The sequence below is a fragment of the Chryseobacterium lathyri genome, assembly GCF_003290185.1.
GTDB lineage: Bacteria > Bacteroidota > Bacteroidia > Flavobacteriales > Weeksellaceae > Chryseobacterium > Chryseobacterium lathyri.
In genome coordinates, this window is the sequence record NZ_QNFY01000004.1 from 1 (window position 1) to 115,343 (window position 115,343).

Annotated in this window: 88 protein-coding genes, 1 tRNA gene and 1 pseudogene (1 of these 90 running past the window's edge); 45 read left to right on the plus strand and 45 right to left on the minus strand. The window is 35.7% G+C overall.

What is annotated here, in order from left to right; translation table 11 throughout:
• Positions 1 to 47: 47 nt before the first annotated feature.
• The 6 genes from DRF61_RS06025 to DRF61_RS06050 all read right to left on the minus strand — a co-directional run bounded on the left by DRF61_RS06025 (position 48) and on the right by DRF61_RS06050 (position 8,397).
• On the minus strand, positions 48 to 1,628 hold the full coding sequence (locus tag DRF61_RS06025; RefSeq protein WP_111955095.1) for a T9SS type A sorting domain-containing protein: 1,581 nt from the start codon (positions 1,626 to 1,628) through the stop codon (positions 48 to 50).
• Between the two features lie 1,119 nt (positions 1,629 to 2,747).
• Positions 2,748 to 3,479, minus strand: a complete 732-nt coding sequence (locus DRF61_RS06030; RefSeq protein WP_111955097.1) for a hypothetical protein — start codon at positions 3,477 to 3,479, stop codon at positions 2,748 to 2,750.
• 865 nt (positions 3,480 to 4,344) lie between these two features.
• Positions 4,345 to 5,097: a hypothetical protein gene (locus DRF61_RS06035; RefSeq protein ID WP_111955099.1), complete on the minus strand. Its 753-nt coding sequence runs from the start codon at positions 5,095 to 5,097 to the stop codon at positions 4,345 to 4,347.
• A gap of 101 nt (positions 5,098 to 5,198) precedes the next feature.
• Positions 5,199 to 5,483, minus strand: coding sequence for a helix-turn-helix domain-containing protein (locus DRF61_RS06040; protein WP_111955624.1), 285 nt, complete (start codon positions 5,481 to 5,483; stop codon positions 5,199 to 5,201).
• A 103-nt stretch (positions 5,484 to 5,586) separates the two neighbouring features.
• Positions 5,587 to 6,525: a hypothetical protein gene (locus DRF61_RS06045; RefSeq protein WP_111955101.1), complete on the minus strand. Its 939-nt coding sequence runs from the start codon at positions 6,523 to 6,525 to the stop codon at positions 5,587 to 5,589.
• Positions 6,526 to 7,104: 579 nt separating this feature from the next.
• Complete coding sequence (locus DRF61_RS06050) at positions 7,105 to 8,397, minus strand: tyrosine-type recombinase/integrase (RefSeq protein WP_111955103.1); 1,293 nt, start codon at positions 8,395 to 8,397, stop codon at positions 7,105 to 7,107.
• Between the two features lie 1,039 nt (positions 8,398 to 9,436).
• On the opposite strand from DRF61_RS06050, the gene DRF61_RS06060 reads away from it, so the two are divergent.
• Positions 9,437 to 9,676 carry a hypothetical protein gene (locus tag DRF61_RS06060; protein ID WP_111955107.1) on the plus strand — a complete coding sequence of 80 codons (240 nt, stop codon included), beginning with the start codon at positions 9,437 to 9,439 and terminating at the stop codon, positions 9,674 to 9,676.
• A 43-nt stretch (positions 9,677 to 9,719) separates the two neighbouring features.
• Here DRF61_RS06060 and DRF61_RS06065 read toward each other — a convergent pair whose 3' ends face one another.
• Entirely contained in the window at positions 9,720 to 11,171 is a 1,452-nt protein-coding gene (locus DRF61_RS06065) for a serine hydrolase (protein ID WP_111955109.1), read from the minus strand.
• Between the two features lie 833 nt (positions 11,172 to 12,004).
• Between DRF61_RS06065 and DRF61_RS06070 the strand changes: the two genes are divergently transcribed.
• On the plus strand, positions 12,005 to 12,832 hold the full coding sequence (locus DRF61_RS06070) for a glycosyltransferase family 2 protein (protein WP_228452677.1): 828 nt from the start codon (positions 12,005 to 12,007) through the stop codon (positions 12,830 to 12,832).
• Positions 12,833 to 12,974: 142 nt separating this feature from the next.
• Here the strand turns inward: DRF61_RS06070 and DRF61_RS06075 are convergent, their stop codons facing one another.
• Positions 12,975 to 13,421, minus strand: a complete 447-nt coding sequence (locus tag DRF61_RS06075; protein ID WP_111955626.1) for a hypothetical protein — start codon at positions 13,419 to 13,421, stop codon at positions 12,975 to 12,977.
• Between the two features lie 238 nt (positions 13,422 to 13,659).
• Between DRF61_RS06075 and DRF61_RS06080 the strand changes: the two genes are divergently transcribed.
• The 8 genes from DRF61_RS06080 (at position 13,660) to DRF61_RS06115 (ending at position 22,988) form a co-directional block, all read left to right on the plus strand.
• On the plus strand, positions 13,660 to 14,211 hold the full coding sequence (locus DRF61_RS06080; RefSeq protein ID WP_111955113.1) for a glycine zipper domain-containing protein: 552 nt from the start codon (positions 13,660 to 13,662) through the stop codon (positions 14,209 to 14,211).
• 55 nt (positions 14,212 to 14,266) lie between these two features.
• A complete protein-coding gene (locus tag DRF61_RS06085; protein ID WP_111955115.1) occupies positions 14,267 to 15,898 on the plus strand; it encodes an LIC_10190 family membrane protein in 1,632 nt (543 codons plus the stop codon).
• A gap of 50 nt (positions 15,899 to 15,948) precedes the next feature.
• A complete protein-coding gene (aroC, locus tag DRF61_RS06090; protein ID WP_111955117.1) occupies positions 15,949 to 17,019 on the plus strand; it encodes a chorismate synthase in 1,071 nt (356 codons plus the stop codon).
• A gap of 15 nt (positions 17,020 to 17,034) precedes the next feature.
• Complete coding sequence (locus DRF61_RS06095) at positions 17,035 to 17,598, plus strand: thioredoxin family protein (RefSeq protein WP_111955119.1); 564 nt, start codon at positions 17,035 to 17,037, stop codon at positions 17,596 to 17,598.
• A gap of 47 nt (positions 17,599 to 17,645) precedes the next feature.
• Positions 17,646 to 18,185 carry a TlpA family protein disulfide reductase gene (locus tag DRF61_RS06100; RefSeq protein WP_111955121.1) on the plus strand — a complete coding sequence of 180 codons (540 nt, stop codon included), beginning with the start codon at positions 17,646 to 17,648 and terminating at the stop codon, positions 18,183 to 18,185.
• 84 nt (positions 18,186 to 18,269) lie between these two features.
• Positions 18,270 to 18,611 (plus strand): YkvA family protein, encoded by a 342-nt coding sequence (locus tag DRF61_RS06105; protein ID WP_111955123.1) that lies wholly within the window; start codon positions 18,270 to 18,272, stop codon positions 18,609 to 18,611.
• Between the two features lie 123 nt (positions 18,612 to 18,734).
• Positions 18,735 to 20,114 carry an orotidine-5'-phosphate decarboxylase gene (gene pyrF, locus DRF61_RS06110; protein ID WP_111955125.1) on the plus strand — a complete coding sequence of 460 codons (1,380 nt, stop codon included), beginning with the start codon at positions 18,735 to 18,737 and terminating at the stop codon, positions 20,112 to 20,114.
• 54 nt (positions 20,115 to 20,168) lie between these two features.
• A complete protein-coding gene (locus DRF61_RS06115) occupies positions 20,169 to 22,988 on the plus strand; it encodes an aminopeptidase (protein ID WP_228452675.1) in 2,820 nt (939 codons plus the stop codon).
• A 285-nt stretch (positions 22,989 to 23,273) separates the two neighbouring features.
• Here DRF61_RS06115 and DRF61_RS06120 read toward each other — a convergent pair whose 3' ends face one another.
• The gene (locus tag DRF61_RS06120) at positions 23,274 to 24,041 is read right to left on the minus strand and encodes a T9SS type A sorting domain-containing protein (protein ID WP_111955129.1); all 768 of its coding nucleotides are present in this window, start codon (positions 24,039 to 24,041) and stop codon (positions 23,274 to 23,276) included.
• 417 nt (positions 24,042 to 24,458) lie between these two features.
• Here DRF61_RS06120 and DRF61_RS06125 point away from each other — a divergent pair, with 417 nt between their 5' ends.
• Together DRF61_RS06125 and dusB are read left to right on the plus strand one after the other, a co-directional pair.
• Positions 24,459 to 27,650 carry a hypothetical protein gene (locus tag DRF61_RS06125; protein WP_111955131.1) on the plus strand — a complete coding sequence of 1,064 codons (3,192 nt, stop codon included), beginning with the start codon at positions 24,459 to 24,461 and terminating at the stop codon, positions 27,648 to 27,650.
• A 264-nt stretch (positions 27,651 to 27,914) separates the two neighbouring features.
• On the plus strand, positions 27,915 to 28,910 hold the full coding sequence (gene dusB / locus DRF61_RS06130; protein WP_111955133.1) for a tRNA dihydrouridine synthase DusB: 996 nt from the start codon (positions 27,915 to 27,917) through the stop codon (positions 28,908 to 28,910).
• 36 nt (positions 28,911 to 28,946) lie between these two features.
• Here the strand turns inward: dusB and deoC are convergent, their stop codons facing one another.
• The 5 genes from deoC to DRF61_RS06155 form a co-directional block, all read right to left on the minus strand.
• Positions 28,947 to 29,693, minus strand: coding sequence for a deoxyribose-phosphate aldolase (gene deoC / locus DRF61_RS06135; RefSeq protein ID WP_111955135.1), 747 nt, complete (start codon positions 29,691 to 29,693; stop codon positions 28,947 to 28,949).
• A gap of 2 nt (positions 29,694 to 29,695) precedes the next feature.
• Positions 29,696 to 30,166, minus strand: a complete 471-nt coding sequence (locus DRF61_RS06140) for an Lrp/AsnC ligand binding domain-containing protein (RefSeq protein WP_111955137.1) — start codon at positions 30,164 to 30,166, stop codon at positions 29,696 to 29,698.
• 14 nt (positions 30,167 to 30,180) lie between these two features.
• Positions 30,181 to 31,122, minus strand: a complete 942-nt coding sequence (locus DRF61_RS06145) for an endonuclease/exonuclease/phosphatase family protein (RefSeq protein ID WP_111955139.1) — start codon at positions 31,120 to 31,122, stop codon at positions 30,181 to 30,183.
• 376 nt (positions 31,123 to 31,498) lie between these two features.
• Complete coding sequence (trmD, locus tag DRF61_RS06150) at positions 31,499 to 32,170, minus strand: tRNA (guanosine(37)-N1)-methyltransferase TrmD (protein ID WP_111955141.1); 672 nt, start codon at positions 32,168 to 32,170, stop codon at positions 31,499 to 31,501.
• Positions 32,167 to 33,429 carry an NAD(P)/FAD-dependent oxidoreductase gene (locus DRF61_RS06155; RefSeq protein ID WP_111955143.1) on the minus strand — a complete coding sequence of 421 codons (1,263 nt, stop codon included), beginning with the start codon at positions 33,427 to 33,429 and terminating at the stop codon, positions 32,167 to 32,169. The genes trmD and DRF61_RS06155 overlap by 4 nt, the downstream gene beginning before the upstream one ends.
• Before the next feature lie 65 nt (positions 33,430 to 33,494).
• Here DRF61_RS06155 and DRF61_RS06160 point away from each other — a divergent pair, with 65 nt between their 5' ends.
• Complete coding sequence (locus DRF61_RS06160) at positions 33,495 to 34,358, plus strand: glycoside hydrolase family 25 protein (protein WP_111955145.1); 864 nt, start codon at positions 33,495 to 33,497, stop codon at positions 34,356 to 34,358.
• Positions 34,359 to 34,505: 147 nt separating this feature from the next.
• Here DRF61_RS06160 and DRF61_RS06165 read toward each other — a convergent pair whose 3' ends face one another.
• From DRF61_RS06165 to DRF61_RS06180, 4 genes are all read right to left on the minus strand, one after another.
• On the minus strand, positions 34,506 to 36,152 hold the full coding sequence (locus DRF61_RS06165; protein WP_111955147.1) for an alpha/beta fold hydrolase: 1,647 nt from the start codon (positions 36,150 to 36,152) through the stop codon (positions 34,506 to 34,508).
• A 144-nt stretch (positions 36,153 to 36,296) separates the two neighbouring features.
• Entirely contained in the window at positions 36,297 to 36,809 is a 513-nt protein-coding gene (locus DRF61_RS06170) for a 5' nucleotidase, NT5C type (protein WP_111955149.1), read from the minus strand.
• A 109-nt stretch (positions 36,810 to 36,918) separates the two neighbouring features.
• Positions 36,919 to 38,052 carry an 8-amino-7-oxononanoate synthase gene (locus DRF61_RS06175; protein WP_111955151.1) on the minus strand — a complete coding sequence of 378 codons (1,134 nt, stop codon included), beginning with the start codon at positions 38,050 to 38,052 and terminating at the stop codon, positions 36,919 to 36,921.
• A gap of 45 nt (positions 38,053 to 38,097) precedes the next feature.
• On the minus strand, positions 38,098 to 38,616 hold the full coding sequence (locus DRF61_RS06180; protein WP_307724885.1) for a DUF1761 domain-containing protein: 519 nt from the start codon (positions 38,614 to 38,616) through the stop codon (positions 38,098 to 38,100).
• A 274-nt stretch (positions 38,617 to 38,890) separates the two neighbouring features.
• Between DRF61_RS06180 and DRF61_RS06185 the strand changes: the two genes are divergently transcribed.
• Positions 38,891 to 40,780, plus strand: a complete 1,890-nt coding sequence (locus DRF61_RS06185) for an ABC-F family ATP-binding cassette domain-containing protein (protein WP_111955153.1) — start codon at positions 38,891 to 38,893, stop codon at positions 40,778 to 40,780.
• A gap of 101 nt (positions 40,781 to 40,881) precedes the next feature.
• Here DRF61_RS06185 and DRF61_RS06190 read toward each other — a convergent pair whose 3' ends face one another.
• Positions 40,882 to 41,937 carry a Gfo/Idh/MocA family oxidoreductase gene (locus tag DRF61_RS06190; RefSeq protein ID WP_111955155.1) on the minus strand — a complete coding sequence of 352 codons (1,056 nt, stop codon included), beginning with the start codon at positions 41,935 to 41,937 and terminating at the stop codon, positions 40,882 to 40,884.
• 185 nt (positions 41,938 to 42,122) lie between these two features.
• On the opposite strand from DRF61_RS06190, the gene DRF61_RS06195 reads away from it, so the two are divergent.
• From DRF61_RS06195 to DRF61_RS06205, 3 genes are all read left to right on the plus strand, one after another.
• Positions 42,123 to 44,393 carry a TonB-dependent siderophore receptor gene (locus DRF61_RS06195; RefSeq protein ID WP_111955157.1) on the plus strand — a complete coding sequence of 757 codons (2,271 nt, stop codon included), beginning with the start codon at positions 42,123 to 42,125 and terminating at the stop codon, positions 44,391 to 44,393.
• Positions 44,394 to 44,479: 86 nt separating this feature from the next.
• Positions 44,480 to 44,995, plus strand: coding sequence for a hypothetical protein (locus DRF61_RS06200; protein ID WP_111955159.1), 516 nt, complete (start codon positions 44,480 to 44,482; stop codon positions 44,993 to 44,995).
• 160 nt (positions 44,996 to 45,155) lie between these two features.
• Positions 45,156 to 45,746 carry a hypothetical protein gene (locus tag DRF61_RS06205; RefSeq protein WP_111955161.1) on the plus strand — a complete coding sequence of 197 codons (591 nt, stop codon included), beginning with the start codon at positions 45,156 to 45,158 and terminating at the stop codon, positions 45,744 to 45,746.
• 99 nt (positions 45,747 to 45,845) lie between these two features.
• On the opposite strand, the pseudogene DRF61_RS06210 reads toward DRF61_RS06205, so the two are convergent.
• A pseudogene (locus DRF61_RS06210) lies at positions 45,846 to 46,485 on the minus strand (peroxiredoxin).
• A 91-nt stretch (positions 46,486 to 46,576) separates the two neighbouring features.
• Here DRF61_RS06210 and DRF61_RS06215 point away from each other — a divergent pair.
• The gene (locus tag DRF61_RS06215) at positions 46,577 to 47,461 is read left to right on the plus strand and encodes a mechanosensitive ion channel family protein (RefSeq protein ID WP_111955163.1); all 885 of its coding nucleotides are present in this window, start codon (positions 46,577 to 46,579) and stop codon (positions 47,459 to 47,461) included.
• Between the two features lie 303 nt (positions 47,462 to 47,764).
• Here DRF61_RS06215 and sucC read toward each other — a convergent pair whose 3' ends face one another.
• From sucC to DRF61_RS06240, 5 genes are all read right to left on the minus strand, one after another.
• Positions 47,765 to 48,955 (minus strand): ADP-forming succinate--CoA ligase subunit beta, encoded by a 1,191-nt coding sequence (gene sucC, locus DRF61_RS06220; protein WP_111955165.1) that lies wholly within the window; start codon positions 48,953 to 48,955, stop codon positions 47,765 to 47,767.
• A 130-nt stretch (positions 48,956 to 49,085) separates the two neighbouring features.
• Positions 49,086 to 50,363 carry a chloride channel protein gene (locus tag DRF61_RS06225; protein WP_111955167.1) on the minus strand — a complete coding sequence of 426 codons (1,278 nt, stop codon included), beginning with the start codon at positions 50,361 to 50,363 and terminating at the stop codon, positions 49,086 to 49,088.
• A 2-nt stretch (positions 50,364 to 50,365) separates the two neighbouring features.
• Entirely contained in the window at positions 50,366 to 50,752 is a 387-nt protein-coding gene (locus DRF61_RS06230) for a DUF423 domain-containing protein (RefSeq protein WP_111955169.1), read from the minus strand.
• 2 nt (positions 50,753 to 50,754) lie between these two features.
• Positions 50,755 to 51,831, minus strand: a complete 1,077-nt coding sequence (locus DRF61_RS06235) for a hypothetical protein (RefSeq protein ID WP_111955171.1) — start codon at positions 51,829 to 51,831, stop codon at positions 50,755 to 50,757.
• A gap of 166 nt (positions 51,832 to 51,997) precedes the next feature.
• Positions 51,998 to 53,326 (minus strand): hydroxymethylglutaryl-CoA reductase, degradative, encoded by a 1,329-nt coding sequence (locus tag DRF61_RS06240; RefSeq protein ID WP_111955173.1) that lies wholly within the window; start codon positions 53,324 to 53,326, stop codon positions 51,998 to 52,000.
• Between the two features lie 142 nt (positions 53,327 to 53,468).
• Between DRF61_RS06240 and DRF61_RS06245 the strand changes: the two genes are divergently transcribed.
• From DRF61_RS06245 to gap, 4 genes are all read left to right on the plus strand, one after another.
• Complete coding sequence (locus DRF61_RS06245) at positions 53,469 to 54,728, plus strand: putative DNA modification/repair radical SAM protein (RefSeq protein ID WP_111955175.1); 1,260 nt, start codon at positions 53,469 to 53,471, stop codon at positions 54,726 to 54,728.
• Between the two features lie 108 nt (positions 54,729 to 54,836).
• Positions 54,837 to 55,595 (plus strand): TIGR03915 family putative DNA repair protein, encoded by a 759-nt coding sequence (locus tag DRF61_RS06250; RefSeq protein WP_111955177.1) that lies wholly within the window; start codon positions 54,837 to 54,839, stop codon positions 55,593 to 55,595.
• Between the two features lie 317 nt (positions 55,596 to 55,912).
• The gene (pfkA, locus tag DRF61_RS06255; protein ID WP_111955179.1) at positions 55,913 to 56,899 is read left to right on the plus strand and encodes a 6-phosphofructokinase; all 987 of its coding nucleotides are present in this window, start codon (positions 55,913 to 55,915) and stop codon (positions 56,897 to 56,899) included.
• A 30-nt stretch (positions 56,900 to 56,929) separates the two neighbouring features.
• Positions 56,930 to 57,937 (plus strand): type I glyceraldehyde-3-phosphate dehydrogenase, encoded by a 1,008-nt coding sequence (gene gap, locus DRF61_RS06260; RefSeq protein ID WP_111955181.1) that lies wholly within the window; start codon positions 56,930 to 56,932, stop codon positions 57,935 to 57,937.
• Positions 57,938 to 58,015: 78 nt separating this feature from the next.
• Here the strand turns inward: gap and DRF61_RS06265 are convergent, their stop codons facing one another.
• Entirely contained in the window at positions 58,016 to 58,858 is an 843-nt protein-coding gene (locus tag DRF61_RS06265) for a hypothetical protein (RefSeq protein ID WP_111955183.1), read from the minus strand.
• A gap of 429 nt (positions 58,859 to 59,287) precedes the next feature.
• On the opposite strand from DRF61_RS06265, the gene DRF61_RS06270 reads away from it, so the two are divergent.
• The 7 genes from DRF61_RS06270 (at position 59,288) to DRF61_RS06300 (ending at position 66,880) form a co-directional block, all read left to right on the plus strand.
• A complete protein-coding gene (locus DRF61_RS06270) occupies positions 59,288 to 60,061 on the plus strand; it encodes a LuxR C-terminal-related transcriptional regulator (RefSeq protein WP_111955185.1) in 774 nt (257 codons plus the stop codon).
• 88 nt (positions 60,062 to 60,149) lie between these two features.
• Entirely contained in the window at positions 60,150 to 61,337 is a 1,188-nt protein-coding gene (locus DRF61_RS06275; protein ID WP_167409403.1) for an oxygenase MpaB family protein, read from the plus strand.
• Between the two features lie 203 nt (positions 61,338 to 61,540).
• Positions 61,541 to 62,545 (plus strand): recombinase RecA, encoded by a 1,005-nt coding sequence (gene recA, locus DRF61_RS06280; protein ID WP_111955189.1) that lies wholly within the window; start codon positions 61,541 to 61,543, stop codon positions 62,543 to 62,545.
• 75 nt (positions 62,546 to 62,620) lie between these two features.
• Positions 62,621 to 63,475: a helix-turn-helix domain-containing protein gene (locus DRF61_RS06285; protein ID WP_111955191.1), complete on the plus strand. Its 855-nt coding sequence runs from the start codon at positions 62,621 to 62,623 to the stop codon at positions 63,473 to 63,475.
• Positions 63,476 to 63,619: 144 nt separating this feature from the next.
• Positions 63,620 to 64,108, plus strand: coding sequence for a hypothetical protein (locus DRF61_RS06290; RefSeq protein ID WP_111955193.1), 489 nt, complete (start codon positions 63,620 to 63,622; stop codon positions 64,106 to 64,108).
• Between the two features lie 123 nt (positions 64,109 to 64,231).
• Positions 64,232 to 66,124, plus strand: coding sequence for a molecular chaperone HtpG (gene htpG / locus DRF61_RS06295; protein WP_111955630.1), 1,893 nt, complete (start codon positions 64,232 to 64,234; stop codon positions 66,122 to 66,124).
• 372 nt (positions 66,125 to 66,496) lie between these two features.
• Positions 66,497 to 66,880: a helix-turn-helix transcriptional regulator gene (locus DRF61_RS06300; protein WP_111955195.1), complete on the plus strand. Its 384-nt coding sequence runs from the start codon at positions 66,497 to 66,499 to the stop codon at positions 66,878 to 66,880.
• 323 nt (positions 66,881 to 67,203) lie between these two features.
• On the opposite strand, the gene DRF61_RS06305 is transcribed toward DRF61_RS06300, so the two are convergent.
• Positions 67,204 to 67,500 (minus strand): MGMT family protein, encoded by a 297-nt coding sequence (locus DRF61_RS06305; RefSeq protein WP_072922467.1) that lies wholly within the window; start codon positions 67,498 to 67,500, stop codon positions 67,204 to 67,206.
• 118 nt (positions 67,501 to 67,618) lie between these two features.
• Between DRF61_RS06305 and DRF61_RS22780 the strand changes: the two genes are divergently transcribed.
• Positions 67,619 to 67,765, plus strand: a complete 147-nt coding sequence (locus DRF61_RS22780) for a hypothetical protein (RefSeq protein ID WP_167409404.1) — start codon at positions 67,619 to 67,621, stop codon at positions 67,763 to 67,765.
• A 229-nt stretch (positions 67,766 to 67,994) separates the two neighbouring features.
• Here DRF61_RS22780 and DRF61_RS06310 read toward each other — a convergent pair whose 3' ends face one another.
• The 4 genes from DRF61_RS06310 to DRF61_RS06325 form a co-directional block, all read right to left on the minus strand.
• Complete coding sequence (locus DRF61_RS06310; protein WP_111955197.1) at positions 67,995 to 68,966, minus strand: deoxyhypusine synthase family protein; 972 nt, start codon at positions 68,964 to 68,966, stop codon at positions 67,995 to 67,997.
• Positions 68,967 to 69,147: 181 nt separating this feature from the next.
• Entirely contained in the window at positions 69,148 to 69,528 is a 381-nt protein-coding gene (locus DRF61_RS06315) for a GreA/GreB family elongation factor (protein WP_111955199.1), read from the minus strand.
• 344 nt (positions 69,529 to 69,872) lie between these two features.
• Entirely contained in the window at positions 69,873 to 70,265 is a 393-nt protein-coding gene (gene arfB / locus DRF61_RS06320) for an alternative ribosome rescue aminoacyl-tRNA hydrolase ArfB (RefSeq protein WP_111955201.1), read from the minus strand.
• Positions 70,266 to 70,339: 74 nt separating this feature from the next.
• Positions 70,340 to 71,368 carry an AMP-binding protein gene (locus DRF61_RS06325; RefSeq protein WP_111955203.1) on the minus strand — a complete coding sequence of 343 codons (1,029 nt, stop codon included), beginning with the start codon at positions 71,366 to 71,368 and terminating at the stop codon, positions 70,340 to 70,342.
• Between the two features lie 99 nt (positions 71,369 to 71,467).
• Between DRF61_RS06325 and DRF61_RS06330 the strand changes: the two genes are divergently transcribed.
• A tRNA-Gln gene (locus tag DRF61_RS06330) sits at positions 71,468 to 71,538 on the plus strand.
• 147 nt (positions 71,539 to 71,685) lie between these two features.
• Here the strand turns inward: DRF61_RS06330 and DRF61_RS06335 are convergent.
• Positions 71,686 to 72,021 (minus strand): helix-turn-helix domain-containing protein, encoded by a 336-nt coding sequence (locus tag DRF61_RS06335; protein ID WP_167409405.1) that lies wholly within the window; start codon positions 72,019 to 72,021, stop codon positions 71,686 to 71,688.
• A complete protein-coding gene (locus tag DRF61_RS06340; RefSeq protein WP_111955205.1) occupies positions 72,018 to 72,452 on the minus strand; it encodes a transposase in 435 nt (144 codons plus the stop codon). Before DRF61_RS06340 ends, DRF61_RS06335 begins: the two co-directional genes overlap by 4 nt.
• Positions 72,453 to 73,074: 622 nt before the next feature.
• On the opposite strand from DRF61_RS06340, the gene DRF61_RS06345 reads away from it, so the two are divergent.
• The 4 genes from DRF61_RS06345 (at position 73,075) to DRF61_RS06360 (ending at position 78,816) form a co-directional block, all read left to right on the plus strand.
• A complete protein-coding gene (locus tag DRF61_RS06345) occupies positions 73,075 to 74,508 on the plus strand; it encodes a tetratricopeptide repeat protein (RefSeq protein WP_111955207.1) in 1,434 nt (477 codons plus the stop codon).
• A gap of 391 nt (positions 74,509 to 74,899) precedes the next feature.
• The gene (locus DRF61_RS06350) at positions 74,900 to 76,252 is read left to right on the plus strand and encodes a tail fiber domain-containing protein (protein WP_157963366.1); all 1,353 of its coding nucleotides are present in this window, start codon (positions 74,900 to 74,902) and stop codon (positions 76,250 to 76,252) included.
• 406 nt (positions 76,253 to 76,658) lie between these two features.
• Positions 76,659 to 77,558, plus strand: a complete 900-nt coding sequence (locus DRF61_RS06355) for a hypothetical protein (RefSeq protein WP_111955211.1) — start codon at positions 76,659 to 76,661, stop codon at positions 77,556 to 77,558.
• A 367-nt stretch (positions 77,559 to 77,925) separates the two neighbouring features.
• Positions 77,926 to 78,816 (plus strand): hypothetical protein, encoded by an 891-nt coding sequence (locus DRF61_RS06360; RefSeq protein ID WP_111955213.1) that lies wholly within the window; start codon positions 77,926 to 77,928, stop codon positions 78,814 to 78,816.
• A 771-nt stretch (positions 78,817 to 79,587) separates the two neighbouring features.
• On the opposite strand, the gene DRF61_RS06365 is transcribed toward DRF61_RS06360, so the two are convergent.
• The gene (locus DRF61_RS06365) at positions 79,588 to 81,009 is read right to left on the minus strand and encodes an amino acid permease (RefSeq protein WP_111955215.1); all 1,422 of its coding nucleotides are present in this window, start codon (positions 81,007 to 81,009) and stop codon (positions 79,588 to 79,590) included.
• Between the two features lie 117 nt (positions 81,010 to 81,126).
• Complete coding sequence (locus DRF61_RS06370) at positions 81,127 to 81,420, minus strand: helix-turn-helix domain-containing protein (protein ID WP_111955217.1); 294 nt, start codon at positions 81,418 to 81,420, stop codon at positions 81,127 to 81,129.
• Positions 81,421 to 81,604: 184 nt separating this feature from the next.
• Here DRF61_RS06370 and ccoN point away from each other — a divergent pair, with 184 nt between their 5' ends.
• The 5 genes from ccoN to DRF61_RS06395 all read left to right on the plus strand — a co-directional run bounded on the left by ccoN (position 81,605) and on the right by DRF61_RS06395 (position 93,545).
• Positions 81,605 to 83,884 (plus strand): cytochrome-c oxidase, cbb3-type subunit I, encoded by a 2,280-nt coding sequence (ccoN, locus tag DRF61_RS06375; RefSeq protein WP_111955219.1) that lies wholly within the window; start codon positions 81,605 to 81,607, stop codon positions 83,882 to 83,884.
• Between the two features lie 18 nt (positions 83,885 to 83,902).
• Entirely contained in the window at positions 83,903 to 84,790 is an 888-nt protein-coding gene (locus DRF61_RS06380; protein WP_111955221.1) for a cbb3-type cytochrome c oxidase N-terminal domain-containing protein, read from the plus strand.
• A gap of 466 nt (positions 84,791 to 85,256) precedes the next feature.
• Positions 85,257 to 90,287, plus strand: coding sequence for a translocation/assembly module TamB domain-containing protein (locus tag DRF61_RS06385; protein WP_111955223.1), 5,031 nt, complete (start codon positions 85,257 to 85,259; stop codon positions 90,285 to 90,287).
• Positions 90,287 to 92,611: a translocation and assembly module lipoprotein TamL gene (gene tamL / locus DRF61_RS06390; RefSeq protein ID WP_111955225.1), complete on the plus strand. Its 2,325-nt coding sequence runs from the start codon at positions 90,287 to 90,289 to the stop codon at positions 92,609 to 92,611. Before DRF61_RS06385 ends, tamL begins: the two co-directional genes overlap by 1 nt.
• Position 92,612: 1 nt before the next feature.
• Entirely contained in the window at positions 92,613 to 93,545 is a 933-nt protein-coding gene (locus DRF61_RS06395) for a YihY/virulence factor BrkB family protein (protein ID WP_111955227.1), read from the plus strand.
• A 108-nt stretch (positions 93,546 to 93,653) separates the two neighbouring features.
• Here the strand turns inward: DRF61_RS06395 and argS are convergent, their stop codons facing one another.
• The 5 genes from argS to DRF61_RS06420 all read right to left on the minus strand — a co-directional run bounded on the left by argS (position 93,654) and on the right by DRF61_RS06420 (position 104,878).
• Positions 93,654 to 95,414, minus strand: coding sequence for an arginine--tRNA ligase (gene argS, locus DRF61_RS06400; protein ID WP_111955229.1), 1,761 nt, complete (start codon positions 95,412 to 95,414; stop codon positions 93,654 to 93,656).
• 131 nt (positions 95,415 to 95,545) lie between these two features.
• On the minus strand, positions 95,546 to 96,991 hold the full coding sequence (locus DRF61_RS06405; protein ID WP_111955231.1) for a SusD/RagB family nutrient-binding outer membrane lipoprotein: 1,446 nt from the start codon (positions 96,989 to 96,991) through the stop codon (positions 95,546 to 95,548).
• An 11-nt stretch (positions 96,992 to 97,002) separates the two neighbouring features.
• Positions 97,003 to 99,999, minus strand: coding sequence for a SusC/RagA family TonB-linked outer membrane protein (locus DRF61_RS06410; RefSeq protein ID WP_111955233.1), 2,997 nt, complete (start codon positions 99,997 to 99,999; stop codon positions 97,003 to 97,005).
• 413 nt (positions 100,000 to 100,412) lie between these two features.
• A complete protein-coding gene (locus tag DRF61_RS06415; protein WP_228452673.1) occupies positions 100,413 to 101,807 on the minus strand; it encodes a SusD/RagB family nutrient-binding outer membrane lipoprotein in 1,395 nt (464 codons plus the stop codon).
• A gap of 41 nt (positions 101,808 to 101,848) precedes the next feature.
• Positions 101,849 to 104,878: a SusC/RagA family TonB-linked outer membrane protein gene (locus DRF61_RS06420; RefSeq protein WP_111955634.1), complete on the minus strand. Its 3,030-nt coding sequence runs from the start codon at positions 104,876 to 104,878 to the stop codon at positions 101,849 to 101,851.
• A gap of 506 nt (positions 104,879 to 105,384) precedes the next feature.
• Between DRF61_RS06420 and DRF61_RS06425 the strand changes: the two genes are divergently transcribed.
• Entirely contained in the window at positions 105,385 to 105,969 is a 585-nt protein-coding gene (locus DRF61_RS06425) for a ribonuclease HII (RefSeq protein WP_111955237.1), read from the plus strand.
• 60 nt (positions 105,970 to 106,029) lie between these two features.
• Here the strand turns inward: DRF61_RS06425 and yidC are convergent, their stop codons facing one another.
• From yidC to DRF61_RS06450, 4 genes are all read right to left on the minus strand, one after another.
• Positions 106,030 to 107,826, minus strand: a complete 1,797-nt coding sequence (yidC, locus tag DRF61_RS06430; RefSeq protein WP_111955239.1) for a membrane protein insertase YidC — start codon at positions 107,824 to 107,826, stop codon at positions 106,030 to 106,032.
• Between the two features lie 179 nt (positions 107,827 to 108,005).
• The gene (locus tag DRF61_RS06435; RefSeq protein ID WP_111955241.1) at positions 108,006 to 109,613 is read right to left on the minus strand and encodes a CTP synthase; all 1,608 of its coding nucleotides are present in this window, start codon (positions 109,611 to 109,613) and stop codon (positions 108,006 to 108,008) included.
• Positions 109,614 to 109,939: 326 nt separating this feature from the next.
• Complete coding sequence (locus DRF61_RS06445) at positions 109,940 to 110,506, minus strand: YceI family protein (RefSeq protein ID WP_111955245.1); 567 nt, start codon at positions 110,504 to 110,506, stop codon at positions 109,940 to 109,942.
• A gap of 61 nt (positions 110,507 to 110,567) precedes the next feature.
• On the minus strand, positions 110,568 to 110,978 hold the full coding sequence (locus DRF61_RS06450) for a hypothetical protein (RefSeq protein WP_111955247.1): 411 nt from the start codon (positions 110,976 to 110,978) through the stop codon (positions 110,568 to 110,570).
• 55 nt (positions 110,979 to 111,033) lie between these two features.
• Here DRF61_RS06450 and radA point away from each other — a divergent pair, with 55 nt between their 5' ends.
• Together radA and DRF61_RS06460 are read left to right on the plus strand one after the other, a co-directional pair.
• A complete protein-coding gene (gene radA, locus DRF61_RS06455) occupies positions 111,034 to 112,383 on the plus strand; it encodes a DNA repair protein RadA (RefSeq protein WP_111955249.1) in 1,350 nt (449 codons plus the stop codon).
• A gap of 78 nt (positions 112,384 to 112,461) precedes the next feature.
• Positions 112,462 to 113,058, plus strand: a complete 597-nt coding sequence (locus tag DRF61_RS06460) for an acyl carrier protein phosphodiesterase (protein WP_111955251.1) — start codon at positions 112,462 to 112,464, stop codon at positions 113,056 to 113,058.
• A gap of 539 nt (positions 113,059 to 113,597) precedes the next feature.
• On the opposite strand, the gene DRF61_RS06465 is transcribed toward DRF61_RS06460, so the two are convergent.
• Positions 113,598 to 114,098, minus strand: coding sequence for a DUF6702 family protein (locus DRF61_RS06465; RefSeq protein WP_111955253.1), 501 nt, complete (start codon positions 114,096 to 114,098; stop codon positions 113,598 to 113,600).
• Positions 114,099 to 114,167: 69 nt separating this feature from the next.
• Here DRF61_RS06465 and DRF61_RS06470 point away from each other — a divergent pair, with 69 nt between their 5' ends.
• Together DRF61_RS06470 and DRF61_RS06475 are read left to right on the plus strand one after the other, a co-directional pair.
• Positions 114,168 to 114,746 (plus strand): HupE/UreJ family protein, encoded by a 579-nt coding sequence (locus DRF61_RS06470; RefSeq protein WP_111955255.1) that lies wholly within the window; start codon positions 114,168 to 114,170, stop codon positions 114,744 to 114,746.
• Positions 114,747 to 114,813: 67 nt separating this feature from the next.
• Positions 114,814 to 115,343 carry the 5' end (the start) of a M1 family metallopeptidase gene (locus DRF61_RS06475; protein WP_111955257.1) on the plus strand. It continues 1,858 nt past the right edge of the window, so 530 of the gene's 2,388 nt are visible here — the first part of the coding sequence; its start codon is at positions 114,814 to 114,816; its stop codon lies off the right edge, out of view.

Sequence of the window (115,343 nt, forward strand, 5' to 3'; positions counted from 1 at the left end):
CCTACCAGGCTTATAAGACACATGTAGATTTTTTTCATTATTTATGTTTATTTTTTTATCAGTTTAGCATTAGCTGTTTTTCCCAAATCTGTTTTTATCGTTACCAGATAAGCCCCCTGAATCAAATTCTGGGTATTGATCTTAGTCACTTTATTTTTAGTTTTCAAACTTTGAAGCTGTCTTCCGCCCATATCATACAGCATAATATCTGCTTCTTTAAATTGGGAGCCTATTTCTACATAAGCATAATCTGAAACAGGATTAGGATAGATTTTGATGTCTTGTTTTTCGATCAATTGATCAAGCTGTTTGTCACCCAACTTGATGATCTTCCAGTTTTCTTTTCCCAGTACTTCTGCGCTAGTTCCAGCCAGAATGATGGAACCGTCTCTATTCAATTTTATATCAGAGAGTCTTTCCTCACGTTTCCTGGATTCTCCTTTTACGTGTTTTCTCCATTGCTCATTGCCATCTGCATTTAAATAAAGCATCCAAAAAGTTTCATCATCAGTCTCAATTTTTCCTTCTGCCTGGGTATAACCTCCCAAAAGAATTCCTTTTGTGACATCTTGGTTCTTAGCTCTTGAATCTTGACTCTGGATTACACTCGTTCCCATCAGAATATCCCGGTTTCCGAAATTGTAGGATTTCTGCCAGATTTCTTCACCTCTTTCGTTTAAGGAGATCAGCCATAGATCGGTGCCTTCTTCTATTCCTGCGGTTTTGTTTCCTGATCTCTCGGATCTGGATTCTCCACCAATTAAATAGCCAGAAGAAGCTAATGCTAAGGTTCTTAAATGGTCATCTGCTTTGCCCCCAAAATTCTTTTCCCATTCTGCTTTTCCCGTTTTATCAAGCTTGATCACCCAGTAATCTCCTTCGCCAAAGTTTTCGGTTTTCTTTGAGCCACCAGTTGTGCTTCTTGAGTAGATCCCTAACAAAGCACCTCCATCTTTTGTAGGAATCATTTTTTCTACTTCCTCTAATCCTTTTCCTCCTAAAATAGACTGAGAGAGCTCTTTTCCATCCTTATCGAGTTTTACAATCAAAACATCTTTTGAACCATAACCCTTAGCTGAATTCTGAACGTTACCAGCTACAAAGAATCCTAAGTCTGTTGTTTGAATAACAGATCTTGCTTCTTCATCGGATGCTGATCCTAAAGTTTTCTGCCAGAGTTCGTCTCCAAATTCATTAAGTCGTATCAGCCAAATATCAGATCCACCTTTGGAATCTTCTTTTTTATCCAGACCCTTTCCTGAATATGAGGTACCAGAGAGCAAAAACCCGCCGTCTTGTGTGGTAACAGTTGCTGATAGATAGTCATGATTATTCCCGGAGAAATATTTTTCCCAAACTTCTTCTCCTTGCTGGTTCAGTTTTATCGCATGAAAATCGTAGCCGTTATTTTGTTTCGAGATAGCAGATTTCAGGTTAGAGGTTGCAGGTGAATTACTACCTGACTGAATACCGCTTCCTGTAATTAAATATTGACCGTCAATGGTTGTAGTGATCTGGCTTAGAAAATCCTGAGTATTGGATTTAATGTCTTTTTGCCAGAGTACCTGCTGGCCACATAATGGAATAGCTGCATACAACATAAGTACGCTTAAGTAATTTTTTTTCATTAGCATCTGAAATTTTGTGTGAATTTAAAATTAGTTTGTAATCAATTCGATGGGGAAAACCCCATATTTTGATTAGTGATTTTACGGTGGCTATTTTAGCCTGATAGATAATGTTTGTTCATAAGTTGGCTTTAGTATTATTATTTAATTCTGTTACAAAGCTACTCCCGTCCAGCGACAATACCTGTCGCATTATATTTAATCAATAAATTATATGAAAATTATTTAAATACAAATGCAAAAGGCACGGAGCAAAGATCAATCCGTATTAGAGGTACTGCGAAGAACCCGACAACCAGAAAGACCCCGCCCGTGCCCATATAGATACACGGGCGTAAGTCTGTCAAAATTGGTTGTCGTAGAAGATTCGCAGTTTTCTAATACCAATGTGACAGCTTACGCTTTGTTCGTTAAAATTATGGCTACGAAGATAAAAATATTTTAGAATAAAAGATAAATGTTCATATCCGTATTTTCCCCATATTTTGATATAGTTTTTTCCAAGTAAAGTAGAACTACTTTTATTACAGTATCGTATTAGTTATAGTTGATTCTCTATGGTTTGCCATATTATTTTTGTTTCGTTATCTCATGAAATAAAGTTATTGAGACTTTTGCTTGGGGATTAATAACAGTTCAGGGCTATTATATGTTTAGTAAAAAAGAATCGTAGAAAACACTGTATTAGACCATCAAATGAATATAACCGTATTTCATTTATTCTTGAAGGAGTAGTATATCGGAGCTTTGTTAAATACTTAGATTAATATCTAAATAGTCTTTATATATAATAAGTTCCGCAGTAAGAGTTTAAGTATAGTTAAATAACAGATAAAATATAAATACTATTTGGAAACTTAAAAATGATCGCGCCCTTATCATTCTCACAGCACATTTTCAAATTTAAAAGTCGATTTAGAAACTATTTACATCAGTTTTCACGTCTATAAATTTAATTTCAATCACTCTTTATTAAATTAAATAAGTCCCTTTTTTACGAGTAAGAAAAATCGGTTATTTTAAAATATTCCGAAGACTAACATAACAATTGTAAAAGAATGAGAAAGGTTGGGAGAATTATATGTGTCTCTATTTTTCTTTTTGACAGAACTGTATTTATTAAACTTGTTTATCCTTTTCGGCCTCTTTCACCTCGATTGTTTTCAGAATCCCTTCAATAGTGCCGAGCTGTTCCGGGCTCATTTGTTTGATGATCTCTTGGTTTAATATCGTTCCACCTATCTGGATAAAATTATTCTGGTTTTGTATCAGAGTATTGTTGCTTACATTATTTTGATTATTTCCGGATGAAGTATTTTTCAAAGCTCCAATACATTCCAGATATAATTTAGCAGCTTTCATATCACCATTAATGGCATGCTGGAAAACTGTGGTCATAACTTTTGACTGCATGATATGAAACTGTGCCTGAAATTCTGAATAGTAGGAACTGTTTTTATAATCCGTTAAATGCTTATGAACTGTTTGCCTGCTCAGTTCTGTTTTACTTGCTATTTCGGTTTTTGTAGGCATCCTGCCATTTTCTTTGATATGGGAAGTAATAGCCCACATGATATTAATATGGTTCTGCTCCCACATTTGATTTTTGGTATCATCTACCATAATAGCTTCAATCTTTTCATAAAAGATGTCCCTTTCTTCACCCCGCAGTTGATTGAAATGATTTTGGATAGCTTCAGAAAGATTATTCCTTTGCTCAGTGGTGAACCTTTTTATATCTTCAGGAGTAATTTTGTCTAAAGACAGGACTATATTAATGATAGATTCTGATTCTGTAAACTTTTGTAAACCTTTGCTGTTTGGTGTATTTTGTTTTCTATATGTTTTCATTGTATGGTAATTTAAAATTTGCGATTATTCCTAATAACCCATTTGTTTTTTCTTTTAGCTTGTTCATTTTGTTCGTTTTTTCAAAAGAAACTTAGCATTCATACTATCTTTTAGTACATCTAATTTTATTTTTAACCCAACATAAACCTTTATATTTTTTGCATGAGGTTGATACAGAGTGAGTATCTTTTGATGTCATTTTTTGTATACTGTAAACATTAACTGTAGTTTCTGTATACATTAATTCTATGTTGATGTCGTTTCTGTTTGCATTAATTAAGAAATTCAGTTTGTTTTTTACCTTCATTTGCTTTATTTTGTTTCAAGCCCTGTTAAAGCAACCCTTTCAGAAAATTTCAATTTTGATATTCAAAGTATTTTTTTGTGTTATTTTAAAGTTGTATTCTTCATGATTCTTTTTTAAATTTCTCCATAAATACTATTTCAAGACGGCTTCATTTAATGCCAAAAATCAACTTTCTTTGTTTATATGATATATTATTCGACACTTGAAACACTCTAAAAACACCTTTATTTTAATTGGGCTGAATTTATTTTAATTTTCGCGCAACCCGATTTTTTATTTTCGGACTGAACAATAATTTTTTATTCGTTTTTCCTTGGTTCCGGCTTTGTATTCTGTTTCTACGGAAAGAATAAAAGCCAAAAACAAAAATGTCTGAAAACTGAATTAAAAAAAATAAGGATGGTTTGTTTTTCTCAAAAAAAACGAACACGATCTTTTATTATCTTTTTATTTATCTTTATTAAATATCTTTATTAAATATTTTTTTTAAGGTGCTGATATTTTGAAAAAGTTTGTTAAGATTTTGAAAAAATGTTGCTGAAATTTTCATATTTCTTTTTAAGGTGCTGATTTTCTTTTTAAGCTGTCGAAATGGTGCTGAGTTTTTATTCTCTCCAGAACTGTATTAACCGTTGTTTTTTTCTCTTCTTTTAGCAATGCTATTTTCATGCTGTCTTTTCTTTTCTCTGCTTCATAGATGAGTGATTCCAGGTCAATATCAAAACCTGCATAAAATCCTTTGGTATATCTCGAATAATAGTGTAATCCCCAATTAATCTGAAGTTCTGTTTTTATTTTGTCTAAATGATACCTTGTAAAACTAAATCCTTTTAATGCCTGATATTCCTTTACTTTTTCCTTTCCTGCCATTCGGGTATAAAGAAGCTGATTATTAGTTTTTACATACTGCTTCTTTCCGATAATGGATTTAATGGCTAAAAAAGCAAACAAACATTCCCACTGATAATCTGTCTTGTCATTTTTGTAAAAATCCCAGAAAATATGTGTGTTCAATCCTACAAATACTTTGGCGTTTCGGTATTTATCACTTAAAGCCATTCCTTCGGATAAAGCATATTTGGGACTCCCTATGGTAACTTCAAACCATCCTGCGGAGCGTTTAAATCTTTCCTCGTCTGTTTCTTCATACTCATTCAAATCTTCAATAAGGACAGAGTGCCTGTAAATAGAATAATACAATAAGCTCGTGAGAAAATCTTTTTTAGCCTTTTGATTTCCTTTTAAAATATTCTGCATAAGCTGAACAGGAAAATTGAAATATTTGGCATCAGGTTTCTGTGTAGTTTCCATACGCTTTAATTTTGTATAGGTGAAATTAAATCGACAATACGACAAAACGTGTCGTATTTACCTTTGCCTGTCGTATTCCTTTTTTTACCTCAACATATGAGCTATTTTAACTTATTTTGGTTTAAAAGTTCTTCAATTTCATTTCTTTTGAAATAGATGCGGTTTCCCAGCCCGTAAGCAATCAGGGTTCCATCCTTTCTCCACCTATGAAGGGTTGATAAATCAATATGAAGCAGTTCACATACTTCATTACGGGTAAGGTAGCTGGTAGGTTCTTTGGGTTGGAACTGCTCTTTGAGCTGCTCTTTGAGTTCCGGGATAATTTCTTTCTTTATTTCCCGGATCAGATCATCCGGTGTGGTTCCGATAAATTGAATCGTTGTCATAATTAAAATTTCATCTTTATTATGAAACAAAATTATCCATAATAAAGACTGAGGGAGTGCAAAAACACTCCCATTTAACTCCCATTCAATATGGTAATATATTTTATATGGTTTGATTAATAAAACTTTTCATCTCATCCAAATATTGAAAAGCAGTGTATTTATCAATCTGATAACTAGGAGCTTTAGATTTTATATTCAATCTATTTTTGTAAACAAATTCTTTTGGATCTGCTTCTAGAATAATTCCAGTAATTTCATTTATTTTGGTTTCAGAAAGACTTTTAAATATAGGCAGTTCAAAAAATCCTAGTACTTGTAATAAAGCTAATTTTTGAGGATTAGAATATTTTGCTTTTAGTTTATATGTATTTTCTTTGTTTTGAACATTTTGTAATTCTTCAACTCTTTTCAGTAAAAACTGAGCTATTTTATGGCACTCAATATATTCATTGTTTATAAATCCAATATAATCGAACTTAATGGATGCCCTTTCAATATATGTATAATTTTGAAGAAATATTCTTGAAAAATCTATTAATAGTAGTTCTGAATTGATATTCAACATACGTTTTAAAAGTATTTTTAAAACTTCATTTGTGAGTTTTTCATAATTTACTTCTCCTTTATTTCCTTTGAATGTAACTACTTCGTCCCATTGTACCATGTCAGCAGGAAATAAAAAAGTTTTCCTTTTATAACAACCTAAAATATAATTATTTATTGCTTCTCTTAAAATACTACTCAAATTTGAAATATCAAATTGAACGTTAATAAAAGTGCCATATTTTCTTTCAGATAATGTAAACTTAAACTCTAAAGGATGTACTTTATATTTATCGTATTTACATATTAAGTTTTGCCCTATAAATGTATTTTCTGAATCATCAGGATTGTGTTTCAAATATTCTGTCAGATTAGTGATATAATCATTCTTAAAATTTTCATAGTTATCATATAAAGGAATATCATATGATTTATCAATACCTAATAAATTATTAAGCTTTGTCCGTGTATATTTTTTAATGAATATCTTTTTCATAATCCAAATGTATTTATTTGAAATTTAAACAAAATTACTTCAGTAAAGCGACAAAGTATGTCGTATTATATTTAATTTTTTATTGACATGTTTCAGTTTGATTTTTGCATAGAAATAAACCCCAACAACACCAAATTTATTCTATAATATAATTATAGATGAAAATTTACTGGAATAATTTGACGTAAAGTACGAAGGCAGTAAGGTGAAATTATTTTCATGAAGGCAGCTACCCGAAATTCTATTACCAGATTGTAAACGTACGGTAGAGTTGGGCAACTGTCATGAAGGAAGGGGACAAGAAATGTCTTCACAATATTCTCATTAGCGGTCAATGCTTCGGGGAATTGTTGTTGTTCATTTCATTTCCATGATTTGTGATTTGGGAAGGCTAAATTAAAAGGTAAATGGGACAAAGATTGTCGCATGATAATTTTATTTGTAGATCAGTTTTCGGAACCAGGAAAAATAAAATGAAAGTTAATGGTTGCCACTGTTAAAAAGATTTGAACAAGAAAGGGAGTAATCTATTGTTATTCTCTTTTCATTGTCAGATAATTAATTCTGCTGGTTTTGGAATTAAGATATTTTTTGCTGTGCGATCTCTCTAAATGTTTTTGCCGTTTGCATCGCCCAATCATCAGCCGTTCTACCAATATAATTTAAAAACATAGATTCTGTTTTATGACCTGTAATACTCATAAGTTGAGGTGTAGTAAAAAGTTTATTCCCATAAAAATTGGTAGCAAATGAGCGTCTGCAAACATGAGAAGAAACAAGATTACATTTTTCAGTTTCTATTATTTCGTTTTTCTTGGTGATTTCATTAAAAACTTTGCCTTTTATCATTTCATGGATACCTGCTAATTCACAAACTTTTTTAATATGCCTGTTAAATAGTGCAGAATTAGAAGCAGGATTATTAGCAAATACAGGCGGGAAGTCTCCATTATATTTACTTAAAATAAGTTCAACCTCATTATGCAAAGGGATAACAACTTTTTCTCCTGTTTTTTGTTGCGTTATCTCTATAAATCTAAAAGGGTTACCCTCAAAATCTGTTTTAGAGTAAATCATTTTTTTCGTCATTCTGAGTAAATCGCTTGCTCTTTGCCCCAAATAACAGCCTAATACCAACCAATCAGCAGCTTTACTCCAATCAGAATTTAGAGTACTGATACTCTTTATTTTTTCTATTTCATTTAAAGAAAGAAATACTTTATGCTCACTGTTTGTTGTTCCAGTAGTAAATCCGGCTATTTGATGATTGATCTGTTTACCATTATTCCTTGCATCAAAAATTACAGTTTTAAAATTTTTAATAAATCTAGTTGCAGTAGTTTCTAATAGATTGCAATCAACAACAAGGTAATTTTTAAAATCCAACAAAACCTTAGCACTGATTTCTTCAATCAAATAATTTTTCTTTATTTTTTTCTGATAATCTGTAAATCTATCTTTTAAGTTATTATACTTTCCAATAGTACTATTAGTATTGGAAGCAATGCTCTTTTTGAAATCTATAAAATTGGTAAGGTAGATTAAAAAGACACTGTCATCAGTTTTTTCATCAATCCGATTATAAAAAGAATTTATTTTCCCCTCTAACCATTCTTTATTAAAATTAACCCCTTTTGCATAATCCGAATTATAGCTTCTCATTATAAAAATTTCCAACTCGTTAAGTTCTAAAGCTAAATTTTTAAACTCTGGAAGCTTTTGAATTGGCCTGGATGTTTTACTACTCCAAAATGCAGGGTTAATGGTTTTACCTGTTTTAGATTGAAAAACCTTTTCTCTACTTAACGAAAAGCGTAAGTATATCTGAGCATTATCTGACTTATGCAATACACGAAATTTAATAGTAGCCATTTATAATATTTTGACAAATCAAATATACAAATTATTCCAACAAAATTCCAACAGAAATACAATCTAATAAAATACATTGAAATATAATGAAATATTAAAATATTAATAATCAATAAATTAAAACAATATTTCATTTCACATCATACCACAATAAGCTATAGTTGGGGTACGCTAGGTACCTCCAAGCCTTTCTATATAAAACTGAATTTCAGTAAATTATAGAAAGGTTTTTTATTTTGTGTCAACAATATAAGAAATAGTTATTTTATCACGTTCGATAAGAATAAAAACTCCAAAGACATATCTCTTGTTAGATCACCCTAACTTTGATAATCTAAACTAAAATTTAACAAATGTCTTTTATATTTCCTCGCGCGTACGCGTATTGGTCTGATTTAGTAATTATGACTACGCTTTATTCCAGGAAAGGCCGTATAAACTTTTGACTGTATTATTATTTCCTTTACACGCGAACAGACATCAATAAAGTCGACATAAACCTTCATACGCGTATAGTGATTGTAGAAAAACCTTAGTATATATACAAATCTAATCAAACCCTCGCGCGTGCGCGTAATTAAAAAAGTTATCCACAAAAACTTAAATTCTACCACATGCACGACATCCTTTTTCAAATTTGGAATGAATCCACTTTTTAAAATGTTCATCTTCTTTTATTTGGAATTTAGCCATTTTAACATAGTGACACATAAATTCGGTCACTATGTATACAATTACGCAAATACCCACTTTCGACTCAGGTGTAATACAATAAAAATCAATTATATAATTTACTATTGTATCAAATAAAATATTATAAAATAATTTCATGCAATAAAAGTAACTCCGAACCTTCGTTTCGTATGATTTGCTAAATATGCAGCATAAAAAACCCCACCAGATTGGCAGGGTTATATAATATGTATTTTATATATAAAAAAGTTAAACTTTTGGCTTAACTATTCTTTTAGACTCACCTGAAAAAACTACAATTATATTATGAGGAATCTTTTCATCTTTACCTAACAAATATACTCGAATGTCAGATACTATTTCTCTCATACTTTTTGCCTCTTTATCCATTGATAAAGTTTTACTCAAATCACTAGAGCTAATAGGCACTTGGCAAATTAATAAGTATGGATGGCTTGATGAGCCAGAAATGACCGCAAGCAATGACAAAGGCTATTTCATCAAATTTAACGCAGATAACACTGTAGAATATAAAGATACGAATACTACTTTTAAAGGCGTGGATATTTTGCTGTTCAGCATATAATAGCTGTTGCTTATAACTGAAACACTGTTGTTAAAACTATAATTTAATTTTTAGGATTTTGAATCTGTTCCAAAATCTTTTTTCCATTCTCATTATCTGGGTTTAAATCTATAGATTTTTTATACATTTCAATCGCTTTATTTGTATCACCTGTTTTTAACAGGATTTCACCATAGCTGTCATAAACATTCCAGCTGTCAGGAAATAAATATACGTTGAGCTTAAAAATATTCAGAGCTTCTTTCTTTTGATTGGTGGTTAGCATGCGGTAGGCCCAATTGTTAAGCTCAAATTCCTTTGGATTGAAATCAGGATTTTGGGCTTTCTCTTTCTTTACAAAGTCTATTGCATTTTCAAATCCGATTTTTTGCAGGTTTTTTCTAAGATACGTTAGTGGGTCTGCTTTAATAATGTTCGGAATATAGCATCCTGCAATTTCTTCTATGAAATCTTCAGGAGAGCTTCCTCCTAAATTGGTTAATACAATTACAGCCAAGTGATCATCAGGGTATATAAGTAAAACAGATCTGTTTCCTCCGGACATCCCAACTGCCCTATGATTTTTCCGAAGTTTTGCAATTCCCCAGCCGCGTGTCCAATCTGTAGGTGTTCCGTTATTGAATTTGCCCGGTGACCACATCATATCCAATGTTGATGGCTTTTGTAATAATTTACCGTTCTGCAAGGCAATAATCCAATTCGCCATATCTTCAGATGTACTGTTAAGTCCCGCGCTTGTGCGGCTAAAATCAGGAAATTCATAATAATTAGTCGCTAACCTGTCCTGATTTATTTTTTTACCATCGAAAAAAGTCCTGTAGCTGTAGCTGGGGGCATAATGAGGAATTACATCTCTTGAATCTCCAAACAGGGTATGTTTTAAACGAGCTGCTTTAAATTGTTTTTCTTCAAAGAAATCAGCAAATGATTTATTCGTAATCTTTTCAATAATTTTACCCAATACATAATAATTAGTCTGGTTATAACTGAATTGCTCTCCTGTTTTAAATTCCAAAGGAGTGGCTTTAAGTTTTTCAAAAATGGCTTCCTCCGTTTTTAGCGGTCCTATATTTCCCGTCACAGGATCAAAAAGTTTTAACATATCAGGCAATCCGGAAATATGGGTCAGTAACTGATCGACTGTTATTTTTTGCCATTCTAAAGGTAAATTATCCAGATAAGTACCGACAGGCGCATCCAATTTTACCTTTCCTTGTTCAATAAGCTGCATAATGGCAACCCCCGTAAAAATCTTTGTATTGGAATTAATCGGAAAAATAGTATTACTTTTTACAGCAACCTGATCCTGTATGTTTGCAACTCCATAAGATTTACTTAAAACAATTTTACCGTTTTGGACGACTGCAATCTGGGCACCCGGGATGCGTCTTGTTTTCATTTCCCGATGAATGATTTCATCTACTGCAGAACTTACGTTTTGAGCAAAAGATGATAATGAAATTAGCAATGATACAATGAGAAGATAAATTTTCATGATTTAATTTTATATATATAAAACAACTGAAACCCAAATCTATTACCTCCTTTCAATAATTTAACATGAATACTTAAATAATAACCCGATAATAAAGATTAACCACTCTATATTTCAATGAAATATCGGCAAATTTGATGGCTCTTTAAACGCACAATAAAATATAACGCAAAAAAAATCCCCGAATTGCTTCGGGGATAAAAACTAATAACCATGAAAACTCAAATTAAACATGAGTTGCTTCATATATTGAAAAATCGTGCCAAAGTTGTAATACTTTTAAAAATATTTTCTTCTGTATAATGATGATTTTTCTATACTATTTTAAATGAACGAAACATAAAAAGCTCCCTAAAAATAAGGGATTACAGCATAATAGTAAGATAACAGCGGATATAAAATAAGTTCTATAATCAACATAATTATGATTAATATCATGTTTGGCATTCTGATCCATAACATAAGAAAAATAAAAAAGCCTCCTAGTGGAGGCCTAAAAAAACACAAATGATGAAAAAAATTTTATAATCTAATTAAGAAAATTATTATATAATTCTATGTCTTAAAGGTAATGCCTTCTCTCTTCTCATTTTATGAGTTCAGTCATAAATGTTTTTTAATTATTCTTTCAACAAGTATACCCCCTGGTCAGTTAACATAGGTAAAGCCGATGTAATCCATAAAAATAAATTATACAATCATTACATATAAATAATTATAACAAAATATAGTATCGTAAAATAGTAAAAAAAATATCAATACAATATGATTTAAGATATATTTTTTAAAAAAGTATTTTTCTACTTTTACAAAAAAACTTAACTCATTAAATCGTGATAAAATTCTCTATACTTATAGCCAATTATAATAACGGTAAGTACTTTAGAGACTGCTATAATTCGTTAATCACTCAAACCTACGAAAACTGGGAAGTTATAATTATTGACGATGCTTCTACAGACGATTCCGTAGAAATAATTGAAGCTATTATAAAACAGGACCCGCGCTTCAGCATCTATCACAATACATCCAACCGGGGATGTGGATATACCAAAAGAAAATGCATGAAATATGCAACAGGGGAATTATGCGCCTACCTGGACCCGGATGATGCCTTATATACAGATGCTTTAGAAAAAACCATAAATGAATTTAATGAAGATGACATTGTAGCAGCTTATTCCCAAATGATGCTCTGTAATGAAAACCTTATTCCTGACAGAATATTTGGAGGAACAAAACAAATCTACAACAGCAGATATTTTTTCAACTGTCCTACCCAGTTTGCCCATTTCTTCACTTTTAAAAAAGAAACTTACCTTAAAACTTCAGGCATCAACCCCAACCTAAAAAGCGCCGTAGACCAGGATCTGTACCTGAAGATTCTGGAGCATGGCAGTGTAAAATATATTAAGGAACCCCTTTATCTTTACCGTCTCCACTCTAACGGTATTTCTCAGCAGAGCTTCAAACAGGGAGCAAAAGAATCCTTTGCCAAAGTGATTCATGACACCATGAAAAGAAGGGGAATCAGAACAATTAACAATAAAATAGTCCCGGAAATATATACCAATTCACAGGAGATCTACGAGCTTCTGAACTATCAGACCTACAAACTCCACAGGCTTATCAATAAAGTAAAAGTAACTTTCAACATATAATAGCAGCTTCTCAGAAATGAGGAGCTTTTTATTTAATATTATTTCAGCATAAAAAAATAGCCTCCGGTTCAGGAGGCTCAAAAACACAAATTAAAAATCCTCAAATGAGAATTTTATAAAGTAGATCTAATATTTACCTGAACTACTCAGCCCAGGTCATAGGAATATACACAGTAATATACCCGTCTGCATCTACCTGAGCGTCCGATACAGTCCCTGTTACGGAACCATAACCGGCCCAACCGCCTTGTCCCTGCATAGCCGAAAAAGTATACGTTCCTGCCGGAATTCCCTCATTATATGCTGGAAGAGCCTGGAAACCGCCCCCATAATACGTGTCATAAACTTCCCCTGTAACCGTATTCTCAGCCAGGAAGCTTCCTACATCGTAATTTCCTGAAAGGGACTTCGTACCATCCAGGTTGACAATACCGAATCTTAGCTTATAAGTTTGAGTCTTTGAAGCCTGTTTAGAGGTTTCAGAATGTGTCTGGGTCTGAACATCAGATATCATATCATTGTTTGAACATGATAAAGCCGTAACAGCCAAGGCCACAAAAGCCATTGTTTTAAAAATTGTCATTTTCATAATAAAGTAATTTGGTTCTTCCAAAAGTAACCAATTCATATGAATTGAATAAAAACTTTTAATGAACTTAAAATTACATCCATGCACCGTTCAATAAGCTAAAGCAACCTGAAAATATTTTCAGTTTTATCAAAAAAATTATCACTTTAACATTTCTTAACTAAATTTTGGCTTCATAATTGAAAATAAATAGGAAGTCACTGCCGTCTGGCGAAGACTACTTATTAAAATTTGAATTATGAAAAAGATAGTATTAGCAGGTTTTTTATCAGTCTTTTTACTGACAGCCTGCAAAAAGGACGAAAGGACAGCTGAAAAATCTCTGGAAGAGCAGAAACTTGAATTTCAGGCAAGACAGCTTGAAATAGAAAAGCAAAAGCTGGCTATCGAGAAAGAAAAAATAGTGTATGAAGCACAGAAAAAGGCAGACAGCATTGCTGAAAGTAAAAAATCTCAGGCAGCTGCAGCCAATAATTCAAAGCCTCAGATCATAAGAGAAACCAGAACAGTATATAGAGACAGAGGATCAAACTCTAATTCAGGAGGCGGAAACTATGCAGATAATGGAAGCAGTTCTTCCCAAGGAACCACTGCCACTCAAAAGAAAGGATGGAGTAAAGCAGCCAAAGGAACCGCTATTGGGGCTGTAGGTGGCGCCGCAGTAGGAGCCATTGTTGCTAAGAAAAACAGAGGTCTTGGAGCCGTGATTGGTGGTGTAGTAGGTGGTGCAACCGGTTATACGATTGGTAGGGCTGGAGACAGAAAAGACGGAAGGGTTCAACCACGTTAATTAATATTTTCACGATAACATTTAAAGATTGCTTATTTTTAAGCAATCTTTTTTTATGATGCTACTTTTATTTTCTTCGGTTCTCATTCTTTCAGTACTCGCAGGCTGGGGGAAAGTCATGGAAAACTTCTTTGGCTCTCTAACCGGAGGTATTTCAGGTAGCATTTCAACCGGAATATTAGGACTCAGCCTTATATGGACTGTTCTTGCATTTTTTATTCCTATTAATATATATGTAGAAATTCCTTTTATACTTGCTGGAATTTTCTTCTTTTTCAAAAAGAAATTGCACTTAGAATTTCATCATTTTTCCAAGAAAGACATCTTTTTAATCGGCGGTATTTCACTGATCATTTTATACAGCAGTTCTTTTTATCCTTATATATTGGATCATTTCGGGTATTATGTTCCAACCATCAAATGGCTTACGGAATATGGTCTCGTAAAAGGTATTTCCAATCTGGATTTTACATTAGGGCAAATGTCCGTATGGCATATTTTTCAGGCAGGGTTCTCCGGATTTTCAGATCCTTTTCTAAGAATTAATGCCATTCTTCTGATCACTTATACTTTTTATATTTTTGAGAAGAAGATTTGGGTCCAGCTGTGTTTTATCCCTATACTCTTACTCTTCTCACAGTCACCAAGCCCTGATCTTCCTGTTATTACTTTATCATTGATTATTTTAAACGAAATCATGACAGGAAACAAAAATATCAGTCTTCTTTTTGCTTATGCTGTTTTTGTTTTTTCGATAAAACCTACCATGATATGGCTCCCATTACTGGTATTCCTTTGTTCTGTATTCATTTTTAAACCCAATTATAAAAACTGGATCTTAGGAACCGGGATTCTTATTTTGTTCTTTATCAAAAATATATGGACCTTCGGATATCCTGTATTTCCTGTTGCCATAGGTGATTTTGGATTCACCTGGAAACCCAATCCGGAAGTCTTAAAAATTTCATCACAATATGCTCTTCAGAAGACATACGATATGCAGTACAGCTACGAAGAAATTCAAAAATTCTCTTTTTATGATGCAGTCAGAAACTGGTTTACCTTGGAAGGAATTAAATCAAAAATCAACCTGATCTTCATTTTAAGCCTAGCCGTTTTCTCTGTTTTTGCCTTCATTAAAAAGAAAAAAATCATTAGCCTTGTCTGCATTTCCTTATTGATAAAAAGTATACTGGTATTAGCTTTTTCTGCACAATACCGTTTTTTTCTTGATGTATTTTTCGTGATCGCTTTTATCCTGTTTATTCATTTCAGTAAAAAAAAATCACTTGCTTTTTTCTTCGCCTCAAGTGTATTGGTGATCGGGACTTTAAGTTTCCCCAATTTCATCCGTCAGTATATTCCGAGTTTCAGGCCGGGAAATTTTATGGCCGGATTGAAAAAAGAACAACTGTATGAGCCTTCAACTTATCATTATAATAAGTTTGAAACTTTCAAAACGGGAAATTTAAAATTCAATGTATCAAAGGATTACCCTTTTAATTTTGACACCTCCCTTCCTGCAATTTCAGCAAGTTATATTTTTGATGATGCAAAAGCAGGAATCTTCCCTCAATATATTGATGAAAAAAATATCAAAAAAGGATTCATCTGGAAAAAACTTACACCGGACGAAAAAAAGGAAGTACAGAACATTATCCATATTATCAAAAACACTAATAAATAGAACAAATCCAGAAACTTTATTATCTGAAGAAAAATAGGTAATTTTGTAACATGTTCAATACATTAGGTAATCTTCTCAGTCTTACAACATTTGGAGAAAGTCACGGTGTGGCTTACGGCGGTATCATTAATAATTTTCCTGCAGGTTTAACGGTAGATTTCGATAAAATTCAATATGAATTGGATCGTAGAAAGCCGGGCCAGTCTGCGATTGTTACTCAAAGAAAAGAAAGTGATACGGTAAAGTTTCTTTCAGGGATCTTTGAAGGAAAAACGACAGGTACCCCAATCGGTTTTATTATAGAAAATGAAAATCAGAAGTCTAAGGACTATGATCATATCGCAGATTCATACCGCCCGAGTCATGCAGATTTTACGTATGACCAGAAATTTGGTATCAGAGACTATCGCGGCGGCGGAAAATCTTCAGCAAGAGAAACGATCAATTGGGTTGTTGCAGGAGCATTGGCTAAACAGCTTTTATCCGGTATCGAGATCAATGCTTATGTTTCTTCCGTAGGCGATATTTTCTGTGAAAAACCATATCAGGCTTTAGACTTTTCAAAAACGGAAAGTAATGATGTGCGCTGTCCGGATGCTGAAACTGCAGAAAGAATGATCGAAAGAATTAAAGAGATCAAGAAAGAAGGCAATACCATCGGCGGAACAGTGACTTGCGTAATCAAAAACGTTCCTGTAGGAATTGGAGAGCCTATATTTTCCAAGCTTCAGGCCGAGTTGGGCAAAGCTATGCTGAATATCAATGCCTGCAAAGGATTCGAATACGGAAGCGGCTTCTGCGGTGCTAAAATGACAGGAAAAGAGCATAATGATGCTTTCAATACAGATTTCACCACAAAATCTAATCTTTCAGGAGGAATCCAGGGAGGAATTTCCAACGGAATGGATATTTATTTCCGTGCTGCGTTTAAACCAGTCGCTACTATTTTAAGACCTCAGGATAGTGTCGACAAATACGGAAACCCTGTCATTGTAGAAGGAAAAGGACGTCATGACCCATGTGTAGTGCCAAGAGCCGTTCCTGTTGTGGAAAGCTTAGCGGCATTTGTACTGGCCGACCTGTTTTTGATCAATAAAACAAGAAACATCAATAATTTTTAATATAAATATTGGGTAATGAAAAATTACTGGGATCAGGGAATTTCTTTTGAAGAATATATCCGCATCGGAAGAGAAAGATTAGAAAATCCTTCCAACCAACAGGAAATAGAATATAAACAATACTATGAACTCGGGCTTCAGAGAATGGACAGAACGCTGAAAAAGTATGTTCCGGATGAAGAACAGGTAAAAGAATTGGCTTCTAAGAATTTTGACGGAAAAATACTGATCATTTCAGAAGCATGGTGCGGCGATGCCAGCGCTACGGTTCCTGCTCTTGTTACTTTTTTCGAAGGGCATAACGATGTGAGAATCTTCCTTAGAGACAGTGACAAAAGTCTGATCAACCAATACCTGACCAACGGTACAGAATCTATCCCTAAAGTGCTCATTCTGGATAAAGATTTCAATGTAAAGAATTCGTGGGGACCGCGTCCGAAATACGGATACGAATTATTAATGAAACATAAAGCAGATCCGGAAGCTTACCCAAAAGATAGCTTTTATAACGACCTGCAGCTGTATTATGCTAAAAACAGAGGCAAGGATGCCGTTCAGGAGATTTTAGAATTACTATAATATCAATTGAATTCCATAAGGCGAAAATTAACAGTAAATATTAACGCATGAAAAAGAATATCATATATCTTGTCCTTATCATCATTATCGGTGTCGTCGCTTTTGTCCCGGGAGTAAAAGAATACCTGAGAGATCAGTTCTTCCCGATCGCGACCATCGAAAATGCCGTACATGTAAGCGAAGAAGATTATGACATTGAACTGAAAGGAATCAATGTACCGAGTACCAATCTTAAAACATTTAGGAACAAACCTGTTTTCCTTAATTTCTGGGGAACATGGTGCCCGCCATGCAGAAAAGAATGGCCCAGCATTCAAAAATTATATAATTCCAGAAAGGGAAATGTAGACTTTATTCTTATTGCCATGAACGACAAGGAAGAGGATGTAAAAAAGTTTTTAAAAGAAAATAATTATTCCGTTCCTGTCTATATTGCACAAAGCCCTATTTCTGAAAAAATTCTTCCCAAAGTATTCCCTACTACTTTTCTTATTGATAAGCACGGAAGAATCATCATTAAAGAAGATGCCTCCAGAGATTGGAACACAGAAACTGTACATCAGTTCATTGACAATATCATCAAGTAATTATTTTAACTAAATTTTATAATTTATTGGTATAGAATTTGCGAAATTTACTACGTTGAAAAATTTATTAAAACTAAACACAAAATGAAATATTCAAAATTGAATCTTGCAAAAGAAGCGATCAGCCATAAAGGCTTCGTTAAAAAAATTCCTGACATCTTCAGAATGGTCAAGTTATGGAGAAAAGGAGAATACCCGATGAGATCTATCGATATCATCCTTCCTCTTCTGGGACTTTTATACGTAATTTCTCCTATTGACATACTTCCTGAATTTGCCGTTCCTGTTTTAGGGGTTATGGATGACCTGGCAGTATTGTCACTGACAATCCCAAAGCTTATCAAAGAAGTGGATAAATTTTTACTGTGGGAAGCAGAACAAAGGCTGAACGGCACTAAAATTATCGATGCAGAAATTGTAAAATAATAATTACAGAAATATTTTTAAACCATCCTGAAACATTTCAGGATGGTTTTTTATTGACAAATGGTTGATAAATTTTTAAGCCTTGTTTCAAATCATTAAATTTGCAATATCTAATAAAAAATAATGGAAAGTAAAAAAGAATTTTTCTTAGAGTGCTACAAGCTGGGCATCATCAAATTCGGAAGGTTTACCTTAAAAAGCGGTATCGAAAGTCCGTTCTATGTGGACCTGAGACCTTTGGCTTCAGATCCTAAAATCCTAAAGAATCTGGCTAATTATTTGTTGGAAATGCTTCCACTAGATAATTTTGATTTAATCTGCGGAGTACCTTATGCAGCCCTTCCGATGGCTACTGCGATGTCTTTGGAAAGCTATATTCCATTAATTATTAAAAGAAAAGAGGCCAAAAGCTACGGAACGAAAAAACTGATCGAAGGAATCTACCAGAAAGGGCAGAACTGTCTTTTGGTGGAAGATGTGATCACTTCCGGAAAATCTCTTGTAGAGACTATTGCAGAGGTAGAGCAGGAAGATCTTAAAGTAGCTGACATCGTTGTGGTTCTTGACAGAGAGCAGGGTGGAAAACAGTTGTTGGAAAGTAAAGGATACAGAGTTCATACCCTTTTCAATATTTCAGAAGTTTGTTCTATTCTTCAGGAAAATGGAGAACTTTCTGATGAAGAAGTAAAAAGAATCCAGGATTTCCTTCAGGGAAACCATATTCAGTTTGAAGAAAAGACGAGAAGTTCTTACGAACAGAAGTTAGAGCATGCACAACATTCGGTTTCTAAAAAACTGTTGGAAACCGCTTTGGCAAAAAAATCAAATCTTATTGCCTCTGCAGATGTTACCACAACCCAGGAGCTGCTTGATCTTGCTGAAAAAGTAGGCCCTCATGTTATTGCATTAAAAACACATATCGATATCATTTCAGATTTTGAATACGAAAAAACAATTGTTCCTTTAAAAGCATTAGCTGAAAAACACCAGTTTTTATTAATGGAGGACAGAAAGTTTGCAGATATCGGTAATACGCAGGAACTCCAATTCACCAGCGGCGTATTTAAAATTACAGACTGGGCAGATTTCGTTACTTCACAGGTGATCGGAGGATTTGAATCTCTGGACTGCTTCAAAAATGTAGGCGTTGTCGCAATCGTAGGAATGTCTTCCAAGGGAGCTCTCACTACGGCAAGCTATCGTGAAGAGGCTCTGAAAGTGGCACTGTCACATCCAAATGTGATCGGAGGAGTATCACAAAATCAGATTCCTGAAGAGCTGTTACTTTTTACTCCGGGTGTTAATCTTGCAGATTCAGGGGACGGAAAAGGACAACAGTACAATACTCCTGAACATGTTTTCAAAATGCTTCACTCCGACTTCATCATCGTAGGAAGAGGAATTTATAAGGCTGAAGATCCTGAAACCGCTGCCATTACTTATAAAAATGAGGGCTGGAATGCGTATGTTAATTCTTTGCAAAAAAACGTTTTTCAGGGCTAAAATCCTGCTGGATATATTCAAAATAAGTTTATATTTGGGCTTTATCACAGGATTTTGAAAAAGATTACGACTTGCCTTGTTTTGTTTTGGGGAATTGTACAGGTTTCCGGGCAAAAAGACAGTATATACATTGAAGCTAAATTATCTACCGACAGAAAGACGCTGGAGGTTAACCAGGAAATTGTGTATTACAATCATTCCGACAAAGACCTGCAATCGGTAAAGCTTCTCAATTGGGTTGCTGCTTATAACAAAAAAGGAACATCACTGGTATACAGAAAGCTGGAAGACAGGAATAGTGATCTTCATTTTGCAAAAAATAATCAGCTGGGTACACTTCTGGATTTGCAAATTAAAAATTCTGCACAGCCTGTTTCAGTGAATTCCACATCGGATGAGAATCTTTTTCTTCCCCTGAAAGAGGCTTTAAAGCCTGGCGAAAGTGTCAAATTACAGCTTCAGTATAAAATGCACCTTCCCGATAAGAAATTTACGGGTTATGGTACTTCAGATAAAATCACTGCATTAAAATATTTCTTTATTGTTCCGGATCATTTTGATCCGGACAATATTTCCAAAAGAAACTATCATGATATTGAGGAATCGGTAAGCTTCAATACTTTCTGGACCGTCAATTTTGACCTTCCTCCTAACAGTTTTATAGAAAGTAATCTGCTACAGATCCAGATGAATGCATTTAAAGGTTACCTTGATTCTGATCCTGAATTTGTAATCTCGCAGAACGGGCTACCTTCTATAAAAGTAAATGTGGATGGAGCCGATACCGAGATCAAGTTCGGTTATAATCTAAAACCGGAAGAAAAACAAAATCTTGAATTTTACCTGCCTCTGCATTTGAAGTTCATCAAAGAAAAAATAGGATTCCTTCCAAAAAACCTCTTTATTTCGGAAAAATTTAAATCTTCGGAAGATTTTTTCGGGAGTAATGATATCTCTTTCTGGAAATTCAGATTTCAGCTGTTCACTGACTCCGAAAAAACAGATCTTGATTATTTTGGAATCATTGCAAAAAAAATACTTGACGAAAGCATTATTGCGGATAAACAGAAAGATCACTGGTTTAAAAACGGTTTGAAATCTTACCTGGAAATCCAGTATCTCCAAAAGTTCTATAAGGAAACCAAGCTATTGGGCACGCTTCCGGAAACCCGTATTTTTGGGGTAAAGCCATTAAAATTATTCCATGCATCCAAAGTAAAATTGATTGACCGTTACGGACTGGCCTATCAATACATCATGTCCCAGAACCTGGACCAGAAGATCAGCGAGAACTTTACGGTTTTGAGCAACTTTAATGACATGGCGGTCAGCAGTTTTGAAACGGGAAGCCTTTTTAATTATACCGCCGAGAAAATGGGGTATGATCAGTTCAATAACATTCTTAAAGATTATATTTCCAAAAATACAGACAAGAAAATTGAACCGGAGGAATTTCTTAAAGAACTCGCTGAAAAAGACAAAACATCAGGATATCTCACCAATTTTTTAAAACAAAAAAACAGGGCTAACTTCAGACTGAAAAATGTCAGAAAGCAGGATGATTCTTTGAATATCAAAATTGGTAAAAATATAGATTCTCCTATTCCTGTACGGCTTGAAACGCAGACCAGCGAAGGCGAGGTAAAATCTTATTGGGTAGAAACAAAGGAAAACGAAAGAATCACCAATTTTGCTCTTCCTGCTTCGGAAGATATCCACAAAGTGACTCTAAACTCGGATTATATTTTCCCCGAATCTAAATACCGGGATAATTTTTTATATGCAAAAGGTTTTTTTTCAAATGCAAAAAAAATAAAATTTAAACTTATCAAGGATATTCCAAATCCTGAATACAACGAAGTATACATCAGTCCAAGGGTACGTTTTAATAATACATATGATAAATTCCTTTTGGGTGTTAACTTAAAAAACCAATCTTTTTTCGACCAGAAGTTCTTGTACTCATTTACACCTACTTACAGTACCGGAACCGGAAAACTAACCGGATCAGGTGCTATCTCCTACTCTTTCCTTCCGGCTGAAGGTGTTTTCAGAAGTATTACTTTTGGAGTATCAGGTTCTTATTTCCATTATGATTACGGACTGGCTTACAGGAAAGGTTCCATATTTTCCAATTTCAACTTCAGGAAAAATCCAAGAAGTACGGTAAGCAGAAGCTTAGGGTTTTCTTACAATTATTTAGAAAGGGATCTCAGTCCTAAAATGATCGCTAACAAAGATTATGACAAATATAATCTCTGGAGCGCAGGCTATGGGTATAGCGACAGCCAGATGATCCATGAAAAAAGCTTAAGCTTAAGCACTCAGGGTATGGAAGATTTCAATAAAATAACTGCTGAAGGCTTTTACAGATGGGAATTTGCTCCAAAGCAAAAGTTAAGCGTTAGATTATTTGCCGGTTATTTTATAAGAAACGAGACCCGGAATAATACGTTCAACTATGGAATCTCAAGGGTATCCAATTATTCTTTCTCTTACAATCTGTTGGGGGAAAGTGCTAACAGTGGTCTTCTGTCACAGCAGTTTATCCTGGCTGACGGAGGTTTTAAATCCTTCATCCCGGGATCTGTCAATCAGTGGATTACTTCTTTTAACGTAGATTCCAGTGTTTGGAAGATATTTCATGTGTATGCAGACGCAGGGATCTATAAAAATAAAAACCGCCCTGCAGAGTTTATCTGGGACAGTGGTATTAAAGTAAAGCTTATTCCTGATTTCCTTGAAATATATTTCCCGATCCAGTCCTCCTTAGGCTTTGAACCTTCTTTCAAGGATTACGCAAAACGCATCAGATATACTTTAGTACTTAATCTCGGTGCGGTTATCAATGCTGCGAGAAGGGGATGGTATTAAAATAAAAAAGCAACCGTAAAACAGCTGCTTCTTTTAACATGTTATATTGAAAACTAACTTTTGCTTTAAATTAAACTTCATTGAATACAAAGTATTTTTAAATGAATTCTTCTTTTTTCTATTTAGTACACATCAAATACAATACCACAAAAATTAAAATATTCAAAAAAATATACGATATCCATCTTTAAATATTAAAGAAAATTCCAGATTGGATATGATTATAAAAAAGCTCCGGCCATTTCTGCGAAATGGCCGGAGCTCATATTAATAAAGAAACTAAAATTAGTCTTTTAAAATTTTCTGTGATACAGGTTCGTTATTTACAGTTCCTGTAACGATGTAGCTTCCTTTTGCCAGTTCATCAACATTCACAGTTTCATTTTCTTTTACAGAAAGAGATTTTACAACTTGTCCGAACATATTAAAGATTTTTACATCTTTACAATTTTTCGCAAAATTAATCTCTGATTTAACAAAGGTATTTTTAACTAAGCTATATTTTGATGCTGAGAAATCAATTGTAGATAAAGATCCGTTTTGGATTAAAGAAAACTCATCAAAACTAGCAGTAGAATTATTATAAGCACGTACTTGCAATTGGAACTGTGCTGCAGATGCCGGAGAAGTAAAAGTTACTGTTTTTTGAGTCCAAACACTTACTTTAGCTAAATAACCATTATTATTTCTCAATGGATCTGTTGATGCATCACTTGTCAAATAGACAGGTGCTGCAGAAGCGTCTAAAAAGCAAGACCAAATTCTGGCTCCATTCCCACTACCAGACGACTTATACCAAAAACTAACGACATATTGGGTATTGGCACTGATAGGAATGTTTTGATAAAAACCATTTGTTGCTGTTGCTACATATTTAGCATAATTTAGTCCTTGGTATGGAGTATCCGTTTCAACAGTAGGTAATGTATAAGAAGTTCCTGTACCAGCTGTCCAGCTGCTAACCCCACTTTCAAAACTCGGGTTTTGAACTAAATTCTGAGAAAATCCGAAAACACATGAAGTGATTCCCAAAATAGTAAAGATTTTTTTCATTATAAAAAGTTTTAAATTTATGAGTTAAAAGTACAAAAAAACCATCACTATATAAAAGTGGCAAGACATAATTAACAATTAATTAAAGTCAATTTTTTAACAATCTTTCGGGAAACCTTACTACCATTACTATTTCCTATTGTGAAATAAATCTCTTGCCAAAGACTTATTGTACTTTAAGTTGCATTTTCGGTAATTAATAAAGATTTAACAAACGTATAAAAAATTAATGATTGCGAAATTTGAGTATCAATAATCTACATGATAAAATCACCAGTAATTTTCAGGGATTTACAATAATTAGATTAAATTTCTGTTAATAATGCTAAATCCCGTTCCGTTAACATTTTTTAGTTATTTTTACGAATTATTTTAAAACACTTGCGCAATCTTTTTCTTCTGATCGGTTTGTTTTTCATGGGCATATTTTCGGCCCATGCGCAAATATTTTCGTGGAAAAATCCAAATATTCCTGAAGACAGTATTAAAAAAGACAGCATCCTTGCAGCCCGTTTTGAACAGGATATTTTCGCAAAAGACACTCTGGATTTTGTAAAAACCAACAACAAAATAATCGTAGATGAGGCAGTACTTGTCAAAAACGACAAAAAAAGATTTTTAGGAGAGCTGAACTCTAAAGGCTCCATCATTCGTGGAATTACATTCGGTAACAACCAGGGACAATCTGTACAGAGTTCCATGGATCTTCAGATTTCCGGAAGGCTTTCTAAGGATGTGACTATTTTAGCAAGTATTTCGGATCATAACCTTCCGATTCAGGCTGATGGCTATACACAAACCCTGGAAGAGTTTGACAAGATTTATATGCAGCTGAATATTAAGGATAAATCGATCCTCAGAGCTGGGCATCTTGATCTTGTAGAATCGAAAAATTATTTTGCAAAATTCCAGAGACGAAGCATGGGGCTTGAGTTTCAGACTGAATTCGGAAAGGATAACAAAACCTTTGTAGATGTTTCCATGGGGGTTGCACGAAGTGAATTTCACAGGGTCCGTTTTCAGGGAGTGGAAGGCAACCAGGGACCCTACCGTTTAACCGGGAAGAATGGTGAGCAGTTTATCACCCTTATTTCCGGCTCCGAGCAGGTGTTTATTGATGGTATTTTAATGAAGCGTGGTGAAAACCAGGATTATGTCATTAATTATAATACCGGAGAGGTAACCTTTACCAGCTTCCGTCCTATTTTTCAGCAGAATTTTATTACAATTTCATATAATTATACGAACAGGAATTACTCCCGATATTTATTTACCGGAAAAGTAGAACATCAGAGAGAGAAGTTTAAAGTAGGAATGAACTGGTTCATGGAAAATGACAACAAAAATGCTCCCCTTTCTTTAAATCTTTCCAAAGAAGATGAACAGATCCTTGCCGATGCCGGTAATGACCTCAATCTGATGTATGCACCATCAGGAGTAGTTACTCCATATGATGTTAATAAAATTCTGTATCGCTTAAATCCAGCCGGAAATTTCTACGAGTTTTCGACAGATCAGAATGAAACACTTTATCAGGTTTCTTTTACTTATTTTGGTATTAATCAGGGGGATTACAAAATTACACAGACAACTAATAACGGCCGCGTTTTTGAGTATGTCGGGAATAATATGGGAGATTATAAAGCGGTAAGAAAACTTCCTTCCCCTCAGAAATCGCAGGTGTATTCGGTAAATTCCGAATATCTTTTAAAAGAGGGTAAAATTGGGGCTGATTTTTCACTGAGCAATTATGATCTGAATTTATTTTCTTCAAAAGATGCCGCTCAAAACATTGGATATGCATGGCGTATTTTCGGAAATAAAAGTTTTACAAAAAATAACTGGAAAGGAACTCCGAGTTTTGAATATCAATATATAGACAAGCAATTTCATATTCTAGACCGTATCAATGATGTAGAATTCTCGAGAGATTTTAACCTGGTACAGGAATTCAGCCAGAGAACTCAAAACAGGTTTATATTCAGCTTTTTAAATAAATGGAACAATAAATCTACTCTGAATTACCGCGTAAACTACCTGGATGAACAGGATACCTACAAAGGGATAAAAAATGATCTTGATCTTAGCTGGATCACAGGAAAGTTCTTTACAAAAGGAAACTTGTCATACCTTAATACGAATGCTACACTTCAGGACACGAAATTCATCCGGGGTGGAGTTTCTACAGAATTTACCGGTAAAAAAGGAAGCTGGGCTATCGGAGGAAGCATGGAACATAATGAGAAGAAGTATAATGATACGCAGCTCATGGATGTTACCAGTTTCAGCTGGAAAGAGATCTTTGTTCAGAAAAAGATCGGTGACAGTACACGCACAAAGCTTCTTGCAAAAGTGTATATGAGAGATAACGACTCTGTACGAAACAACAGGCTGGAAAGTATGAATAATATCCTGGGAATTATGGCAGAAAGCCAGCTGATCAAAACCGAAAGAACTACTTTAAATGCTTTGATACATTATAGAAAATTCTTTTACCAGAATGATGAAGCTGACATGACCCGAAATAATGATTTCGTAGTCGGAAATATTCTATATAATCAGCAATTATTCAGAAACGGGATGCGCCTGCAGGCATTTTATGAACTTGGAAACGGACAGGAAGCACAAAGGGAATTCCAGTATCTTAAAGTAACAGACGGACAGGGTGTCTATAAATGGACCGATTATAACGGAGACGGCATCCAGCAGCTCGATGAATTCGAAATTGCTGAATATTCTGACTTAGCACAATATATCAGGATTTACACCAATTCTGTACGCTATATTCCTTCCAATAAAAATAAAATTCAGCTGGCATTATTCGTTAATCCGTCGATAGTTTTCAATTCTGAAAATGCATTTTTAAAACGATGGAATTTTAATGTTTCGTTGAATTCACAAAACTCTTTTTACAAAAAGGACAAGGTTCTGGTACTGAATCCTTTTGAAAAAAACAGCGATCAGATCTTAAAAAACCAGAATATTCTGGCCTCTGTCCAGTTTAATCCAACTGAAAAATCCGGATGGAACGGAAACTACCGTTTTATTACCAATGATAACCTCATCAATGCCAATTTCAGTAATGAAGAACGTGAGCAGGTTTCTCATTTTATCAATATTGGATATTGGTTTAACAAGGAATTCAGAGTTGATTGGGAAAATTCGATTCACGATCTTAAAAATTCATCCCAGCTATTCGCCACAAGGGATTACCGTTTGAATAATATTGAAACCAAACCGAAGGCCACCTATAAATTTACAGATGCAATCCAGGCGGAACTTTCTTCTGCTTACCGTCAGAAAAAAAGAATAGATGGTGAGGAACTCCTGAAAGCTTTTGATGTAACAGGAACCATTCAGTGGGAACGCAGAAAAACTTCGATCAGGGGAAATTTCTCTTTCATCAATAATGATTTTACCGGAAACAATTTCAGTATTGTAGGAAACCAGATGCTGGACGGTCTTAAACCCGGCAAAAACCAGGTATGGAGTGTTTTTATTCAGCAGGCGATCAACTCTTTCCTTCAGCTTAATTTAAATTATGAGGGAAGGAATTCCGGAGACAGGACCATTCACATCGGAAGTATGCAGGTAAAAGCGAGCTTTTAATTGTGAGGGAGTTTGAGGGTATGAGAGCTTGTGGATGGGGATGGGCTACTGATTGCAAGGTTTTTGTTATCATCTATTTAGTTATTAAAGCCTCTCGTCTCCTATCTTATGTCTGAAATTTAATATCTGTCATTTAAACCTTGCCATTCACTTGTGAAGCAAAAACTCACTATCCACATCAATTTTTTTCAAATAGATATCCACCATTTACAGTCATAGATATTATCATATTTTCAAATGTTTATAATTTCGTAAATTTGCCGAATGGTAAAAATAGGCAATATAGAACTGCCGGAATTTCCGCTTTTGCTGGCTCCGATGGAAGATGTAAGTGATCCTCCGTTCAGACGCCTGTGCAAGATGCACGGGGCAGATCTGATGTATTCAGAATTCATTTCTTCTGAAGGCTTGATTCGTGATGCAATGAAGAGCCGTAAGAAGCTGGATATTTTCGATTATGAAAGACCGGTTGGTATTCAGATCTTTGGTGGAGACGAAGAGGCGATGGCGATGTCTGCAAGGATTGTAGAGACGGTAAACCCGGATCTCGTGGATATTAATTTCGGATGCCCTGTAAAGAAAGTAGTTTGTAAAGGAGCAGGAGCGGGAGTTCTTAAGGATATTGACCTTATGGTACGCCTTACCAAAGCTGTTGTAAGTTCTACTCATCTGCCGGTAACGGTTAAAACCCGTCTGGGATGGGACAGCACCAGTATTAATATAGATGAAGTGGCAGAACGTTTACAGGAAACCGGTATCAAAGCTTTAACGATACATGCCAGAACGCGTGCACAGATGTATAAGGGCGAAGCGGACTGGGAACATATTTCCAGAATAAAACAAAATCCAAATATTGAGATTCCTATTTTCGGAAACGGAGATATTGATTCTCCGGAAAAAGCCCTGGAATACAAACAAAAATATGCATGCGACGGGATTATGATCGGTCGTGCAGCAATTGGGTATCCTTGGATTTTTAATGAGATTAAACATTTTTTCAAAACAGGAGAGCACCTTCCGGAGCCTGTTATTGCAGACCGCTTACTTGCTGTCCGCCAGCACGCAGAATGGAGTGCGGAATGGAAAGGTGAAAAATTGGGTCTTATTGAAATGAGACAGCATTACAGCAATTATTTCCGTGGGGTTCCTCATTTCAAGGAATTCAGGAAAAAATTCCTTGAGGTATTTACTTTGGAAGAAATGGATGCTTTGATTAAAGAGACGCAGCAGTTCTACGAAGAATACCCGGCACAGGTATAAAATAAAAAAACCATCAGATTGATGGTTTTTTTTGTCTTAATATCCTCCTGATGAAGATTCGTTTTTTATTAAATTCAAAGCTGAAGAGGTTCCTATTCTTTTCACTCCCATGCTGATCATTTTCTCGGCATCTTCGGGGGTTCTTACTCCTCCGGCTGCTTTTACAGGAAGCTTTCCTGCGTTATCCAGCATGATTTTTATGCCTTCAAACGTTGCTCCGTTCGGTTTTCCGTCTTCTGTTTGGTAAAAACCTGTAGAAGATTTTACAAAAATGTTCGGCAGATCATTTTCGGAGAAGTTTTCTACCGACCAATCTGAAATATTTTTAGTAATATCCGCAATCTGTGCATCCGTTAATGCCGCAATTTCAATGATCCATTTTGCGATCTTCTGATTCTGCAGAGCAAGTTTTGTACATTTTACAAACTCGTCTTTTACCAGGGCAAGATCTCCTTTGAGATAAGCATTATAATTAACAACAAAATCGAGTTCATCTGCTCCGTCTTCAATTGCTTTTGATGCTTCAGCAAGTTTCTCGTCCACAGTATAAGTTCCTTCATGAAAACCTATTACGGTGCCCACTGCAACATTTGAATGTCTTTCCTGAATATACTTTTTGATATCGGTTACATAATCCGGACGGATCATTACGGCAAAAATACCATGGTCTATGGCCTCCTGCGCAAGCTTTTTATCTATCTGTAATGTTTCTTCGTTTGAAATTCCTGACTGTTCGGGTGTTTTCAAATAGGTTGAATCCAAATATTGGGCAATCTTCATAATCTTTATACTTTCAGTTGTCTGTAAATACCTTGTTCCAAAGATATGAAAGTTTCTGTTCTTGTCACTCCTTTCAGCTTCTGAAGTTTGTTCAGGATCTGCATAAGATGGTCATTGTCTTTACAAAGAACCTTTAAGAATATGGTGTAATTTCCCGTTGTATAATGGGCTTCCACTACCTCATTCACTTCTTGCAGAGATTTTACAACCTCCGGATAGTGGCTGGGCTGGTCCAGAAACATTCCGATATACGAAATTACTTTATATCCGATTTTTTTAGGATTAAGGAATGAAATGGAGTTTTCAATAACTCCCGCATGCTCGAGTTTTTTAATTCTCTGATGTACTGCTGTTGTGGAAATTCCAACATTTTTTGAAATGTGGGCTAAGGACGTTTTAGCATTATCCATCAGCATGTAAATGATTTCTTTGTCAATCGAGTCTAAATGATAACTTGTGTTACTTGAATTTTTCATTTTCTACTTATTATTTATGTTTTTGTTTCTTCAAACTTTACAAAAACCGGAAAGTGGTCGCTGTATCCGCCCAAATACCGGGTACCGGCATAGGTTCGGAAGGGACGTCCTTCAAAATTTTTCACCTGGCTGCTTATTTTTTCAGAATTAAAAATATGGGCACTCTGAAAATTCAAAACATCATTTTCAAAAAGGGATTTTGACATGATGATCTGATCATACAACAGTCCAGACTTATAATGAAAAGTAGAATAATTTCTTGTATTAAACAATTCTTGAAAAGGGTTTACCAGGACCTTCTCGTGCTTATTGTCGTAGAGAATTTTTACTAAATTTTCATCATCAGGGTTTTCGTTAAAATCACCACACAATATTACATGTTCTTTTTCGCTATCTACAATTTTCAGAATCCGGTTATGGATCTCATTAAGAATAAAGTCTCTTTTGGGCTTATTAATATCTTTTTCTCGCTTAGAGGGAAGGTGGGCGATAAAAACATTAATAACAGTTTCTTTATATCTAATTTTAGAAAAAAGTACATCTCTGGTTGTGTCGTAATTCTCTGTGTTTTTTCTGTTTATAATTTCAAAGAAGAAGGTAATAGTTTCTGAGTCTATGATCTCTACTTTGGCTTTATGATATAACATGGCAACATCTACCTTTCTCTCATCCATAGAATTGTAATGTACAATTCCATATTCTGAATTAAAAGGCTCCATTTCCACCAGATCTTCTAAAACTTTCCTTCCGGAAACTTCAGAAAGTCCAATTAAAAATGGGAGATCACCATTTTCCTCCTTCATTAATTGAAAAACGTGTGAAATTTTAAAAAGCTTATTCCTATATCTTCTTTCATCCCAACCTTTCAAGCCTGATTTTGTAGGATCTAACCGGTGAAGAGGCTTCGGGTCAGGTAAAAATAAATTTTCAACATTATAAAAAGAGAACATCTCCATCTGCAAAATTTGCTATCTTAAAATTATCAATTTCTTTTTCGTTGTAAATTTATTATTTTTTTTCAAATTTCATTAATTTATTTATAATATTTTCATCTTAATATTATGTAAGCAATATAAAATATTTAACAAAAAATATCAATAAAAATGCTTTTATAAAGTCAAATTATTAAGCATTTAAATTTATCAACACAAAAAATAAAACTAAAATAATATATAGTTATCCGATTAACACGAAAAAATTTTTAGTCTTTATAAGATATGATGGATAATTTTCACTCATTTCCACTTTACATCAATTCTTATTCTATTTTATCATCAAAATTTCAGAAACGTGAAAAAAAATTGTTTTTTTTACAGTTTTGTGTTATTTTTTTTAGAGCAAATCAGGACGTTTTTCCTGTGTGATCCTTACAGCTTCTTCATGACGCCATTCTTCTATCTGAGCAAAGTTTCCGCTTAGTAATACCTTTGGCACCTCCAGTCCTTTATAAACTTCAGGTCTTGTATAAATAGGCGGCGACAGAAGATCATCCTGAAAACTGTCTGTAAGAGCACTCTGCTCATCATTCAATACTCCGGGAACCAATCTTATAATAGAGTCCGCAAGAACACATGCTGCCAGCTCACCCCCTGTAAGTACATAGTCGCCAATTGAAATTTCTTTGGTAATGTGAAGGTCACGAACTCTCTGATCGATACCTTTATAGTGACCGCAAAGGAAGATCAGATTATTTTTTATGGAAAGGGTATTGGCAATTTTCTGGTTTAAGGTGATACCATCCGGCGTAAGATAAATTACTTCGTCATATTCTCTCTGGGATTTAAGATCAGAAATACATTTATCCAGCGGTTCTATCATCATTACCATTCCTGCTCCGCCTCCATAGGGTTCATCGTCAATCTGTCTGTGCTTATTGATGGCCCAGTCCCTCAGGTGATGGAAATGAACTTCTACTAAACCTTTATCCATTGCCCTTCTTAAAATAGAAGTCTGAAACGGACTTTCCATTAATTCGGGAAGCACGCTTATTATATCAATTCTCATTGTAATGTATCATTTTTCTTATTAGGTGAAATAATTAATCTTAAAGAAGAATCTTTGTTGAAATAGCTCCACATCCAGTTGAAAAAGACCGCAAGCTTATTTCTTACGCTCAGGATCAGCATGAGGTGAAGGAACATCCAGAAATACCAGGCCAGAAACCCCTGGAACTTCATAAACGGAAGATCTACCACAGCCCTGTGTTTTCCAATGGTTGCCAGAGAGCCCTGATCTTTATATTCATACTCTACCCAGTCATTGGTATTCTTCTTCAAGAAATTTTTACCTAAATTTTTTGCTTGATTAATGGCCACATTTGCAACCTGAGGATGCCCCTTCGGATATTTTGGTGTTTCCATATAGGCAATATCCCCAACTGCGTAAATATTGTCGTAACCTTTTATTTTATTAAACCGATCTACTATATATCTGTTTTTTACTAATTTTTCTTCCGGAAATCCGCCCACCACATTTCCTGTAACACCTGCTGCCCAGATTACATTATTGGACGGAATATCTTTTCCGCTCTTTGTGTATACCTTATTACCGTCGTAATCCGTAACAACTTCTCCGCTTAGAAATGTAACACCAAGATCCTTAAGGTATTTTTCAGATTTTTCCTGTGCTTCACTGCTCATTACGGCAAGCGGTTTTTCCGTGGAGCTTACCAAAATGATCTTAAGCTGATCAAAATTCATGTATGGATAATCTCTGGGAAGAATTTCTTTTTTCATCTCGGCAAAAGCTCCCGCCAGCTCTACACCGGTAGGTCCGCTTCCGACAATAACAATATTCCAATTGCCGTCATCGCTTCTGCTTTTTTCAAGAATAAGTTTTTCAAAGGTCATCAGTACATGATTCCTGATGCTTATTGCTTCCTGGGTATTTTTCATCCCGAAAGCCCTCGATTCCATGTCTTTGTTTCCAAAGAAATTGGTTTTGCATCCTGTAGCGATGACCAGTTTATCATAGGTAAACTCTGCTTCATCCGTGATCACCTTATTGTTGGCAGGATCAATTTCTTTAACTTCGGTAAGGCGAAACTGTGTATTCCTGGATTGCTGAAAAATCTTCCGGAAAGGGAAAGAAATATTGGATGGTTCTATCCTCCCGCATGCAACCTGATAAAAAAGCGGCTGAAACATATGATGATTCACCCGGTCCAGAACAATTACTTTTTTATTTCTGTTATTCAATGTTTTAGCAAGCTGCAGCCCCGCAAAGCCCCCTCCTATGATGATGATCTTTTCGCGTGTTTCCATAATACACAAATTTACTGATTTTATTTAGCATTTAGTAGTGAAAAAAGTTAGTTTTGCAAAACTTTATGACACCTAAAAAGTACACCAAAAAGACGGCCAAAAAAGTACATGAGAATCGTCGGAAGAATTATTTTTTCCGGAGAAAAGTAATATTAGCTGTTTTAATTCTTGCTTTAATAGGAACAGGATTTTACCTGAAACAGTCGGTTAGCTATTATTATGCACTGTACTTCAATAAATTCAGACATAAAAAACTACACAACAGTGAAGTGGAAGCAGCAAGGATACAGAAAATCCTTACCGCTAATCTCGATAAAACATATGGTTTTGATGTTTCTCACTATCAGAACAGGGAAGATATCAAATGGGACAGTCTGAGTATTGGAAATAAAACAATTCCACTGGAATTTGTAGTCATGCGTGCCACAATGGGAAACCGAAATGCCGACAAACACTTTGATGAGTTCTGGGTAAAAGCCCAAAAGCATAATCTGATTCGTGGAGCCTACCATTTTTACAGGGCTGATGAGGATCCTGTGATCCAGGCTAATAATTTTTTAGCGAATGTAAAACTGGAAAGCGGTGACCTTCCCCCTATTTTAGATATTGAAAAGATCCCGAAAAGAAAAACAAATAAAAAACTGATAGAAGATTTAAAGGTATGGTGCAAAATCATAGAGGAAACGTATGGGGAAAAACCGATCATCTATACCTATTATCATTACTATAAAGACTTCCTGAAAGGAGAATTTGACGATTATCCGCTCTGGCTGGCGAATTACAATGATGTACCCTCTCCCACTCCCAATGATCATTGGGATTTCTGGCAGTTTACGGAAAATGGTATTGTTCATGGCATTAACACCAAAGTAGATCTTGATATCTATAATGGAAGCACCTGGTCGTTAAAAAGACTTACGCTGGATTGACAGGAAAGGAAGATGGGAGTTCCGAAACCCGAAAGAATTATTTCTCCCGGGTTTAATCAATTTTTAAATTAATTTATAAGTTTAAGAAATAACCGAAGGAAGCCAATTATCAGCAATATCTTCCAGCCTCCCTCTTCCAACCTAAAATTATTTCCCCAGAAATTTTGAAATATCTGCATTCAGCTCATCAGCATTTTCGAAAGGAATCATGTGGGTTGCATTTTTATAGATCTTAAGTTCAGCATGTGGGATCTGTTTGGATATCATTTCAGTATGATCCTGTTTGATCACATCTTTATCACCTGCAATCACCAGAACCGGACTTTGTATTTTTGCCAGATCTTTTTTACTGATATGAGGCTCATTCAGCATAATCTCTACCAACCTGCGTTCGTTGAATTTTCCAGATTTATTCTCTATATTCAGCACCAGAAGCTGATTTTTCATATGAGAAATAAGTCTTTCGTCGACACCTTCAGGAAAAGCATTGGCACCAATGGTAATCAATTTGTTCAGGTTTTCCGGATATTTTAAAGCAAATTCTAATCCTGTGACTCCACCGTCGCTCCATCCGGCAATATTAATTTTATGCAATTCCAGCTTGTCTGCAAGCATTTTTATATCTTCTGCAAATTGGGTATAGGTAAAATCTCTTTCAGAAGTATCAATACTTTTACCCTGCCCTCTGGTATCTACAACAATTACTTTAAACTGTTGGGAAAGAACCGGAATCTGCTGGTAAAAATCCTGGATACTTCCTGAATTCCCATGAAGAAGAAAAAGCGGTTCTCCTTCACCATAAGTTTCGTAATAAAGCTTTGTACCTTTTAATTGAAGATAGCTGCCCGAAGATGCGTTTTTCCCATACACAGAGTTTTTAGATTCCATACTATATTGGGAAACATCTGGGATCAGCCCTTCGAGGTCATCTCCAAAAGCAGCCGTTTCATCTTTGATATTCTTTGCGCTTTTATCCACTTTTACATCGATATTAATGGCTGGGGCTGCCAAGGTTATTTTCTGCCAGTCACCATAAAATTTTCTAATAAATCCCGTTCTGAACAATGCAGCACTGATATTAACCTTTCCGTCAAATTCTTTTAAAAACTGAATTCCGATAAAGAATTTCCCCTGCACCCAGATATTATGATCATTCACATCCAGTGTATAAGTTCCGTCTTTAATCATATCTTCCGTAAGTTCTACTGTGATTTCTTCATCCAGGATATTTTGGTCGGGAAAACCATTTTTTTCGGTATAAAGACTGTATCTCATCAGCACGGGCTTGTCTGAAATATAGCTGGCGATATTCAGGTTGATATTTTTGATCTTGGATCTTCTGCTGGCGTTAAATTCCAAAGCAGTTTCACCAAGAAAATCTTCTTTTTTGAACTTAGGATTCACGGAATACAGAACGCTTTTTGTTTTCGTATTGACGCCCCAGTTTTTATCAACCAGCTTTTTAACTTTAATATTGACCTCCTTTATATTTTTAACTTTTTCTTTTAAAAATATCTGCTGACCATCGTATTTTCTGAAATTCTGTACAGTTTCAGAATAAGGCTCATAGCCGGGAACCTCTATTTTTAGTTTTTTTGATGGATCAAATCCCGAAAGGTTAATAGCAAAATTTCCTTTCTCATCGGAAACAGTACCGGCGTTCTCTTTTTCTACCCCAATTTTTACGTAAGGAATCGGCTGTTTTTCATTTCCGGAAATTACAGTTCCCGAAATCACCTGTGCATTAAGAAAATAGGCTGCTAAAAGTAAGAATAAAGCATTGAGTTTTTTCATAGTATAAGTTTGATGCAAAATTCTTTATTTTCTCCCTTGAATACTCACAATGACTTATTAAATTTGGTTTGTATTTAGTTAAACTTATTTAAAAAAATCACCAGTCTGTGATAGGAATTCTAAAAAATGCATAAACTTTTCTTTTTACAGAATATTCATGATCTCTTCCCATGAATGCACTCTTTTGTAATTTTCATTTTCTATCAGCTCGTTGTGAGGTTGGGTGAAAATTAGTTTTTCTCCGGCAAAATGGTCCAGATTTTTAGGATAATCATCGATCATTACATCACCGTGTACCACCTTTTTGCTTCCACACAAAACAATTTGTTCCCAGCTGATAAACGGAAAATGTTCTGCCAACCAATCAAATTTTTCTCTTAAGCTGTTAGGAAACTCCATCCCAGCAGAAACAATGTAGAGCTCATATTTGTTATTAATGTATTCCAAAGCTGCTCGGCTTCCTTCCATGACAGGAAGCGTTCTGAAAAAGCCAACTTCATTAACGTGTTTTTTTCCATTTGGAAACGCTTCAGTTTCAGGCATTCCTGCCAGATCATTGATTTCAATTTCTCTTCCTGAGTCTCTTTTTTCAAACTGCACCAGCTGATGGTACACATCTGCCATTACCCCGTCCATGTCTACGATTACTTTTTTCATTATTTTAATATGTAATTTTATGAAAGCTTAAACTTACAACATATCAAAAAAAATAAAAAATATCATCTATACAAAATAAAAATTTAAGACAAATTTATCTTATCGCAGCCTATTCAACGAAAGGCTTTCTTTGAATCCATTCTTTTTTAGGATTTAATCCTATGAAAATTCTTTTCATAAATAAATTGACCAAAGAATTATTATGCTTTATCAATCCGAAAATTTCAATAGGTTCCGCACCAATGGTTGATTTTATTTCCAAAGCTGTTCTCCCGAAAATTATTCTTTTAGACTTATTGCTAATTGCGAATTCTACCATATCTAAAAGCATGTTGAGATACAGTTGCCTTTCTTTTTGAATTTCTTTATCATAGCCTAAAAAATAGGTGTCAATATCTTGATTATTGAGGATTAAAGTATAGAATCCAATCAGCTTTTGGTTTAAAAAATATCCAAATACTTTAAAATTTTCATTGATATTTTTCTTCATGCATTCAAAATGATGTTCAGCAAGAAAAAAAGTATTGAATGGGGCATTTTCAGCTACATTTTGATAGAGAATATTCATTTCATCCTGATGCTTTTGTATCTCACCCAAATTCATTTCATGCTTTTCTATATTTTCAAATTTCTTTCGGGCAGAGCGGGCTCTTGTCCTGTATTTTTTAGAAAAATCATTCAAATAATCCTCATACACAGTCCAGCTTTCGTTTATCTTCAATATCATATTAGGCTGAACTGAAAATCGGAAATAGGGCTGATGGTTTTTACTCTGGAAATAGTTGACAAAATTGAACTGATAATCTTTATAAATGATCAAAGACGTTTTTCTGATGTCTTTCTGCATCTTCTGAACCGCCCTGTCCAAAAGTGGAACTACCTGTTCAAAAGTAATTTTGGCAGCATCAAAATAAAATCCATTCTGGCCTGTCAGCATATTGTTTCCCAAGATCATTACATCTTTACTGAATTTTCGGGCAAAGAAATTCCTGATATTGCACCAGACTTCATTTTTCTGAAAGGTCGCATGATTCTGGAAATTTAAATACTGGAATAAAGCACCGCCAATCAAATCATCATTATAAAAGAAACCGGCATAATAGCATTCCATATTGGCAGGCCCGGAAGATTCCAAAATATTGAAATATTCTTTGGAAAGCATAATATTCCGGTTTCCGATCACAGAATTCCACTGTGAAGGTAAATCCGAAACGCTATTGTATATTTTTAAATTATATGACATAAAAAAGGCCACAAATGTAGCCTTATCATTTGGATCGTTAGAATTTTATTTTTGTGTAACCCAATTAAAGCCATCCGGCAAATACCAGCCACAGACAATTCCGCCCATAATGGTGATCGTTATGGTCCAGTATGCAGTATTAATGAAAGTATATTTCCAGGATTTCCTTTCAAACATTGCATTAATTGCAGTAATGGGAAATATCAAAAATACTCCTGCTATAAAACAATGCAAAGCACCGTGACCAAAAGAACGATAGGCCATTCCGTAATCCTTCATGAAGGCAAAAAATGAAGGTTTTGCATTCATTTCATCTCCACCAACCATGCCTAAGGCTCCAAGTTGATGTATTGTAATCATTTGCAGAAAAAAAGCGATCAGAAAAGACAGGATAAATGAAAAGACAAAAATAAATCCCATGTTTGATCCTTTCATTTTTTCTTCTGTCAGCCCCGATTCCTGCATCCAGACAGTTCCGAACATTTTTGGATGATACCAGATAAATCCCATAATAAGTGGAACCAATGCGGCTACAGCAATAGCCAATAAGTTAATTTCCATCATAATATTGCATTTTAATAAGTATATCAAATCTACATTAAAATACAATATAAAATAAACTTTACGTAAATTATAATTCATTTTAACTATAAATTAAAAAGCAAATAGAATAAATTCAATAAAAATCTAATATTACATTCCAATCCCATACTAATTATAAAAAAAATGATTTACGTTTTAAAGATTCTTATATAATGGCATTAGTAAGTTTTAAGTGTGTACATTTTCGTATTTTTGCGGCTCAATTGAATTTTTAAATCAAACCCATTAAATTCCAATGAATTACGTTTCTGTAGAAAATCTTACTAAATCTTATGGCGTCAAAGTTTTGTTCGAAAATATCTCTTTTCATGTGAATGAAGGGGACAAAATAGCCATTGTCGCCAAAAACGGAAGCGGAAAATCTACCCTTCTTAAAATATTAATGGGGAATGAAATTGCAGACAGCGGGACTGTAAATATTAATAAAGATATCCAGGTGGTTTTATTTGACCAAGAGATTGAATTTGATTCTGATCTAACGATTGATGAGTTTATGATGACGCTTGATTCTGCGCCTATTCAGGCTCTGAAAAATTATCATCAATCTCTGCTCTCCACAGATTATGATTTCATTGAAAAAGCTTTGGCTGAAATGGAAATTCATAAAGCATGGGATCTGGAGAATGATATGAAACAAATTCTCTCCCAGCTGAAAATCACTGACCTGGAAGCAAAAATGGGAACCCTTTCCGGTGGACAGATCAAACGTGTTGCTTTAGCAAAACTACTGACTGAGACAAGAGCGGAACACCGTCATACTCTTCTGATCATGGATGAGCCAACCAACCACCTTGATGTGGAAATGGTAGAATGGCTCGAAAGTTATTTAAGTAAAGCGAAAATTACCTTAATACTGGTAACCCACGACAGATATTTCCTGGATGCAGTTTGTGGCATCATCTGGGAAATGGAGGATAAAAATCTGTATTTCCATAATGGTTCTTATGCAACCTATCTTGAAAACAAGATGATTCGTGAGGATAATATGAATGCAACCATCGACAAGGCCAACAATCTTTACAGAAAAGAACTGGAATGGATGCGAAGACAGCCCAAAGCAAGAACTACAAAATCGAAATCCAGACAGGATGATTTTTACGAAACTGAAAAAATAGCTAAAACCGACACCAGAAAAGAATCTCTGGAACTTGATTTTGAAATGAAAAGGCTCGGAAACAAGATTCTGGAACTCCGAAATATTTCTAAAAGTTATGGTGAGAAATTATTATTAAAAGATTTCAGCTATCAGTTTCAACGGGGTGAAAAAGTAGGAATTGTAGGAAAAAACGGAGCCGGAAAATCTACATTACTGAATATTATCCAGGGGCTTGAACCTAAAGATTCCGGGGAAATTGAAACGGGTGAAACAATCAAATTCGGATATTTTTCACAAAAAGGGCTGAAGTATAAAGAAGATGAAAGAGTTATTGATTTTATCAAGGAAATTTCTGAAAATTTTCCTTTAGCCAACGGAAGAACAATCTCTGCATCACAGTTTTTGAGATTATTCTTATTTGATGACCAGACACAATATTCGCCTATTTCGAAACTTTCAGGAGGGGAAAAAAGGAGACTGCATTTAATGTATATTCTGTATCAGAATCCTAACTTTCTGATATTTGATGAACCTACCAACGATCTGGATCTTCCGACTTTAACCGTGCTGGAAAATTTCCTGTTGAATTTTCAAGGCAGCTTAATTATTGTATCTCACGACAGGTATTTCATGGACAGAATTGTTGATCATATTTTAGCTTTTGAAGGAGAAGGAAAGATCAGAGATTTTATCGGAAACTTTTCAGAATACAGGGAAGCTAAAAGCCGCGAGGATGCACTGGAAAAAAATGCAGTATCCAAACCGGAACCTGTAAAAGAAATTGTTGCAGTACCAGAGATTCAGCAACCTGCTTCTCAAAAAAGAAAAATGTCTTTTAAGGAGCAAAGGGAACTGGAAACGATAGAAAAAGAAATGCCTGAGCTTGAACAGCAACGTGCTAAGATCATGGATCAGCTAAATAATGAAACAGACTATGAAAAAGTCTCTCAACTTTCTGCCGAATTAGAAACTATTTCTGAAAAGCTTGAAAACTATGAGATGAGATGGCTGGAACTTCAGGAAATATAATAAGTGAGAGTGTTTGAGAGTGGGAGTGTTTGAGTGTTAAGGAAATTCTAAATATCAAATACTTTTACACTCAAACACTCCCACTCTCAAACTCCTCTACCCTACAGGTATACTATTTTCCCTTCTTTTGAACTTTCCAGGGATGCATCTATGATTTTCATATTCTGGACAACCTCTCTTCCCTGAGATGGTAATGCATATCCGAAAACGATATATTCATAAATCTGCTGATAATAATTCATATAGTTCCCGGGTTCGCTGGCAGTCAGCATTCTTTCGGTTTCTGAGCTTTCATTTACGAAATTTAAAATCCCGTCCGTCCCTTTTAAAGGCTCTGTCCATTCTTTGCCATAAACCGGTATGGCTCCTGCAACCAGTTCATTTTCCTGATTATCGGTTCTTTCCTGCAGGAAGCTTCCTTTTTCTCCGTGAATAGCGTAGGCATAATGAGCTTCTTTGGTAAATACAGATGATTTCAGCCTTACTCTTAAATTGTTTTTGTAATAAAGCAGAATTTCAAAATAATCATTGGCATATTCCTGTCCTTTCATGGAAAACACATCAGCAAAAAGCTTTTCAGGATATCCAAAATATTGGACGGCCTGATCTACAAGATGGGCACCAAGATCATGCAGGGAACCTGAACCCGACTGCTGTGGATCTTCTTTATGCTGTTTTCCGCTGGGTGTAGTACGGAACCTGTCGAAACGGATTTCGGCTTCTTTAATATCTCCTAATTTGCCGTCATTCAATATTTTATGAACCTGCAGAAAATCGCGGTCGAATCTTCTGTTTTGATAAACACTCAGAAACAGTCCTTTTTCTTCCGCCAGATTCACAAGCTCTTCTGCTTCTGAAACACTAACGGTGAAGGGTTTTTCAACAATTATATTTTTTCCTGCTTCAAGTGCCATCTTTGCATATTCATAATGGGTCTGTACAGGTGTATTGATAATCACAAGTTCAATATCTGCATTCTGAAGCATTTCTTCTACCGAACGGTAAATAGTTGCTTCCGGATATTTTTCTTTTGACTCTTCTTTACTTCTCTCTACTACGGCAGCCATAAAAAATCCGGGATGTTCTTTCAAAAATGGAGCATGAAATATTTTTCCGCTCATTCCAAAGGCACAAAGTCCTGCTTTTATCAATTGCATACTATATAATTTTCAACAAATATATTCAATAATCCCCAGTTTAAGAAGGCATAGAAGCAATCGGTTCTTTTACAGCATTCATAAAGTATGATTTAAATCATTTTATTATTTTTATCAATTCTAAATTAATATTTCAAAAAACCTTATTTTTGCCGCTATTTAAAACTAGTCTACATAAAAATAAAATGAATAAACAACTTGCATCTATAGGATTTTTATTGGCAGCCTTATCTTTAAGTGCTCAATTGAAAAATATTGAAGCCGATACCATCAGAACCCAAACCATTGAAGACATTAATCTTCATAAGACAGGAAATCCAAACCAGGCAAGGACTTTATCCACTAAGTCTACCCTTACGGTAATGGAAAACCCTCAAGCTATCTCCATTGTAACTCATGAAATTATTGAGCAACAACAGGCCAAGCAGCTGAGCGATGTTCTTCAGAATGTAAATGGTATGTACATTACTTCATCCAGAGGAAATTCTCAGGACAGTTTTGGGGGACGTGGTTTTATTTTGGGAAATGATAATATTTTTAAAAACGGTACAAGGGTTAACAGTGGTGTTTTTCCTGAAGTAAGTGGTCTGGAAAGAGTTGAAGTACTGAAAGGAGCCAATGCCATGCTGTACGGAAATACAGCTGCAGGAGGAATCATTAATATGATCACTAAGAAGCCTAAATTTAATTTTGGAGGAAGTGTAGGACTGAATGGTGGAAGCTGGAATTCTTATAAGCCAACAGTTGATATTTATGGGCCTTTATCTAAAAATATTGCATTCAGAGTCAATGGTGCCTATGAATATGCTGAAAGTTTCAGAGATGTTGTACAGTCTGAGAAATACTATTTCAATCCTTCATTTTTATTCAATTTGAGTCCGAAATCACAATTGATTGTAGAAGCGGATTATCTTAAAAATAATTTTACTCCCGATTTTGGGATTGGTTCTATTACCAATGCTGACAAAAGCTACTCTATGAATAATCTGCTGTCCAGAAATGCATTCCTGGGAACAGATTGGCAGTATCAAAATGTAGAACAACTATCAACTAACATCACGTTCAATCATCAGTTCAGCGAAAGATGGTCATTGAATGCCACTGCTTCTTATCAAAATTACACTAAGGATTATTTTTCCACAGAAAGGATACAATGGGAATATACAACCGGTAATCGATTAGCATGGAAAAGACCTTTAAACAGAACTTACAACGAACAAAATTACACATCGTTCCAGGCTAATATCAATGGGGAATTCAACACCGGAAAAATTAATCATAAAGTTTTAATAGGAGCAGATGCTGATTATGGCATTGCCGATTCTTACACCTATTATGATCCCACTATCGCAGATCCTAAAAAGGCATTATATGGAACGGCTTATTTGTTCGGTACAAACGGAAACCCTAACGGCTCAGTTTATTTGGATGATCCGTCTACATGGGCAGGTGGTAGTATGCCTACTTCGGAACATGTAGCAAAATTTGAACGTTCAAGAATTCCTACACAGAGAATAGGAGTATATGCTCAGGATTTCATCAGTATTTCAAAGCAATTTAAGGTACTTGCAGGCTTAAGATGGTCTTATGTAGAAAACAAAAGTACAAGAAAAGAAAACTTCAAGGACAATACTACCCCTTATGTTCCGTTCTCAAGTTCTTCCGATATGGCTATATCGCCAAAAGCAGGTATAGTATATATGCCAAATGATAATTTATCAGTATTCGCAACCTATACCAACTCATTCTCCAATAATGTTGGTTTAGATAGACAAGATCAAGCTCTTAAGCCTACTTATATTGATCAGTATGAAGTAGGAGCAAAGAAAAACCTGTGGAATAATGCCTTGGCTATTAACCTTACTGTTTACCAGATTTTATACAAAAATTATTATCAGGTTGCTTTAGATGATAAAGGATTACAGATAGACCCTAACGGACTTTTAAAAGATTTTGCCGGAAAAATGAGGAGCCGCGGTGTGGAATTGGATATTACAGGAAACCCAAATGAAAATTTATCCATTATAGGTGGTTTCTCGTATAATAATTCAGTTTATCTTGATACTCCTGAACAATTTGGATATGTAGAAGAGCAGAGACTGGTAAGAACTCCAGCCACCACAGCCAATGCCTCGGTATTTTATAAATTCACACGTTTTGCTAAAGGATTAAAAATAGGCGCTGGGGCTTACTATATTGGTGATCGTCTTGCCGGATGGAATGATACAAAGACCGGAAGCAATAGTTTAGCTGCGAGAAATGGAGTAAGCAGAGTATTTGAATTAAAGGATTACACTACCGTATCTGTATCTGTAGGCTACGAATGGAAGAAATTCTCTATCCAGGGGAAAGTGGGTAACCTGTTCGATGTAGTGAATTACAATGTACATGAAAATTATTCTGTAAATCCTATTACGCCAAGAAACTATTATTTTACGCTTACCTACAAGCTTTAGAATTAAATATTATATAATTTCATCATTCAAAGTGGAAATTGCAAAAATGCAATTTCCATTTTTAAATATAAAAAAAGACATACAATATGGATAAGATCAAGGACACAAGAAGTTTTATGAGAGTTACACACCGCTATCTGGGGTATTTTCTTGCAGGAATAATGGCCATTTATGCATTGAGCGGAATTTTGCTTGTTTACAGGGACACCGATTTTCTAAAAAAAGAGAAAAAATACGATAAAACAGTCGCTGTCAATCTTACAGAGAAAGAGCTTGGAAAAGAACTGAAAATCAAAGGTCTTGAAGCAGAAAAAACGGAAGGTACTGTTATCTATTTTAAACAGGGTACTTACGATGCATCTACCGGAAAGGCAAAATACTCTAAAAAAGAACTTCCTTTTGTACTGGACAAAATGGTGAAACTTCATAAATCCCAGTCAAAAGAGACCTTATCACCACTGAATACATTTTTCGGGATCTCTTTATTCTTTTTTGTGGTTTCCAGTTTCTGGATGTTTAATCCCAAAACAAAAGCTTTCAAACGCGGAATAAAATTCACTATTGCAGGCCTTATTATTTCGGTGATTCTTTTGTGTATTTAAATTACAAAATCATCAAAAAAAAGACCAAATAATTCACATTTCGATTACCTGAAAATTAACATTTATTCTGAGTTTTTATCTAAAATTAAGAAGCTTGGCACATTTCTTGTTTTTTCTTTAATCTACAAATGGTAACATTTAATTATTAAAATAATAAATTATGAAAAAACTAATTTTTGCAGGAATATTGGCAGCAACAGGTTTGACTGCAACAGCTAACGCTCAAATTCAACAAGGTAACTGGCTGGTAGGAAGCAGCTTAATATCAAGTAATTTTGGTTTAAATACTGGTGGAGGATACAATATTGGTTTACAGCCAAAAGGTGCTTACTTCATTAAAGATAATGTAGCTGTGGGTGGATATGTAGATTTAGGGATCAATAAAGTTACCAATGGCAGCCCTACTGAATTCACTTATGGTGTAGGTGGTTTGGGTCGTTACTACCTATCTCCGGGAGAAAAGGGTGTTGATAATTTGCTACACCACGGAAGATGGTTCCTTGAAGGTAATGTAGGTATCGGAGGTAGATCAGTTGAAAATGCAGATTCTACAACTGGTTTAGATTTTGGTGCAGGTCCTGGTTATTCTTATTTTATTACTCCTAACATCGGTATTGAAGGTTTAGTAAAATACAAAGGCAGAGCAGGATTTGGTAGCGAAGGATTAAACTCAAATATTACATTCAACTTAGGATTCAGTATTTATTTACCGACTTCAAAAGCTAAAGAAGTAGCTAATGATTTAAAATAATCACTTTATATTCACTTGAATAAAAAAATGAAATCGCCCCGAAATATTTCGGGGCGATTTTCGTACAAATTAAAACTAAACTATAAAAAATCAAATAAATCATGTATTAGGTTGAGGCGTATATCTCAGATACGGCTTTATTTCTGTCACTCCTTTTGGGAATATCTTTCTGGCATCTTCTGTAGAAATAGCAGGCGGTACAATAACATCATCACCATTTTCCCAATTGACAGGAGTAGCTACTTTATGCGAGTCAACCAGCTGAAGAGAATCCAGGACTCTTAAGATCTCATTAAAATTCCTTCCTGTAGAAGCCGGGTAAGTAATGGATTAACCTTACTTTTTTATCGGGATCAATGATCAGCAAAGAACGTACGGTAGCTGTAGCAGAAGCGTTCGGATGGATAAAATCATAGAGTTCCGAAATTTTCCGGTCTTTATCTGCAATAATAGGAAACTGTACATCCGTATTCTGGGTTTCATTAATATCTTTAATCCAGCTTTGATGATCCTCTACTCCATCTACACTTAAAGCAATCACTTTTGTTCCTCTTTTATCAAATTCAGATTTCAGCTTTGAGGTGTATCCCAACTCTGTAGTGCATACCGGAGTATAATCTGCAGGATGTGAGAATAAAATTCCCCAAGAATTCCCTAAGAATTCATGAAATCTAATATCGCCTAAAGATGTTTCGGCTTGAAAGTCCGGTGCTGTATCTCCTAATTTAAGTGACATAATATTTTGCTTTGTTAGTCTACAAATTTAGTAGACTTTTTGAAACTGGCAAAATTTTTGTTGAATTTTTTCTATCTTTAATAAATTTTTTTTCATGCAGAACAATGGTTACAGCTACGTAGATGTTATTTACAGGGTTTTGGAGAGCTGGTATATGAGGTTTGCCGAGCTTACACCGAAACTTATTGTCGGAATTTTAGTATTTTCTTTTTTTCTTGTTACCAGTAAATACTTAAGCTTAGGTGCCGTAAAATTATTTCACAAATTTTTCCCTAAAAGCCAGAAAGAAAGTTCCCTGGTTACTTTAATAAGCATATTCAGATTTCTGATCATGATGATGGGAACCTTTATTGCGCTCGAAATCATGGGCTTTAGTGGTTTCCTTTGGAAGTTTATCGGAAGCTTAGGGGTAGCCGGGGTGATTGCCGGGGTTGCTTTGAAAGATCTGGTATCCAGTATTTTTTCTGGAATGCTCATTGGAATTGATAAAGCATTTAAAATAGGGGATTATATAACGATCGGAGCACATTCCGGAACAGTTCAGGAAATTGGTTTTTTAACAACAAAAATCATTACCGATGACGGAAAGAAAGCTTACATCCCCAATCAGGTAATTTTCAATGCTCCTTTTTACAATATTACAGCATCGCCGCAGCGCAGAATTATTTTAAACTTCGAGATCCCTGCGGATGAAGATATCAGCAAAGCTCAGAAGGGGATGTTGGATGTCATTAAAAGCCTGGATGGTGTAGACAGGCTGGATACTTCGGAAGTGATCTTTACCGACTTAAAACAGGGCAATTTTAATCTCCAGGCTAAATTCTGGATGAAAGTAGGAGCCAACATAGTTCAGGTAAAAAGTGAAGCCTATCTGAAAATCAAGCAGCGTCTGGATGCAGATAATATCCAGCTGGTAACTCCTACAAGTATCAGCATTACGAATGGAGAATCTCTTCCTGCCGAAAATCAGGACAAATAAAATATCAGCCGCTTTTTTTAAGCGGTTTTTTTATGCTTCAAATTATTTCTGATACTTTGATTTAAAGATACATCTCTGATGTTATCGGGCTACAAAAAATTAAATTCAACCACAAAAGTCACAAAAGTTCTTTGACACTTAAGTTATTTTAAACTTAAGTGTACTTATTGTTTTCAGGATGGTAAAACTTTTAAGCTAAAGTGATCTAAAGTGTTTAACATGAAAAACTTCTGTGACTTTTGTGGTAAAAAAGAAAACCGCTCCAAAAATGGAACGGTTTCTCAATTTATTTAAAAGTTCAGCTTACGCTAAAACTTCTTTTACTTTGTTGGCAGCTTCTTCTAAAGTAATTGCTGAATGTACAGGAAGACCTGAATCATCAATTAATTTTTTAGCTTCTACAGCGTTAGTTCCCTGTAATCTTACGATCAATGGAACAGGAAGGCTTCCCATAGCTCTGTAAGCATCTACAACTCCCTGAGCAACTCTATCACATCTTACGATACCACCGAAGATGTTGATAAGGATAGCTTTTACGTTAGGATCTCTCAGGATGATCCCGAAAGCTGTTTGAACTCTCTGAGCATCAGCAGTACCACCTACGTCAAGGAAGTTAGCAGGGTTACCACCGGATAATTTGATGATATCCATTGTTGCCATGGCAAGACCAGCACCGTTTACCATACAAGCAACGTTACCGTCAAGTTTCACGAAGTTAAGACCAGCTTCACCAGCTTCAACGTCCATTGGATCTTCTTCTCTTGTATCTCTTAATTCAGCTAGGTCTTTGTGACGGAACAATGAGTTGTCATCCAAAGTTACTTTAGCGTCAACAGCGATAATTTTGTTATCAGAAGTTTTTAATACAGGGTTGATTTCAAAAAGAGAAGCATCAATTCCAGTATAAGCATTGTAAAGAGATGCAATGAATTTTGTGAATTCTTTGAAAGCATTTCCTTCAAGACCAAGATTGAAAGCGATTTTTCTGGCCTGGAATCCTTGAAGACCTAAAGCAGGATCAATAATTTCCTTGTGGATCAAATGAGGAGTTACTTCAGCAACATGCTCAATATCCATCCCTCCTTCAGTAGAATATACAATCGTATTTTTACCTTCAGCTCTGTCTAAAAGAATAGAAACATAAAATTCTTTAGTTTCAGATTCTCCAGGATAATAAACGTCTTCTGCAACCAAAACAGAGTGTACTTTTTTACCTTCAGCAGAAGTTTGTGGAGTTACCAACTGCATTCCGATGATGTTCTGTGCATTTTCTTTAAGCTTATCCATGTTTGGAGAGAACTTAACACCACCACCTTTACCACGTCCACCTGCGTGGATCTGTGCTTTTACTACCCAAGCCTGAGCTCCGGTTTCAGCAGTAAGCTTTTCTGCAGCTGCTACAGCTTCGTCTACATTATTCGCTACGAAACCGCGTTGGATAGCTACTCCATACTTTGATAAAATCTCTTTTGATTGATACTCGTGAAGATTCATATTATTTTATTATTTTATTTTAAAATTTAAAGGTTGACAAATTTACTAAAAAGACATGGAAGTTCAAGTTTATTGACTTAAAAATTAAAGTGCAGTGAACTTGATTTTTAACATGTCTATCAAATTTGCTCTATTCTTCGGACAATTTCTCAGACTGTGAACCGATGAATGGGATTTTCGGAGCCAGAAAATAACCTGTCAGACTGGCAAAAAGTATCGGAACGAAATAAGTAAAGCCGGTTAAGGTTCCCAGAATAATCGTGGTACTCATTGGTGTTCTTGTTACACAGGCATTAATTGCCGCCATACAGCTTACAATGGCTAAAGTAGTGTCAACCGAAGGAAACAGCTGATGAATAATCAGCCCTAAAGTGGTGCCTACAAAAAACAGCGGGATAATGAAACCTCCTCTCCATCCTGAAGTCACGGTAACCGCAATGGCTATGATTTTAAAAACCAGAATGACGATCAAAAAATTCAGGGCAAAATTCCCGTTGATCAGTTCGTTGATCTCATGATGTCCGAAGTATCTTGTGATTGGAAAATTATAGGCAATAATCCCTAAAATAATTCCGCCAACCAATGTTTTTATATAAATCGGAAACGACCTGTATTCAAAAACTTTTTTGAAAAATTTTACAACGAAAATAAAGATCCATCCGAAAACTGTAGCCACCACCCCGAATAAAAAGGCATAGATAAAATCATATACTCCTGAATAATGATAGGCTTTCAGATCCCAAGTTGCCCCTATTCCTAAATGAATAATCAGAGCGAACATCACATAACTGAAACAGCTCGCCACTAAAGCAGGAATAATAGCTTTATAATATTCCACTGCATGTTTGTGATGCAAAATTTCAAGGGAAAAAAGGCTTCCTCCAAGCGGAGCCCCGAATAAAGCGGTAAAGCCTGAAGCCATTCCAGCAATACTCAAAGAACGCAGCTCTTCTCCTTTCAGCCTGAAAATTTTCCCAAGCCAGGTTCCGGTAGAACCTGTTACCTGAACCAAAGGTGCTTCAGGACCTAAACTTCCACCCGATGCCACACAAAAAAGGGATGACAAAATCATGGAAGGATTATTTTTCGGCTCTAATTTTCCTTTATTAAACCTGATATTATTAACGATCAGATGGATTTCCCCGGGATCTCCGAAGAAATGGATCACAAGTCCTGCCAGCAAACCGCAGACAGCCATGGTAGGGATAACCATCCAGCCCTGAAACTCAGCTAAAAATTCAGTAAAATGTTCTAATACGATCCAGTAACCTCCTGCAATAGCCCCTCCCACAAGACCTGTGAAAGCCCACATAAAAAAAGTCCGGCTGAATACAAAAGGATTGAATCTTATGGGTTGATCCAGAAGATTCAATGTTTTGATTAACCGTCTTCTTCTATTGATCTTCATTCTTAAATTCTGTTTTTAGCAAAATAAAGAATAAGCATTCCCCAGCTCAGGATCATAAAAAGACCTCCCAGCGGAGTAACGGGTCCTAAAAATTTAAGGTTTGCTCCCAGGTAATCCTGCAGGCTAAGGAAATAAATACTGAAAGAAAATAACATGGTTCCCACAATCATCAAAATGGAAGTCCATTTTTCAGACGAAGTTTCAAATTTTAAAATATATCCGATGATCAGTAAGAAAAATGCAGCATACATCTGGTATCTCACTCCTGTTTCAAAGCTTTCAAGTCTTTCTACAGACAATATTTTTTTTAAAGCATGTGCTCCGAAGGCGCCCAGAATAACAGACAGCATTCCATACGCAGCACCAAAAATTAAAGTAATTGTTTTCATTTTTATAATTCTTCTAATTCTAGATTTAAATATTTTTTTGTTTTGTAATCCCGCCAGGTTCCGGTAATCTTGCTGCCCTTTTTATTCGCTTCAATAAAAGCTCTTGGAATCCATTTTTCCAATTCTTCATCATAATGGTCATTCTCCGTAATGGAAATATGATCTCCCTGAATCTTTCCGTTCCATTCTATCAGTTTTTTATTTTTATCATACCAATACATAGCGGAAAAAGCATTTTCTCCATTATCCGTGTAAAGATGTTTGATCAGAACCGTAATGGGGTATTTATCAATTTTTCCTTTCAACAGCTTATACTGAAAACTTGTTGTATCAGTTTTTTCAGAACCTGACAGAAGATTTTTTGCGTAAGGACTCCAATATTTTTCTAGGTCTTTATAAGAAATTTCAATGATGTGACTTCCCAGATCATCCAATGCTCTCATCGCATGATTGGAACATCTTCCGGCAACAAAAGTCAATTGATCCTTTCCAAAATAGAATTCAATGTATTCCAGGGTATTTTCTAAAAAACAGTCTTCATACATTGCAATCTGCTCCTGAATTTCTTCTGTAGGATTTTTATCGGCTTTCAACTCTTTAAGAAAATCATCAACTCTTTTCCTGATTCTCTGATTGATTAAGCTTTCAATCGTTTTAACAGCATTGGGTTGAAATAAATCGGGACAATTAATAAAATTTCCTGTTCTGAGATCAAAATTAATCCATTTGGAAAAACCTTCCGGATAAGCTCCCGAAGCCTCGCCATCTATACCAATACTTAAAATATTTTTAGGGGTTTCTAATTTTTCCCAACTGTAAAAATAGAGATAATTGGTATAGGAATTGGTCGCAGTGGCAGCCTTTTTAAAAGGATCAAGGCCTGAATTCGGCACATATTCCAGTTCATTAACCTGCAGAAAGGTATTGATTTTATGTTCAACCAAAGGATTTCCGGGATAGGAAACAACCGGAAAAACAGTATCTTCAGATTTCGGCTGCAAATCACTGATCTTTACATTTTTCTGCTGAGAAAAACTTAAACCAGAAATCAACAGGAAGAATACTATTTTCTTTCTCATTATTTTGAATGAATGTAGATTAAAATCAGTTTTGCCACCAACGTCGAAATTCCTAATATAATAAAGATATTAGAAAGCTTTTTAGAATTTCTAAAGCCCGGTGACGTCGTTTTCTTCAGGAAGATTCCGAAGATGATAAATACTATAGGTAGGATAATCTGCAGCATTATTGAGCTCTTAATCTGTTCAATTCATGAATAACCTCATGATGGCTTACCGTTTTGTCTTTAAAATAGTTCACAAAATGCTGTTTTTCCTCTTCTGTAGCACCCATTTGGTTTAGAATATTCAACAGGTGCATCTTCATATGCCCTTTCTGGATACCGGTTGTCACTAAAGAACGGAGAGCGCCAAAATTCTGAGCAAGTCCGGAAACAGCCAGAATACTCATTAATTCCTGCGCAGATGGTTTCCCAAGCAATGCCAAGGAGAATTTTACTAATGGGTGAAGATTGGTCAAACCTCCCACTACTCCTACAGAAATCGGAAGATCGATCCAGAATCTGAAAATTCCGTTGTCCGTTGTACAGTGCGTAAGAGATCTGTATTGTCCGTCTCTCGCGGCGTAGGCATGAGCACAGGCTTCTGTTGCTCTGAAGTCATTTCCTGTAGCGATTACTACTGCATCCACTCCATTCATCACGCCCTTATTGTGTGTGGTTGCGCGGAAAGGCTCTATTTCAGCAATGGTAACAGCCTGTTTGAATTTTCTTGCAAATTCTTCATTCGAAATTCCACTGTCATCCTTTAAATCATCAATCTTACATGAAACCTCAGCTCTTACGAGACAGTCCGGTGTAAAGTTGGAAAGAATATTCATCACAATCTGAAGCGAGTTTTTCTCTTCCTGTGTGAAATCTTCACTCGTTGCAATCTCCTGCTTCATTGTTTTTCCGAACTGCTCAAGACACGAATTGATAAAATTCGCACCCATGGAATCTACTGTGTCAAAGCTTGCTTTAAGCTGGTAATAATCCGGCATTTCGGAGGTTTTATCAATTAATTTGATATCCAGAATTCCACCACCTCGTTTTCTCATGTTGGCGGTAATATCTTCTGTAGCTTCAAACAGTTTTTTCTTTAATTTGAAATTAAAGAAATGCAGAAGTTTATGAGATTCTACATTAAAGATAAAGTGGGTATGCCCTAATTTTTCATTGTTAATAATGGTTGTTTTAAAACCACCTTTATCAATCCAGAATTTTGCAGCTTTTGAAGCAGCCGCCACTACTGAACTTTCTTCAACGGCCATTGGAAGGGCGAATAATTTCCCGTCAATTAAGAAATTGGGGGCAATTCCGTACGGCATATAGAAATTGGAGATCGTATTTTCAGAAAACTCTTCATGAAGTTTCTGAAGATCAGCATTTTCGTTCCAGTATTGTTTTAATATATTTTGATATTCTTCGTTTCCTTCAAGGTATTCGCTGACAAGCCAATCGATTTTCCCCTGCTTTGTAAGTTTAGAGAAACCTTCTACCGGTTTATGATTCATAGCATAAATTTAATAAGTGTAAAGATAGTAATTTTGAAAGTCTCCATTGTTGATAACTTCCAGAGAAAAAGATTGACATTTATCAATTTTGGAACTACTTTTGAACAAAGTTTAGATACAAATTATAACATCCTTCCGAAAAATGAATTTTGAACGCCTGAAAGAAAAACTCGAAATCCTTGCGGATGCAGCAAAATATGACGTTTCCTGCTCATCCAGCGGAGGAACGCGAAAGAATAAAAAAGGCGCCTTGGGAGACAGTTCCGTAAGCGGGATCTGCCATACCTATACAGAAGACGGACGGTGTGTTTCCCTGCTCAAAATCCTGTTGACCAATCATTGCATTTACGATTGTGCCTACTGCGTATCCAGAAGTTCCAATGATATTAAAAGAGCCGCTTTCACCGTGGAAGAGGTAACAGACCTGACCATTAATTTTTACCGCAGAAATTATATTGAAGGACTGTTTTTAAGCTCTGGAATCTTTAAAAATGCAGATACGACGATGGAACGTCTGGTAAGGGTGGCAAAAAAATTACGTTTAGAAGAAAATTTTAACGGCTATATTCATTTGAAATCTATTCCGGGAGCAAGTGATGAGCTGATGCAGGAAGCCGCTCTTTATGCAGACAGGTTATCCATTAACCTTGAAATTCCTACAGAAAGCGGGTTGAAATTGTTAGCACCTGAAAAAAACCGACAGGATATGCTTAATCCTATGAAATATATTCAGAATGGAATTGCGCAATATAAGGATGAAAAGAAAATTTTCAGAAAGGTTCCTAAGTTTGCTCCGGCAGGACAGTCTACACAAATGATCGTGGGGGCAACCAATGAAAATGATTTGCAGATTATAAAGGTTGCTGATCATTTTTATAAAAATTTCAATCTGAAAAGGGTTTATTATTCCGGTTATGTTCCTGTTCTGGAAGATAAAAGACTGCCTTCTCTGACTACAGAAGTTCCGATGCTTCGTGAAAACCGCTTGTATCAGTCGGATTGGCTGATGCGCTTTTACGGTTTTAAGGCTGAGGAAATTTTAGACCCGCATATGCCGTTTTTAGACCTTGAAGTTGATCCTAAATTGAGCTGGGCCTTGAGACATCTGCATCAATTTCCTGTTAATTTACAGACTGCAGATTATCAGATGATTTTAAGAATTCCTGGAATTGGCGTGAAAACTGCGCAGAAAATTGTGAGTGCAAGGCGTTTTCAGGTTTTAAATATGGACCATCTGAAAAGACTGGGAGCTGCGGTCAACAGAGCAAAGTATTTCATTGACTTTAACGCCGGAAATGCTTATCTAAAATATTTAACGGATAAAAATTTCAGAAAGCTGCTTGTGGGTGGAAGCTCTTCTAAGTTTCACAATCAGTTTTCACAGCAGCTGAGTCTGTTTTGATTTTAAACACCAATTACAAGAATTGTTTCACGAACTTCACTAATCATTCTAAGACTAACATATCAACTCACTCTAAAACTCCAAAACCTTATAACTCTCTAAATTAACATGACCACTCTACTCTATGACGGCAGTTTCGACGGACTTTTTACAGCAGTATTTGAAGTTTTCGAATACCGGTATAAAGAGGTGGAAATAGTGAGCAAGGAGAGATTTCATCAGGAAAATATCTTTGCTGAAATTCATGAAGTCATTACTCAGAATGATAAGGCTGAACGGGTTTTAAGCAAACTGGAACAACATATTGGACAGTCAGGAATACATGAGTTATTAAAAGTTTATTTATCAGAAGATCCTGAATCGGAACGTCTTATTTTATCAGCCGTAAAACAGTCTGTAAAACATCCTGATGAAAATATTCTGCAAAATTATGCTGACAGCGATATTTTAAAAATTTCAAAAATTTGTAAATCGGTAAGCCGGGAAAGGCACAGAATGACTGCTTTTGTGAGATTTGAGAAAATGCAGGATGGCGTTTTCTTTGCGAAGATAGATCCTGATTTTGATGTTCTTCCGCTTATCCGTAAACATTTTAAAGACCGGTATCAGGATCAGAAATGGATGATCTATGATTTGAGAAGGAATTATGGAATTTTATACAATCTGGAAAGCTGCGATTTCTTTTATCCGGAAGAAAAGCTGGATTTACATGAGTACCAGCAGAAGTTTCATGATGATGAAAACAACTATCAAAAGCTATGGCAGCGGTATTTTACAAAGACCAATATTGTGGAAAGAAAGAATTTGAAACTGCACGTTCAGCATGTTCCAAAAAGATATTGGAAGTATCTGACGGAAAAGTGGTGATGTGGATTTACTGTGATAACATTCTCATAGACTGAGCTAGTGGTGATCAAAATATAACATTTATACTATTATGTAAAAAGTTATTTAGCGAAGTATTTACTTGGATGCTATTTGTTCATATGCTTTCCAATTTTTTTCGATAAAATATTTCACGTTGCCACAGTTTTAATGTAAATTCTTCAGAAACAAAAACAGCGAGGGATTTTTAAGCTTACAAATTTTAGACGATTTTAATTATTTATATTCAAAACTCTTCTCAACTTACTGCCATTATCTGAACTTGTTTTTGTAAATTTGTGTTCGAAATTTTTTACTAGATGAAAGAGAGTGCTGTAAAAAAAATTGCAGTTCTTACTTCAGGAGGTGACTCTCCGGGTATGAATGCAGCATTAAGAGCAGTCGTTAGAACTGCAAACTATTATAATATCGAATGCTACGGAGTAAGGGAAGGCTATAACGGACTCATCCATGATGATTTCCTGAAAATGGGCCCCCGTTCCGTAAAAAATATAATCAACCAGGGCGGAACGATTCTCAAATCCGCCAGATCTGTAGAATTCAGAACTCCTGAAGGACGTCAGAAAGCTTACAACAACTGTGTGAAACATGGTGTGGATGCATTGGTGTGCATTGGAGGTGACGGAACTTTTACCGGAGCAAAGATCTTCAACGAAGAATTCGGGATCAGGGTAATTGGTGTACCGGGGACTATTGACAATGATATTTTCGGAACGGATAACACCATCGGCTACGATACGGCTTTAAACACTGCTATGGAAGCTATCGATAAGATCCGTGATACGGCAACATCCCACAACCGAGTTTTCTTTGTAGAGGTAATGGGCCGTGATGCAGGTTTCATCGCTTTAAACAGTGGGCTGGCTACCGGTGCTCTGGATATTCTTATTCCTGAGAAGAAAGATAGCATGGAAGATCTTTTTGCCAATTTCAGAAAAGCTGAAAAAACAGGAAAAGCATCAAGCATCGTTGTAGTAGCGGAAGGTGAAAAGCTTGGGAATATCTACGAGCTTTCTAAACAGACCAAAGAGGAATTCCCTGATTACGATATCCGTGTAACCATCTTAGGACATATCCAAAGAGGTGGTTCTCCAAGCTGTGCAGACAGGGTTCTGGCAAGCAGGCTGGGTTATGGTGCCGTAGTGGGACTTATGGAAGGAAAAACAAATGTAATGGCCGGAATGCGTTCCAACGATATGGTGTACACACCGATCGAAGAAGCCATTAAAAAACATAATGAAATCAATAAAGATCTTTTACTGATTTCTGAAATTTTAGCAATCTAATTATTTTTTTATAATCTAAAACAAACTATTATGTCAACAATCAAAGTAGGTATCAACGGTTTTGGTAGAATTGGACGTCTTGTTTTCAGAGCAATGACTGAAAGAGATAACATTGAAGTAGTAGGAATCAATGACCTAATCAACGCAGAATACATGGCTTACATGTTAAAATATGATTCTGTACACGGTATCTTCCCGGGAGAAGTTTCTGTAGAAGGAAATGATCTTGTAGTAAACGGAAAAAGAATCAGAGTAACTGCTGAGAAAGATCCTAACAACCTAAAATGGAATGAGATCGGTGCAGACTATATCGTAGAATCTACAGGTCTTTTCTTATCTAAGGACTCTGCTCAGGCTCACATTAATGCCGGTGCTAAAAAAGTAATCCTTTCTGCTCCATCTAAAGACGACACTCCGATGTTCGTAATGGGTGTGAACCACAAAGAACTTACTGACGATATCAAAATTTTATCTAACGCGTCTTGTACTACCAACTGTTTAGCTCCTTTAGCTAAAGTAATCCACGATAACTTCGGGATCGTTGAAGGTCTTATGACTACGGTACACGCTACAACGGCAACTCAGAAAACAGTTGACGGTCCTTCAATGAAAGACTGGAGAGGTGGTAGAGCTGCTCTTAACAACATTATCCCTTCTTCTACAGGTGCTGCTAAAGCGGTAGGAAAAGTAATCCCTTCATTAAACGGAAAATTAACAGGTATGTCTTTCAGAGTACCAACTGTTGACGTTTCTGTAGTAGATTTAACAGTGAGAATTGAAAAAGCTGCTTCTTATGAAGAAATCTGTTCAGTAATTAAAGCTGCTTCTGAAGGTGAATTGAAAGGAATCTTAGGATACACTGAAGATGCAGTAGTTTCTCAGGACTTCGTAGGAGATAAGAGAACTTCTATCTTCGATAAAGATGCCGGTATCATGCTTTCTCCAAACTTTGTAAAACTTGTTTCATGGTATGATAACGAAATGGGTTATTCTAACAAGTTGGTAGATATGCTTGTACACGCTGCTTCTTTATCATAAATAATGAGCAATTAGCAATAAATAATGAAAACCTTCCCGATGGGAAGGTTTTTTTGTTTTTATGACTTTATCAAATTATTACTTGGCTACAAATGGATTTTTATCAAACCTAAAAGATATTCCTACAAAAGGATTCACTCTGTACTGCATTTTATTCAGATTATCCGATGTCACTGAGGTGTCGATTGCCTGTCCCACTGTATAATCTGTATTAGGACGGTTTTGCTTGTGCACGGCAATACCTGCTGTTAGAATAATATTTTGTCCAATTCCCAGCGCACCACCGGCAAAAACAGACAACTCTTCAAAATCAAAGCCTAAACCACCTGTAAATCCGGGAGAAAAATTTCGCTGGTTATTCATAAAGGTAAACATAATGCTAGGCGTAAGATCCATCATTTTCCCATCCTTGTTTTCTGCTACTACATTATTTACAGAAGTAAACCTTGAGCGGCTTGTGAGAAAAACAGCATTTGCTCCGAAGGAAGTCGTCCATTTCCAGTCAGATTCACTTTTTATAATATACTTCCTTATTTTCTCTTCCCCTGTTACCCCAACAAAGAGAATATACTGAGTGTTGCTTCTAAAAATCAATTCTGCAATTACGTCACTTTCACCATGCAAGCTTTTAGTACTGTCTTTTTGCTTTGTCTCCATTTTCAATGGTTCATACTCAATAGCTTTCTTTCTAATGACCAGACTTTTCAGCTGCGAGGATGGTATATATAATTTATAATTTCCTTTTTCAACAAGCATTTCCACGCTGTCGATTTCAACAGACAGATCAATAGTAATCGTTCTATTGATTTCCTTTTTACTGTTCTCTCCAATTTCCTTTCTTACTTCGACTTTTATTTGTGCAAAAAAAATTGAGGGCATAAAAATTACAAAAGCAAGAATTTTTAATAAATAAGTTTTCATGGCTATTAGTTTTCTACAAAGTTTAAAATTCCATGAATACAAGTAAATTACCCGTTCGGGTGATTTTGAGTATCAAAAAGAGCAATGTTTGATGGAATATATTACAAAAGAAAAAGCCTCTCCAGCAACGAGAGGCTATTAGTTTATCATTTTCAAACAACTAAAAAAGAAAAGAGTAAACTGTTTTTATAACATTCATTAATTAACTTCGAATAAACAGTGTATAGAATTTAATGCTCCGAGACTTACTATTTTCCTAATTAAAATAAATTATGGAAAAAAATAAATCATAAAACAAAACGGAACAAAAAAATTGAGCCGCCATGGTTATTAGCTAGTACAAAGTTTAGCATTTTATCAGTGTAAAAAAATCCCCCTTTTGTGGTATTTTGTAAGTATTTTAGTTATTTTAGCTAAAACTAATTATTCATGGAAAGCTCAGAAAAAAAACATCCTCTCATAGAAGTCTGGAATACATACCCCGGCGTCAGAAGAGACAGGAAGATCCTGGATAAACCACCTATAGAGCGCATCATTAGTGAAATGTTTGCTATAGGAGAATTTTATTATTATGCACTGAATCTTACAAACAGTACACTTTCTCACCATCATGAGAACATTCTGAAGCTTCATGGTCTTTCATCATACCCGGAAAATTTGAAAGATGTTATTGACCTTACCCATCCTGATGATATAGAATTTGTAATGAAAGCCGAACAGGTCCTTATTAACAAAATGACAGAGATCGGTCTGGAGCATCAACTCTACATTAAGGGCAGCTATTGTTTCAGAATGAAAACAGCAGAAGGGAATTATGAGTTGTTCCATCATCAGTCCATTATCACCCTGGAGGATGAAACCGGAATTCCTGTGCAGGCTATAAACATTCACACCAACATTCATCATATTACAAAAGAAAATCCTTATACCGTTTTGGTTTCGGGTATAGGTCCCAGAAATGATTTTCACCAGGTGAAGCTGGATTCCTTTTCGAAACCGGAGAATTTTTCTGAGCATTTAACGAAAAGAGAAATGGAGATTCTTGCCTTTATCACCAAAGGATATTCCGGACCCGAAATAGCCCAGGCACTAATCTTGTCTGAACATACAGTCCGTACACACAGAAAAAATATTTTACGGAAAACAGGTTCCAGAAACAGCAAAGAACTTGTAAAAAAAGCCTTTGAAAGAGGACTTATTTAATATCTTCAACTCTTAATAAGGACTGACAAATCTCACCAGGAAATTTCGGTGTAAAACTTGTATTTTTATAGTAATAGTAATGGAAAATATGATTATACAGCCGCGTTTTAAAGATTCGCCTCACTTCAAGCATTTCTGGGAAAAGGGAAACGGAAAACAACTCATCGACTTTTCAGGAGCTGAAGTGAGTTTTAGGAACTTTGAAAGGTTTTCACGCTATTTTTATCATGTGGATGAGGTGGGAGATGAAGTGGTAAAAGATGTTTATTTTACCAAAAAATTTCATGAAGCCTCAAGAGAAATTGAAGGCTATATACGAAATGGAGTCTCCGAAACGGACGACGTTCCTGAAAGCGTAAAAAAACTTTTCAGCCAAACCCAGAAGATTCCCGACTGGCTTGATTTCAACCTGCTGAAAAGCGGCGCAGAACTCTGTATGAGAGGCAACATTGACTCGCTCATCTCATTAAGAGATTACTGCCTGATTGGCGGTTATGATTATGCCTATCTTAATAAGCCTCTCACAGCCACAGAGGCGTTGAAAAAAGGTGCTGTAAAACGTCTTTCAGAAACACTGGACTTTTGGGTCAACGCAACGCGGTATGATGCACTTGAAATTCATGCGAAGGGTTATGAATTTGCTATTAAGACCCGCCTGATCCATTCTTACGCAAGACTTTCGATAAAGAAACATTATAAGCAATGGGATACTGAAAATTGGGGCAAACCGATCAACTCATGGGATATGATGGCTACTTATATAGGGTTTAGTCTTGTTTTTCTTCATAGCCTTCAAAAACTTGGAAATACTTTTTCGGAAGAAGAGGAAAAAGGAATTTTTCATTTGTGGAAATATGTCGGATACTTACTTGGAATTCCTGAGCAGCTTCTTCCCGACAGTAAAAAACAGGCAACAGAATATTTTTATCTGTGGACTTCTGTACAGCCGCCATCAGATAAAGATTCTATTTTGCTGGCTCATTCTTTACTGAATGAATCTCTGGAAAATCCAATCTTAAAATTCAAATTTCAAAGGAAAAATCTGAGATACCTGCATATTTGCTGCACATGGTTTCTACTGGATGACGAGGTATGTAAAAGACTGCAGATCCCTGAGGTTTCCAACCGGAAAATGTTTCCTAAAACCAAAATGATCATCAACAAAATTTATGATAACCTGATAAGCCGGGACATAAGAATAAAAAAGGGAAATAAAGATCAGATGAAAGTGCTGGAAGACTATCTTAGAGTTACTAAAAATTCAAATTTTCATTAAAAGAATACTGAACTGCAAGTACATTAAACGGAAAAAAAATATTTTTATGTTTTGAATCATAAAACTCTGCATTCCATTCGTAATGAATAACATCAGTCTCAAAAAATTATTATTATTTAACGCTAAAAACCGTTTTTCACACTAAATAATATTAGTTTTTGACATTAAAATTCCGTAATTTTGAACAATTATTTTAACAACAGATGAGCAACATAGACGATAAGAAAAAAGCACTTGCATTAGTGCTTGACAAGCTAGATAAAACATACGGAAAAGGAACTGTAATGACATTAGGTGACAGTACGATTGATACTACCATTGAAGTTATTCCTTCCGGATCTTTGGGATTAGACATCGCTCTGGGAGTAGGTGGATATCCAAGAGGAAGAATCATTGAGATCTACGGACCTGAATCTTCCGGTAAAACAACTTTAACGCTTCATGCTATTGCAGAAGCTCAAAAAGCAGGGGGAATTGCCGCATTTATTGATGCAGAGCACGCTTTTGACAGAGGTTATGCAGGGAAACTGGGAATTGATCTTGAAAATTTAATCATTTCTCAGCCTGACAACGGTGAGCAGGCTCTGGAAATCGCTGATAACCTGATCCGTTCGGGAGCGATTGACATTGTGGTTATTGACTCTGTAGCAGCCCTTACTCCAAAAGCGGAAATTGAAGGGGAAATGGGAGATTCTAAAATGGGGCTTCATGCAAGATTGATGTCTCAGGCATTGAGAAAACTGACGGCTACCATTTCAAGAACGAAATGTACCGTAATTTTCATCAACCAATTGAGAGAAAAAATCGGTGTGATGTTTGGAAATCCTGAAACCACTACTGGGGGTAATGCATTGAAATTCTACGCTTCCGTAAGAGTAGATATCAGAAAAGCAAGTGCGCCTATTAAAAATGGCGATGAAGCTATCGGAAGCCGTGTAAAAGTGAAGATCGTAAAAAATAAAGTAGCACCTCCTTTCAAGCAGGCTGAATTCGATATTATGTACGGTGAGGGAGTTTCCAAAACAGGAGAAATTCTTGATCAGGCTGTAGAACAGGGAATTGTAAAGAAAAGCGGTTCTTGGTTCAGCTATGAGGAGACAAAGCTTGGTCAGGGGCGTGATGCGGTGAAGGATGTTTTAAAAGACAATCCTGAGCTTGCTGAAGAATTGGAAAACAAGATCAAGGAAGAATTGAAAAACAAGAAATAATTAATAGAAAACGGTCTGAAATTCAGATCGTTTTTCTTTTTAACTTTATACGCCTGCCAAAACACATTGAAATAAATGATTACTGATTATAAAAAAATTGATCTGTTCGGGAAGACATTCATTCAGAAAGTAGATGTAATATCTCCTTTTGAATTTACTTTCCCGGTTGCTGAGCAGGCCTGCTTTTTATATATGCTGACAGGTGAGATACAATATCAGTTTAATGATATTCATACCGATATTCCTACCAGACATTCGTTATTACTCAACTGTATCAATTCCGGAAATCATATCCATAATTCAAATGCTGACAGCAAGGGCGAAGTTGTGATTGTAACCTTCCATCCGGATATATTAAAGAAAATTTACGAAAGAGAGCTTCCTGTCCTACTCCAGCCAGGCAACAAAGCAACCAACCAGTTGAGTGGAAAAATCAACAATGATTTCCTGATTCATAAATATATTGAAGGACTGCTTTTCTATTTTGAGAATCCGGCTTTGATCAATGAAGAGATCCTGATCCTGAAACTAAAGGAAATCATTCTTCTGCTGTCACAGACACAAGAGGCAGAAACCATACAGGCCATATTATCCCAGCTTTTCTCACCCACATCTTATACGTTCAGGCAAATTATAGAAAACAACTTATTTTCACCGGTAAGTATTGAAGAATTGGCCCATAAAACCAATTTAAGCATTTCTTCTTTTAAGAGAGAGTTTAAAAAGTTATATAATAATTCTCCCGCCAGTTACATTAAAACCAAAAGACTGGAAAGAGCTGCTGAATTATTACTGCTTTCCGATGAACGTGTCTCCAATATTGCTTTTGAATGCGGATTTAATGACTTAGCCAATTTTACCAAAAGCTTTCATGACAAATACAATACTTCTCCCACAAATTACCGCTCGAAGGTAAATAAGGAAGATTAAACTTTTTTATCAAAACCGACTTTCCACATATTTTATAAAGTTTTTTGAACCAAACAGACAGATAATTGAGCTTATTTACAAAATCTGTTTTCTGTTTCTGTTGCAATTTTGTCAACAGTAATTCAACATTCAAAAAAATTAATTATGGGACTATCGTATTTGGGAATTTTTCATACCGTGATAGGTATTATTGCTATTGTAGCAGCTGTTACAGATTTTATAAAAAAAGGAAAAATTGATCTGAGCTCGTCCGCCGGAAAAATTTATTTTTACCTTACGCTGATCACTTCACTCACCGCTTTGGGATTATCTAAACATGGAGGATTTAACCCGGGACATATTTTTGCCCTTTTCATTGTCATTTTAATAGTGGCGGCTTATTTTCTTCATAGAAAAAGAGCAGGAAACAACAAAGCCCGTTTTATTGAGACCTTTCTTCTTTCCTTCAGTTTTTTCTTATCGCTGGTTCCTACCGTTAATGAGACTTTTACGCGTGTTCCGCTCGGACACCCGTTAGCTAAAGCACCTACGGACGCAATCATCGGACAGACACTTCTTGGTCTTTTTGTGCTGTTTATTATAGGTTCTGTCTTTCAGTTTAGGAAACAAAGGAGAATTAATAAGTCATTATAAATTCTTGTTGCTAAATCCTCAGATTTTAAAGTAATTTTTCACAAATCAATGTCATTCTGTCACATTCTTTTTCATGGTATTTTTTTTGAGGCTTACATAGAAAATTTAAAAACAAAAATTATTATGACTAAAGGAAATATTAATGTATCTGTGGAAAATATTTTCCCGCTTATTAAAAAATTTCTTTACAGTGACCACGAAATATTCCTGAGAGAGCTTATTTCCAATGCAACGGATGCTACCTTAAAGCTAAAACATTTAACAAGCATCGGGGAAGCAAAGGTTGAATACGGAAATCCGAAGATTGAAGTTAAAATTGATAAGGAAAATAAAACACTTCATATTGTCGATCAGGGTATCGGGATGACTGCTGAAGAGGTTGAAAAATACATCAATCAGGTTGCTTTTTCCGGAGCTGAGGAATTCCTTGAAAAATATAAGGACACGGCAAAAGATGCAGGAATTATCGGACATTTCGGTCTTGGATTCTATTCAGCATTTATGGTGGCTGAAAAAGTGGAGATCATCACAAAATCTTACAAAGATGCCCCTGCAGTAAGATGGATCTGCGACGGAAGCCCGGAATTTACCCTTGAGGAAACTACTGATAAAACTAACAGAGGAACTGAGATCATTCTCCATATTGCAGAAGATTCTACGGAATTTTTAGAAGAAGCTAAAATCCGTGAATTGCTATCAAAATACAATAAATTCATGCCTGTTCCAATTAAATTCGGGACAAGGACACATACTCTTCCATTACCTGAGGATGCTCCGGAAGATGCTGTTGCAGAAACCGAGGAAGTAGATAATATCATCAACAATCCTACTCCGGCATGGACCATTGCGCCAAGCGAGCTGACGAATGAAGACTATATGAAGTTCTACCACGAACTGTATCCAATGCAGTTTGAGGAACCTTTATTCAATATTCACCTGAATGTTGATTATCCTTTCAACCTTACCGGAATTTTATTCTTTCCGAAAATAAGCAACAATTTAAATATCGATAAGGATAAAATCCAGTTATACCAAAACCAGGTATTTGTAACAGATGAAGTGAAAGGTATTGTTCCTGATTTCCTGATGCTTCTGAGAGGTGTAATAGATTCTCCGGACATTCCACTGAACGTTTCGCGTTCTTACCTTCAGGCTGATGGTGCAGTGAAGAAAATCTCGTCTTACATCACTAAGAAGGTTGCCGATAAAATGTCTTCCCTGATCAACGAAAACCGTGAAGATTATGAGCAAAAATGGAACGATATTAAAATCGTGATCGAATACGGAATTATCACGGAAGATAAATTCGCAGAAAAGGCAGATAAATTTACACTATATCCTACCACAGACGGAAAGTATTTCCTGTGGAATGAATTAATTGAAAAAATCCAGCCTGCCCATACGGATAAAGACGGCAATACAGTAATCCTTTATGCAACGAATGCTGATGAACAGCACAGCTATATTCAGGCAGCTAACGATAAAGGTTATGACGTTCTGTTATTAGACTCACCTGTGATCTCCCATGTTATTCAGAAACTGGAAACTTCAAAAGAAAAGATCTCATTTGCAAGAGTGGACGCAGACCATATCAATAACCTCATCAAAAAAGATGAGCCAGTTATTTCCAAATTAAATGAAACTGAAAAAGAATCTTTGAAGAAAGATGTAGAAGAGGCCGTAAAGGATGCCAAATTTACTGTACAGCTTGAAGATCTAGACAGCAATGATGCTCCGTTTACAATCACGCAGCCGGAATTCATGAGAAGAATGAAGGAAATGCAGGCAACCGGAGGAGGCGGTATGTTCGGAATGGGAGGCTTCCCAGAGATGTATAATCTTGTGGTGAATTCTAACAGCGAGCTTTCGAACCAAATTTTAAAGACAGAAAATCCTGAGGAAAAGGAAACGCTTATTAAATATGCTCTTGATCTGGCCAAACTTTCACAGAACCTGCTGAAAGGAAAAGACCTGACAGATTTTATCCAGAGAAGCTATAAGCAGTTGGAAAAATAATAAAATAATACAGAAATGAATAAGGCTGTTCTTCAATGGGAACAGCTTTTTTTATGTACAGCTTTCGTGAAATTATTTAATCAAAGATTGGGCTAAAGCAAAGTTAAAACTGTTTAAGGTGAAAAGATTTCATTCGATAAAATTGTAAACTCTTGTCATTTCAGACGAAAGTGAATCAATCTCATTTAGTTAAAAGAAAGTAATGTAAAATTTTAATAATAGCCTTAATGGTTTAAAGTAAAACCCCTAGCCAGCTTGATATTATAAGCTTTTCCAGCATTTTTGTTTAAATCCCACAGTTCAATGCATATTTTTTCTCTTTTTTATTGTACACATTGTGCTTTTTTTCCATTTTTGTATAAAATGTAGGATATGCAAAAAGAAAAATTACGCGTTATCAGAAAACAAAAAGGCTATACTCAACAGCAGATAGCTGATATTATCGCGACTGATGTATCCAACTACAGCAGGAAGGAAAGTGGTGATGTAAAGATCGTAAGGGATGAATGGGAAAAGATTGCCCGTTTTTTGGATGTTTCAGTAGAAGATATTTATGAGGATGAAGAAGCAAAAGTCGTGATCAATAATAATCATCCTGTATACAATGATCAATCTTCATCATCATCAGGAGTGATCACTCAGTTTCATAATATTTCAACTTCTATTATTCAGAACCTGCAGGATTATATTGCCTTGCTGAAAGAGGAAAATGAAAAATTAAAAGAAGAATTAAGAACACCGAAAGGAAGAAAATAAGGTTGTTGTTTTAAAAATCAGCCTGTTTTTCACATATAAATTTAAAAGCCTTGCCTATTCAAAAGTATTCAAGGCTTTTTTATTATGAATATTTTTAATTATACCATCTTTTTACAGGCAAAAATCCAGTCTTTCAAAGAAGGGGAATAATACGACTTTTGGCAATTGAAACATTGAATGGCCGTTTTTTAGTTTCCGGCGGCTTCGCCGCCGGAAACTAAATTTATAAGTCCTATTTCATTTATGAACCGAAGTCCTTTAATATCTACAATTAAAAACAGGTGTCTGAACTGTAAATTCTTAACAGACTGTACAATTTAATCCTAAATTTCCTCAAGTGGATTCCAGAATAGCTTTTTAAAATCTTTTATTCTTAAATTCTCAACGGTAATGCCTTCTGCTTCCAGTCTCTTTTGAAACTCGGGAACAGATAATACGCCTGAGCTGGATATGACACGATGTGCCGGGACATCTTCCGGGCATCCTCCCATCGCCTTCCCTACATGACGGGAATGATTAGGATAACCTACTGCCTTAGCTATGGCACCATAAGAAGAAACTCTTCCTTTTGGAATAAGCCTTGTAATCTCGTAAATCTGCTGTTTAAAAATTTCATCCATAGTCAAGTAACCTGCTTTATCGTTATGAAAAATAGAGTCTAAATAAACTTTAAACATCTTTCTGCATCATTTTTGAATTCTCAAACATTCAATAATGTCTGATTGTAAATATAAAGATATGAAAAAATCATTTTTCCGGCTGCTGAATACAGTCAATAAAAAGTTGCTCCCAAAGTTGAGCAATAAAGATCCGAACAAACTGAGTAAAATAGAGAAAGGAATTCTGGCCTACCGATACTTTGTGCTGGTGAATTCTCTTGACTGATCTCCAAGTAAGTCATTGCGAGCGAAGCGAAGCAATCTCTTAATGATCTTAACTGCTAAACTTTTTCTTAATAGTTTATTTTGAAACATTAAAGTCAGATAAGACTTTAAGAATAAGTTCAAACTTCATTTTTAAGTGAGATTGCTTCGCTTCGCTCGCAATGACGAATGGGAAATAAAAAACGCTTCAAAATGAATTGAAGCGTTGGTATTTTAAAAGAAATTTATTCTTAATTTTCCAGAATATAAGAGAACATTAATGGTGCACAGATCGTAGCATCACTTTCAACGATGAATTTCGGTGTCGTGATATCCAGTTTACCCCAAGTGATTTTCTCATTCGGAACTGCTCCTGAATATGAACCGTAAGATGTTGTAGAATCCGAAATCTGGCAGAAATAAGACCAGAAAGGAATGTCATGCATTTCCATATCCTGATACAACATTGGCACCACACAGATTGGGAAATCTCCTGCAATACCTCCTCCGATCTGGAAGAACCCAACTCCTTTTCCGGCAGAATTTTTAGTATACCAGTCAGCAAGATAGGTCATATATTCGATTCCTGATTTCATAGTGGTTGCTGTAAGCTCACCTTTGATGCAGTAAGAAGCGAAGATGTTACCCATGGTAGAATCTTCCCATCCCGGAACTACGATTGGAAGGTTTTTCTCAGCCGCAGCAATCATCCATGAGTTTTCTCTCGGAATTTCGTAATACTGCTCAAGAACCCCTGAAAGGATCATTTTATACATGAATTCGTGTGGAAAATAACGTTCGCCCTTAGCTTCTGCATCTTTCCAGATCTCCACGATATGCTTTTGAAGTCTTCTGAAGGCTTCTTCTTCAGGGATACATGTATCTGTAACTCTGTTTAATCCTCTTTCTAATAGATCCCACTCATCCTGCGCCGTTAAATCTCTGTAATGCGGAACTCTTTCGTAGTGAGAGTGCGCCACAAGGTTCATCAAATCTTCTTCAAGGTTGGCTCCTGTACAAGAAATAAAATCAACTTTTCCCTGACGGATCATTTCTGCAAGGATTTTCCCCAATTCAGCAGTAGACATCGCACCTGCCAAAGTGATCATCATTTTTCCGCCATCTTTAAGATGTGCAACATACCCCTTAGATGCATCTACCAATGCAGCCGCATTGAAGTGCAGGTAATATTTCTCTATAAATTCAGAAATCGGTTTGCTCATTTTTTTTAATTTTTGCAAAGATAAAACTTAAAAACGGAATGCGACATGAGTACTTAAAGAAACTCTTGCCTGACCATTCTTTTTTAACAAATGATAAAAATAGCTTTATCCATAAGGCTTCCCATGAAAAAGTACAGCCGTGAAGCTGTACTTTCATCTAACAAATATAGATACACAGGAATTACCCGTGACAAGATTCTACTTTTAAGATCTCAATTTTTCTTTCACCGTCTTTAAAAGGCCAGTCAATGATATCTCCCACTCTATATCCAACTGTAGCAAGCGCAATATCTGATAAAATGGAATACTTGTTTTTTACCGGCTTAGCTTTTGAAGAAGCCACGAAAATATATTCGTGTTCAAAATTCTGAGTATGATCTTTAAGCGTTACTTTCCTGTTAACCGTCACTACATCGGCAGGAAGCTCTCTTCTCAGTACCTGTTTAGCTTTTCTCAATTCTTCAGCAAGTCTTTTTTCCTCCGGCATGCTTACTTTTTTTCTTCTGAGCGTATCTTTTATAGCATCATAAATTCCGGTGGTTACAATAATATGATTGGACATTTTTTATATTTTTTAAGGTAATGAATACAGTCATTCCATGATCCAATGCAGGATAGCAGACAGCCTTTTCCTGTAGAAAACTGCAAAAATAATACGTAAAGTTTATCGGAATATTTTCCCTGTCCTGAATCCTGACAGGGCTTAATTGATAAAGTCCTTAGAACTTTTAAGAAAAGAATCTCTATGTAAATACAGCAACGACAGCAAAAGACCTGAAAAACGGTCCGCTGAGGATAAATAAATAATTGCTACCATACTTAAAATTACTAATAATACCCTAAGATACTTAAAAATTTTGATTCGTGAAAGAAACTACTTTTTTACTCTACCCTTTTATTTAAAATCTAAAACTTAAATTTCCTGTTCTCCTTTTTTTCAGAAATTTTCTTTTTGGTATCCAGGCGCTTCTGCTTTTGTCCTTTTGAAGGTTTTGTTGCCAGCCTCTTCTTGGGAACAATTAAAGCTTTATTGACGAGTTCAATCATTTTTTCAATTGCTTTATTCTTGTTCATCAGCTGGGTTCTGCTTTCAGAAACAGTCAGAAACAGATATCCGTCTGCATTGATTCTGTTTTTCAGTTTAGTAAGGATTAGTTCCTTCTGATTCTCATTAAAGAATTCAGACCCGGCAACGAGCCATAGAACGGTCACCGAAGTTTCCACCTTATTTACGTTCTGCCCTCCCGCTCCGCTGCTCCGGGATGTTTTAAAACTGAGTTCTTTCGAAAAGTCTTTCATGTTTTTTATTTTAAAGGTCTTGATTCAAGAGCCAGGAATCAGGAATTAAAGTACATCAAATAACGGGCAAAAATTTATAATCTTTCGGCTATTATTCTATTCAGCTCTATCCGGTTCACTTTTCCGTTCGGTGTTCGTGGAATATCTTCGATAAAAATAATCTCTTTGGGTTTGTGAAAGCTTTTTTCAAAAGATATTCCGGCAATCTTTTCAATAAGACCCACTGACTCTGATCCTTCTATCACCAATATCAGCTTCTGGCCCAGGCTTTCATCTTTCAGACCTATAAAAACAGCTTCATTGGTGATTTCTTTTTTTACCAATGTTTCCAGTATTTCAGGAAAAATTTTCGCCCCTCCGGAATTAATGACATTGTCTAAACGTCCCAGGAACTTAAACTGTTTCCCATTTTTAATTTCAACTAAATCATTAGTCTGTAGTACTTCAGCGTTAACATTGGGTGCATAGATTTTCAGACAGCCTCTTTCATCTATGCTGACAGATACATTTTCGAAAGCCGTAAAATAATCTTGCGGTTCCGGCATAAGCTGCTTTAAAGCAATATGGGAAAGCGTTTCAGACATTCCATAGGTTTCAAAAATACGGATACTTTCTACTCTTTTATTTTGGGCTATCTTTCTTTTTAATGATTCGGAAACAGCTGCGCCACCGATGATCAGATTTTTGATCAAATGGAGTTTATCCAGGGAGTTTTCTACCTGAAGGGGAGTCATTGCACAGAAATCAATTTCTTCACTTAAATGCTCAACTGGTTTCAAGGATGGATCTGAAACAATCAGTTTTAATTTTCTTTCGATAGAACGGACTACCATCATTTTACCTGAAATATATTCAACCGGTAGGCATACCAGCGCTTTATCTCCTTCTTTCAAGCCTAAGAAATTACAGGTCATTACAGCAGAGTTCAGCATTTTTTCTTTTTCGATTTCAAAAATTTTTGGTGTTCCGGTAGAGCCTGAGGTCTGAACCTTTACAGTAGATCCATCAGAAAACCATTCGTCCAAAAATTTTTTGATTTTATGTTCAAAATCTGTTTGAAAGGATAAATTATTAATATTGAGATTATTGAAGTCTATCAGCATGATTGGGGTAGATAAAAAGTGTTGTAAATTTAAAAAAAACTTTAAAAAATTCTTGTATCTAAACAAAAAAGCTGTAAATTTGCCTCACCAAAATAAAACAGACCTATAGTGTAACGGTAGCACTCCGGTTTTTGGTACCGTCAGTCGGGGTTCGAATCCCTGTGGGTCTACATTCAGAAGAAAAAACCACTTGATTTTCAAGTGGTTTTTCTTTTCCGGTCAACATGCTTATTTACAAGAAGTAAATTTCAAAAAAATTTACTTATGTTTTTCTTACAGACAAGTTTCCAGAGGTATATATTAAAACATTGCTCATATTAAAGGACCTGATATTTTTTCTTCCATTTTGCAATACTATTACGACTTAATTTAAATTTTATAGCGACTTGGGTGTTGTTGAGTTTATATTCTTTTTGATAGTCAATAATTTCCTTTACCGTTTGTTCACAGTAAGAACGAAGCTTTTGATTGAAAATGACCGCTTCTTTATCCTGCTCTCCAAATATTATTTTATTCAGTGTTATAATATCTAAGGTGGAAAGCATTTTCTTGTTTAATATTACTTGACATACAGATATTTTATCTGGATATTTTCTATCCAAAATATCAGTATAAATCTTTTTATAATCAGGGGCATCATTCATATTTTTCATAACTTTTTAGAATTACCATATTTGCTAAGCCATTTGTAAAGAGTAGTTTTTGGAATTTTATATTCTCTTATTATCTGTGCTTTGGATTTTTCTCCGGCAACTACAAGATCGAGAATAAATTCAATGATCTCTTTTGTATAAATATTTTTTCTGAAAGATGGAAGTTGTGTAACACCGCTATTGTACTCCATAGACGCCTGGGGCGAATAAAAAATAAGATGCTGCGAGTACAGCCTGAAAAAATCATACTCTAATAACTTACTCCACTTTAATAATATATCTGCTTCTAACGATTGTTTTTCGTACATTTTTTCAATATCCTCTTCAGGGCATTTAAAAAAATTACAGATCCTTTTCACACTTATGTTACATTCTAAAACTCTCTGTCTAATTAATTGCCCGACATATATCTCTTTAAGATCTGGTCCCATATTTTTAAGTTAAATGAAGGCCTCCATTTGTGAATAAAAATTGATAAGTGGAGGCATTAAATTAATACTATACTTTTGATTTTGATGGATTCACTTATACTTTAAAGTGTTGTACCACTTTATCTGGTGAGATGAACCTGGATCTTATTGTATCTGTCAGGCTCGATGGATTTGCAATTTTACATGATTAAAATAAGGGAAACAAAAAACCAGACTTTACTTATATATGACGTCTTTTATTTTTAGCTACAAACCATACAAAATATTATTTTTCAGACCCTTATAATACAAACATTCTGCTTTTTGGATCATCTCATTCATGTCTTGCAGCAAATAAAGATCACGGAAAACAACAAGTATGTACAATATGTAACACCTATGTAATACCCTATTTTAATCATCCGTCTTCTTAAATCTATAACATTGCCGGACAAAAAATGAATGCTCTATTAAAAGACCATACCTTGACATTGAAGACTATGTATTAGCCAAACAGTTAAGAAAGAATGAAAACATTAAGAATAAATCAAATAAATAATCATTTTATATTTAATTTTACATTTATAAATTTATTTTAAATGAAATAACACACTAATAAAACAAATACATAAAAACATTTAAAATGATGAAACTTTTTATTTTCTTTTTCCCGTTATTCATATTTGCTCAACAAAAAATTACCCCTCAGTATATTGATGCGGAGTATAATAAGGTTGAAACCTTACGTAAAGAAGGAAAATTTGATGAATATGTAAAAAAAAACCTTCTCTTACTGAAGGAATCCAAACGGATAAACCATTCTAAAGGAATTGCGTTAGGTTATTTACATCTTGCCGGCAGTTATTCATATGCAAAAGATTATAAAAAGGGATTAGAATATCTTAAACTGGCAAGGAATGAAAAATACGCAGACAATAATCCGGAATTTCAGATTTTAATTAAAAGATATTTAGGCTTTAACTATTATAATATGGGGCTTTATCAGGAAGCTATTACTTCATTTAAAGACGTTGTCGCATTATCAGATGAAATCCCGATCGATACCTCAAGATACTTTAAGTCGGCGGCATATATTGAAATGGGGATAGTTTATAAGGATCAGAACAAACTGGATTCCTCCAGATTATATTTAAAGAAAGGACTTACTATTTTACGGAATAATAGAAAGGTAACGTATGAATCAAAAGTAAATATATTGATCTATTCCTTAGTGTTAATTGAAATCGATGTTTATGAAAATAAAATTGATTCGGCTGAAATAAAACTTAAATCACTTGAAGGCAATGCAAAAAAAATTCCCGGAAATTATAACTTCCAGCTATATAAAGTAAAAGGTCTGATCCATGAGCATAAAAAAGAGTACGATTCAGCTATTTCCAATTACCAAAAAGCAATCCCATTAGCACAAAATCTTAAGAATATTACCCAGGTTCAATGGTTATATAATGCAGCCTCCAATGTGTATAAGAAAACAGGTGATAAAGACTCTGCGGAAAAATATTTTCAAAAATATACATCTATTAAAGATAGCCTGGCCAATGCCAAACAACCCGCTATTGAAAATACAGTAAAAGAGTTAGTTACCCAAAAAGAAAATGAAATAAAAACCAAGAGTAAGCTTCTGATCTATATTATATGGATTGGAGCTTTTGGTATTCTTATTTTTATTCTATTGGTTATAAAAAGAATGCGTAAAAAAAATAAAATTTTGAGGGTAAAAGAGCAGGAAACCCAAGCGTTAAATCAACAACTAAATCTTGCTTTTGAGGAGGTGGTACGACTTGCAAAAAATAACGACCCTGAATTTCTCACAAGATTTCAGGAAGTTTATCCTAACTTTTTCCCAAAATTATTACAAATAGAACCACAATTGCAAAATAGTGAGTTAAAATTTTGCGCTTTACTGTTTTTAAATTTTTCTTCTAAAGACATAGCAACTTATACATTTGTTCAGCCACAATCCATACAAACCAGAAAAAACAGGCTGAGAAAAAAGCTAAATATTTCTTCTGAAGAAGATATCTACATCTGGATGAAAAATATGAATAATCAATAATATATTTATTGACTCTTACCAATATTCAATAATATCAGTCTTCTCTATTTAGCTATCCCTTTGAGATAAAGTCTTAATAGGTGTCTATATGTGTGTTTAAATCTTAACAGTATCAACTTTCAACACATTTCTATATTTTCCAGTTAACAAGACTGGAATATGGAAACTATTTTCTTTACCTGCCTGGATAGAATTCAGATTACTTCCTGCTGATTTTCAACCCATTAAATCAATGTAACACCCAAGTAATAGGTGTGTTTTTTGAATAAGCGGTCCAATCACTCAAATTTGTATCTCACCCCATATGATTGAGAATGGATAAAATCTAATGATTCTAAAAACACAATAATAAAAAAACAATTCCTTACAAATGAAAAACAAAATTTCGATTTTGGCAGTTGCACTAGTACTGCCAGTATGTATGTATTCCCAAGTGGGTATTTTAACAGACAAACCCCATAGTACACTTGATCTGGGCACTAAAATTGGCAGCAGTGTAATTGATAGGGCAGGTAAAAAATTGGCCGTTTATGATAATACAGATGGTACAGATTTTTATGGACTAGGGGTAAGTCCGGGTTTCCTGCAGTTTCATGTCAATTCTGCACCTGCTAACACTTTACCAGCCATGATATTAAAAAAATATCAGACTGATTTTTATCAGTTAGGCATTAATACAACCAATCCCCATAATGTAATTGATATGGGACCTACAATGGGTAATATTTCGGATCCGTCGAGTAAGAAACTAGCGGTTTACAACAGTGCAGACGGAAATGATTTTTATGGATTAGGGGTAAGCCAGGCTGTCCTTCAGTTTCATGCCGGAACAATATCTGATCAGGCTCCGGCTATGATACTTAAAAAGTATAAGACTAATTTTTTTCAGCTAGGCATTAATACAACCACCCCTCATAATGTAATTGATATGGGGCCCACAATGGGGAATATTGCAGATCCGGAAAGTAAAAAACTCGCAGTTTATAACAGTGCTGACGGAAATGATTTTTATGGTTTAGGAGTCAGTCCTTCTATCCTTCAGTTTCATGCCGGAACAGTAAATAATCAGGCTCCCAGTATGGTACTTAAAAAGTACACGAATAATATTCATCAAATAGGTATTAATACAAATAACCCTCATAACATCATTGATATGGGACCTACAATGGGGGGGATTGCGGATCCGTTGAGTAAGAAACTAGCAGTTTATAACAGTGCGGATGGAAATGATTTTTACGGTTTAGGAGTCAGTGCTAGTACTCTTCAGTTCCATGCCGGAACAATAAACAATCAGGCTCCCACTATGGTGCTTCAAGACAACGGACGTCTTGGCATCGGCACATATGCTCCTACTTCTACACTTTCCGTAAATGGGACAGCAGATAAACCCGGTGGAGGAAGCTGGGGAACTTTTTCAGACAGAAGAGTTAAAAAAGATATTACTGATTTTAAAGATGGTCTCAATGTGATTACTCAACTTAAACCTGTTACTTATAAATACAACGAAAAATCAGGATATAAAGATTTGAATAAAGAGTATGTAGGGTTTATAGCGCAGGATATAGAAAAAGTTGCCCCCTATATGATCAATGTTATAGACGATACCGCAAAAAGTGGTTTGGCAGACAAAAGGGAATTAGACGAAAGTGCCCTTACCAAAATATTGGTTAATGCTATACAGCAGCAGCAGTTTGAAATAAATGAACTTAAGAAGGCAATTTCAGAAATAAAAAAACAAAAATAAGGGTAACTTAAAATATCTACCCTTTCACTAAAATAAATTCTAAGTCTCTTAATTTGGCTGGGATTCCTCATCCCAGCCATCTTTTAAAAATCGAATGAAGTATACAGCACAAATTGAAAGATATACTCGTAATCGATCTATAGCTTTCAAAGATTGTCTATCCTATCTAAATTAAACTATTCACAAAATTCAACTTTTCTAAGACAATAAAATCTTTCTTATAGGCTTGGCCTTATAGCTACACAATTCCCAAATCCCATATAACAATATTGAAAATCAATACATTATAAAAATGTAACATCCATGTCATAGGTCTTTTTTTTGAATAAACAAACCAATAATTCAACTTTGCATCTCAACAGCAATTAGTAAAATACTATAGTTTAACAATTAAGAATGAAAAAAAATGAAAACAAAACTGTTATTTTTAGCAAGCACTGTATTTTTATCAGCAAATGCTTACTCACAAGTAGGGATTAATACATTAACGCCTTCCAGCACTTTAGACATAAGGGGATCCGTTGAAGGAAATTTTCGGGAAATTACAGGCACTAGTACCCTCGATAATAAAGATTATCACGTTTCTTTTTCAGGTACGACAGACGCAGTTCTGAACCTTCCTACAAAATCTACTACAGATGGGAGTATGGCAGATTTCAGGGGAAGAAAATATTATATAAAAAACAACAGCATTTCCAACAAGCTGACTTTAACGGCTGCCTCTGGCCAGACCATACGCCTAGGAGGAAGTGGAACTGCTTCCAATACAATTGATTTAAAACCCGGCAAATTTGGGTTCCTTACCGCTAATGGATTGAACGGATGGGATTTAGACTTCGTTGCTACGGCATATAACGACAGCTGGGTGCTGGCTAATTCTGACATTAACGGGCCTGCCGTACCTACATCACAGGTTATACCTTCCGGAGCTTCCTTCACAACTGTAAATGGTTGTTCAGTTACCGTTACTGTACCTGCTGGCGTAACAAGTTCAAAAGTAGTATTAAGTTTTACAGGTTGGGGAGATGCCGCCGGTAGTATTAGTGCTATTGGTTCTTTTCGTTTTCAGGTTGTTAGGACAGGAACATCATCTGCAACCTATGCTTCAACAGCGATGACCTCTTGGGCATTAGGCTCTGCAGCTCTGGTTCGTTATGCTTATCCAGTAGTATATTCTATTTCGAATCTTGCGGCGGGCACTTATACTTTTAATTTACAGGTAAGAAGAGAAGACGAAACAGGAACTGGTATAACAACCACTTTTTGGGGCACAATGGGTAGAGCAGATGTTTATGTTAAAGATTAAATAGCATTTACGATCTCTTGGGTGAAATCTAAATATTTTACAATTAATCAATTAAATGTATAGGCTTGCGTCTAGAAGCACAGTTCCATGCATTCTAAACAATGATGTTCACGATGAAATAATGTTCCCTGTTTCAGAATGTTTACAGCTATTCTAAATACACAATGATGATAAACTGCTGCAGAAGCGGCAGTTTATAAATATCCTCAATTAATTAGTTCAAATGATTATTGAAAAATCAGCTAATTCAACTCATGTAATATTCATGTAATAGGTGCTTTTTTTGAATAAATAGATTGATCATTCAACTTTGCAACTCAACAACTATTATTAAAAAAACTATAGTTTAACCATTAAAAATAAAAAAATGAAAACAAGATTATTACTTTTAGCGAGCATTTTATTTTTATCAGTAAACGCTCACTCCCAAGTAGGAATTAATACCCCGACACCTTCCAGTACCTTAGATGTAAAGGGATCTGTTGAAGGCAATTTTCGGGAAATCACAGGCACAAGTACTCTTGACATTCTGGACTACCATGTTTCTTTTTCCGGGGCATCAGACGCAACTCTGAACCTTCCTGCAAAATCTACTACCGATGGTACTCCTGCAGATTTTAGAGGCAGGAAATACTATATCAAGAATAATAGTACGACAAACAATTTAACATTAGTAGCTGCGGCCGGACAAATAATACGCTCGGGAGGAATGGCAGCTGCAAATAATACTTTTATGATGCAGCCGGGAAAATATGCCGTGCTTACAGCCAGTGGGGCCAATGGATGGGATCTGGATGTTGTTGTATCCAGCGTTGCTGCTAATAATTGGGAGCTTGCCAGTATGGATAATCAAGGACCGGTAATTGCATTTCAGGCAATAAGTACATCGGGCTATACTACATTAAGTGGCAGTGCGGTTACTGTAATAGTTCCGGCAGGATACACTCAGAGAAAAGTAGTATTAAATTTTACAGGCTTTGGAGAAGGGTCAGGTACAACAAATGCCCAAGGTACATTGCGTTTCCAAATTGTTCAGACAGGCACAGCAACGGCAACATATGGTTCAGTAAACATGATGAGCTGGGTCTCGCTCAGTGGAGCTATTAGAAGCTTTAATCATTCAACCTCATACTCCATTTCAGGTCTGAACCCTGGAACCTACACCTTTAATTTACAAGTTTCAAGGGAAGGAGAAATAGGAGTAGGTGCTGTTACCAATTGGGGTACGGTAGGCAGAGCAGACGTTTATGTTAAATAAAGATTATCCATAACTCTCTAAATAAATTGTATTCATGAATGAAATAATGTTCCCTATTTCAGAATGTTCTAATATACAACGATGATCAACTGCTGCAAAAAAATTATTTTCATACCGCAGTTATAAGTATTCTCAATTCAAATTATTACTGAAAATTCAGCTGATTCAACTCATGTAATATTCATGTAATAGATGTTTTTTTTGAATAAATGGATTGATCATTCAACTTTACAGCTCAATAGCAATTATTAAAGGACTATAGTTTTAATCATGACAAATAAAAATTAAAACAATTTATATGTACCTCTAAAGTTCAAAACAAATTTTTATAAAATATATTTTTTGTGGCTAAGAGTTTAGTTATTGGCCGGAGATAAGCCACACTCCGGCCCCTTTCGGGGGATGCTATAATCACTTGACACAGATTTAAATATTTTGCCGTATACACCATTAATCAACTAAAAAAGTTCAGAAAATGCTTAGGCTTATCCGGATACTTATAAAACTTGTTTAGAAGCACATTTCTATGTATTCTCTAAACAATTGTATTCATGATGAAATAATGTTCCCTGTTTCAGAATGTTTACAACGATTCTAAATACACAATGATGATAACTGCCGCAGAATTGATTTTCATGCAGCAGTTATTTTTTCTCCTGAACTATTCACCATAACATTATATTTTCCTTAAATACTGTAGTTCAGTAAACATCACAATAATGCACAAAAAAAGGACAGATAAAAATCCATCCCTTATATTTCATTTACTGATTATTTGTTTTTATACAGCTTAAACATCAGAAACAGGAAAGCCAGCCATATGGGAATTAGGATCACCTGAATTTCCATTCCCGTAATGCTCATCAATACCAAAATAGCGACTAAAAACAGGATACAGATGTAATTCGATACCGGATAGAATATGGAAGGGAATGAGGTCTTCACACCTGTTCTATCTTTCTCCTTTCTAAATTTCAAATGGGTATAGCAGATCATCAGCCAATTGATAATTAGGGTAGAAACCACCAAAGCCATTAAATACTCAAATGCTTTTTCAGGTACCAGTTTATTGATGATAATACAGATTCCGGCAAAACAGGACGAGATCAGAATTGCATTGGTAGGAACACTGTTTTTATTCAGTTTCTTTAAAAACTTCGGGGCATTCCCCTGTTGAGCCAACCCAAAAAGCATTCTGCTGTTGCTGTAAACACTGCTGTTGTACACCGACAAAGCCGCGGTTAAAACAATCAGATTAAGAATATTGGCAATTAAAACATTGAACTGGATCACCTTTCCGAAGATATTGAATTCAAATCCATTTAAATTCTGGAAAACCATAACAAACGGGCTTGTCCCTTCTGTAATCTCTCTCCACGGGCTCAATGCAAATAAAATAACCAAAGCACCCACGTAGAAAATTAGAATTCTGTAAATAACCTGATTCGTCGCTTTAGGAATGGTTTTTTCAGGATTTTTAGCTTCCGCAGCCGTAATTCCTATTAATTCCAATCCTCCGAAAGAGAACATGATCATCGCCATAGCGGCAAACAATCCGGAAAATCCACCTTCTCCTTTATTAAAAAATCCTTTGGGGAAAAATCCGCCGTCGTTCCACAAATTCGATATACTTGCTTTATCTCCTCCAGTACCGCTCAACAGTAAATAAATACCAAAAACGATCATCCCAATAATGGCTACCACTTTAATGATAGAAAACCAAAATTCAGTTTCCCCATACACTTTTACAGAAGCCAGATTTAAGGCTGTAATCATGACAAAAAAGAATAAACTGGACACCCAGAGCGGGATTTCGGGCCACCAAAAATGAATATAATGCCCGATAGCCGTCAATTCAGCCATACTTACCAGAATATAGAGAATCCAGTAATTCCAGCCGGAAGCAAATCCGGGAAAATTCCCCCAGTATTTATAGGCAAAATGACTGAAACTTCCCGAAACAGGCTCCTGAACCACCATTTCACCAAGCTGGCGCATAATAAAGAATGCAATAATCCCTGCTAAAGCATATCCCAGAATAACGGAAGGTCCCGCTAAAACTGCTGCCGGACCGATCCCAAGAAACAATCCTGTTCCTATGGCTCCTCCGAGGGCAATTAATTGAATATGTCTGTTGGTTAATCCTCTGACTAGAGTCCCATCATTGGGCTCCGTTTTCTGTTCGCTGCTCATAAAATCAATTATGCCCTAAATATATAAAACTTTAGAGAAATTTGACTTCTATGAAGCTGTAAGAACAGTCAATAGATTCAGTTTTAAAGAAATAAAAAGTAAAAAAGCTATATTTCTTTACAAATACTCCTCCGGAATTGAAATATTATTCTTTTTCATATACTCCAAAAGCGACTGATATCGGTCATCATTCCCATCTGTTCCACATTTATGGGAAATACTGCAGATATCGGAAGGCTTAATTTCCAGGATATCGGAGATCTTCGTCAGGATTTCCAGATTGATCTTCACTTTAGAATTTTCAATGTCAGAATAGGCCTTCTGGGAAATGCCCATCTCAAAAGCCATATACTCCTGCGTAAAGTCTTTGCTTCTACGGATTTTCCTGATATTTTGACCACATACTTTCATCGTTTTTGCTTTTAGTAGTTTTCAGTATAGTTTAGAAGGATACCTACTAGACTTACACAAAGTTAATAAATACCTTTGTCAAAACATTATACACGTTACATGATATTTATTTTTTAATATAAATCAAGGTCAATACCATCTGATTTCAGAGGATAAATATTTTCGGTACAATACAATTGGAATTATGGAGACGCAAAAATTCAATTATGACAATAATATTGTCAGAGCATTCTTGTATGCTACTATCGTATTCGGGCTGGTCGGCTTTCTGCTGGGACTTACAGCCGCGCTGATGCTTTTCTACCCTGAATTACCAGAGTTTTTATTCGGGACAGATGATACCACAATCCAGAGTCTGAGAAGCGGAAATATCCAGGGCCTTATCAACACGCAGGGTGCCATGGGATTCGGAAGGATCAGAATGCTCCATACCAGTGCCGTTATTTTTGCTTTTGTGTGTAATTCCTTCTTCTGCGGTGCTTACTACAGTATGCAGAGGCTTTTAAAAACAAGAATGTACAGCGACACGCTTTCATGGATCCATTTCTGGAGCTGGCAGCTGATGATCGTTGCCGTAGTGATTACATTCTTAATGGGAATCAATACTTCCAAAGAATACGCAGAACACGAGTGGCCTATTGATATCCTGATTACCTTCTCATGGGTTATTTTCGGAATCAATATGTTCGGAACCATTGCGAAGAGAAGGGTAAGACATCTTTATGTAGCCATCTGGTTCTACATCGCAACCTGGATCGCCGTGGCCATGCTGCACATCTTTAATAACCTTGAAGTTCCCTTATCATTCACAAGCTGGAAATCCTATTCTGTATATGCCGGCGTAAAAGATGCACTTGTACAGTGGTGGTACGGTCACAATGCCGTAGCATTCGTACTGACAACACCGGTATTAGGTCTGATGTACTATTTCATGCCGAAAGCGGCACAGCGACCTGTATTCTCCTATAAATTATCCATTATTCACTTTTGGTCGCTGATTTTCGTATACCTTTGGGCTGGCCCTCACCACCTTCAGTATACGGCGCTTCCGGCATGGGCTCAGGCCGTAGGAACTGGATTCTCTATCATGCTTATCGCTCCATCATGGGGAGGAATGCTGAACGGCCTTCTTACCTTAAGAGGAGCCTGGGATAAAGTAAGAGAAAACCCGATCCTTAAATTCTTTGTGGTAGCGATTACCTGTTATGGTATGGCTACTTTCGAAGGACCTCTGTTAGCCACAAAATCTTTAAATAAAATCGGGCATTACACCGACTGGGTGATCGGGCACGTACACTTAGGAGCGCTTGGATGGAACGGGTTCATGGCCTTCGGAGTCGTGTATTATCTGATCCCTATCATGTGGAGAACACCGCTATGGTCTAAAAAACTGGCCAACTGGCACTTCTGGCTGGGAACTTTAGGAATTATCTTCTATGCAGTTCCGATGTATATCTCAGGATTCACCCAGGGATTGATGTGGAAACAGTTCAACCCGGATGGTACTTTAATGTATAAAAACTGGCTGGATACGGTAACGGCAATCATTCCTTATTTTAAAATGAGATTCTTAGGAGGTATCCTTTATCTTTCAGGAGCAATTTTAATGGTGGTTAATGTGATCAAAACCGTAAGATCAGGCTCATTCCAGAAAAACGTTCCGGCAGAAGCACCGGCATTGGCAGACATCGGTACCGCGAGAAAAGAAGGCGAAGGCGTACACCTTTGGCTGGAAAGAACTCCAAAACTACTTTCTATTTTAGCTTTCATCACTGTAGCGATAGGTGGATTAATAGAAATCGTTCCCACATTATCACTGAAACAGAGTGTTCCTACAATTACAGCTGTAAAACCTTACACACCGCTGGAACTGGAAGGAAGAGATCTATACGTCCGTGAAGGATGTAACTCCTGCCACTCACAGATGATCCGCCCTTTCCGTGATGAAATCGTAAGGTTTGAAGGCAAAAACGGACAGTATTCCAAAGCCGGAGAATTCATTTATGACAGACCTTTCTTATGGGGATCCAAAAGAACCGGACCGGATCTTCACAGAGAAGGCGGCAGGAACCCTGATTCGTGGCACTTCAAACATATGTATAATCCAAGAATTACATCCGCAGGTTCTATTATGCCTCGTTTCCCATGGCTGATCACCAATAAGCTGGACCGTACTCAAATGGTAGACAAAATGAGGTTAATGAAAAATGCTTTCGATGTGCCTTATTCAAAAGCAGAAATAGATTCTGCGGGAAAATGGGCAGATAACCAGTCTAAAGCCATTGTACAGAGAATTTATTCTGAAGCCACCGATGTGAAAGACCAAATGGAAAAAGAAAAAACATCAAAAGGTGCATCTTATGTGCCGCTTGAGCAGAGAGAAATTGTAGCGATGATCGCCTACCTGCAAAGATTAGGAACCGATATTAAAACAACACAGATTCAGACAGCAAGCGCTGAGTAACCTTTAAAATTGACTGCAATGAAAAAGAGAACCCCCATTTCAATATATATCGCAACAACGATAGGCTTAACGATCATGGCGTTTGAAATGTTCACCGGAGACTCAGGTTATTTTTCCTCGCCGTTTTTCTGGGCACTTATTGTAATCGCTGTAATCCTTCTTCTGATTATGAACTCTATCGGAGATCTGGTGGAAAACGAGAGTTTCAGCAGACTGTCGGAAGAGGAAAAGAAAGAATATTTAGCTGAAAAAAGCATTCCGTATTACCAGAAGCTTTGGAATTCAGCGTTCAAAAAACAATCTGCTACCGAAGAAAAAGATATTTTGATCGACCACGGTTTTGACGGAATCACGGAGCTTGACAACTCACTGCCTAAATGGTGGATAGGCCTTTTCTGGTTCGGATGCATATTCTGCGTCGTGTATATGACTGCTTTTGCTTTTACAGAATATGCCCACCCAGAAGCAGAATACGATAAAGAAGTAAAAACAATGCTGGCATCCATAGCCGAATATGAAAAAACGGCACCCCAGATTGACCTGGAAACGGCAAAATACAGCGCAGACCATATAGCAGAAGGCCAGGAACTTTTCAAAACCAACTGCGTAACCTGTCACGGTGACGGCGGAAAAGGAGGCATTGGCCCGAACCTTACGGATACGCACTGGATCAATATCAAAGAAAAAAGCCTGTTTAAAAATGTTTTCTGGATGCTTGAAAACGGCTCTCCCAATAATCCTACGATGAGACCTTTCATCAAAGAAGGAACAATCACAGGAAGAGATGCTGAAAAAATTGCAGCCTATATCTATCATATCAACCAGGAAACTTCTCCTATCACTCCGGCTCAGGGCGGTGCCGCTCCACAGGGTGAAGAAGTGAAATGGGAAAACGGAAACAATTAATTTAGTATGGAAGTTTGAAGCTGGAAGAGGGAAGTTATTGAAGTCTAAAAGAAGACTTACAGAACCATTTTATTAATTTTTTTTAAAAGCTAATTTAAGATCACTGTTAAAAATGAATGTCCAATATAACTTCCAGCCTCCCTCTTACAGCTTCCAGTCATTTAAAACTTAGCTCACATAACTTAACAAAATTTATTAACTCCATATATTCCTTGCCCCCTTTGAAACTACTCTAACATTTGAATTTCATTTTTGCTAACCTTTTCAACATTAAAAATGATTAAAAGGGGGCTTTTAAAGAAAAAATCCAAACCTTGGCTGTCTTTATCAACTGATTCACTTGACAACTACTAAACTAAATTCCATAATAAGGCAGCCAAGGCAGGATTTTTGTATTGCTAGTAGGATACCACAACAAAGAACTTATAAAATAGTATTCCTATCTTTGTTTGAAACCTAATCGCATTTGAAACTGAAAATTAACAAAAGAAAGCTCTTAAAGCGTATTGCAATAACCTTTATTTCAATATTGGTTTTTCTTACCCTTCTGATATTTAGCTTAAGGCTTCCTGTCGTTCAGAACTTCATTAAAGATAAACTGGTTGTATATCTTGAGAAAAAGATCAAGACCAAAGTAAGCCTGGAAAGGGTTAATATAGGATTTCCGAACAGCCTTATCATGGAAAACCTTTACCTTAAAGGCCAGGATGTAGATACACTTCTTGCTGTAAAAAAGCTGGATGTGGGCTTAAACATGCTGAAGCTTATCAGTTCCACAGCTGATATTACTTCGGTAGATCTTGAAGGAGCCCGCGCCAATGTAGTACGAAAACCCAACGGGACTTTCAATTTCGATTATATTATCAATGCTTTTGCGACCAGCGATAAAGAGGAAAGCCCTTCCAAACCGTTTATTATTTCCCTGGATAAGATCAATTTAAAAGATATCGGGGTGACGTTCAACGACCAACAGTCGAGGAATGATATTCAGCTGTATTTCAAATCATTTGACACAAGGGTTAAAACTTTTGACCTTAATAAAAACACCTATGCCGTTAATGATATTAATCTGGACGGACTGAGATTAAAATTAAAGCAGGATCTTGTTGAAGAAGTCTCTAAAAAAGTAGAGAAAAAGGTGGATTCTCTTAATAATAAAAAGCCAATGAGTATTGGTCTCAGAGGTATCAAGCTTACCAATTTCAATATTGATTACGGTGATGATAACACCAAAACTTTTGCTAAAGTTCTGTTTAAAGAATTAAGTACGAAGGTCAATAAACTTGATCTTGAGAATAATTCCTACAATATTTCCAATGTTTTTCTTTCCGGGGCAGATATTAACGCCAATCTGTATCTTCCTGCGCAGGACGCCAATCCGAAAGATCAAAAAGAACCTGAAATTTCAAAAGTTTCAGACAAGGAGAAAGCCATGAAACTGCTTCTTGGGAAGCTTGTCCTAAATGATGTAAAAGCCATTTACAATAACACAGCTATGGCTCCTACCAAACAGGGAATGGATTTCAACCACATGAATTTTTCTAAAATGAACGTGGAGGTAAGACGCTTCAAAATGGAGAACAATACTTTTGCAGGCACAGTGAATTCAGCAGAAATCCAGGAAGGAAGGGGCTTGAATATCCAGAAATTCAATACAGATTTTGTGTATGCAGAAAAACAGGCTTACCTGAAAGATCTTTATCTGCAAACCCCGAAGACACTGATCCGTGATGAGGTGATTTTAAATTATAACTCCTTTGACCAGCTGACTTCAAACCCGGGCGCTGTAAAAATTTCAGCCAACATTAAAGATTCCAAAATAGGTTTCGCCGATATTTTAAACATTGTTCCGACTTTACGAAATACTGTTCCCTTCAACAAATATCCGAATGCCATACTGAATGTCAATGCCAACGTTCAGGGAATGGTGAATGACCTTCTGATCAAAGATCTTAAAGTTTCAGGACTGGATCAGCTGAGAGTTGCTGCATCAGGAAGAATCAGGAATGCGATGAAGCCTGAAAATCTGTATTATGATCTTAGGGTCGGAGAATTTTCAGCAGAAGCTAAAACAGTGTACAATCTGGTTCCGAAAAATACAATTCCTTCCAATATATCCCTGCCTTCTCATTTCAGCATCAAAGGAAATGCAAAAGGAACAACAAAAGTAGTTAAGGCAGACCTGAACCTCTACTCTACCCTTGGAAATGCCGGTATTATTGCTGATGTGGACATGAGTAGAAAAAACCGGGAACTGTATGATGTAAAAGCCAATCTTCAGGCTGTTCAGGTTGGAAAGATCATTCAAAATAAAGATATTGGTCCTATTACCGCACAAATTTCAGCAAAAGGCGAAAGCTTTGATTTCAAAAATGCCAACGCTAATCTGAAAGGTCATGTAGCATCAGCTGTCTACAAAGGATACCGTTATCAGAACATGGATTTAACAGGTAAAATAAACCGTGGTTTTTATAATATCGTTTTGAACTCAAAAGACCCGAACGCCAATCTGAATTTAATAGCTTCCGGAGTCTACAGCGAAAAAAATCCTACGGTAAAGATCAATGGTGAAGTGATCAAGCTCGATGTGAATAAACTTGGATTCTATGAAAAACCAATGATTATTGCCGGAAAAATTGATGGTGATTTTTCAAGCCTCAATCCGGATGCTTTAAACGGTTACCTAAACCTGAAAGATTTTGCTTTTTCAGATACCAAAGAGGTTTATCCTGTACAGGAAATGAATCTGAAAGCTTCTTCTACACAGGATTCCACGCAGATTATTTTCAATTCTCAGATTGCTGATGTTTCTTTAAAAGGAAAATATAAGCTGACACAGATTTTTGGTGCTTTAACGCATACGGTTAATCAATATTACCAATTCCAGAAGCCCGATAAAGGTCATAAAATTGATCCGGGGCAGTTTTTCACATTCAATGCAAAGATCAAAAATGATGACCTGATCAGGAAATTTGTTCCGGAGCTGAAAAGTTTTGAAACCATCAATTTAGCCGGAAATTATGATGCAGATTCTCAAAAAATAGAAATAGACGGGCAGATCCCGCAATTATTATATGGTGAAAATTCGTTGGAAAATGTTGCTTTAAAAGTAACCAATGAAAATCAGGCGCTACAGTACAGCCTTAACGCAGGTGCTTTAAAAAGCTCCAGCTTCACCCTGAAAAAAATTGCAGTCAATGGAGATGTTGCCAATAATATCATCAATTACAATATTACCACAAAAGACGACAAAGACGCTACGCAGTTCCTTATTGCAGGAAATGCCAAATCTTTGAATGACATTACAGAAATTTCTCTGAATCCGAACGGTTTGAAATTAAATTATTCGGACTGGAATGTTGCTGAAAACAATAAAATTCAGATTAGCAGCCAGGGAATTTTAGCTGATAACTTTATCCTGACCAATGGCTCCAGTGAGATTTCACTTCAGTCTGAAACCGAACGCCCAACCAGCCCTTTAAATGTTTCATTAAAAGATTTTAAAATTGAAACCATTACTGAACTCATCAAAAAAGATACGGTCCTTGCAAAAGGAACCATTAACGGAACAGCTCAGCTTAGAGATGTCACGAAAAACATGACCTTCACTTCCGATCTTAATATTACAGATCTGATTGTGTACGGAAGCCCGGTTGGAAATCTGGCGGTAAAAGTGAACAACACTTCACCGAATATTTTAAATGCTGATGTTGCTCTTTCCGGCAATAACAATGATGTGAAAATTCTTGGAGATTACAATACTTCTTCCAGTACATTTGATCTGAATATGGCCATCAACCAGCTCCAGATGAAGAGTGTTCAGGGCTTTTCCATGAATGCTATAACGAATACGGAAGGCTATCTTTCAGGAAATTTAAAAATCACCGGAAATACAGATAAACCCAATATTTTAGGTAAAGTAAAATTCAATGATGCCGGACTTGAAATTACAAAAACAGGCAGCGATTTCAGAAAATTGAATGACGAAATTGATTTTACAAACCGAGGAATCGAGCTTAATAAGTTTAAAATAAATGATAAGGATGGAAATTCTCTTGTTATCAATGGGCAGATTCTTACTCAGACTTACAGGGATTTTGCATTCAACCTGGATGTGAACGCCAAAGACTTCAAGGTAGTCAATTCAGAAAAATCCAATGATGCGATGATGTATGGGATTCTTGCGATTGATGCAGGACTTCATATCAGAGGAAATTTAGATCTTCCAAAAGTTGACGGCAGGCTGTCGGTTTCTGATGATACGGATTTCACTTTTGTCCTTCCGCAATCCAGCCCCTCTCTGCAGGAAAGAGACGGAATTGTAGAATTTATCGACCAGGATCAGGTAGTTTTAAATAAAACCATCATTGCCGATTCGCTGAAAGCACAAAGCCGTTTCAAAGGAATGGATGTAAGTGTAAACATTGAAGTAAGTAAAGAAGCTAAACTCTCTATTGTTATTGATAAAGCTAACGGAGATTTTGTAAAACTTCAGGGTGAAGCGGAACTGACCGGAGGAATAGACCCGTCGGGGAAAACAACTCTTGTGGGAGTGTATGAAGTGGAAAAAGGATCTTATGAACTTTCTGTAAGTCTTCTGAAACGTAAATTCGATATTCAGAAAGGAAGCACCATTACCTGGACCGGAGAGCCTACCGCAGCAACAATGGATATTACCGCAGTCTATAAAACGGAAGCTCCGCCTATAGATCTCGTTGAGCAACAGGTAAGCGGGGAAGATGCGTCTGTAATGAATCAGTTTAAACAGAGAATACCTTTCAATACTTTATTAAAAATGAAAGGTGAGCTTCTGAAACCGCAAATCACTTTTGATATTACTACAGACGAAAAAAACAATTCTGTATCCTCAACGGTAACTGATATTGTAGACCAAAAGCTTACTCAGCTCAGAACACAGGAATCGGAAATGAACAAACAGGTTTTTGCTCTTCTGCTGCTGAACCGTTTCATTGGGGAGAATCCGTTTGAATCCGGCGCAGGAATGTCAGCTGAGATGATGGCCAGACAGAGTGTGAGTAAAATTCTATCCCAGCAGCTGAATAATCTGGCTTCAGGATTGATTAAAGGGGTTGATATTGATCTGGGTCTTGATTCTTCTGAAGATTATTCAAGCGGAACAAAGAATACAAGAACGGATCTGAATGTGGGAGTAAGCAAAAAATTACTGAATGACCGTCTGAAAGTTTCTGTGGGAAGTAATTTTGCACTGGAAGGTGAAGCACGCCAAAATGAGAATACAACGAATATTGCAGGAAACGTCACTGTAGACTACAGTCTTTCAAAAGACGGAAGATATATGCTTCGGGCTTATCGTAAGGATGAGTATCAGGTAGCTCTTCAGGGACAGATTATAGAAACGGGATTAGGATTTATCATCACTTTAGACTATGATAAATTCCGGGAGATTTTTCAAAAATCCAAGAAGGACAGACGTAAAAAAGAAAACAAAAATAACCAGGTAGTAGAATTTAAATAATGAAAATCAGATTTAATATATATTGGAAATACCTATTTGTTTCAGGCTTTGCGGCTGTTACTTTCTCATGCAGCAATACAAAATTCCTGAAGGAAGACCAGATGCTTTACGTAGGTGGAGAAGTGAAAATAGAGAATGATACCATCTCCAAGAAGGAGAAAAATGAGCTTCAGTCTGCATTGGAAGAAAATCTGGTTCCAAAGCCTAATTCCACCATATTAGGGCTCCGTCCGAGATTGTATTTTTATAACATCGCCAAAGAGCCTAAAAAAGATAAAGGGTTCAATTACTGGCTGAAATATAAAGCAGGCGAAAAACCTGTTCTGTTAGGGGATGTAGATCGTGAATTCAACAGAAAAATCATTGAAAACTATTCTGAAAACAAAGGCTATTTCAATGCCAGAGCTACCTATGATACGGTTTCCAAAAATAAAAAGGCAAAGGTAATTTATACTTTAAGGCCGGGCTCAAGATACTTCATCAGTAATGTTAAGTTTCAGCAGGATTCTTCTCTTGTCAATAAAGAAATTCAAAGTTTAACAAATAAAACTTTGCTTAAACCCGGAAAACCTTTTGACCTTGACGTGATTAAAGATGAAAGGGAACGTATTGATAATGGCTTAAAAGAAAGGGGATTCTATTATTTCAATCCTGATAATATTATTGTTCAGGCAGACAGTACGGTAAGTAAAAATCATAAGGTTGAGCTTAACGTAAAATTAAAAGACAATACTCCAGATCTGGCAACGCAGCAATTCAGTATTGACAAGGTCATTGTATTCCCTAATTATAATATACAGGACGTAAAGCGAGGCAAATACAGTGTTCCGATGAATACGGATTCACTTTCTAAATATGCGTACAATGATATTTATGTAATTGATCCTCAGCATAAATTCAAACCTAAGATTTTCGACAGAGCTCTGTATTTTAAGAAAGGGGATCTTTACAACCGTTCCAATCACAATCTTACGCTTAACCGTCTGATCAGTCTGGGGGTTTTTAAATTTGTAAAAAATGAATTCATTGTTTCGGATTCATTAAAACATCAGTTTGATGCTTATTATTTACTGACCCCGAGGCAAATTCAGTCGTTGAGGCTGGAAGCTTTGGGAAGAACCAATTCCGCCAATTATGCAGGTAGTGAATTAAACCTGAACTGGACACACAGAAATTTTTTCAGAGGAGCCGAACAGTTTAAGGCAGCTGTTTACGGAGCTTTTGATTTCCAGATGGGAGGTCAGGAGAATGCAAAGAACCTCTTCCGTGCAGGAACGAATGTTCAGCTTTCGATTCCAAGAATTGTAGCGCCTTTCCGCTTTAATTCTTCAAGTGCTTTTGTTCCGAGAACAAACATTACTTTAGGCTATGAATTTCAAAACCGTACACAATTTTATACACTTAATAATTTTACTGCTTCATTTGGGTATGTATGGAAAGAGAACGCCAGAAAAGAACATGATCTGAAAGTCATTGATATTACCTTAGTTTCTCCTGCCAAAGTAACCGATGAATTCCTTAAGCAGGCAACCACCCCCGCTGCACGAAGAGTGGTTGAAAAGCAACTTATATTCGGACCAACTTATTCGTATACGTATACCAATACAATGCTTCCCAAAACGAATACCATCTATTATAAGGGAACATTGGATCTTGCAGGAAATATTACCGGTTTGGTGACGGGAGCCAATGTAAAAAAAGATAAAGAAAAGAAAATCTTCGGGGTTCCATTCAGTCAATATGCAAAAATGGAACATGATTTCAGATTCTACCATAAATTCACTGAAAAAAGTTCATTCGCCAGCAGGTTTATCGGCGGGATAGCCTATCCATATGGAAATTCGGAATTCATTCCTTTCTCCAAACAGTTTTTCGCAGGAGGAAGCAACAGTATCCGTGCTTTTCGGGCAAGAACTTTGGGTCCTGGAAGTTTTGATCCCCGAACGATTGAAAAAGGTACTCTGCTAGATCAGGCTGGAGATATCAAATTAGAATTAAACGCTGAATATCGAGCTAATATTTATAAATTTCTGAATGTTGCGGCTTTTGTCGACGCAGGAAATGTCTGGTTGATCAATGATGATAAGGACAGACCGGGAGGGAAATTTTCCAAAGAATTTTTAAGTGAAATTGCAGTGGGAGCCGGAGTTGGCCTAAGACTTGATTTTTCCATCCTGATTTTGAGACTTGACCTGGCAATGCCTTTAAGGGTTCCTTATTATGAAAAAGGCGACCGATGGGCATTTAACAGGATCAATTTCGGAGATTCACAATGGAGAAAAGATAATTTAGTTTTAAATATAGCCATCGGATATCCTTTCTAATATGATCAATACCATCAAATTTTTCTGGGAGGTACTGAAAGATACCTTCGCTGAATGGAACAATTCTTCCGCATCAAAAGATTCGGCAAGTCTTGCCTATTATGCGATTTTTTCCATCCCGGGATTATTGATCATTATTATCTGGATTGCAGGAAATTTTTTTGGTGAGGAAGCCATCCGCGGTGAGATTAGCAACCAGATCAGCGGATTGATGGGAAAAGACGTTGCTAAAAGTATTGAAGGGATGATTGCGGGAGCACTTATTGACAAGCAAAATATTTTTATGAAAATTGTAGGGATCGGATCGTTAGTTTTTGGTTCCACTACTTTATTTTTTCAGCTGCAGCATACTTTGAATACGCTTTGGGATGTGGAAGCTGCTCCTAAAAAAGCCCTGGTGAAATTTCTTTTGGACAGAGCCAACTCATTAGGAATGATCCTGATTCTTGGATTTTTACTGATGATCACAATGATTTTATCTTCAATGATCAGCCTGTTTAACAATTGGATTACCAATTACTTTGGTCTTGAGACTTATATGCTTGTAGAGTTGGTGAATTTTGCCATTGGTTTTGGATTGGTGATGCTTTTATTTGCACTTATGTTCAAAGTGCTTCCTGATATCAAAATCAGTTGGAAACCTGTATGGAAAGGAGCTTTACTGACCACCATTTTATTTACACTGGGTAAATTTTTACTGAGCCTTTATTTTGGTAATTTTAAACCTACATCTACTTTTGGAGCCGCAGGAACCGTTATTTTAATTATGATGTGGATTAATTATTCCTGTATGCTTATCTTTTTCGGAGCCGAATTTACGAAAGTGTATAACTACAAAAAAGGCTATAAGGTTGTTCTTTCCAAGCACGCAAAATGGAGTGCTGCAAAGTTGTACAGAGATAGCAAAAGAGAGGATGAGTTGAAAGAAATATGATAACCTTGGAATACGTAGTTACAAAACGGTAACATTAATGGTTGTTTATCATTAATACATTTTACACATAAAAAAAAGCCTCCCAAAAATTTCAGGAGGCTTTATTTTTTACATTCTGTCTACAGTTCCGATACCGAGCAATGCTAATGATTTTTTGATCGTTTTAGCTGTCAGGTCAGATAAATTTAAACGGAATTGTTTTAATTTTTCATCTTCCAGTTTCAGAATGATATTACTCTGATAGAATGAATTATAAGATTTAACCAGATCATAAACATAGTTCGCTACTAAAGCAGGGCTTAATGCTTCTGCTGACTTCGCAACCACAGTTTTATAATTTATCAATAACATGATCAGTTCTTTCTCATATTGATTTAAGGTTACATCAGAAATTTCCTTGTAATCTACGCCGGCTTTTGAAAGCAAGGATTGAATACGTGCATAGGTATAAAGAATAAACGGACCTGTATTTCCTGAAAACTCTACACTTTCAGCAGGATTAAACATCATTTTTTTCTTTGGATCTACCTTTAGCATAAAATATTTCAACGCAGCTAATCCTATTATCTCATAAGAAACTTCTTTTTCTTCTTCAGAAAGCCCTTCCAGTTTTCCTAATTCTGTAGTGATAGATTTTGCTGTCCCATACATTTCCTGCATGAGATCATCTGCATCCACTACGGTTCCTTCACGGGACTTCATTTTTCCTTCAGGAAGTTCTACCATTCCGTAAGAAAGATGGAACAATTGATCTGCCCAGGAATATCCCAACTTTTTCATGATTTTAAATAAAACCTGGAAGTGATAATCCTGCTCGTTTCCTACTGTATAGATCAGCTTCTGAATATTATTTTCCTTGAAACGCTGAACAGCTGTTCCCAAATCCTGAGTCATATAAACCGAAGTTCCGTCTGAACGAAGCAGCAGTTTCTGATCAAGGCCTTCATCGGTAAGATCACACCATACGGAGCCATCTTCTTTCTGATAAAGAATACCTTTGTCCAATCCTTCCTGGATCAGATCTTTTCCTAAAATATAAGTATTGCTTTCGTACTGAACCTGATCAAAATCTACTCCCAATCTTTTGTAAGTTTCATTGAATCCTTTATAAACCCAGGAATTCATTTCGTTCCAAAGATCTCTTACCTGCTGATCTCCGTTTTCCCAATCTACAAGCATTTTCTGAGCTTCTTTGATCAAAGGAGCCTCTTTTTTAGCCTGCTCTTCTTCTATTCCCTGACCTACAAGTTCGGCAATTTCTTTTTTATAGTTCTTATCGAATTCTACATAATAGTTTCCAACAAATTTATCTCCTTTTATATGGGATGTTTCAGGAGTTTCTCCATGTCCGAATTTCTCCCAGGCCAACATCGATTTGCAGATATGAATTCCTCGGTCGTTAATGATTTGTGATTTAATCACATCATAACCGGCCTCTTTTAAGATTTGAGCTACAGAAAAACCTAACAGGTTGTTTCTTACGTGTCCCAGGTGAAGTGGCTTGTTCGTATTTGGAGAAGAATATTCCACCATTACTGTAGAATTTTTCTTTTCAATCGTATCAAAATCATTGCTCACAGATCTGAAATTATCCACAAACAGCTGGTTCTGTACCTTAACATTAAGGAACCCTTTCACCACATTAAAACTTTCAAATAGGTCAGACTGCTCCGTCAAAGCTTCACCTAATTCAACGCCAATACTTTCCGGATTTTTCTTCAGCTGTTTTACCAATGGAAATGTTACAATGGTAAAGTCACCTTCAAATTCCGTTTTATTTTCCTGAATCTCCAGATGGATATCTTTTAACTGGTATACATTTAAAATAACCTCTGCAAGTTTCTTTTCTATACTATCTTTAATATTCATGTGTTATATATTAACTTTTTAAAGGCCACATGGAATAGCCTTATTTCATCTCAAATTTGAGATACAAATATACGGAAATAAAAAAACCGCCCGAAGGCGGTTTTGATATGAATGTTAAATATACTAAGGGATTAAAATTTATCCCAGAAAAGTTTTGTTGTTGCTTTATCTCCACCAATTTTACTGGCAGCTGCGTTAACGTTAGCCCCGTTTAAGACATACTCCTGATCGGAATATGGCATTCTGTAAGGCACAGATGATAAATTAGACTTTGGAGGATTAACAAGTGTTGGACTATCCAAACGTCTTGTAAAATTCCAGCTTGCAAATCCTTTGTTAAACATTGCAATCCAAGCTTGTGTACCTATAGATTGTTTCCAGTTTGCCACATTAAATGGATTAGCAGCTAAATACGTTACTGTATTGGCCGTACTTACTCCATTTTCTCTCATAGATTCTGTTACAGCAGCAATATAAAGATCTGCAGCAGTACCTCCAACAGAGTATCCTCTTGCTGCAGCTTCAGCTTTTAAGAAGGACACTTCCGCATAACTCAATAAATTTGAAGCGGTAGTTGCAGATCTGAAATAAGGACTTAATTGTGAGAAATTAGTATAAGGATCATTTAATTCTCCGAAAACTCCTCCTTTATAAACTCCTCCAACTTTTGTAAACCATACGTCCATTCTCGGATCTGATAAACTACTCATGGTATTAATAACTAACTGACTTGGTAAAAAGTCATTTCTACCGGAAGCTACAAGATTGTCAAAAACAGGATTTGAAAATGTATTTCCATCATATTTAAATTTATAGGCTTCCGCATCTGAAGAAATTACACCTCCAGCAATCGCTGATTCTACAGTAGTTTTTGATAATGCAGGGTCAACATCCGCTAAATTTATACCTAATCTTAATTTTATCGAATTAGCAAACTTTGTCCATTTCGCCATGTCTCCGGAATAAACCAGATCTCCGGAGTAATCTCCGCCAATTGGCATGTATCCTTTAGCACCCGGCTTAATGGTTGCAATAACATCATTGATTCTTTTGATCAAATCAACATAAATAGTTTTTGCATCGTCGTATTTTGGTGTTAAAATTTCATCCGGTTTAAAGGTCTCAGAATAAGGAACATCACCAAAGGTATCCACCAAATTCTCCCAGATAAAGATTTCTTCAATTTCTAACGTTGCCAATTTATTAATACGAACATCATCGGTATTAACCTCGTTTTTCAAATTAGTTTTGGCTTGTCTAATATTATTAAGACTATAGACATACATTCTATTAAAATGATTTCTAGGCTGGTTTCTGGTAACCAGGTTATATTGACTTTCGTCCGGATATTGAGTTTCAGCCCACTGTTGTGTAAAAAATCTGTAATTGTTAAAATTCACACTTGGATTATCCATATAATAGGATGACTGATACAAAGCAGTAGCTAGCAAGTTTTCTGATGGTAGAACCGATGGGTGCTTAGGATCATCATTAAGAGAAGTCAGATCACTTTGACATGAACTTAAACTTAAACCTACACATAGAGATACCAAACTTATTTTTAAAATATTTTTCATTTTTACGCAATTTAGAATTTAAATGTTACATTGACTCCAAGATCTCTTGTAGTTGGCATTGAGCCGATGGACCACCCATAAGAATTGAGCCCTCCACCCACAACAGCCTCAGGATCAGCATATGGTAAATTTTTATGGATAATCCATAAATTTCTTCCTACAATCGAAATTTTAGCATCATAAATTTTGGTTCCAGCCAATAAAGATTTAGGAAGCATATATCCAATACTAGCCTCTCTTAACTTAATAAAGGAACCATCATAAACAAATTCACGGGATGGCTGTGTTTTATACCCCATAGAACTTCCATTATCAAACTGAGACAATTCAATATTATTGGGAGTTCCATTTGGAAGAACTCCTGGGAGTATAACGTTTTTATCTCTATAATCTCCAATAGCTGTTTCTTTGTATAGACCTGAAGATAATCCATAATACATATCCGTTGAGAATATATCTCCTCCTTTGCGCATATCGATTAAGAAGCTTAAAGAGAATCCTTTATAACTAAGACTATTTCTTATCCCTCCAATCCAATCAGGAGTAGTGTTACCAATAATCTGATTAGGGTTCTGCAAATACTTTCCGGTTTTTGGATCAACTACTTTCTCTCCGTTTAAATACGTATAGTCAGCCCCAACCAATGTTCCCCAAGCTTCTCCTACTCTTGCATTTAAAGAAACTCCTCCTTGAAAACTATTTAATAAAAGATTGGTGATTCCTGGATACAGACTAACCACTTCATTTTTATTTTTAGACCAGTTGACATCTATATTCCAAGTAAAATCTTTAGATTTAATTGGCACTAATCCTAACTGCACTTCGTATCCGGTATTGTCAATTCTACCAGCGTTGATAACCTTACCTGTATATCCGATTCCTGAAGAAACAGGAAGAACAATGATTTGATCAACTGTTTTTGTTTTATAATAAGCGAAGTCAACGGTTATTCTATCTTTTAGGAAATGAGCTTCAGTCCCTATTTCAAATTCTTTAGATCTTTGAGGTTTTAGATTTGGATTAGACTGATTTAAGATTGAATTGTATATTCCTATAGTTGATAAGATTCCTGCAGATCTATAATTATTAGCTAGCTGATATGGATCAGCTGTACCACCAACCTCTGCATAGTTCGCTCTTAATTTCCAGAAATTCATCCAATTTTTAGTATCTAAAATTTCAGACATAATTACTGCACCTGTTACAGAAGGATAATTATATACATTATTTCCTGCCGGCAAAGTTGAGCTTTGATCCACTCTCCATGTTCCGTCTATATAGAATTTTTTGAAGAAATCAAATGAGGCTGTAATGTATCCAGAATTTGTTTGAGTTGTGAACTCATTTTCATCTGATGCCAAAGGTGATTTTTTAGAGTTTGACAATGCATAAATTCCCGCAACTACCAAGCCTCCTTCTGTTGAAGCATAAACAGAATTAAAATAATTTCTACGTATATTTCCACCTACAACTCCAGAAACATTAATATCATCTGTTATATTAAATTTATAATTAGCCATTAAGTCGTAATTGGTTTCAGTCCTCAATACATCACGCCTTGCATAGCCAGAAGAAATAGTATTATTGGATTGCCCAAAGGCTTGTGGCAGAGATCCTACAGCCAATCTACTTTCTGCCAAAAGATTTGATCTATCATAAGAAACTTTTCCAGTAATAGAAATATTATCTATTACATCATAGGTTGCTTGTGCATAAGTAAAACTTCTGAACCTATTATCTGAAGTATAGTTTTGGTAAGCTTGAAAATATGGGTTATTCCAATATGCCGGTGCTCCATTAGTTGCTGATTTTCTATTCCACACGACGTTACCATAATTGTTCGATGCACTGGCAATCGCAGGATCAACATTCGCAAAATATGAATTCTCCAGATCCTTAAGATCTACATTGGTTTGCCACCATTGTCTGAAACCTGTTGCTATATTATTGGAATACCCTGTAATCCCACGTCCTTTGGTATCCTGCAAAGTCATTGTAGAATAAAAGGAAGTATGCAATTTGGGAGTTAAGTCATAGTTAATCTTTAAAGAGAAATTATTCTTGTTGAGATGTGAATTAGGAATCAAACCATCTGACATCATATTTTCATAGGTAAAACTAATATTTTTCCCTTTTTGTCCTTTTTCCAGGGTTACACTATTACTAAATGTAGTTGGATTATCAAAGAATTTAATCGGGCCGTTTTTAGCAGCGACCCATGGTGTAGCTTTTTTGTAGTTAGGAGAAGTCGGGTCAAAAGAGTCCCATTGATAAACCATCAAATTAGGATCAAATTTTGGGCCCCAAGATGCATCCGCATTGAAATTTGCATTATTTAAACCATCACCAGCCTGCGTTCCAAATTTTTGAGAATATCCGGCGCCATAGCTTGTTTGGTATTCGGGAAATGTTGATTTATCAATAAAACCAACCTGCATCGAAGAAGAAAATGTAACTCCCCAGGAACCGTCATCTTTCCCCTTTCCATTCTTTGTTGTTATTACAATTACTCCATTTAAACCTCTTTCTCCATAAAGAGCAGATGCCGCAGCACCTTTTAAAACGTTGATAGATTCAATATCTTCCTGATTGATATCAGATAAAGCATTACCATAATCAATATTTTTCTCCTGGGTATACGTATTATTTACTGGAGATCCATCAATCACAATTAAAGGATTTCCCCCTCCAAGAGTTTTTATACCTCTTATCAATAAGTTTGATGAGCCTCCAAAGTTGTTATTTGTTGTAACATTTAAGCCAGCTACCTTTCCTGATAATTGCGATGCTATATTCCCTGTATTTGTTGTACCATCAGAGAGTGCACTTGCCTTAATTTCCTGGGAAGCATAACCAAGAGATTTCTTTTCTCTTTTAATCCCAAGTGCAGTTACTACCACCCCTTCAATTTCTTTTGCTTTAATTGTATCATTCTTCTCTTGTGCTTGAGCAATAGCAACAGAGGAAGACAATACCAAAACAAGCAGACTTGTTGTCAGTTTCTTCATATCAAATTTAATTTTAAGACTGTACAAATTTGTAAAACTTTATTAAAAGCACAAAGTAAAATCATAAAAAAAATACAAAATATTTATTAAATTTAATAATTAATAACAATAATTCATTAAATTATGTTAAAATCAATATAATTAACAAAAACAAAACATCTAACCATTATTTTGTTTCAGAAAAATCCAACTGATTTTAATTGATATTTTCTATATAGAATATTTCTAAATACACAATAAGTTACTGATAATAAAATAATTACTCACTTAAAAATGAGTAAGGCAAAAATAAATCACAAAATTAACAATGTCATACATATCATATTTTCGTTGTAAAAAATCCTTAAGTCACAAATATTAAACAAAAAAAACCGCCCGAAGGCGGCTTTTGATATGAATGTTAAAATATATCTTTAGTTGATATCCCAGAATATTTTTGTGGTTAATTTATCTCCACCGATTGCAGCACTTGCAGCAGCATAATTACTACCATTCGTTGTAGCTTCAGCAGTAGGATATTGAAGTCTTACAGGAACTTTTCCTTCGGCATTTGGAATTGCAGTTGAAGGAGCAACCAATTGAGGATAGTCTAATCTTCTGTAAAAATTCCAGGAAGTTATTGCCTGATTATACATCGCAACCCAAGCCTGCTCACCAATAGATTTTTTCCAGTTGGCAGCATTATATGGATGCGCAGCAATATAAGCGGCAGCATCTGATGCTAATCCCCAATCATTAAAAGATGAAGTAATTGCATCAGAATATAATGCAGCAGGGCTTCCTCCTATACCCCATCTTGCAGCGGCTTCAGCACGATAAAAAGATACTTCAGTATAGCTTAAAATTATCCCTGGTGTAGTAGCAGTATATGCAAACTCGCCAGCATTTGAAAAATCAGCAAATTCTCCCGGAGTCCCAATAACTTGGCCTATATAATCACCGTCAACATCTGTATAATATGCACTGATTCTTGGATCGCTATTAGCATTCATATAATCAACCAAAGTCTTTCCAGCAATAAAGTCATCTCTGGAGCTCGTTTCCTGGAACATAGGATTTTCATTAGGAGAAGCTTCTAGATATTGAAACTGGCAATTATCACCTGATGAAGTTATTACACCGCCTGTTATTGCTTTGTTTACAGTATTTTGTGCTAAGGTAGGATTAACATCTGCTAAACTAATTCCCAATTTAAGCAATAATGAATTTCCAAATTTTCTCCATTTTGCTATATCACCCTTGTAATATATATCTCCATTACCAAAAGTACCTCCAGTAGCTGATAAATTATTAATATCATCAGTTAATTTAGTTATAAGAGATGAGTATATTTCAGATGCTTTGTCATATTTCGGAAGTGGATAAAGATCTATGTTCAGAGCCTGTGAATAAGGAATATCTCCATAGGTATCCACTAAAACCTGATAAGTATAAACCTTCAACATATCAACTATAGCCAACTGATTTTTCTTTTTAGCAGGCCATGAAGCTATTTCTGAGGGAGTTGGCGCGTAAGCATTAATAATTCTTTCTGCCTGATCCAAGTTTTTCAATACGTTCACATAATTGTCGGTCCAAACATTATTAGATACGGTTCTATTCGTAAAGTCATAATTACTTTCATTTACATAAATAGTTTCTGTCCAGTACTGCATAGTCAGCCTAAAGTTGTTTTCATTTACACTAGGCGTGTTCATATAATCACTAAGCTCTTTTTGTGCATAAGTAAGTAAAGACTCCTGAGTCGTGTTATAAAATGCATGATCATCCAAATTGACATCATCAGTCGTTGAACATCCTATAAACAAAAGAGCTAATATTGGTGTTATTATATATTTTTTCATGTTCTTTAGAAATTAATTTTTACATTAAATGAAATGTTTCTAGTAGCTGGCATTGGTCCAGATTGGTATCCTTGAATATTTCCAGAGGAAAGCCCTGCTTCCGGATCAGAATAAGGTAAATTTTTATGCATAATCCATAAGTTATTTCCTATTAAACTTACCGACATGCCCTGTATAAATTTAGAATTAAAGAATTCTTTATTAAATCTATAAGTTATTGCTACCTCTCTTAGTTTTATGAAACTTGCATCATATACATAAGCTGCTCCAGGAAGGTCTGTTCCAAGCACTTGGCTTGATTGTGATTTATCCAATCTGATTGTATTCGGAATATAAGTTCCTGGACTATTAGGGTTCTCCATTACTCCCGGAAGAATTACCCCTCCACCATTGGCTAGCGTATTTCTGATTGGATTTCCTAGATCATTAAATCCTACTGAATCCGGATAGATCCCTGTTCCATATCCATAAAATTGATCTAATGAATATATTTTCCCTCCTTTTCTCCAATCAATTAAGAAGCTTAATGACAAGTTCTTGTAATTCAATGTATTATTCATACCAGCCGTCCAGTCAGCCTGGAAACTTCCTTGGTTATATGTAGGAGTGTCTGTTACTAAATAAGCCCCATTTTCTCCAACAATACGCTGTCCATTTGAATCATAAACATAGTCAGATGTCCATATTGAACCATAATCTCCATTAAGAGGGGCATTAATACTAACCCCACCCTGGGCTCTACCCATTGTAATATTTTCAATACCTTCAGCAAGTGCCGTTACTTTTGTCCAAGGATTAGACCAGTTTAAACTTAAATCCCAAGAGAAATTAGTTGTTTTAATAGGTGTTGCATTAATGGATACTTCAAAACCTTTTGTTGTAAGTTCTCCTGCATTTTGGGTCTTAGCCAGCGCTCCGTTAGCAAAAGAAACTGGCAACGGTAATATCTGATCAAATGCTTTATTCTGGAACCAAGCAACATCAAAACCTAAACGATTATTAAACATTTTTGTTTCAATACCGAATTCTATGTTTTTAAGCCCTTGAGATTTAAGTTCAAAATTTCTAAGAGTTGTGTTGTAAGCATAGATTGGAATGTCTCCATAAGAAGGCTGTGAGAAATATCTATTCAATAACTGGTCTGCTCCAGTATCTGATCCCACTTCTGCATAGGCTGCACGTATCTTACCAAAATTCAACCAGTTTGCTTTTATTAGGTTTGAAAATACAACACTGGCAGATAATGAAGGATACCAGTAAACAGCATCATTTTCAGGAAGAGCAGTAGACTGATCTCTTCTGTAAGTACCTTCTAAGTAATATGTGTTTTTATACCCCAGTGATATTTGACCAAATACGCCATAAACATATTTTGATAAGTCTGAAATTATAGGTCTAACTGGCGCAGAATTTGAATTCGCTATTGTATAAATTCCAGGAATATAAAGACCTCCTGATGTAGATTGCTGATTAGAATACGTTTTTTGTACATTAACGTTACCTCCTAATAGAACATTGAAGTTAAAATCATCAGTAATATTCTTTTTATATGTTCCTATGAAATCATAATTGGTTTCGGAAAACTTATATTGACTCGTAGCATAACCTGAAGGCTGATTAACCCCTCCATTTAGCCCAAAGGAATTCCCTGTATATGACCCTACAGCTTTTCTGTCCTCGGTAATCATTGTGTAACCATCTCTTCCCATTCTTACTAATAGGTTAATATCTTTTGTTACATCATAACTTAAACTGAAGTTTCCTGCAAATCTGTCTCTTGAGTCATTCTGATAGTTTTCATATCGCTGAAAATAAGGATTATCCCAGAATGCCGGTGTCAGATCTGTCATACTCCTCATATTCCATGTATAATTCTTTTTATACGCATCATAGAGATACTGCAAATCTTTAACATCAGTGTTTGTAGCCCACCATTGTCTGAAATTGGTCATAATATTATCATTATAACCGGTCGTATTTCGACCAACAGTTTTTTGAGTAATATAATTGGCATATAAGTTAGCAGTCAACTTATCTGTCAATTTATATGATGCATTTCCACTGAAGTTATTTTTAATCAATGAACTGTTTGGCATTATATCAGAAGCATCAGTGTTTGTATAACTTAATCGATAAGTTGCCTGATCATTTCCTCCATTGAAAGATAAACTATTTACGTAATTTGTTCCTGTATTAAAGAATTTAATCGGACCATTTTTCGCCATTTGCCAAGGTGTTCTTTGCCCTTCAGTTGGAGAACCCGGAATAAATGCACCATACTGCCATACCATTGATCCATCATAAGGCGAACCGTAAGAAGCATCATTACCAAAAGATACCCTTGGGCTTCCTTGATACAATGCACTACTAAAGCTTCTCCCTGTATACCCTTGTCCATATTGAGTCTGATATTCCGGGAAAGTAGATTTATCTATAGTAGACATAGTAATAGAAGTAGAGAATTCCATCCCAATACCTTCTTTATTCTTCTTTCCTCTTTTTGTAGTAATAATGATGGCACCATTCTGTGCTCTCGAACCATATAATGCAGTTGCTGCCGCACCTTTAAGAACGTTGATAGTCTCTATATCATTGGGGTTGATATCTGATACTGAACTTCCATAGTCATAACCACCACCACCAGTGGCTTGGTTGGCCGTATTGATATTTTTATTCATAATAGGAACACCATCTACTACAAAAAGCGCCTGGTTATCTCCTAATAGAGATTTATATCCTCTTGTAACTACATTGATAGATCCTCCAAAGTTTGTACTTTGTTTAATTTCTAAACCCGCTACTTTACCGGATAGGTTATTTAAGAAGTTAGTAGTAGGATTTTTATTAACAGCCTCTCCCTTTACTTCCTGGGTAGCATAACCGAGAGATCTTTTCTCTCTCTTAATTCCGAGTGCAGTTACTACTACTCCCTCGATTTCTTTTGTTTTTACAGTATCATTCTTCTGTTGAGCGTTAGCAATGGCAACAGATGAAGACAATACCAAAACAAGCAGACTTGTCGTTAGTTTCTTCATATCAAATTTTAATTTTGTATCATCTACAAATTTGTAAAACTTTCTTAAAAACACAAAATAAAATCTTAAAAAAATATCAATTATTCATTTATTTTTAAAAAAAATATGATAAAAATTACTAAATTAAGTTAAAAACAAAACAATTAACAATAACAAACTATTTAAACAATATCTTTTTTCAGAAAAAGGCAAATCATTTTAATTGATAATTTCTATAGGAAACATTAACAAAATATCATGATAACAACCTGATTATCAAATGAATTAATCACATTATAATGATAAATAATTACTTACTTCATTTATAATACAATGTATTGCATATAAATATTTTATCTATTTAAACAGGGATTAAAGCGCTACTTTTAAATAAAACACAATCACAAGCGATAAAAGTTGTTATGAGATTTTAACCAATATATTATAAATAGGTTCTAAATATTCATTGATTAAGACTACAATATATTTTACTAATTTTACACCACTTTATGATATGGTAAAAACGTATGGGCTTATTACAAAAATGGACGGATCTCTACATCGAGGCTGGATGTGATGAAGTGGGAAGAGGATGCTTAAGCGGTCCGGTAGTTGCGGCAGCCGTTATTCTGGATGATAGCTTTAAGCCAAATTTAGTTAATGATTCAAAGAAGCTGACATTTAAGACGAGGATGGAACTGGATAGTTATATAAAAGATAATGTAAAAAATTACGCCATTGCAGAACTGCCTCCTTCTTTTATTGATGAACACAATATTCTTAATGCGAGCATTCATGCTATGCATCGTGCATTAGATCAATTAACAATAATTCCGGAGCTGATTTTAGTAGACGGAAATAAATTCCATCCTTATAATTACATTCCTCATCAGTGCATCATACAAGGAGATGCAAAGGTTTTATCTATTGCAGCAGCTTCTATTCTTGCCAAAAACTACAGGGATCGATTGATGATTGAACTTCATGAAGAATTTCCACAATATAACTGGAACACCAATTTTGGATATGCCACCAAAGCTCATCAGCAGGCTTTAATAAAATATGGTCCGACAAAACACCACCGAAGATCATTCAGATTAGAATATGATTAAATAGGACATAACAAAAAGAGAAGCAAAATTTGCTTCTCTTTTTTATAATATACTGTTATTTTATTTCTTTTTTTTCTGCTGCTCCTGAATTTTTTGTTGATCCTGAGCTTTCTCCATCATTTCTCTCATTTTCTTCTGGAATTTACCTTCAGATTTTGGCTTTTCTTTATTTGCCTGTATCTGCGCATGAATTTTCTTTTCATCCAGTATCCAGTATTTAATAACAAGAATAATCAAAATATTGATCGCATTGGATACAAAATAATACCATGAAAGACCTGATGCTGACGTATTCAAGAAGAAAAGGAATGTAATAGGGAAAATATACATCAACACTTTCATGTTCGGCATCCCTTCCTGTTGAGGCTGCTGCATATTTCCTGAAGTCATTACTGTGTAGATTAAGATCACAATGGTACACGCTAGTGCAAAAACACTTAAATGATCTCCTAAGAAAGGAATCTTAAATGGAAGTTTAATCAAATCATCATAAGCCGTTAAATCTTTTGCAAACCAGAACCCTTTTCCTCTAAGATCTATAAAGTTCGGGAAGAAACGGAATAAGGCGTAGAAGATCGGAATCTGTACCAGAGCCGGAAGACACCCTGCCATCTGGTTTACTCCTGCCTTTCGGTAGATTTCCATAGTTGCCTGCTGCTTTTTCATTGGATCTGCATCTTTCAGCTTGGCATTTACTTCGTCAATTTCAGGACGAATCACTTTCATCATCGCACTTAACTTATGCTGCTTATACATAATCGGCGATAAGATCAGCTTTACAATAATTGTCATTAAGAAGATCACCCAACCTGCTGTAAGTCCCCAACTGGCAATAAAATTATACATTGGCATAAAGAACCCACGGTTCATCCAACCGATTAAAGACCATCCTAATGGTAATATTTCATCAAAGTTTTTATCATATGATTTTAACAAAGGTAAATCAAGCGGCATAAAATACCAGGTAAAATCCTGATTAAGCTCGCTTCCTGTCATCTGTACGAATCCTTCAAAATTAAGTTTCTTCAGGTATTCGCCTTCTTCAATAGCTTCCTGATTTCCTTTACTTTGTGTGAAACCGCTTTTGGATTCAATTACAGAGGAGAAGAACTGCTGTTTTACACCAATCCAGTTAAGAGTTTCTTTTTCTTCCTCCATTGTTGTTCTTCCATCATAATCATAATCTTTATAATTATTGAAGGCATATGAGAATTCTGAGTGAGACTGTTCCTGTGCTCTACCCTTCTCCAGGTTTCTTACACTGTAGTCCCAGATAAAATCTGCTTTGTTATCAGCAGTAATAGCAGCAAGCCCTTTCGTTCTTACTTTAAAATCAAGTGTATATTTTGGAAGTAATGTGTAAACAAACTGAATAACAGCACTGTTGTAATTAGCCGTCATTGTTACGGTATTTCCATTAACAGCAGGTGTAAAAACCAAATCTTTAGTATTGATTACTTTTCCTGTTTTATCTTTAAACTGAAAACCGTAGTTCGAATTCTTTTTGTCGATCAGGTAAAGAGGAAGATCCGCCTTATCTGTTTTATGGTCATATGCTTTATATTCCGAAAGCTGCACTTTAGAAACCTGTCCTCCTAAGCTTGAGAATTCCACGTTCAGTTCTTTGTTGTTCAAACTGGCCGTCTGGATGGCACCAGGAGTTACATTTGGATTGATATTGCTTGCCTGAGTCTGTTTTACAGCATTTTTTACCTGCTCAACTTTCTGTTCCTGAGCTTTTAACTGCTCTTCTTTCGACTGTTTGTTCTGGAAATAGAACATGAATCCGAAAAGAACCAAACATAAAACCGCAAAACTGATCATTTGACTTTTATCGATTCCTTTGTTTTCTTGCATTTTATTTTTATATTAAAATTTTAAATTTAATCAAGCATCACAATATGCTGCTTTTTGAGCTGACAAAAATACTGTTTTTTTATCAAAACTCTATGCATTACCATGTTACTATATAATAAACTCAAGCTGAGAATAATCAGCCTGAGTTTATTTTAAGACGTTTATAGTAAATAATTACCTTATTTCTTTTCGCAAGCCTTGACAAAGGCTCTGAATAGAGGGTGCGGCGTTGCTACTGTACTTTTGTATTCAGGGTGGTACTGCACTCCTACATAGAACGGATGGTCAGGAAGCTCAAGAGCCTCTACCAGACCTGTTTCCGGATTGGTACCTGTTGCCAGGAACCCGTTCTTTTCAAATTCCTGAAGATAATCACTGTTAAATTCATAACGGTGACGGTGTCTTTCTGTAATATTTTTAGTTCCGTAGATATCGTATAGTTTGGAACCGTTTTTCAATGAACATTTCCAAGCTCCAAGGCGCATTGTGCCTCCTTTGTCTACGATATTTTTCTGTTCTTCCATGATAGAAATTACAGGATCCGGTGTAGAGGTGTCAAATTCCATTGAATTCGACTTGGTGTGTCCAAGAACATTTCTTGCAAATTCAATTGTCATGATCTGCATTCCTAGACAAATTCCCAGCATCGGAACTTTATTTTCTCTTGCATATTGAGCTGTAAGCACTTTTCCTTCGATTCCTCTATCGCCAAAACCTGGAGCAATAAGGATTCCGTCTACCCCATTTAAAGTCTCTTTAATATTTTCAGCAGTGATATCTCCACTGTATACCCATCTTACTTTCACTTCAGTTTCAAGACTTGCCCCTGCATGTTTGAAAGCTTCAGCAATAGAAATATAAGAATCCTGCAGAGAAATATATTTTCCTACCAAGGCAATTTCTACAGTTCTTTTAGGGTTTTTGAATTTTTTAAGGAAAGTTTTCCAATCTTTCAGATCAGCTTCTTTATCATTTTTCAGATCCAATTCTTTTAAAACGACATCATCAAAATTTTGTTTCTGAAGATACATTGGAACTTCATAGATCGTTTCAAGATCTTTACATTCAATAACATTATCCAGAGACACATTACAGAATTGAGCTAATTTCGCTCTCTGATCTTTTGGAATATTATGTTCTGTTCTACAAACCAAGACATCTGCCATAATTCCGCTTTCCATCAATTGACGAACGGAATGCTGTGAAGGTTTTGTTTTCAATTCACCGCTTGAAGCCAGATAAGGCAACAGGGTAAGGTGGATCACCATAGAATTCTTCTCACCAAGCTCCCATTTCAGCTGACGTACAGTTTCAATGTATGGAAGAGATTCAATATCTCCTACCGTTCCTCCGATCTCAGTAATGATGATATCGTAGTTCTGCTTGGAAAGCATTTTAATTCTTCTTTTGATCTCGTTGGTGATATGAGGAATTACCTGAACCGTTTTTCCCAAGAAATCTCCTTTTCTTTCTTTTTCAATAACTGTTTGGTAGATTTTCCCGGTAGTAACATTGTTGTTTTGGGAGGTAGGAGCATCCAAATAACGCTCGTAGTGACCTAAATCCAGATCCGTTTCTGCACCATCTTCGGTTACATAGCATTCTCCGTGTTCATATGGATTCAGTGTTCCGGGGTCGATGTTGATATAAGGATCCAGTTTTTGGATCGTTACGCTAAAACCGCGTGATTTTAACAAAAGTCCCAGAGAAGCAGACACGATTCCTTTTCCCAAAGATGAAGTTACACCTCCTGTCACAAAGATGTACTTTGTATTCTTTTTACTCATTAGATTAGGTTTGTGCAAAGTTATGGGAAAAAGAGATACAAAGCAATTTTTTAAATTTTGAAAACCGAAAAACCTCCTGTATCATTTATAAATTCTGATTAAAAATTTCATCCATATTTTCATAAATGCAATGACAAAATGCGATAACCATCATGATTTCGGTATACAAATTAAAACCGAAATTCCAACAGCTGCCACCCGTATTACCTTTTGCATAAGAATATCTTTTTAATCTGATAGGATGTTGACCAACGGGAAAAATTAATGACCATAAAAAAGGCTTCTCAATCACTTGAAAAACCTTTTGAATTTAATTATTTACAAAATTATTGTTTTATCAACTCAAAATATAGACTTACTTCCACATCTTTAGCTACTCCTGCACCGGTGGGATCGTATTTAATTCCATAGTCTAAGCGGTTAACTGTGAATTTTGTCTGAAAACCCATTACCTCTTTTCCCTGCTGGTTTTTGGTGACTCCTCCGAATGTTACCGGAACACTTATTTCCTTTACAGTCTCTTTAATTTTCAGGGTTCCTTTCAGGATGTATGAATTTTTATCCTTGGTAATAGAGGTACTGTGAAAGCTTATTGCCGGGTATTTTTCCACATCAAAAAAATCAGCGCTTTTAAGATGTCTGTCTCTCATTTCTACTCCTGTGTTAATAGAGCTCACCTCTACTCCAAAATCGAAAACGGCATTATCTAAATTAGTGCCTTCAGTCGTTACTCTTCCTTTAAAAGAATCGAAACGTCCCTGTACAAAGCTAATCCCCATATGCTTGATATTAAAGTTTACCGAAGAATGCATAGGATCTACTGCCCATTCAGTTTGTGCGAAACCCAGAACGCTTAACAGTGTGAAAACGAAAGATAAAAATACTTTTTTCATAATAACTTAATTTTAGTTGAGTAAAGATAACACATATTGATTATCTTGTTCTTGATGTAGGTTAGTTTTTAATTTTAGATGAAATTATTTTAGAATATAACAAGTTGAAGACAAATATGATCAGAAATACAACGAGTGAATTAACATAAAGGAATAAAGCAAGAAGTCCGGCATCTGTTTTATTTGAAAAATAAGCAAGGGGGTTCGTTCCAGAAATAATTAATGTTATTAAATAAATGATTTCAAATAAAACCGCAATTTTTAAAACTGAACTATAATTCTTTCTGAAGATTAATATCGTAATAAAACTGACAATTGTTACAATAATGCATTCCACTAAAACCCCAATTGGCACCAGGGCAATTCCGTCTGATTTTTCTTTTAAAAAACATAATGTCCATTCGCTGAATTGGGCATTAAGAAAACTCATCACAATAAATATGACCAAACTTCTCATTAAAATATTTTTCATGTTTGGAAATTAATTAAAATTCTGAAAGGACATTCATTTTTTTTAACTTCGCAGTATGGCAAAACTGAAAACAGCATATTTCTGTCAAAACTGCGGAACCCAATATTCCCAATGGATGGGACAGTGCAAAAACTGTGGAGAATGGAATACCCTTGTGGAGGAAGTCGTAGAAAAAACCTCATCCAAAACTCCTCCGTTTTCAAAATCAAAACAGCACGTCATCAACATTATTGAAGTTGAGACCAGTGAAGAACCGAGAATAAAAACACCTTCTGAGGAACTAAACCGTGTTCTGGGCGGAGGTATTGTGCTGGGTTCTGTCACACTGATCGGAGGAGAGCCCGGAATCGGAAAATCTACACTTCTGCTTCAGCTTGCTTTAAAGATGAAGAAAAAAATCTTTTATGTTTCCGGAGAGGAAAGTGCTTCACAGATCAAGATGAGGGCAGACAGGCTGACAGATGTTCAGAATCCGAACTGTTTCCTTTTTACGGAAACTTCACTGGAAAAGATTCTCCACGAAGCCAAAAAGCTGGAACCGGATTTCATAATCATTGATTCTATCCAGACCTTACAATCTCAGTTGATCGAAAGTTCACCCGGAACCGTTTCCCAGATCAGGGAGTGTTCGAATGAAATTATAAAATTTGCAAAAGAGAACAATACCCCCGTATTCTTGGTAGGCCATATTACAAAAGACGGCCAGATAGCCGGGCCAAAAGTGCTGGAACATATGGTAGATGTGGTTTTAAACTTCGATGGAGACAGAAATCATCTTTTCAGACTGTTAAGAGCCAATAAAAACCGTTTTGGGTCTACTTCTGAAATTGGTATCTATGAAATGGTTTCACAGGGTTTAAAAGAAATCAGAAATCCTTCTGAGATCCTTATTACCAAGAAATTTGAAGAGCTTTCCGGCAATTCCGTGGCAGTAACTCTGGAAGGAAACCGGCCTATGCTTCTGGAGATCCAGGCATTAGTGAGTACTGCTGTTTACGGGACCCCACAGAGAAGCTCTACCGGATTTGACGCAAAAAGACTGAATATGCTTCTGGCTGTTCTGGAAAAGCGTGCAGGATTCCAGCTTGGGGCTAAGGATGTCTTTTTAAATATTACCGGAGGAATAAAAACAGATGATCCGGCATTAGATCTTGCCGTGGTAGCCTCCATCCTGTCGTCCAACGAAGATATTGCCATTTCCGAGCATTACTGTTTTGCAGGCGAGATCGGATTAAGTGGTGAGATCCGGCCAATAGCACAGGTGGAACAGAGAATTACAGAAGCTGAAAAATTAGGTTACGAAAAAATATTTGTATCGAATCTTAATAAAATACCGAAAAGAAAATTTGGAATTAAAATTGAGGAAGTGAGCAAAATTGAAGATTTCCACGAGAGAATCTTTTAAAATATTGTAGGTTCATTAACTGATATAGCAAAGCGGATTAATTATTCACCATTCATATTTAATCTCTATCTTTAATCTATGAATTATCTTGCTCATTCCTTTCTCACCTTTTCTGACGGACAGATTGTAGGACAGTTTCTTGAAGATTTTATCCGGAACAAAGACCGCTATTCCTTTCCAAAGGACATTCAGGATGGAATTACGATACACAGGGCCGTAGATACATTTACAGATTCCCATCCCGCTATCCATGAAGCTAAAAAGGTTTTCTCTCCTTTGGTCAGATTGTATGCAGGTGCTTTTGTAGATGTTGCCATGGATTATTTTGTAGCCACTGATCTTTCCCTGAATTCTTTAGCTGAATGGAAGGCACATTCCTTACGGGTATATAGAGTTCTTAATGAACATGAAGAATGGCTTCCCGAAAACTTCAAACTCATGTTGGCTAAAATGGAAAAAGATGACTGGCTGTATAATTACCGTGAAGATTGGGGCATTAAGTTCAGCATGCGTAATGTTCTCAATAAAGCAAAATACCTGAATCCTGACATTCCCGTTTTCGAAGCATTCCTGGAAAATAAACCTTTCCTTCAGGAATGTTATAACAATTTTTTTCCTGATCTTCTTGATCACGCCAAAGGAATCAATGCAATGATTCAAATGGATCATAAATAAAAAACACTTACAGGGAACGTAAGTGCTTTTTTTAACAATTTGTGTTGTTAGAATCTGCTGCCTTAATGTGATAATGGGAAATTTTCACATTGCATTAATCGTAGTATAAAAACTGTTATTTAGCACCTTCATTTTTTGACTTTCGCTTTTATTAATCCCTAACTGATCAACAAAGACTTCTTAGGGTACAAATTAGAGCATCTGTTTCGTTATTAAGGTTTCCACTTATTTCCAATCAGCTTATGGCTTTTTATTTCATTTATAAATGATGATTTCAGTGAAAATTTCTTTTTAAGAAATGATTAATTAAAAAAAACAACTACACACAAATATAATTTTTTTAAAGCAAAAAACAAAATATAATAGGCATTAATTAATAAATAATACCTAATTTTAAATAATTAATAACTAAATATTAAATTTATTGAAAAATAGTCATTGCAAATAATTTAAACATAGAGACCAATCAAGACTATTAATCAATAATTAGTGATTTAATACTTGTTTAAATTTATAATAGACAAAGGAAAAGTTGCCAATTAAAACTGCCTGTATAAATATCGGTTGGGATAGGTAAGCTTTTCACTTTTTCTCTCACCATTCACAATCATGTGAACAATATTAATCTGATCATCAAAAAGATTGTACAGAAAACTGACCGCCGACTCCACTTTTTTAGGCGTATTAAGGGTTTCCGACTCAAGAAAAACATTCACAGATTCACTATCTTCTTCATATCCTACGTAATTTATTCTTAAAAACTTTCCGTCAGCTTTTAATTTGAAATATTCTGCACAATATTTTTCCAGAGCTTCATTAAGCCTGGCTTTATATTTTTCGTCATTAAAATGGAAAGAGTTTCCATATTTTTTGCCTAATGCGTTTTCCAGATCATCAAGAAAAAAACGGCCTGTGATCTCAAAAGATTTGGATTTGGAATTATAATTAATTTCAACAGAACCTACATGATAAGGATGCTTCACCTTTGAAAAAGAGAATAAAAAAAATACCGGTAATAAAAACAGCCATAAATTCTTCATATGCCCTGACCTTTAAAATTTGTTCGAAATTAATCATTATTTTCGTACGCATTATATTTTTACGTTATGATGCAGGATTTTCTCTTCTATTTAAACCTTGGCTGGGAACATATTATTTCTCTGGATGCGTTGGACCATCAATTATTTGTCCTCGCTCTGATTGCCGTATATTCTTACAGTGACTGGAAAAAAATACTGATCCTTGTGACTGCTTTTACAATAGGACATTCTATCACATTGGCATTGAGTATTCTCGATATTTTCAGAGTTCCCTCTGCCTGGGTAGAATTCTTAATTCCGCTCACAATTGTCCTTACCTCTCTGGATAATATTCTGATGAAAAACAAAAAGCAGACCCTGATGCGGACCAATTATTATCTGGCAGCCATCTTTGGGCTTATCCATGGAATGGGGTTTGCAAATACGGCAAGAGTGATGATCGCCAAAAGCCAGAGTATCGCCATACCGTTATTAGGCTTTAATATCGGGCTGGAATTGGGTCAGATCGTTATTGTTTTAGGGATTCTTATCCTTTTATTTATTTTGCTGAGCATTTTTAAGGTTAACAAAAAAGACTGGGTCCTGTTCGTATCTTCCGGAGTATTCGCATTGGCTTTAAAAATGACTTTAGAAAGAATTCCTTTTTAACTTTGAAACATTTTTAATTTTTCAACGACTTATTATTATCTTTGATAACTATTAAATCAATCCGGTAATGAAATTAAAAGCAGCCCTACTTTCATTTTCTGTATTCGCATATACAGGCTTCACCGCACAAAACATTCAGAATAATCCTGGAAGTAACCACGGAAACAGATTCGAGCAGCTCGGGACTATTCTTCCCACTCCTAATATTTACAGAACGGCTTCCGGGGCTCCCGGCCAGGGATACTGGCAGAACAGGGCTGACTATGATATTACAGCCTACCTTGATGAAGATAAAAGAAATCTGAAAGGTTCAGAAACTATTACTTATCATAACAATTCCCCGGATGATCTGGATTATATCTGGCTTCAGCTGGATGAAAACGAACAGTCTACTGTAAAAAATGCCGGTTTTGCTTTCCCTTCTACTCTTCCGGCTTCTTCTAACGATCAGCAGCTGAAAGTCACCGATCTGCCTGAAAAGGACAACGGCTATGGCGTGAACCTTGAGAAGGTGACGGATGCCTCAGGAAATCCCCTAAAATATACGGTGAATAAGACAATGATGCGCATTGATTTGCCAAAAGTATTGAAAAAAGG

Bases quoted from the DNA above. Each gene is read 5' to 3' on its own strand.
- DRF61_RS06025 (WP_111955095.1), bottom strand. From the start codon at position 1,628: ATGAAAAAAAATTACTTAAGCGTACTTATGTTGTATGCAGCTATTCCA.
- DRF61_RS06030 (WP_111955097.1), bottom strand. From the start codon at position 3,479: ATGAAAACATATAGAAAACAAAATACACCAAACAGCAAAGGTTTACAA.
- DRF61_RS06035 (WP_111955099.1), bottom strand. From the start codon at position 5,097: ATGGAAACTACACAGAAACCTGATGCCAAATATTTCAATTTTCCTGTT.
- DRF61_RS06040 (WP_111955624.1), bottom strand. From the start codon at position 5,483: ATGACAACGATTCAATTTATCGGAACCACACCGGATGATCTGATCCGG.
- DRF61_RS06045 (WP_111955101.1), bottom strand. From the start codon at position 6,525: ATGAAAAAGATATTCATTAAAAAATATACACGGACAAAGCTTAATAAT.
- DRF61_RS06050 (WP_111955103.1), bottom strand. From the start codon at position 8,397: ATGGCTACTATTAAATTTCGTGTATTGCATAAGTCAGATAATGCTCAG.
- DRF61_RS06060 (WP_111955107.1), top strand. From the start codon at position 9,437: ATGTCAGATACTATTTCTCTCATACTTTTTGCCTCTTTATCCATTGAT.
- DRF61_RS06065 (WP_111955109.1), bottom strand. From the start codon at position 11,171: ATGAAAATTTATCTTCTCATTGTATCATTGCTAATTTCATTATCATCT.
- DRF61_RS06075 (WP_111955626.1), bottom strand. From the start codon at position 13,421: ATGAAAATGACAATTTTTAAAACAATGGCTTTTGTGGCCTTGGCTGTT.
- DRF61_RS06080 (WP_111955113.1), top strand. From the start codon at position 13,660: ATGAAAAAGATAGTATTAGCAGGTTTTTTATCAGTCTTTTTACTGACA.
- DRF61_RS06085 (WP_111955115.1), top strand. From the start codon at position 14,267: ATGATGCTACTTTTATTTTCTTCGGTTCTCATTCTTTCAGTACTCGCA.
- aroC (WP_111955117.1), top strand. From the start codon at position 15,949: ATGTTCAATACATTAGGTAATCTTCTCAGTCTTACAACATTTGGAGAA.
- DRF61_RS06095 (WP_111955119.1), top strand. From the start codon at position 17,035: ATGAAAAATTACTGGGATCAGGGAATTTCTTTTGAAGAATATATCCGC.
- DRF61_RS06100 (WP_111955121.1), top strand. From the start codon at position 17,646: ATGAAAAAGAATATCATATATCTTGTCCTTATCATCATTATCGGTGTC.
- DRF61_RS06105 (WP_111955123.1), top strand. From the start codon at position 18,270: ATGAAATATTCAAAATTGAATCTTGCAAAAGAAGCGATCAGCCATAAA.
- pyrF (WP_111955125.1), top strand. From the start codon at position 18,735: ATGGAAAGTAAAAAAGAATTTTTCTTAGAGTGCTACAAGCTGGGCATC.
- DRF61_RS06120 (WP_111955129.1), bottom strand. From the start codon at position 24,041: ATGAAAAAAATCTTTACTATTTTGGGAATCACTTCATGTGTTTTCGGA.
- DRF61_RS06125 (WP_111955131.1), top strand. From the start codon at position 24,459: ATGGGCATATTTTCGGCCCATGCGCAAATATTTTCGTGGAAAAATCCA.
- dusB (WP_111955133.1), top strand. From the start codon at position 27,915: ATGGTAAAAATAGGCAATATAGAACTGCCGGAATTTCCGCTTTTGCTG.
- DRF61_RS06140 (WP_111955137.1), bottom strand. From the start codon at position 30,166: ATGAAAAATTCAAGTAACACAAGTTATCATTTAGACTCGATTGACAAA.
- DRF61_RS06145 (WP_111955139.1), bottom strand. From the start codon at position 31,122: ATGGAGATGTTCTCTTTTTATAATGTTGAAAATTTATTTTTACCTGAC.
- trmD (WP_111955141.1), bottom strand. From the start codon at position 32,170: ATGAGAATTGATATAATAAGCGTGCTTCCCGAATTAATGGAAAGTCCG.
- DRF61_RS06155 (WP_111955143.1), bottom strand. From the start codon at position 33,429: ATGGAAACACGCGAAAAGATCATCATCATAGGAGGGGGCTTTGCGGGG.
- DRF61_RS06160 (WP_111955145.1), top strand. From the start codon at position 33,495: ATGACACCTAAAAAGTACACCAAAAAGACGGCCAAAAAAGTACATGAG.
- DRF61_RS06165 (WP_111955147.1), bottom strand. From the start codon at position 36,152: ATGAAAAAACTCAATGCTTTATTCTTACTTTTAGCAGCCTATTTTCTT.
- DRF61_RS06170 (WP_111955149.1), bottom strand. From the start codon at position 36,809: ATGAAAAAAGTAATCGTAGACATGGACGGGGTAATGGCAGATGTGTAC.
- DRF61_RS06175 (WP_111955151.1), bottom strand. From the start codon at position 38,052: ATGTCATATAATTTAAAAATATACAATAGCGTTTCGGATTTACCTTCA.
- DRF61_RS06180 (WP_307724885.1), bottom strand. From the start codon at position 38,616: ATGATGGAAATTAACTTATTGGCTATTGCTGTAGCCGCATTGGTTCCA.
- DRF61_RS06185 (WP_111955153.1), top strand. From the start codon at position 38,891: ATGAATTACGTTTCTGTAGAAAATCTTACTAAATCTTATGGCGTCAAA.
- DRF61_RS06190 (WP_111955155.1), bottom strand. From the start codon at position 41,937: ATGCAATTGATAAAAGCAGGACTTTGTGCCTTTGGAATGAGCGGAAAA.
- DRF61_RS06195 (WP_111955157.1), top strand. From the start codon at position 42,123: ATGAATAAACAACTTGCATCTATAGGATTTTTATTGGCAGCCTTATCT.
- DRF61_RS06200 (WP_111955159.1), top strand. From the start codon at position 44,480: ATGGATAAGATCAAGGACACAAGAAGTTTTATGAGAGTTACACACCGC.
- DRF61_RS06205 (WP_111955161.1), top strand. From the start codon at position 45,156: ATGAAAAAACTAATTTTTGCAGGAATATTGGCAGCAACAGGTTTGACT.
- DRF61_RS06215 (WP_111955163.1), top strand. From the start codon at position 46,577: ATGCAGAACAATGGTTACAGCTACGTAGATGTTATTTACAGGGTTTTG.
- sucC (WP_111955165.1), bottom strand. From the start codon at position 48,955: ATGAATCTTCACGAGTATCAATCAAAAGAGATTTTATCAAAGTATGGA.
- DRF61_RS06225 (WP_111955167.1), bottom strand. From the start codon at position 50,363: ATGAAGATCAATAGAAGAAGACGGTTAATCAAAACATTGAATCTTCTG.
- DRF61_RS06230 (WP_111955169.1), bottom strand. From the start codon at position 50,752: ATGAAAACAATTACTTTAATTTTTGGTGCTGCGTATGGAATGCTGTCT.
- DRF61_RS06235 (WP_111955171.1), bottom strand. From the start codon at position 51,831: ATGAGAAAGAAAATAGTATTCTTCCTGTTGATTTCTGGTTTAAGTTTT.
- DRF61_RS06240 (WP_111955173.1), bottom strand. From the start codon at position 53,326: ATGAATCATAAACCGGTAGAAGGTTTCTCTAAACTTACAAAGCAGGGG.
- DRF61_RS06245 (WP_111955175.1), top strand. From the start codon at position 53,469: ATGAATTTTGAACGCCTGAAAGAAAAACTCGAAATCCTTGCGGATGCA.
- DRF61_RS06250 (WP_111955177.1), top strand. From the start codon at position 54,837: ATGACCACTCTACTCTATGACGGCAGTTTCGACGGACTTTTTACAGCA.
- pfkA (WP_111955179.1), top strand. From the start codon at position 55,913: ATGAAAGAGAGTGCTGTAAAAAAAATTGCAGTTCTTACTTCAGGAGGT.
- gap (WP_111955181.1), top strand. From the start codon at position 56,930: ATGTCAACAATCAAAGTAGGTATCAACGGTTTTGGTAGAATTGGACGT.
- DRF61_RS06265 (WP_111955183.1), bottom strand. From the start codon at position 58,858: ATGAAAACTTATTTATTAAAAATTCTTGCTTTTGTAATTTTTATGCCC.
- DRF61_RS06270 (WP_111955185.1), top strand. From the start codon at position 59,288: ATGGAAAGCTCAGAAAAAAAACATCCTCTCATAGAAGTCTGGAATACA.
- DRF61_RS06275 (WP_167409403.1), top strand. From the start codon at position 60,150: ATGATTATACAGCCGCGTTTTAAAGATTCGCCTCACTTCAAGCATTTC.
- recA (WP_111955189.1), top strand. From the start codon at position 61,541: ATGAGCAACATAGACGATAAGAAAAAAGCACTTGCATTAGTGCTTGAC.
- DRF61_RS06285 (WP_111955191.1), top strand. From the start codon at position 62,621: ATGATTACTGATTATAAAAAAATTGATCTGTTCGGGAAGACATTCATT.
- DRF61_RS06290 (WP_111955193.1), top strand. From the start codon at position 63,620: ATGGGACTATCGTATTTGGGAATTTTTCATACCGTGATAGGTATTATT.
- htpG (WP_111955630.1), top strand. From the start codon at position 64,232: ATGACTAAAGGAAATATTAATGTATCTGTGGAAAATATTTTCCCGCTT.
- DRF61_RS06300 (WP_111955195.1), top strand. From the start codon at position 66,497: ATGCAAAAAGAAAAATTACGCGTTATCAGAAAACAAAAAGGCTATACT.
- DRF61_RS06305 (WP_072922467.1), bottom strand. From the start codon at position 67,500: ATGGATGAAATTTTTAAACAGCAGATTTACGAGATTACAAGGCTTATT.
- DRF61_RS22780 (WP_167409404.1), top strand. From the start codon at position 67,619: ATGAAAAAATCATTTTTCCGGCTGCTGAATACAGTCAATAAAAAGTTG.
- DRF61_RS06310 (WP_111955197.1), bottom strand. From the start codon at position 68,966: ATGAGCAAACCGATTTCTGAATTTATAGAGAAATATTACCTGCACTTC.
- DRF61_RS06315 (WP_111955199.1), bottom strand. From the start codon at position 69,528: ATGTCCAATCATATTATTGTAACCACCGGAATTTATGATGCTATAAAA.
- arfB (WP_111955201.1), bottom strand. From the start codon at position 70,265: ATGAAAGACTTTTCGAAAGAACTCAGTTTTAAAACATCCCGGAGCAGC.
- DRF61_RS06325 (WP_111955203.1), bottom strand. From the start codon at position 71,368: ATGCTGATAGACTTCAATAATCTCAATATTAATAATTTATCCTTTCAA.
- DRF61_RS06335 (WP_167409405.1), bottom strand. From the start codon at position 72,021: ATGAAAAATATGAATGATGCCCCTGATTATAAAAAGATTTATACTGAT.
- DRF61_RS06340 (WP_111955205.1), bottom strand. From the start codon at position 72,452: ATGGGACCAGATCTTAAAGAGATATATGTCGGGCAATTAATTAGACAG.
- DRF61_RS06345 (WP_111955207.1), top strand. From the start codon at position 73,075: ATGATGAAACTTTTTATTTTCTTTTTCCCGTTATTCATATTTGCTCAA.
- DRF61_RS06355 (WP_111955211.1), top strand. From the start codon at position 76,659: ATGAAAACAAAACTGTTATTTTTAGCAAGCACTGTATTTTTATCAGCA.
- DRF61_RS06360 (WP_111955213.1), top strand. From the start codon at position 77,926: ATGAAAACAAGATTATTACTTTTAGCGAGCATTTTATTTTTATCAGTA.
- DRF61_RS06365 (WP_111955215.1), bottom strand. From the start codon at position 81,009: ATGAGCAGCGAACAGAAAACGGAGCCCAATGATGGGACTCTAGTCAGA.
- DRF61_RS06370 (WP_111955217.1), bottom strand. From the start codon at position 81,420: ATGAAAGTATGTGGTCAAAATATCAGGAAAATCCGTAGAAGCAAAGAC.
- ccoN (WP_111955219.1), top strand. From the start codon at position 81,605: ATGGAGACGCAAAAATTCAATTATGACAATAATATTGTCAGAGCATTC.
- DRF61_RS06380 (WP_111955221.1), top strand. From the start codon at position 83,903: ATGAAAAAGAGAACCCCCATTTCAATATATATCGCAACAACGATAGGC.
- tamL (WP_111955225.1), top strand. From the start codon at position 90,287: ATGAAAATCAGATTTAATATATATTGGAAATACCTATTTGTTTCAGGC.
- DRF61_RS06395 (WP_111955227.1), top strand. From the start codon at position 92,613: ATGATCAATACCATCAAATTTTTCTGGGAGGTACTGAAAGATACCTTC.
- argS (WP_111955229.1), bottom strand. From the start codon at position 95,414: ATGAATATTAAAGATAGTATAGAAAAGAAACTTGCAGAGGTTATTTTA.
- DRF61_RS06405 (WP_111955231.1), bottom strand. From the start codon at position 96,991: ATGAAAAATATTTTAAAAATAAGTTTGGTATCTCTATGTGTAGGTTTA.
- DRF61_RS06410 (WP_111955233.1), bottom strand. From the start codon at position 99,999: ATGAAGAAACTGACAACAAGTCTGCTTGTTTTGGTATTGTCTTCCTCT.
- DRF61_RS06420 (WP_111955634.1), bottom strand. From the start codon at position 104,878: ATGAAGAAACTAACGACAAGTCTGCTTGTTTTGGTATTGTCTTCATCT.
- DRF61_RS06425 (WP_111955237.1), top strand. From the start codon at position 105,385: ATGGGCTTATTACAAAAATGGACGGATCTCTACATCGAGGCTGGATGT.
- yidC (WP_111955239.1), bottom strand. From the start codon at position 107,826: ATGCAAGAAAACAAAGGAATCGATAAAAGTCAAATGATCAGTTTTGCG.
- DRF61_RS06435 (WP_111955241.1), bottom strand. From the start codon at position 109,613: ATGAGTAAAAAGAATACAAAGTACATCTTTGTGACAGGAGGTGTAACT.
- DRF61_RS06445 (WP_111955245.1), bottom strand. From the start codon at position 110,506: ATGAAAAAAGTATTTTTATCTTTCGTTTTCACACTGTTAAGCGTTCTG.
- DRF61_RS06450 (WP_111955247.1), bottom strand. From the start codon at position 110,978: ATGAAAAATATTTTAATGAGAAGTTTGGTCATATTTATTGTGATGAGT.
- radA (WP_111955249.1), top strand. From the start codon at position 111,034: ATGGCAAAACTGAAAACAGCATATTTCTGTCAAAACTGCGGAACCCAA.
- DRF61_RS06460 (WP_111955251.1), top strand. From the start codon at position 112,462: ATGAATTATCTTGCTCATTCCTTTCTCACCTTTTCTGACGGACAGATT.
- DRF61_RS06465 (WP_111955253.1), bottom strand. From the start codon at position 114,098: ATGAAGAATTTATGGCTGTTTTTATTACCGGTATTTTTTTTATTCTCT.
- DRF61_RS06470 (WP_111955255.1), top strand. From the start codon at position 114,168: ATGCAGGATTTTCTCTTCTATTTAAACCTTGGCTGGGAACATATTATT.